Source organism: Pseudoalteromonas sp. MMG024 (genome assembly GCF_021654175.1).
Classification (GTDB): Bacteria; Pseudomonadota; Gammaproteobacteria; order Enterobacterales; family Alteromonadaceae; genus Pseudoalteromonas.
The window spans coordinates 1-115343 of sequence record NZ_JAKFZO010000005.1 but is presented as its reverse complement, the minus strand read 5'-3'; the positions used below and the strand labels follow the sequence as shown (position 1 = coordinate 115343).

Sequence of the window (115343 nt, the reverse complement as noted above, 5' to 3'; positions counted from 1 at the left end):
AAGTCATCGCTGGCATTTGATACATTATATGCCGAAGGTCAGCGCCGTTATGTTGAGTCACTTTCTGCGTATGCGCGTCAATTTTTATCCTTAATGGAAAAACCAGATGTAGACCATATTGAAGGTTTATCGCCAGCTATTTCGATAGAACAGAAATCAACATCTCATAACCCACGTTCTACCGTAGGCACTATCACCGAAATTTATGATTACTTAAGGTTGCTTTTCGCCCGTGTCGGTGAACCACGATGCCCAACTCATGATTTACCGCTTACCGCACAAACCATTAGTCAAATGGTCGATCAGGTACTTGAGCTGCCAGAAGGCACAAAAGTAATGTTGCTTGCCCCTGTAGTGAAAGAGCGTAAGGGTGAACATATTAAGTTACTTGAGAACTTAGCAGCACAAGGTTTTATTCGCGCGCGAATTGATGGCGAAGTATGCGATCTATCAGATCCGCCAACGCTAGAACTCCATAAAAAACACACTATTGAAGTGGTTGTAGACCGTATCAAGGTAAAAGATGGCCTACAACTTCGTTTAGCTGAATCGTTCGAACAAGCATTAGAGCTTTCAAATGGCGTGGCACAAATCGCCTACATGGATGAGCCAGAAAAAGACGAAATTGTTTTCTCAGCGAACTTTGCCTGTCCGAGTTGTGGTTATGCCATGACTGAACTTGAACCGCGTTTATTCTCGTTTAATAACCCTGCGGGTGCCTGCCAAAGCTGTGATGGTTTAGGGGTACGTCAATATTTTGATCCAAGCCGTGTGGTACAAAACCCAGAGCTTAGCCTTGCTGGCGGTGCTATTCGCGGTTGGGATAAACGCAGTTTTTATTATTTCCAAATGCTGCAAGCCGTTGCAAATCATTACGACTTTGACGTTGAAACACCATTTGAACAACTGCCAGCCGATGCGCAAAAAGTGGTACTGAACGGTTCGGGCCGTACTAAAATTGAATTTCAATATCGTAACGACCGCGGCGATGTCGTGGTGCGAAATCACGTATTTGAAGGTGTGCTTAACAACATGGCGCGCCGCTACAAAGAAACTGAATCTAATTCAGTACGTGAAGAGCTGGCCAAATACCAAACGAATCAAGACTGCCCTAGCTGTCATGGTTCACGTTTACGAGAAGAAGCACGTAATGTGTTTATTGGCACTACTAATTTACCTCACGTAACACGCATGAGTATCGGTGAAGCACAGCATTTTTTCAGCGAGCTAAGCTTTAGCGGACAAAAAGCAAAAATCGCCGAGAAAATCTTAAAAGAGATTAGTGATCGCTTATCGTTTTTGGTAAATGTTGGCCTTAATTACTTATCACTTGAGCGCAGCGCCGATACGTTATCGGGTGGTGAAGCGCAGCGTATTCGCCTTGCCAGTCAAATTGGTGCTGGCCTTGTTGGTGTTATGTACGTTTTAGATGAACCCTCAATTGGTTTGCACCAAAGAGATAATGACAGATTACTCGCCACATTAACGCACTTACGTGATTTAGGTAACACAGTAATTGTGGTTGAGCACGATGAAGATGCAATACGTGCTGCGGATCATATTATTGATATTGGCCCAGGCGCTGGGGTGCACGGTGGGCAAGTTATTGCCGAAGGTACCCGTGACGACATTGTAAACTGTAAGGACTCAATTACTGGACAGTATTTAGCGGGCACTAAAGCAATTGAAATACCTGCGACTCGCCACCAGCCGCAAGATAAATGGCTGGAGTTAAAAGGCGCAACAGGTAATAACTTAAAAAGTGTCGACCTCTCAATTCCATTTGGTTTAATGACCTGTATTACGGGCGTTTCTGGCTCTGGTAAATCGACCTTAATCAACGACACCCTATTCAAAGTGGCTCATACTGAACTCAATGGCGCTACAACTGCCGAAGCTGCACCCTATAAATCCATTACCGGTATGGATTTATTCGACAAAGTCATCGATATTGACCAAAGCCCTATCGGACGTACTCCACGTTCGAACCCTGCTACCTATACAGGTATTTTCACTGCTATTCGTGAGTTATTTTCAGGCACGCAAGAAGCCCGTTCACGTGGTTACAAGCCTGGACGTTTTAGCTTTAACGTAAAAGGCGGTCGCTGTGAGGCGTGTCAGGGTGACGGTGTAATTAAAGTAGAAATGCACTTTTTACCTGATGTATATGTACCTTGTGATGTGTGCCACGGCAAACGTTACAACCGTGAAACCTTAGAAGTACTATACAAAGGCAAAAATATTCATCAAGTCCTTGATATGACTGTGGAAGATGCGCGCGAATTTTTTGACAAAATTCCAGCTATTGCACGCAAATTACAAACCTTGATGGATGTTGGCTTAAGTTATATTCGTCTAGGCCAAGCGGCAACAACGCTTTCTGGCGGTGAGGCGCAACGTGTTAAATTGGCCCGCGAACTATCTAAACGCGATACAGGTAAAACGTTATACATTCTGGATGAACCGACAACAGGTTTGCACTTTGCTGATATTCAGCAATTACTAGTTGTGTTGCATCGCTTACGAGATCACGGCAATACCATTGTGGTTATCGAGCACAATCTCGATGTGATTAAAACTGCCGACTGGATTGTTGATTTAGGCCCTGAAGGTGGTTCTGGCGGTGGTGAGATTTTAGTTTCCGGTACGCCTGAAGAAGTTGCACAACATCCTGTATCTCATACTGGTCGTTACCTTAAAGGAATGTTATAAATAACTAAAAAGCATTCGTGACAACACAATGGAACTGATTGGTCAAAACCTGCCAAAGCTTAAACAAATACAGTTAAAGATCGCCAACTTATGGCAATCTTTAGCTACTGCAGAAAAACTTTATAGTGGCGCGCTTTTGCTTCTTGCATTACCGTTTGGCGGTCTGCAAGTTGCAGCGTTTTTCACATTAATAGGCTTAACCTTAGAGTTTTGGCCTCGTTTTGCAAGAGCATGGGACAGTTTAGCGGGCAAAGCCTTTATACTTCTGTTTTATGCTACAATCACTAATTTTGCGCTAGCTTTAAGTGCAGCTGTCGTTAATGAAGTAACCGGTGTTTCAGCAAACTATTTCAACTATACACACAATTTTGCCCTGCTATTAATTTTACCTGTTTGGGTGATTGGTATTAGTTTGGCTGCACTTTTGTTATTTCAAATAGTGATGCCTTTTTACTTGTTCTTGTTGCTTGTTTTAAAGCCTTTTGGCATTAAATTAGTGCGTCTATTTTCAAAAAGCGAACACCCTTTATTCACTAATAGCATCCGTTTTGTCGCAAGTTTCGCCGTTATCTTTCAGCTAATGGCATTATTAGATGGCGAACAGCAATTAAATAAAGCGCTCGCGGCTGTAGACTCGGAACAACCGGCTCTATTACCAACTGAACAAGAAAAACCTATCGAGCAACAACAAGACAACGCCAAAGATGACGCCTCTAAGATGGTTAATATTAACTTCACCGGGCACAGCAGTATTGTTAAAAGCTTAATTGCACAATTCGCATACAAGTTTGAAGCTGATATTTATTCTCGCTGTGGGCATCCGGAGGGAACACGTAGCATTGAGTTAAACGACTATGAGGTCTTACATATCAACAAAGCTGACGATACACTTTACGGCTACCAATTTACGGTTAAACAATGTGTTTCCCCCGCATTTCCAATGGAAACAAATTGATTTATTTTAAGTGTTGCGTTAAATCGTGTCGCTCTTGGTCGCAAAGTGGCACTGATTGTTTTTTATCGAAGTCATAGCGCACCATTGTGGCGTGACCTACTGCACAAAGTTCATTGTGCTGATACACTTCTTGGCAAATTACAAACGACGCATTGCCAATACGGCTAATGCTGGAGTTTATGGTAATTTCTTGACCATAAAATAGCTCACCTTTAAATTCCACTTCAATTTTGGCAACAATAAGCTTCCAATTATTGCAATCTAAGTCTGGTGTAAAGAAACGAAAAAAAGGGGTACGCGCCGCTTCAAACCAAACCGGTAGCGCTGTATTATTGATATGTCCTAACGCATCTGTTTCGCTAAAACGCGGCATAAGTGTTTCACTAAACATAGTAAATGAGCTTTATAAACTAAATATGTGCTCACTATAGTTATGTTTATTAATAATTAAAATAATAAGGTCAATAATGCAGGATTTTATTCGAGTATACGACAATGTACTTAGCAAGGAGTTTTGTGACAACTTTCTCACTAAGTTTGATAACAGCCCGTTTTTAACACAAGGCAAAACCAGTGGCGGCGTTGACCTTAGTAAAAAAAATAGCCAGGACTTGTATTTGAACCAACACATCGAATATCAAACTGAGCTACAGCATATTCTGCAAAACACCACCGAAAAAGTATTTGAGTATTTTGAAGAACATTTCTTTGCACTTATTGGCGTATTTGGTTTAAAAGTATATCACCCAAAAACCAAACAGCCGGTTGACTTAACGGTAGAAAACTTTGAAGAAGTGGGTCGCCCTCAGTTACCCATTTTAGTACAGCAAATTTTTCGCTTAGGTCAAATTCAAGCGCAAAAATACACTGCAGGCCAAGGTGGTTACCCCTACTGGCACAGTGAGGTTTATCCGCAAAAAGGCCATAACGATAGCTTGCACCGTATTTTACTGTTTATGTTTTATTTAAATGATGTGGAAGAAGGTGGTGAAACTGAATTCTATTATCAAAATAAAATGATTAAACCAAAGCAAGGCTCTATGGTAATTGCACCTGCGTATTTCACTCACACCCACAGAGGGTGTATTCCAGTTTCCAATGATAAGTACATTGTCACATCATGGGTGCTGTTCAATACCGCAGAACAAATTTATGGTGCCTAAATAAGCTAGGCACCATAAGGTTAGTTTGTTAAATGAACTCGCAAGCTAACCTTTGCTTCTAAACCACCTTCAGCACGATTGCGCAATGTTACTTTTCCTTGATGCATATCGACAATGCGCTTAATAATTGCAAGCCCTAAGCCACTGCCCTCACTACCGCGCGCCTGATCGCCTTGGGTAAACGGCTGAAACACTCGCTCTAACTCGTGCTCAGGAATACCTGGGCCTTTGTCTTGCACAAGGATCTCAACATACTCTTTATTCGCAGAGTACTGAGTCACAACGGTGACATCCTCTTCGCTATAGCGCAGCGCATTTTCAATCATATTGGTAATTACGCGCTTCATGGCAACATGGCTGATTGGAATATTTGGCAACGCTTCGTTAGCACTAAAGCTAATTTCTCGGCCCTGCTTTTGTTCCGATGCAACCACTTCCGAAACAAGCGTATTTATATCATCTGGCGCTAAATCACTTAACTTATGATTGCGTAAATACTCAATAAACTGATCAATAATCGCATTCATATCTTCGATATCGGTAATGATGCCTTCACGTAAGTAATCCTCATGTTCCGACATCATTTCTGTTGCAAGACGAATACGTGTTAATGGCGTGCGTAAATCATGGGAAACACCGGCCATTAACAGTCTACGATCTTCTTCTACCGCAGCAAGGCCACGTGACATTTGGTTAAAAGCACGCGTTACTTCAATCATTTCAATTGAACCTAGCTCGGGAAGTTGGCTCGAATAATCGCCCACTTCTACCTTGTTAGCTGCTTTTTGCATTGCTTTTAGGGGGCGGTTTAAGTGACTTGCAAATAACCAACCGCCTAACACGCTTAACACACCGATAAAGGCAAGATAGAAAGTCAGTACTTTTACATTCGCCTCTTGAAAACCGACTAACGGTATTTTAACCCAGTAGCCTGGAGCTTGTGGTGGCTCAACCCAATACACAAGGATATCGGTCTGGCTAATGCGTACACGCGCCTCACCCTGCAAATATTCAGACATCACACGAGACAAATAAGGATATTCGCTGGCCTGTTCTAAGCCGTGTCGCATCGCTTCACGTTCGCTCATCATCTCAACGCCAGTCGCCAAATAAAATTGCTCCGCAACTTCATCCGACATTTCCACGCCATCTTGATGGCCAATAAATACCGTGCGAACTTGTTTCGCCAGCATTAAATTAACTTGCTCGATAGAAGGTTTTACAACGTAAAGCGTAACCGAAATATAAGATACGATTTGATTGATAAGCAGCAGTGCACCAACCAAAAAAACGGTTTGACCAAATGCACTGCGCGGAAAAATACGCATAATGTTAGCTTAGCTGTGGTTATTCTTTGCCATCTGGCACAAATACGTAGCCTAAGCCCCATACGGTTTGAATGTAACGCGGATTAGCAGCGTCCTCTTCAATCATGCGGCGTAATCGAGATACTTGCACATCGATACTGCGCTCTAATGCACTGTAATCACGACCGCGTGCTAAGTTCATTAATTTATCACGACTTAGCGGTTCGCGAGGATGTGAAACTAAGGCTTTCAATACTGCAAACTCACCACTGGTAAGCGACACTGTTTCATCGCCTTTGCTCATTTCGCGTGTTGCTAAGTTTAATGAAAACTGGCCAAAGCGTATTTCGTTTTCTTCTGCCGAAGGCGCGCCTGGTACATCACTGGCACGACGACGTAAAATAGCTTTAATACGTGCAAGTAGTTCACGCGGGTTAAACGGCTTAGGAATATAGTCATCTGCACCAAGTTCTAAACCAATAATACGATCAACTTCATCGCCTTTTGCCGTAAGCATAACAATTGGAATGTCATTTTCTTTTTGACGTAAACGACGGCAAATCGATAAACCATCTTCGCCCGGTAGCATCAGGTCTAATACCATTAAATGAAAATTTTCTCGTTCAATTAAGCGGTCCATTTGCTCCGAGTTTGCCGCAGAACGCACAATAAAGCCCTGTTCTACTAAATAGCGCTCAAGTAAGCTGCGTAAACGCATGTCATCATCGACTACTAGTATTTTTGTTGTTTCTTGTCCCATGATTTCATTCTTCTGTTATTTTTTCTTTGGCAATATAGCCTACTATAAATACTTTTTTGACAATTAGGTAAAGGAAGAGTGTTACTAGGTATTACAAACTCTTACTATGATGCATCATAAGTAATGGCATTAATAAAAAATAATGCTTCGCCCTCTGCATTTTTAAATTCAAACTCATCATCAACTTGTTTACCTAACATAGCACGAGCAAAGGGTGAGTCGATGCTAATTTTACCATTTTTCACATCAAACTCGTCTGGCCCAACAACCTGATAGTTAAAGATATTACCTTCTTCATCTTCCACTTCAACACGGGCACCAAAAAACACTTTTCCTGCTTGTTCAGGCTTGGGATAAACAATATTCACTTGTTCTAGGCGTTTAGTTAAAAAGCGCACTCGACGATCAATTTCACGTAATCGCTTTTTACCATAAATGTATTCAGCGTTCTCCGAGCGGTCACCAAGTGCCGCAGCTTCCGATACGGCTTGCGTTACTCTTGGGCGCTCTTCTTTCCATAAGTAACGTAATTCCCTTTCTAGTTCATCATAGCCGCTACGTGTAATATAATTGGAACGCTTAGGAAATACCTGCTTAGGTGGTTTTCTCATAGTTAAATAACTAGGTGTGGTAATTTATTTATTGCTTATGATTGAAAAATTTAAGTTTAGATACAAGATCTATAGGCAATATATATAAAACAAATTTTCTGGTGTGGTCTCTCAAAATTACAAACCACCCACTTTTTACCGATTTAAAGGTTTTTAATGAACGCTATTGCTAATCAATTAGCTCACGAGCTAAACGCCTCAGTGCAACAAGTGACTGCTGCAACACAATTATTAGACGATGGAGCAACCGTTCCATTTATTGCTCGATATAGAAAGGAAGTTACCGGTGGTTTAGACGATGGCCAACTGCGTTTACTTGAACAACGCCTTGGTTATCTTCGTGAGTTAGAAGAACGTCGCTCATTTATTCTTAAGACCATTGAAGGACAAGATAAGCTAAGTGCTGAGTTAAAAGCCGACATCGATAAGGCAACCAGTAAAACCGAACTGGAAGATCTTTACTTACCTTATAAACCAAAACGCCGTACTAAAGGGCAAATTGCCATTGAGGCAGGTCTTGAGCCGCTGGCAAATCAATTATTAGATAACCCAGTACTTGACCCAGAAGTAACAGCAACTGACTTTATTAACCCTGAAAAAGGCATTGAAGACAGTAAAGCAGCACTTGATGGTGCTAAATTTATCTTAATGGAGCGTTTTGCGGAAGATGCAAAATTGCTTGCTAAGTTAAGAAACATGCAACAAAAACATGCGTTTATTGAAAGCAAAGTGATTGCCGGAAAAGAAAAAGACGGTGCCAAATATCAAGATTACTTTGAACACAGTGAAGCCTTAAGCCGCGTACCGTCACACCGAGCATTAGCAATGCTGCGAGCGCGTAATGAAGGCATTATCAGCCTAACAATTAATCCTGATCCAAGCTTAGAAGATGGCAACGCTGAGTGCGTTCGTATTATCGCCGATCATTATAAGTTAGACGTACTAGCGAGCCCATGGCTTAAGCAAGTGGCGCAATGGACCTGGAAAATTAAATTAGCACTTCACTCAGAAAACGAGTTTTTAGGTAAGATTAGGGAAGTTGCTGAGCAAGGTGCAATTGATGTCTTTGCTAAGAACCTAAATGATTTATTAATGGCTGCTCCAGCAGGCGCAAAAACCACGTTAGGTCTTGATCCTGGTTTACGTACAGGCTGTAAAGTTGCGGTGGTAGATAAAACTGGCAAGCTGCTCGATAACGTAACGATCTACCCACATGCACCACAAAATCATTGGGATAAGTCGCTGCGTACACTAAGCCAATTATGCCGCCAACATAAAGTTGAGCTTATCGCCATCGGTAATGGCACAGCATCACGTGAAAGTGACAAATTAATTGCCGAACTGTTAAAACAAGAAGCCGACCTAAAAATGAGCAAAGTTATGGTCAGCGAAGCTGGCGCATCGGTTTACTCAGCATCTGAAGTCGCAGCGGAAGAATTTCCAAATCTAGACGTATCTATTCGTGGTGCAGTTTCTATTGCACGTCGTTTACAAGACCCTCTTGCTGAGCTTGTGAAAATTGAGCCGAAAGCAATTGGTGTAGGTCAGTACCAGCACGATGTATCACAAAGCCAATTAGGCCAAAGCCTAACAGCTGTTGTTGAAGACTGTGTAAACGCCGTTGGTGTAGATGTAAATATGGCATCAGCACAACTATTAACACGTGTTGCTGGCTTAAACAAAACCCTTGCGCAAAATATTGTTAGCTACCGCGACCAAAACGGTACGTTCAATTCACGTAAAGAGCTTAAAAAAGTTGAACGCCTTGGTCCTAAAGCATTTGAGCAATCTGCAGGTTTCTTACGCATTAACCAAGGCAAAGATCCATTAGATAGCTCTGCTGTTCACCCTGAAGCGTATGAGATTGTTAAAAGCATCGCTGCAAAGGCGGACGTTTCAGTGGCAGAACTCATTGGTAATTCAGGTTTGCTAAAATCACTTTCACCACAAGACTTTGTTACGGATAAGTTTGGCCTACCAACCATCAGCGATATTTTAGCTGAGCTTGATAAACCGGGTCGCGATCCTCGTCCTGAATTCAAAACAGCAAGCTTTAAAGAAGGTGTGGAAACAATCGCAGATCTCAAGCCAGGTATGGTTTTAGAAGGTGTTGTATCAAACGTTGCAAACTTTGGCGCCTTCGTAGATGTGGGTGTGCACCAAGACGGCTTAGTGCATATTTCATCATTAACAAACAAGTTTGTTTCAGACCCACGTGAAGTGGTAAAAGCAGGCGATATTGTAAAAGTAAAAGTGCTTGAAGTAGATGTCGAACGCAAACGTATCAGCTTTACGATGCGCCTAGACGAAGAAGTGCGTGAGAAAGCACCAGCGGCTAAGCCGAAAACGAATAAACCAGCGCAAGCTACAGCAAAAAAAGCAAAGCCTAAGCAAAATAATAATGCTGCTATGGGTAACGCATTTGCTGAAGCATTTGCAAAGCTAAAGAAATAACGTGATTTAAACTACGGGCTGTTGAGCTTTCAAGTACATTTGAGAACTGTTAGCGATACTTAACTATTTAACCGAATTGTTATAAACACACTCATAAAAAACCGCACAGTGTGCGGTTTTTTTATTTATGCATAGCTTGCTAAGTTAGGCCGTTCAAACGGCGACGTTGCAGCCTGATAGAATTTAGCGATGCGCTCTGCTCGTTGATTAACTTCAGAATCACGACGCTCACTAAAATCGTAGTTAGTTTGCTTAGCCTCGCCATCGTCAGCCTCTTTATCTGAGCTTTTTTCGCTTTTATCAAAAAACGTACTCAGCTCTGCATTCAAATCAGCTCGCGCTTCGCTCATTTTCTGATTTGCTTCAGCAGCAATCGCGCGGTCCGCTCCTGACGGTTCTTGCGGGGCTAATGCGGCAGCGCGTACTTGCTGCATTTTGTCTATGGTTGCCTGCGGGTCATTAGGTACTTCGCTTATATCAATCGGCACTTCACCCGCAACTGCATAATTGTTGCCATCGCTCCCACGCTCATATTCGTAACTTGGGCTACCAGCATACTGACCACCCACTGCCGCATGCGCTTGCTCGTGTGCTTTAACTTCGCGATCTCTTTGCTTAAGCTGAGAAAGTGCTTGTGCCTCGACTTGTTCAAGCTGTTTTTGCTTCTCTTGCTCTTGTTGCTTACTCTGCTGCTCTTGCTGGTCCTGATCTTGCTTTTTTTCACTTACTTTAGTGATGTCTTCGGATTTATTATCGAGTGCGTCTTGGTTTTCAATTTGGCTGCTGCCGGGTTGACGTGTTTTATCTTGATCAGCTGCGAGACGAGAATTTGCAGCGGCAGCTTCTGCTTGCTTTACAGGCGTAACTAATTCGCGCAACTGATTATCACGTCGCGCTGTTTCAGTATGTACATTAGCTGTGTTTAAGCTAATGTTAGGATAGGTTGTTACGATGTTCATTTGTTTTGCTGAGCTAAACTCTTACATCAATTAACGTGCCCAACACCTCGTCAGCCGTTTGAATTGAACGGGTATTTGCCTGCGCATTAAATTGTTCAACTCTAAGGTTAACTAGCTCGTTAGTTACATTAACTGGCGGGCTTTGCGCTTCACGCGTTTCTGGTGCTGGCTCGGCGCGTTCAACTTCTCGTTCCGTTTGCGCACGTGCAATATTTGCTGAAGACTCAGTAATACCATCAGAAGCACTTTGCAGGCCTTGTAAGCCAGCATTAAATGCAGACCCCAAGTTGTTTGAAACGTCCATAAACACTCCTTTATTCATAAAGAATAGTGATAGCTTTATTATCGCTCAAAATTCCATCAAAATAAAGTTAAAGCGGCAATAATTTGCCGCCCTGGAAATGTTTTAACTTTCTATATGAGATAACAATAAGTTAGTAAATTCTTGCGGGTGAGAAATAAAAGGTGCATGAGATGCTTTAGCTAGAATATCTGCCTTAAATTGAGGATTAAATTGCTGCATTTTTGCGACAGCTTTAACTGGCACAAGGGAGTCAAGGCGGCCAAAAATACCAGAGATAGGTAAAGGAAGTTGCGCAAAAAGATCTCTCAAATCTTCATTTTTTAAAATAGCTAAACCTCCTGATAACGCGATCTCTTGCCCCGCTGGGTATTCAGCAAGCAAGGCTTTTATTTGCTTGATGTCTTGCTTTGCATGCTCACTTCCCATTGCTTGAATTGCCAAAAATCGTTCTACAGTTTTTTGATGGTTGGTGCTCAATTGCGCCATAAAGGTATCTAACACCTTGTCGTCAATACCACGCCACTGCTCACTACTTGCAAAAAATGGAGTTGAAGCAACCAACACTATTTTCTTTACTTTATGTGGGAAAAGCGCAGCAATTTTTAACGCAATAAGACCTGATAAAGACCAAGCAACTAACACTGACTGGTCTGCAATATCTTTTGCTAGTTGCCTTGCAACACAATCTAAATTATATACAGCATCGCTAAATTGATTACCGCCAAAACCAGGTAAATTCAAAGTATGTATCGTATGGTCACTTTGCACCTCAAGTGCATCTTTTTGTAACTGCCAAATACCTTTATTCATGCCCCAACCATGCAGTAGAACTACATCAGCCATACTTTGCCCTCACTTTAAATTTTTGCCGCTATACTAACAGTTAGCGATATGGAAATCCTATATGAATTACTGCTCCCGACTTTTCAATTGGGCATTGCCGAATCTATGCGTGTGCTGCCGTCAACCTATTCGTGCTCCGGCAAAAATTTGCCGCGTATGTTTGTCTGATATTGAACGATTAAGTTTTAAAAGCTCAGCAAACCTACTTCACCACCCAGATATCAACAAACTAATACCCAACCCTACATTTGACTCACTCTTTGCAGCTTGTTGGTATCAACATCCGGCTTCAACTTGGCTAAAAGGCATTAAATTTAATAAACAACTGACATACAAAGCGGCATTACATCAGTTAATTAAAGCGCAAATGAAAGACGCGCAAGCAGAACAAAATTGGCAAATGCCCGATGTGTTAATGCCAGTACCATTGCATTGGCAGCGGCGCGTTGTTCGTGGTTTCAATCAAAGTGAAGAAATTTGGCAACGCACCGGTATTGCAGTTGATACCAAATCCATTGTCCGCACCAAACGCACTAAGCCGCAGAGCGAACTAAATAAACGCGATCGCAAAACCAATATTAAAGGTGCGTTTAGCTGTGAGCTCAAACACCAATACCAACATGTTGCAATTGTTGATGACATCATAACTACGGGATACACGGTTAATGAAATTGCAAGGTTATTAAAAAGCGCTGGGGTGAAACAGGTTTCTGTGTGGGTGTTTGCGATTAGCGATCCATCTAAACCTAGTTAAGTTCATCCAGTAAACAAAAAAGGCGTCCAAGACACCTTTTAAATAAAAACTATTAGTAACGTACGTTATTTAGCATCAATCGCATGACCAAAGAAAATAGCATTACTTAATAAACGGCTTGTGCCATACCAATAACTACGAAACACTGGGTTATCTGACATTGCAATCACTTTGCCCTTACCATAATTGTGTGCCATTAAAACGCCTGCACCGGCGATTTGCTGATTGTTAAGCTCATGACTAAAGCCCGCTAGTAGCGGTGTTTTAGTATAGGTTGCAACATTTACAAACGGCTTTTCACTTGGCTTTAAAACAAAGGTGCTGTTTTTAAACACCGGCAGAGTTTCACGCTCAAATGAGAAGCTTAGAGGGTGGCTTAAATCGATATTCGCATTAAAAATAGCGCCTGCGATTCGTTTATCGCCATGGTAACTATCTTTATCAGCGTAACTCAAATTATCGGTTGGAAAAGCTTTTGCCATGTCGTTGCTTGAAAGATATTCCGCTTTCAAAATACCTTTGTCCGCTAAGAATTTTGCGCCCGATTTATGACCCCAAATTACACCACCGTGTTGCACCCAATACTTTAGCTTTTCAACCATTTTTGCATTTACAGTCGAAAAACTGCCATTGGTTAAAATAACATGGGTGTACGATGCTAAATCAATGCGTTCCAAACGATCTAAATCAACCAAAGTTGCGGCAATATCTAAATAACGGTCAAGGTAATACCAAACTTCACCTACCTCATATTGGCTGGTACCTTTACCGCCTAATAGTAATACTTTTGGTGTTTTTAACGGCACGATATTGCGCGAGCCAATATCAACACCTTGCGCTGTTAATCCCGATGATATTTGATGTACTTTTACCGATGAATTACTAGCTAACTGCTGAACTTTGTTAAACCAATCAGCATCTTGTTGCAGACCCTTGGCGATAATAATTGCGCCAGCAGCAAAGCGTTGTTCACCATTTGCAGTAGATGCAGTAAATGGTTTCATTGCCGCTCGAGCAATAACACCATTTTGCTGTAACTGTGATAGCAGCTTAGGTGCTAGGTAATCGTTCCATTCAAAGGCAAATGCATAGCTTGAAGCTAGGTTCTGGTTTTCAGTTTGATTAGCTGGCTGCCATGAGTCTTGGTATTTAATACCGCGGGTTGAGGTTACAGCAGAAAATTCAAGGTTAAATGAATGCGCTAAGTTCCAACCTGAAACATCATAAAAGGTATTATCGTTAAAGCTTGTTTGCTCTAAAAACGCGCCTTTAATTAAGCGATATTGAGACTGATTTAGCGGAATATAAACACTGCTATTAGCAGAGAAACCTTGCTTGTTAACGCTAATGTCTTTACTAAGCGGATATGCCTTAATCTGATGCTGCTGCAATAGCGACAAAAATAACTCATAACGTGACTTGTCGTTACCAGCTGCAACTACATAGCCTTTTACTTTATCTTTTTTCGCAAGCTTTGCGGTATCTTGATAAAACTTCTGCTGGTAAGACAATAAGCCTTGCTTGCCCGATACAACCGCATCAAAAGTAGATAAAGAAGTCGTTAATTGATTTTTTACAGCATCATAAAACTCGCGTACACCATTGATAGTTTCATGCTTGTGGCCTCGTGCACTGCCTTGCTCAAACAAAATACCAATGGTGCCATGGATATCTGGATAGGTAGAACCCTTGCCAATATAAAAGTCATCAAAGCTTTCTTCGGTAAAGTACAGCTCACCTTGTTGATCTAATGCGGCTGCGTGAAAGGTCGCTATTTCTTTTGTTAGTTCTACATTTTGCTCAGGAGTAAGTGGAAACTTACGCGATGGAATACCCGGTTGGAAAAAATAAGTGCTGTGAGGACCCATTTCATGAAAGTCAGTTAATACATGGGGCATCCATTGATGATACTTAGCAATACGCGCCTGCGACTCTGGGTGCTGGAGCAACAACCAATCTCGGTTTAAGTCAGTAAAATAATGATTTGTTCTACCGCTTGGCCAAGCTTCATTATGCTCTCTGTGGTTTTCATCTGCGACTAAGTTTTTGCCTTTGTGACTGTTCACCCATTGCGCAAATCGCGCTAAACCATCTGGGTTTAATGCAGGATCTAACAAAATAACTGTTTCGTCTAATAAGCGGTTAATTTTTTCACCTTGCGCCGCAGCAAGGTAATAGGCAACTAATAACGCCGCATTACTGCCACTGGCTTCGTTACCATGCACACTATAGCCCATCCACGTGATTACAGGTGCATCAGCATTTATCGTTGCACCTTCGATTGATTGCGCTAAGTGCTGTTTACGCACAGTTTCAATGTTATTTAAGCGTGCTGGGTTAGCGATCGTTAATAATAATAACGGACGTTGTTCATGGCTGTAACCAATCACCTCAATGTTGATGCGCTCACTTTTTTCAGCTAGCAACTTCATGTAGCTAACAAGCTGATCATGGCGAACATGCCAATCGCCTACCTGATAACCCAGAACAGACTCTGGCGTAGGAATAGAAGGATCGAAACGAATATTATCGCCAAAATAAAAGTTTAAGTTCTTTGCTGAACTGATACAGCTAAACAGTGCCAAACAGGCTGTTATTAAAAAAAAGGACAGCTTTTTCATAGTGATGCCATAATGATAGGTTAGTTATATTTATTGCATTTTTATGCATATTCACAGTAACAATGTTTACTACGCAAACCTACAGCTTTAAGTTGAAGCAGCAAAAAAATAAGATAAGTTAAAACCTTTTCAACTTGCCCTACTATTTTAGCAAAGCAAAAAAGTGATATACTAAAAACCGAGTAAATTAGTCAGGTATAGGTCGAATTATGATTACCATTTCTGAGGCAGCACAAAGCCACTTTGCCAAACTGCTAGCAGATCAAGCTGAAGGCACTAACATTCGCGTTTTTGTGGTTAACCCAGGCACAACACAAGCCGAGTGTGGCGTGTCATATTGTCCGGCAGATGCCGTTGAAGAAACGGACATTAAGTTACCATTTAATGGATTCGATGCCGTTGTTGACGAAGAAAGCGCACCGTTTTTAGAAGAAGCCGATATTGATTTTGTTACTGACAAAATGGGCTCACAACTAACGCTTAAGGCACCAAACGCAAAAGCGAAAAAGCTAAGTGATGACGCGTCACTGCAAGAGCGCGTGCAACATATGATTGAAACAGAAATTAATCCACAACTAGCGAATCACGGTGGTCAGGTTAACTTAGTTGAAATCACCAAAGACGGTATTGCCGTAGTCCAGTTTGGTGGTGGTTGTAATGGCTGTTCAATGATCGATGTAACACTTAAAGATGGCATTGAAACGCAAATGATTGCTAAGTTTGATGAAATCACCGGTGTACGTGATATTACTGAACACCAGTCTGGCGAGCATTCATATTACTAAATTCAAACATCTAGTCTACCGACTAGGTCAAGAACCTAAAACAAGCCTAAAACGCTTTTTCAGCGGTTTAGGCTTGTTTGTTATTGCTGCTAGCTTAATTGTTTATGGCTACTTTAACAGTCATTATTTCCAAATAGCAGGGCTTGTTCTACTACCTATCGCGCTGTATTTTGCCATTTATGGTTATCTAGGTATTTTTGCTAATCGCTTTTCACAAGTTATTGCAAAAGCTGACGAGAGCGCCAAAAATCGTGATATTTTTTAGCCAGCGTTAATCCTCTCAACGCCATAAAACACGTCATAGCCAGCCATAACCCGTGATTACCCAACGGGTAACTAACGGCAAATACTCCCGCAAAGCCAACAAGTGCTGAAAAAATCATGGTATTACGCATTTCTTTTGCTCTGGTTAAGCCAACAAATACGCCATCGTACAAAAAGCAAAAACTAGCAATTGGCGGCAAAATAATAGACCAAATTAAAAACTTCTCGGCGGTCGCCAACACATTAGGCAGATCGGTTAACACACTGATAATCCAGCTACCTAGCAGCAAAAACATGACGCTGTATAAACAAGCAAACATAAAAGCCCAAAAGCGACCGATAACAACCCAAAGATGAATCGCTTGCGCCTTTTTTCGTCCTTTCGCTTGACCCACTTTCGCTTCTACAGCATAGGCGATACCATCTAAGGCGAAACTGACTAACAATAAGAAGTTAAGTAATACGGCATTTGCAGCAAGCGTGGCATCCCCTAAAAAACCGCCATAGTAAGTCATAAAGGCAAAGCAAAGCTGCAAAAAAAGTGAGCGAATAAAGATATCTCGATTTAACTTAAGCGCACTAGTTAGGCCGTTGAGTGATGTTTTCAAAAGCGCAGAGAACGATAATCCATGCTTAGCAAAACGTTCTTTAAGCAACAACACAGCAGCTATTAAACCAATGTAATCAGCGAATACCGAAGCAAGTGCTGCGCCTTCAACCTGCCAGTCAAAACCCACTACAAATACAATATCGAGCACAATATTGGCGACATTGGTCACCAGTACGATCATTAATGTGCCTTTACTGTATTGCGTGCCTAACATCCACGCCAATAACACCATATTGAGTAATGCGGCAGGTGCGCTAAAAATACGAATATTAAAATACGTTTGCGCGTGTTTTATCGCGGCATCACTTCCCGATAAAAACAGCCCCATAAAATGACTGATCACAGGGCTTATTGCTAGTAATAATAACGCAACAGCGACTGCAAATAGTGCCGCGCGCTTTAGCTCTTGCAGCAAACCATTTTTACTGTCTTTTCCGTAAGCCTGTGCAACCAAGCCGGTTGTGCTCATACGTAAAAAACCTGCGAGCCAGAAAAGTAAATTAATAACCATGCTGCCAAGTGCCACGCCAGCTAAAAAGCTAGCGTCACTGAGGTGGCCGATTACACCTGTATCTACCAAACCGAGAAGTGGTACACTGATGTTTGATACAATCATCGGCCAAGCGAGTACTAGCAGCCCAACATGGAACGATTTATGACGAGTAAAAAAGTTTTTCATTTATTTATTGGATTATGGTTAATCTGTTATTTTACGTTTGCTAATGCCGCTGTGATTTTACAATATCACCATGTATCAGAAACTTTACCACGTGTGACAAGCCTATCTGAAAATGAATTCAGCGCCCACTTAAGTTATTTAAAAGATAATAATTATAGTGTTGTTCCACTTCAGCACATTATTGAAGCAGTTAAAGAGCAAAAGAGTATACCTGACAAAACAGTTGCACTCACATTTGACGATGGATTTATTAATAACTTCACGCAAGCAGCCCCCATTTTAAAGCGCTTTAACTATCCCTATACCATTTTTGTAAACCCACAACTGATAGATGAAGGTAAAAGCTATGTGATGACGTGGCCGCAGCTAAAAGCACTGACAAAAGAAGGTGCATATATTGCAAACCACAGCGCAAAGCACGATTACTTGCATATTCGCGAAGATAACGAGTCACTAGCGCAATGGCGAGAGAGAATACGCAACGATATTACGCATTCTGAACAACGTATTAAGCAGGAGATTGGCCACAACTTTAAGTATGTCGCGTATCCCTATGGTGAGTTTAATCGTGAATTACAAATGTTAGTAAAAGAGTTGGGCTATGTTGGTATTGGCCAGCATTCAGGCGCTGTTGGGTTAAGTACCGACTTAACGCGCGTGCCGCGCTTTCCGGCATCAGGGATTTATGCCAATTTAGACACATTAAAAACAAAAATCGCGAGTCTACCGTTTTCATTTAACCTAAAAGCACAATCGGTTACAACCAACACGACACCAGTACTCAGATTAACCTTTACCGAGAAAGACTTTAATAACTCGCAATTCAATTGTTTTATCAGTGGCAACACAGCCAAAATTACTTGGCAAAGTGAAAATGAAGTGACTGTGCAAACTGAAGGTGAGCTAAACAAAGGACGTTCGCGTTACAATTGTACTGCGCCAAGTAAATCTAAAGTGGGCCGTTTTTACTGGCTATCTCACCCTTTCGTGATTGCTAAATAGCACGGTTATTTTTTTGCCCAAGTTGCAACTTCATTTGCAACCGAATCTAAACTAAGAACTTTTTGCGCTGCGTCCAAATCGACTGCAGCGCGCGGCATCCCCCAGACCACGCTCGACGCCTCATCTTGCGCCAAAGTATACGCATCACACTCTTTTAACTTTAACAAACCAGCGGCACCATCAGCACCCATACCGGTAAGTAACGACGCGCACACTTTTTTACCCAAGTTTAATTTAGCAATTGATTTAAACAATACATCGACAGCTGGGCGATGACGATTAACAGGTGCAGACTGAATCACTTTACACATCAGTTTCGTTCCTTTGCTAACCACCGCTAAGTGGTAATCGCCAGGTGCGATGTAAACATGATTAGGCTTAATTTCCTCATCATCCTCCGCCTCTTTAACCGTTAACGCTACTGAACGATCCATACGCTCTGCAAACGAGGCTGAAAAAACAGGTGGAATATGCTGAGTAATAACAATCGGTGGGAAATTTTCAGGCAAACCCGTTAACACTTCTTTAATTGCTTCAGTACCACCGGTTGATGCACCAATTGCCACCAGCTTAGTATTATCAAAAGTGCCCGTAGCCACACTCGCCACAGGAGTAGTTACGGGTTTTATCGCTCGTACACGAGCTTTTGCTGCTGCTCTTATTTTTTCGTGTAAGGTTTGCGCGTAACCATGCAGTTTGTCACCAACTTGTTGTGTTGGTTTGGCAACAAAGTCAACGGCTCCTAATTCTAAGCATTCAAGCGTAATCGGTGCGCCTTGCTGAGTTAAGGTCGAAATCATCACAACGGGCATTGGCCTTAGTCGCATCAAATTTTTTAAAAAACTCACGCCGTCCATTTTTGGCATTTCTACATCGAGCGTTAGCACATCTGGATTAAGTTTTTTAATTAGATCCCTTGCTTGATACGGATCATTTGCCGTACCAATTACTTCAATATCCTGTGCTTGCTGCAAGACCTCAGTCAGTACCGCTCGAATCAATGGTGAGTCATCAACTACTAAAACCCTGATCATCTTAATTCCTAAAATAGCTCGATATCTGTATGCGTATCTTGCTCTTCAATTTCGTGAAGATATTTAAATTCACGTTGTTGAATTGTATCGTTGTGCATACTTCGGAGTTTTTTTACCTGTGCTTTGCCTGTAGTGGGATTAAACAGCACTTTTCGCGGCCAAGGCCCACCAACATCATGGGACTCAACTTGCAGCCCCTCATTTTTTAAAAATTGCGACACAAATATAATATTACCTTCGCCAATGTCGCCCATTCCGCGAATTATCTTGCCACCACCAAAAATTTTAATTTTAAAGTTATCGCGATTACCACCATTTTTAATAATTTCATTAATCAAAAACTCCATCGCCCAGTTACCATAGCGACAGCTTAAACTATCAATGCTCGCGTTATTATTTGCCGGAAGCATAAAGTGGTTCATGCCGCCGATACCCATTTTGTAGTCATAAACACATGCTGATATACACGAGCCCAGCACCGTAGAAATTAATTCATTTTGTTTAGTCACATACACTTCGCCAGGTAAAATTTTCGCAACAACGGCGTCACGGCCCCTATCCCAATAACGTTTTATGTTTTCAAAGCCATTAAGGCACTGCTTAAAATTCTCGTTCAAAGTGCCTTCCTGTACATGGTTTTACCAAGCGCTACAAATTCCGTTTGTGTCTTATTCATACTTTCTGAATGGCCTAAAAATAAATGACCTTGTGAACATAACTGAGCAGCATAGCGTTGAAACAACAGTTCTTTTGTTGGCTGATCAAAGTAGATCACAACATTACGACAAAAGATCACGTCAAATTCACCTTTCATAGGCCACTCTTGTAATAAGTTAAGCCGCTTAAAGTAAATTTTGTCTCTCAATTCAGGCCTCACTTTAAACAGGCCACTTTGCTTATTTCGCAGAAAAAAGCGTTTTTTTAGGCCATTATCTAAACCTGTAATTGAGTTTTCTGCGTATTCACCCGCGCTTGCTTTCGCCAGTACATTTGAATCTAAGTCCGTTGCTAATATCTTTACATCCCAGTTAGACGGAAACTTATCAGCCAAAGTCATCGCTATCGTATAAGGCTCTTCACCTGTCGAGCAGCCCGCTGACCATATTCTCACTCGCCTTGAGCTTTTATTGCGTTCAAGAATTTGAGGAATAAGCGTTTCACGCAAAAAATCGAAATGATACGGTTCACGAAAAAATGAAGTTAAATTGGTGGTGATTGCATTAATAAAATGACTAAACTCGTCACGCTTATGCTGATCAAGGTAAGTAATATACTGTGCAAAACTTGCCAAATTTAATGCACGAATACGGCGTGCCAAACGAGAATAAACCATTTCGCGTTTGTGGCTACCAAGCACAATACCACAGGCTTCGTAAACCATTTTCGCGATCAACTCAAACTCTTGATCTGTTAGCAGAAATTCCTTCGCCACAATGACTCCTAGAGTAAGCTAGGCAGAAATCTATGCCTAGCTTTAACGAACAGTTAAAACTCTTCCCACTCTTCGCTGCTATCGGCGAAATCATCGCCCGATGGAACCGAGGTTATTTGCAGGCGCTCACTACGCGAAGCAACTTTTGGGGCGCTTTTTGCTGCTGGTCGCTGTGTTATCATCGGAGACTCAATACTATGATTACCGCTAGTATTAAAGAAACTTAATAACTGACGCATGCCATTTGCTTGTTCCGCCATGGATTCACTCGCCGCAGAAGCTTGCTCTACAAGCGCGGCATTTTGCTGAGTCATTTCATCCATTTGCGTAATGGCTTTATTAACCTGCTCAATACCCGAGCTTTGCTCTTCAGATGCAACCGTTATGTCAGCAATCATTTCTGTTACTCGCTGCACTGAGGCAACAATCTCTTGCAGCGTACTACCTGATTCATTCACCAGTATCGTTCCGTCTTCAACTTTGCTCACACTGTCTCGGATTAGCTCTTTTATTTCTTTAGCTGCTGCGGCTGAACGTTGTGCTAAATTTCGCACTTCACCAGCTACAACCGCGAAGCCTCGCCCTTGCTCACCTGCTCTTGCAGCTTCTACTGCAGCATTCAGTGCAAGTAAGTTAGTTTGGAATGCAATCTCGTCAATAACACCTATGATGTCTGCAATTTTCTTGCTGGCTTGATTGATTTCAGCCATGCTTTCTACCGCACGCTCAACCACTTCTCCGCCTTGTTTAGCCTTCACTTGGGTGTCGTTGGCAAGTTCATTCGCGACTTTTGCATTATCTGCATTTTGGCGAACAGTGCTGGTCATCTCTTCCATGCTTGAAGCCGTTTCTTCTAATGAAGACGCTTGCTCTTCGGTACGCTGACTTAAATCAGTATTACCTTGCGAAATTTCTTCCGCGCCACTGGCAACAAGATTAGAAGACACACTGACTTTTTCGATCACTTCGGTTAGCTTTTCTGCGGTAGTATTTGCATCGCGTTTTAACTTATCAAATGAGCCTAAGTAATCGCTCTGAATACGCTTGGTTAAGTCACCATGCGCCATGGCATCAAGCATTTCTGCCGATTCAGTAATTACCTCATCGGATATTTCAACTAATCTATTAAGTCCTTGTGCAAGGTTTAAGAAGAAGCCTTGTTTACCCGATTGATCGATACGTGTATCTAGTTCACCTTGCGATGCCGCTGTTACAAGCTCGTCAATTTCTTTCTCAATTGCCACCTCAGCAGTTCTATCTAGCCATTCTACAACCGTGCCCAAACGCTCTTGATTATCGGAGAAGATAGGATTCGCAGTAAGCGCAAAGGTACGACCGCCGACCAAAATTTCAGTGCTATACGTTGATGTCAATCGCTCTATCATTTGTTGCTGATGCGCTGGGTTTTTGTGGAATACATCCATATTTGAACCCATTAATGACGACGCACTAAAGTTAGGTAAATCGCGCTTAATGTCGGATTCGGCATTGCGCATCATATTTAACACAGCACTATTCATATACACAATTTCATTACTCGCATTAGCAATCATAGTGTTGGTATTAACCGTATCAAGTGCTTGGCGAACTCGTGAATTTTCAGCAGCAATTGCCTCCGCTTCTCTTTGCGCTGCCAATTCATCGGTCAAATCTTGCCACTCGACAATGGTACCAATGCGTTCACCTTCGGTATTCAGCCAAGGTGTAGCAATTAGCGAAAAGGTTAGTTCAGCAACCGTGATTCTGGTGCGATACACATCTTTAAGCGCAGCTAGCATTTTTTGTTGATGGCTTGGGTCTTTGTGGAAAACATCAACACACTGCCCAATTAAGTTGTTGGCATCAAAGTTTGACAGCACTTTACGAATTGATGCTTCGCGACTTTTAAGCATTTTTAAATTTTCATCGTTAATGAAAACTATCTTTAAGTCATTGTCCGCAATCATTACATTTGCTTGACACACTTTAAGTGCATTTGCACGGTTGGCGGCCAAGCGCGCTTGAAATTCAGCTTCTTTTTGCTCAGTGATGTCACTCGCATATTTCACAACTTTAAAAGGCTTACCATTTGGATCAAAAATAGGATTGTAAGACGCCCTAATCCATACATTTTTTCCGCCGTTGCCAATTCGTTTATAGTCACCAGTACAAAACTCACCACGATTCAATTTTTGCCAAAAATCTTTATAGTCCTGACTCGAAGCGTAGTCTGGCTCTGCAAACATACTATGATGTTTGCCAACAATCTCATCTAATCGATAACCCATAACACTGCAAAAGTTATCGTTTGCTGTGATGATTGTGCCATCAAGGTTAAATTCAATAACCGCTTGAGATTTACTAATCGCAGCTAACTGTCCAGCAGCATCAGCTGATGCTATTTTCTGCTCGGTGATATCAGTGGCATATTTAACAACCTTACTAACAACACCATGTTCGTTGACAACAGGGTTGTATGACGCTTGAATCCAAATCTCTTTGCCTTCGGCATTAATACGATTGAATTCTCCAGAGATAAACTCACCACGCCCTAGCCGAGCCCAAAACTGACTATATTCAATATTATTAGCCTGTTCAGGTGGCACAAACATGCGATGATGCTGTCCTTGAATTTGCTCTAAGCGATATCCCAACGCATTTAAAAAGTTAGTGTTAGCTGTAATTACAGTACCATCAGGTTTAAACTCAATCACAGCTTGAGATCGACTTAAGGCTTCTAAAATTAAATCACTCTCAGATTTCCCAGATGCTGCGTCTGGTGTTTTGCTAGACCACCACATATCAATCTCCACCCTTTTTTATTTGATTGCATTTCATTATCGGCTTTACACTCGCTTAGCACTCACCAGTTGATGAGCTATTGTTTTTATTAGTCCGGCTCTTTAGAAAGATTCAACACCCGTTTTAAATCTAACAACACAACCATTTTTTCACCGACATTGACCAGACCATGAACAAACTCAGTATTTTCAGTATTAGTTACATCAGGCACATCGCGCGCGTCAGACTCTGAAATGCTATAAACATCTGATACTGCATCAACAACTAGTCCCATAATTTTATCGCCACTTTCCAGATCAACTTTGACCACGATTACAACTGTGACTGAACTATACGGCACCTGCGGCAAGCCAAATCGCGCCCGTAAATCAATAATCGGTACTATTGTGCCGCGCAGATTAATGGCACCTTTGACATAACTTGGCGAATTGGGAATTTGAGTTATTTCTTCCCAACCACGGATCTCTTGTACTGCGAGAATATCGACACCATATTCTTCATCTGCCATCATAAAAGTCAGAAACTGGCAGATATTCTCTTCTTGATTCTCTTCGCTCGACTCGAGAAGATCATTTGCTATCGCTTCCATCAAGCTTCCTCACTTTCTATCGGCTCAATTGCAAGCTCAGAAGTGCCTGCTTTTTTCAGGCCCGCTAATTTGATTAGCCCAGTAATATCAATAATTAGCGATACTCTTCCGTCACCTAAAATAGTTGCGCCAGAGACCCCTTCTACTTTCTGATAATTAGCTTCCAAGCTTTTAATGACGACTTGTTGTTGTGCCAGTAAATCGTCAACTAATAACCCGACTTTTTGGTTGTCACTTTCAACAATAACCAGCAGGCCTTTATCAAGATCTTCAATTGCACCGCTGTGATTAAAGATTTTATGTAATCGTAAAATAGGAATATATTCATCGCGTAAGCGTAAAACGTTTAAGCCGCCGCCCACGCAATTCACCATTTTCAGATCAATTTGTAATGACTCCACAATAGAAATCAGCGGAATGATGTAAGTATGTTGAGCAACGGTCACTAACTGGCCATCTAAAATAGCCAAAGTAAGCGGTAGGCGAATCGTAAAGGTTGAACCAATACCTTGTTCTGAAGTAACCTCAATTGAGCCATTCAGCGATTGGATATTGCGTCTTACTACGTCCATACCCACGCCGCGGCCAGAGATGTCACTCACTTCATCTGCGGTTGAAAAACCGGGCATAAAAATTAGCTCATTAATTTCATCATCCGATAAGTCGTCTGAATCGCTAATTAGGCCGTTTTGAATCGCTTTTTGTTTGATTTTTTGTGTATTTAAGCCAGCACCATCGTCCATAATCTCAATAACTATGTTACCGCCTTGGTGAAATGCATTAAGTGTAACGGTGCCAACTCTTGGCTTACCCGCTTCTTCCCGCTGCTCTGGCGTTTCTAGGCCATGATCCAGTGAGTTTCGCACCAAGTGCACCATAGGATCTGAGATTTTTTCCATTACTGTTTTATCAAGCTCAGTTTGCTCACCAAGGAGTTTTAGTTCGACTTCTTTTCCTAGTTTTTGCGATGTGTCTCGCACTAAACGGGGAAAGCGACTAAATACAAAACTGATTGGCAGCATGCGAATTCGCATCACACTTTCTTGTAAATCACGTGTGTTATGAGCAAGTTGTGCAAGCCCTTCTTGCAAGGCCATTAATTTGTTTTCGGTAATTTCTCCTTCACCAAGCTGTGTAAGCATTGCTTGAGTAATTACCAGCTCGCCAACCATGTTAATTAGTGAGTCTACTTTATCAATGCTGACTCGAATTGACGTACTTTCGGTGGAACCACTTTTCGCAGATGCTTTTGCTGCTGGCGCAGGTTTGTCACTTATACTTTCAGCTGTTGGCGTTGGAGCCTCTTCAGTAACTTGCTCACTTACATCTTCTGATTCAGATTCTACGGGGTCGTCACCAAACAATCCGCCACACAAGGTGATAGTGATTTCGGCATCATCTTCAACCCACTCAAATACTTCTTTTATCGCCTCTTCGCCTTTATCGGTTTCGAGATAAAAGCACCAATTTAAAAAACATTCGTCAGCCGCAAGGTTATGAATATCAGGTACATCATCTAAATTCACAGATACGTCGAGCTGACCTAGTTCTGCCAACTCTTCAATCAAATAAATGGGCTCATTACCCGTTTTAAATAAATGATGTTGCGGCTTAAAAATCACTTCGTAGGTATCAAGTGCACCGTGCTCCACCGGTGGATTATCGTTGCTACTTTTTGTAGCTGCTGGTGTACTAGCTGGCTGTGACTCACCCGCTAAAATTGCCTCAAACTTTTCTTTTAACTGAATTGCCGTCGTTAGGTCTGTTTCTTGATTATTTTGTAAATCACCTAACATTTCGCGCAAACAATCAACCGACTGCAAAAGCAGATTCACATGTTCGGCGGTTAATTCTCTGCTGCCTTCACGGATTTGGTCTAAAAGTGTTTCTAAAACGTGGGTAAAGTCGGAAACATGTGTGAAGCCAAAGGTTCCACTTCCGCCTTTAATAGAATGCGCGGCACGGAAAATAGTATTAATCGTCTCGTTATCTACATCACCAGGTGTGAGGTTGAGTAACTCCGATTCCATGACATCCAAACCTTCAAGGCTCTCTTCAAAGAAAACCTCAAAGAATTGGCTTAAGTCTATGCTCATGCCGCCTCCTGATTTATCGGATGACTTTCTTAATAACTGCTAATAACTGATCTGGATTAAATGGTTTTACGATCCATCCAGTGGCGCCAGCGGCTTTACCTTCGGTTTTTTTATCCAGTCCCGATTCGGTAGTAAGCATTAGCATAGGCGTAAACTTGTAGGCAGGTAGCGCTCTTAATTCTCGAATAAGTGTAATGCCGTCCATAATCGGCATATTCACATCGGAAATAACCGCATCAAAGCTGTTGCCTTTAGCGATTTCTAACGCTTCGCTTCCGTCTTTCGCTTCTGTTACATCGAAACCGGCTTTTTTAAGCGTAAAACCAACCATTTGTCTCATTGATGCAGAATCATCAACCGCCAAAATCTTTTTCATACAGACCCCAAATTATTGTTCTGATAAGGCAAGAAAATCTTGCACTCCCAATGTTTTTGCTGCAGCAAATAACGCATCACTTTTGCCATGCCACGTAATTTGATGCTGAGTTTCCGCTAGATTTTTTTGCAACGAACAGAGTAGTTGAATTGAAGCGGTATCAGCGCGAGTAACCGAGGAAATATCCAGATCAATACTCGATTGTTTCGATAATAAATCTAAAAGAGATTCTTTAAGCTCAGAAACTGAGTTTATGACAAGCTCAGCAGGTAACTGATACATAATTTTCTTTCCTTGTTCGCTTAAAATTAAGCGTAGACCCAGAATGAAAATTTGCCAAAATAATATCGATTTAATTAAAGCTAATTAATGCGTTAGCAGATCATAAATCGATACTAATTGCTGTAATACCCAATAATTGAGGTCAGATCTTGTGTCATTTCACTTTGATTAATTAATGGTATTTTGCCTTTGGCAAATTCAGGTTTAAAAATGGCTCTAACCGCGCCATTTGGGTCGACTAACGTGACTGATGCACTGTGGTCAACTGTGTAATTTTCCGACTCACCATCATCATGAATGGCGTACACTAAACCTAGGTTTCGAACAAATGGAAATAAATGCTTATGTTCTGCTGAAACAGCAGTGAAATCGGGGTTAAAGTAATCAATGTACAGCTTGCGTTTTTCTGCGTTATCACGCTTAGGATCAACCGATACAAACCATACATTTATGGCAAAATTAGGCGATAACTCTTTTGTTATCTGAGTTAATTTTGCCAATGTCATTGGGCAAATATCCGGGCAACTTGTGTAGCCTAAAAATAGTAGCGTCCAGTTACCCTTTAAGTTTTGATTAGTAACCTGTTGGCCATTTTGGTCTTGCAACACAAATGGCTTAACAATCTTAGCCTCTTGATAGAGTAATGCGTTTGTTTGCGGAGGTGATTTTGGGCCGCAACCCAAAACCATAAAGATTAAAGATGTAACAATTAATAGCTTAAATTGGCTCATTTAAATCAACCACTTATCAATAAATAGTGCGATAAATAGTATCATAAGTTGCCAAATGGAATAGATAAATAGCTTTATCGCAGACTTTTCTTTGGCAGAAAATTTTAACTCCCAAGCACGGTACATAAACACGCCATTGAGTAACACACTTACCGCTAAATAAAAGTTTCCTGACATACCAATTAAAAACGGTAAAACACAAACCAATGTCAATAAAACACTATATAACAACACCATTGTTTTGGTGAACTCAATACCATGCGTTACTGGCAACATGGGGACTTTTGCGTTTTCATAATCTTTCTTACGATCAATGGCTAATGCCCAAAAGTGCGGTGGTGTCCAAGTGAAAATTATCATCACTAATAACCATGGCTCTGCAGACATTGAACCAGTTTCAGACACCCACCCTAGCAGCGGCGGCATCGCGCCGGCAAAACCTCCAATCACAATGTTTTGTGGCGTGCGTCTTTTTAATACCAGCGTATAAATAAACGCATAACCGACTAAAGCAACCAAGGTAAGCCAAGCGGTCAGCCAATTTGCGTAAGCAACTAACATGCAAAACCCAATAACTAATAGCGTAATTGAAAAGACAAACGCCTGACGATTTGTCACGCTGCCGGTTGCGACTGGGCGCGAGTCGGTGCGCTTCATTTTTTTATCTATATCGCTATCAACAATATGGTTAATCACCGCGGCACTACTGGCTAATAATGCGATACCTACTATGGTTAACATCTGCTCTAGCAAGGTTCGCCCAACGTAGGGTGCCAAACCTTGTCCAACCACTGCGGTAAGCGCTAGCAACATCACAACTTTGTGTTTACAAAGCACCAAATATTCATGAACTTTAGCGCTTAATGAGCGCTGAAATTGTAAGACATAACTGGTCATAGTTTACTCCCTAGCACTTGCTTTTAATGAGATATGCAAGCCGAACACAACTTAAAAGTAGCAATAATGCTGTCATATTATGAATAAGCGCAATATTGAGCGGGATATGCATCAAAATTAAGCTAACTCCCAGCGCTATCTGACAAAACAACACCACCCAAATATGGTAAACAGCTCGTTTTATTATTGTTGAATAACAGTCTTTTAGAATTTTAAAACCAGCCCAAAGCACCACAAACGTGGTAACCATCGCCCAAATGCGATGGAAAAAGTGAATCGACATACGCGCTTCAGCCGACAATACCCCAAACTCATAACTGGCGTGATCATTCGGTAATTGGAAAATACTCGTAAATGAAAAACGCTCAAATGTATTAGCGCCGCACAAAGGAAAATCTGCACAATGTGAGGCCGCGTAATTTGCCGCTAACCATCCACCTAATGCAATTTGCGAAACAACAAAGCTCAAAGCGATTATTGCCAAGCTATAATGAGGTTTAGCGCCCGAATCACCACCAGGGATGCGCTCTGTGGTAAGCCTGATATAGAGTAAGAACAACAGGCTCATAATCGTAAAACCACCGAGCAAATGTCCCATCACGATGAGCGGCTGTAAATTCATAGTGACTGTTAACATGCCTAACGCAGCTTGAAATACGACTAGCCCCAGAATTAATAACGGTAGCTTCACTGGCGCTAATCGATGTTGCCGTTGCTTAAATGCCATTATCGCAATAAGCAAAATAATAATGCCCAGCGTGCCGGCAAAATAGCGATGGATCATTTCTTTCCACGCTTTTCCTTGATCGACTTCATGTGTTGGAAAATGTGTTTCGACTTTTTCTAGCTCATGCACTTCATTTGGTACAGTTAAAAAACCATAACACCCAGGCCAATCGGGGCAACCTAAGCCCGAGTCGCTAAGTCGTGTATACGCGCCCAATCCCACCACAACAAATGCAAAAACACAGCCAAACAGTACAATTTTATGATATTGATTCATTCGCGCCTCCTATGCTCTGCTGCGGCTATAATTGAGCAGTTTTTTAAGGTCTTTAATAAGCCCTCGTTTCATATTATTGTCTGACTGCAGCTGATAATTAACGGGATACTCAAGCACGATTAAACCGTGATGATCGACTAAATAAATTGCATCTGATTCAATAGCAAGTGTTTGATTTTCAAGTTGTGTAACAGCATTTTCATGTGCAGTTAAATTAGTCAACAGCAATGCCTGCTGGCTGCTCGAAAGGGAAAATGCCCCCACATATAAATTATGTTTACCAAGCACATCAAACACATTTTTAATTAGTTTTTTTCGGGTTTCGCAATGCTGCGTACAAACGTCTTCCGACAACGTAACGAGCGACCATTTAAGTTGAGATTCTGCCGGCCATTTTTCAATTTTTTGTTCATTTTCAACAAAATGCCCGAAATTAGTTTGTGCGGGTTCAAGCCAATTAAACTTTAACGCCAAAAAAGCAGTTAACGCTGGCGCTAAAAAACAAATAATAAAAAGTCCAAGAGTCTTATTCATGTGCACTTCCTTTTCGATACATAGCCGCACCAATCACAATCGCAGCGAGAGCAAGTAAAATCCACTGCAAGGCGTACGCTTTGTGTTTATCTGGCGACATATTAATAACTTGGTAATGAAATTCACCCAGCGCACTGTCCGGCTGCGCATAAAGAATATACGGCGCGAATGGCTGCTGGAGCGCACTTGCTGCAAACTCTGGCGTAATGTATTGCAACCGTTGTCCTTGGCGTAATTCAAGATCATTTGATACCAAGTTAAAGCTGGTAAAGTTACCAACCTTTAATAATGCGGTGAGTGTTAGTTGCTGCGGCAAGCTTACTTCTGGTAATTGCTCTCGGTTGAACGAGCCCGCAAACCAGCCAAGATTAACCAGCCACCAGCGTGAAGAATTTTTTGGTTTCACGGCAGCAATCAAGTCGTAACCAAAACGGCCATTAACCACTTGATTATCAAGCCACCAAAACTGTGAAGAGACTTCCCCTGATAGTGATACTTTAAGTCCCGTTGCAAGCCAATCGCTTGGTAAACTAGCGAGCTGATACCAAGGAATAACCCCTTGTTGGCTAAGCTGATCTAGTTTTTTAATAATCGTTATTTTTTGCTGTGATCTTTGATACTGCCACACAGCTAAACTCGCGCATATTAATGCTACAGTTGTTGTACACACTAGCAGAGTGATGCTTTTTGCACTATTCTGGATTAACCGCATATAGCAAACTCCCTAAACCTATGTTGATAAAATTAATTATCGTATTCTTATTGTTTTACATCGTTTTTAGTTTGTTTAAAGCACTGTTTTGTATGCTTAAAAGCGACGCTGCTGCAAACTCTATGTCCCATTACTTAGGGCGCCGAGTGTTATTTTCTGCAATTGTTCTGATGATTATTTTGCTGGCAATGCTGTTTGGCATCATCACACCAAACAGCAATCCTTATACTGTTAGTTAGTGGTTATTGACCTTTAAAGTACGTAAACAAAGACAAACAAACACAACCATACAACATCAACAAAATGCCAATACCAAGCTGCAGCTTGGAAAGCAAAGTGCTTTTCTTCACTAAAGTGCCCTTTTAAAATTCGTATAAATACGACAAATAAAATGAGCGTGCCTAACGTGACATGCATGCCATGAAAGCCAGTTAGCAAAAAGAACGTGTTGCCATATATACCTGAGTCCAGTGTTAAACCTAGATCTTGATATGCATGAACGTACTCCTCTCCTTGTAGCACTAAAAATATCGCCCCTAAAGCAATAGTAAAGCCAAGCATTGCCTTTAACTGCGTGCGTTTTCCATGCTCAATTGCGGTGTGTGCAAAATGCAAAGTAACCGATGAGGTTAAAAGAATAATCGTGTTGATAAGTGGTAAACCTTGCCAACCCATTACTTGTGTTTCTGTACCACCTGGCGTACTGACTAGAGGCCACACAGCTTCAAATGAAGGCCATAGTACTTCGTTTGTCATCGCGTTATTACTATCACCACCGAGCCAAGGTACAGCAAATGTACGGGCATAAAATAGCGCTCCAAAAAATGCCATAAAAAACATCACTTCAGAGAAAATAAACCACGCCATCCCCTGCTTAAACGAGCGGTCCATTTGCGATGAATAAAGCCCACCTTGAGATTCATCAATCACATTTTTAAACCAACCAAACAGCATATAAAGTAAAACCGCAATGCCTAAGATTAAAATGTGAAAACCAAAACCACCTTGCTGCTTAGCAGTTTGCATTACTGCTAAGCCAGATCCAATGGCAATTAAGAACAGAGCAACAGCACCCACAATCGGCCATTGGCTTTGCTCAGGTACATAATATTTTTCATATTGAGTTTTCATTAACTAACTCTCCATCGCGCTTGCTATTGCTTGCAACTTTACCTTCAACATCTGCTGTAATATCGTAAATGGTATACGACAAGGTCACTTCATGAATATCATTTGGCAAGGTTTCGTCGAGGTAAAAGAGCAATGGTAAATCCGCTGAGCCTTTACTTGTCAGCGGCTGTTGATTAAAACAAAAGCAAGACACTTTATGTAAATATTTAGCCGCCCGACCTGGTGCTACTGACGGTACGGCTTGCATTATCTTGTTGCTACTCGAAAGGTTTTGCGCAATAAACTCTATGCGCTCCATTTCACCCGGGCTAACGTCAACACTGTAGCGTTTAGCTTTGACTTTAAACGGGGCGCCAGCTTGCGCGTGTGTGATAAATGTAACGCGTACACTGCGCGATTCATCACTTTGCGCACTCACTTGGGCCTGCTCCATATTAGGTTTTCCATTCAACCCTGTGATATCACAGAAAACGTCATAAAGTGGTACCAGCGCAAAGGCAAACGCAAACATTAATAAACTGGTTAAGATTAGCTTTTTGAGTAGCTTAACGTTATTCATTACTTCACTTCCGGCGGTTCAGAGAACGTATGATAAGGTGCAGGTGATGCAACTTCCCACTCTAACCCCTCAGCTCCATCCCACACTTTGGCAGGTACTTTTTCGCCACCTTTTGCACACTTATAAACAACGGCAACAAAAAGTAATTGAGATAAACCAAAGGCAAAGCCACCAATACTGATCAATGCATTAAAATCAGCAAACTGCAGTGCATAGTCAGGAATACGCCTCGGCATACCCGCTAAGCCCACAAAATGCATTGGGAAGAACAGAATGTTTACGCTAATTAGCGATAACCAAAAATGGGTTTTAGCAAGGCCTATGTGATACATGTTGCCTGTCCACTTTGGTAACCAATAATAAGCGCCTGCCATTATCGAGAATACAGCCCCCGTTACCAACACATAGTGGAAATGAGCAACCACAAAGTAAGTATCGTGATACTGAAAATCGACCGGTGTTATTGCCAACATCAAACCTGAGAATCCACCTAAGGTGAATAACACAATAAAGGCAATGGAAAACAGCATCGGCACTTCAAAACTAATGGAGCCGCGCCACATTGTCGCCACCCAGTTGAAAACTTTAACCCCCGTGGGCACAGATATCAGCATGGTGCTATACATAAAGAACAACTCCCCCGCCAATGGCATGCCAGTGGTAAACATATGGTGCGCCCATACAATAAATGACAGAAACGCGATTGATGCTGTGGCATACACCATTGAGGCATAGCCAAACAGTTTCTTGCGTGAAAACGCTGGAATAATCGTCGAGATAACACCAAACGCCGGTAAAATCATGATGTAAACTTCAGGGTGCCCGAAGAACCAGAAAATATGCTGGAACATTACAGGGTCGCCGCCGCCTGCCGCGTTAAAGAAATCTGTGCCAAAGTATTTATCAGTTAGCACCATAGTCACCGCCCCAGCAAGTACCGGCATCACCGCAATTAATAAAAATGCAGTAATTAACCACGTCCACACAAATAGTGGTAATTTCATATACGTCATGCCCGGTGCACGCATATTCACTATGGTTACAATTACATTAATTGCTCCCATAATTGAGCTAATGCCCATAATATGCACCGCGAAGACAAATAGTGCCGTATTATCATTGCTATACGTGGTTGATAGTGGAGCATAGAACGTCCAACCAAAAGCTGGGCCGCCGCCTTCCATAAATAACGACATAAGCAGAATGAAGAACGCAAATGGTAGAATCCAAAAACTCCAGTTATTCATGCGCGGTAGTGCCATATCTGGCGCGCCAATCATCATAGGGATCATCCAGTTTGCCAAGCCAGTAAACGCAGGCATAACTGCACCGAAAACCATGATTAGGCCATGGACTGTGGTCATTTGGTTAAAAAAGTGTGGCTCTACAAATTGTAAGCCTGGTTGAAATAATTCGGCACGAATAACCAGTGCCATTGCGCCACCAGTTAAAAACATTAACAGAGCGAATAACAGATAAAGCGTACCGATATCTTTATGGTTAGTTGTAAATAACCAACGTTTTAAACCTGTTGGCGCATGATGGTGGTGATGAGATTCAGCTAGTGTTGTCATTATTGTGCTTCTCCCACAGATTCTTGAATATCACTTGGTTGCACTGAATCGCCAGTGTTGTTACCCCAAGCATTTCGCTCATAGGTCACTACTGCCGCTAATTCTTTTAGTGACAACATTTTGCTGTAGCCTTGCATTGCTGTTGCTGGCTTGCCATGAACCACAATATCGATATGTGCTTTAACATCGCCAAGTGCTATTGGGCTATCTTTTAGCGCTGGGAACACACCTGGCAATCCCATTCCAGTAGGTTGGTGACACGCAGCACAATTAGCCATATACACTTGTTCTCCTAGCGTCATTAGCTCATCTTGCGATAATGTAAGATCAAGTGACGCTTTTTCTGCGGCCGCTGCTTGCGCTTTTTCAAGCTGCGCATTTGCCAACCACTGTTCAAACTCAGCAGGCTCTTTAACTTCAACAACCACTGGCATAAAACCATGGTCTTTTCCGCATAACTCTGCGCACTGACCGCGATAAATACCGGTCTCATTGACCTTAGTCCACGCTTCGTTAATAAAGCCTGGGTTCGCATCTTTTTTAACCGCGAATTCAGGTACCCACCAAGAGTGAATTACGTCGTCCGAAGTCATTAAAAAGCGTACTTTTTTTCCTTTTGGGATAATAAGAGGTTTATCAACATCTAACAGGTAGGTTTCTGTTTTTTGATCTTGATTGGTGATTTGTTCACGTGGAGTCGAAAGAACAGAATAGAACGACACATCGTGGTCAAGATATTCATAATGCCATTTCCATTGTGACCCTGTGACTTTAATCGTTAGGTCAGCTTTAGTGGTGTCCTCCATGGCAATCAAGGTTTTGGTTGCAGGCACTGCCATACCAATCAAAATTACAAATGGAATTGCGGTCCATAGTATTTCAATTTTGGTACTTTCATGAAATTGAGCAGGCACTGCTCCTTTTGATTTACGGTGATGAATTATTGCCCAAAACATAATGGCAAATACTACTAATCCAATAACGCAACAGATATAAAAAATTGTCATATGGAGCTCGTAGACATCACGGCTGATGTCTGTCACCCCAACAGGTAAGTTATATTGACTCGTCCCAACTGCTAAAAAAGGAAAGCTCAATAGTAACCATAAGGATAGTTTCACTAGCCTCATGCTCGCTCCTTAGCTAATTATTATTATGTTGTTAGGAAATGGTCAGTGAAAGTTTTAGCGATTAAATCGCACGACGCACTACAGCATCACTCCATTTTCTTTATTATATTTGTTTTCTAAAAGCCGCACTTTGCTTAAAAAGAAAACAAGGTTACTACTAAGGTCTAGTAAACGATTAAATTTTACGCAAGTCAAATTTAAGATAAATTTTTTATAAATCTATAAGTTAGCGATTTTTGAAGATGTAAAAATAGAAGGGGTTATTGCAAGAAATAGGGGATTTTAAAGCAGAGTGAGGCTAGTAAAATTACTCACTAGCCACCGTCAATAAAAGTGTATTACATCCAGTCGGCATTTCTAATAACGCCAACCGCAAGGCCTTCGATATTAAAATGATCATGCTCTAAATCGACTTTAATTGTGTCAAATTCGTCATTTTCTGCATGTAATAGTACTTGTTTTCCTGCTTTTTCAAAACGCTTTACCGTTACATCTTCATCAACACGGGCTACAACTACTTGGCCATTGTTAGCCACTGGTGTGCGATGAACAGCCAGCAAATCACCGTCCATAATGCCAATATCCTTCATACTCTCACCACGTACACGCAGTAGGAAATCTGCACATGGGTTAAATAGGTTAGGATCAACTTGATAATGGCTTTCAATGTGCTCATTAGCCAAAATAGGTGAACCTGCGGCAACTTGACCAATTAACGGTAAACCTAATTGCTCGGGTTCATCTTCTTCCACTAAACGAATACCGCGGCTAGCGCCGGGCACCATTTCAATTACGCCTTTTTTGGCTAATGCTTTTAAATGCTCTTCTGCAGCGTTTGCACTTTTAAAACCGAGTGTCGATGCGATTTCTGCGCGCGTTGGCGGCATGCCAGTATCTTTAATAAATACTTTAACAAGTTCTAAGATTTGTGCCTGACGTTTTGTTAATGGTCTCATTCACTGGTTTTCCATACAGTACAGATAACTGTGAGTATATACAGTTATTCTTATTTCGCAACTTTTAATTATTTGATAATTAGCACTATGCTTAGTTACAGACGATAATTACTGCAAATCAAAAATCATCTCTGTAAATTGCTTTATTTTTCCTCTGGCACGACCAGTTATTTAATCTTTTAGAGTTAACTGGTATGCTAGCGCCCCTTTTGTTTTTAGGTTGGTGTTATGAAGTTGGTTGGCTCTATGATTCAGTGGTTTGCAAACGGTATGAACAAGCTTTTAGTGCGTTCGAAAATAGTACCTGAACACCCATTAGACAACCTCGCAATAGATAAAAACAAGCCGACCGTTTACATCACATTATTAAATTCTTTTTCTGATTCAGCCGCATTACGCAGCACCTGTAAAAAACTCGGTTTACCTGACCCTCAGGTCACACAGCAAATTGGTGATAAACAAGTTCCAAGGTACATTCCAATTCATCATCGCTCGCCACTATTTGGTAAAGCCAAAAAAGACAGCCCAGCGCTCGAAATTAGTGAAGAGATATTTGCAGCGTTAAAGCAATCAGACGTTACCGATTTACAAGTTATTCCGGTCACCATTTTATGGGGACGCAATCCAGGCAAAGAAAAGCCTGGCCTTGGCACTATTTTATCCAGTTCTCTTACACCAAGCTGGTTGCGTAAAGTATTTGTGGTATTACTGTCTGGCCGCGACAACTTAATTCGTTTTAGTCGTCCATTAGAACTATCGCAACTTACTAGTAAGCAACAAAGTGATGATTTACCGCATAAACTCATTCGCGTTGCCCGTGTTCACTTTAAACGTCAGAAGCTCGCTGCGCTTGGCCCTAAACTGCCATCTCGCGATCAGTTGTATCAAGGTCTTTTAGCATCAAGCACTGTCAAAGCCGCGATTGAAGATGAAGCAAAAAGTAAAAACATCTCAATTGTTGAAGCACGACAAAATGCCATAAAACTGGTTGATGAAATTGCTGCCAACTATAACGAATCAATGATAGGTGTTTCTGAGCGCATTCTTACGTGGCTGTGGACCAAGTTATACAATGGTATTGAAGTAAATAACCCGGAACGAATTCAAGAGCTGACCGACAAAGGCCACGAAATCATTTATATGCCGTGCCATCGCAGTCATATGGATTACTTATTACTTACTTATGTTATTTATCATCAAGGTTATGTGCCACCGCATATCGCAGCAGGTATAAACTTAAGTTTTTGGCCTGCAGGCCCAATATTTAGACGCTGTGGCGCCTTTTTCTTACGCCGCTCGTTCAAAGGCAACAAGCTTTATTCCGCAGTGTTCCGTGAATACTTAAGCCAGTTATTTATAAAAGGCTACGCTGTTAAGTTTTATACCGAAGGTGGCCGCAGCCGAACTGGCCGTTTACTTCCACCTAAAACCGGTATGTTAGCGATGACATTACAATCAATTTTGCGCGGTATTGATCGTCCAATTTCAATCGTGCCTGTATATATTGGGTACGAGCATGTAATGGAAGTAAACACTTACCTTGGTGAACTTGCTGGACAAAAAAAGAAAAATGAATCCGTACTGGGCGTATTCAAAACATTACGTAAGCTCAAAAATTATGGTAAAGGTAATGTAAACTTTGGCGAGCCAATCAACATTAACCAATATCTTACCCAGCACCAGTCAAATTGGCGCGACAGCATTGCTGCAGATGAAAAGCCTAATTGGCTAACGCCAATGGTTGGCAAACTTGCTGATTCAGTGATGGTCAACATCAATAATGCGGCTGCGATCAATGCCGTTACTTTAATGTCATCTATTTTGTTAAACACCGAAAAACAAGCGATGACGCGTAACGAGCTCATTGCTTGTATGACAAACTACCTGAGATTGCTTGAATTAGCGCCTTACAGCAAAGATGTCAGTGTGCCAAACAAAAGTGCTGAAGAGCTGCTTGAACACGCACTCACGTTAGATAAGTTTGAAGTGATTACGCAAGGGCGAGTTAAAGTAATCCGTATTCAAGACACACAAAAAGTATTATTGAACTATTACCGTAATAACGTACTGCATTTATTCGCAGTACCAAGTATAATTAGCTCAATCTTAATTAGCCAAAAACACATTTCTCGCGACCATCTAATCAAGCAAGTTAACGCGTTATATCCGCTCTTTAAACAGGAGTGGTTTATGCAACCGTATTGCGAAACATATCTAAATGACTCACTTGAAGCCTTGAGCGGTATTGGGTTATTAACCGTTGAAAACGATGCAATTTCAGTTAATCCTAGCAGCAAATCTCTAGCTCAGCTTAACTTGTTAGCACGCTTTATCCAGTGCACATTAATTCGCTATGCCAGCGTAATTAAATTAATTCTGGCAAGTGACAGCATTTCGCGCGACCAGCTTGAAACGCAAAGCCAAGACTTTGCGCAACAGCTTGCACAGCTATTTGGTATCGATACACCAGAATTCTTCGATAAAAAAGTGTTGTCTGGCTTTATTAGCACGCTTAAGCAAAACCACATGATTGATGATTGCGAACAAGGCCGCATCACAGGAAATGAGACAACGAAGCAGTTGAGTCAAATTATTCTAAAACAGCTTAATCCAAGTATTGCCTGTGCACTTGAAGACTAGCCGTTATCTGCAACAAAAAAAGGCGGTACACACCGCCTTATTTATCCATATTTTCTAATCACACCTTCTTGAATCGTCGAGGCAATTAACTCACCTTTTTGATTAAAGAACTGCCCTCGCACCAACCCTCTACCACCACTTGCAGAAGGGCTATCTACTGCATATAAAATCCATTCATCTAAACGGAATGGACGATGAAAGTACATCGCATGGTCAATGGTCGCTACTTGCATATCTGGTTGTAAAAATGACAAACCGTGCGGTTGTAACGCTGTAGGTAAAAATTCAAAATCAGAAGCGTATGCCAGCAAATATTTATGTACTCGCGGGTCATTTGGCATATCACCATTAGCTTTAAACCATACATAACGCTCAGCAAGGGTTACTTCTGGCTTAAACGGATTTTGAAAATTAACCGGTCGCATTTCAATTGGCTTGTCACAAATAATTTTATTGCGAATTTTTTCCGGGATCAGTTCTTTGTGTTCGCGATAAACATCCAATGAGGATGGCAGCTTTTCAGGGCCTGGTACATTAGGCATCGCCGCTTGGTGAGTAACCCCCTCTTCATCCACTTGAAAAGAAGCAGTCATATAAAATATCGGCTTACCAAATTGAATCGCTTTAACTCTGCGGGTGCTAAAACTGCGGCCATCGCGTATGTTCTCTACATCATAAACAATCGGGTGATCAACATCGCCTGGTCTTAAAAAGTATGAGTGCAGCGAGTGCACCTGCCTATCTTCTGCAACGGTTTCTTTTGCAGCAGATAGCGCTTGCCCCATAACTTGACCGCCAAAAACAGCTTTAAAACCAAGATCTTGGCTAGGGCCACGATACAGCCCCTGCTCTATTTTTTCTAACTTCAGCAATGCTAAAAGATCGTTTAGTACCTGACTCATAACACTATTTCGTAATTTCCTAGTATCGCTATAATAGCAAACACCTGTCACTTTAACATTAGCGAGAATAGGTAATGCATTATTGGTTATTTAAAACAGAGCCTGACGAATTTTCTATCGACGATTTAAAAGCAAAAAATGACGAGATTTGGGATGGTATTCGCAATTATCAAGCACGTAACTTTCTGCGCGACCAAGTGGCGCTAGGCGATCTCGTATTTATCTATCACTCTAGCTGTAAACAACCCGGCATTGTTGGCATTGCTAAGGTAATTAAAACAGCCTTTGCCGATCCTTCTCAATTCGATGCGCAATCAAAGTACTTTGACGCTAAAGCAACACCCGATAACCCAAGATGGATAAGTGTTACATTAGAATTCGTTGAAAAGTTACATATTATTCCACTCACCAAACTTAAAGCCGATCAGCAATTGGCAGATATGCATTTAGTGCAAAAAGGTAGCCGACTATCAATTCAACCGGTGCGAAAATCTGAGTGGCAATATATACTCGATAAATACACTAGCAATTCACTTAAATAGCCACGTAACAGAGCAGCCAAATAATTTGTTTAAAGATTGAATTAACTCACAGAGTGACGTTTGGTATGTTTCTCGCTGTTGCAAACATGAAATTGCACCACGATTTGCAAGTATATGAAGTAAGCAGATCGGACTAGACACTATTCTTTTTAATAGTTTAGTATAAGTTGTCTAATTTTTAATTGCGAAAGATTATGTCTGCTTTAACAAATAAGCCTACAGCGGAGAGAAGGCAAGGAGAAGGCGATTTAAATGCCTTTTGGAGCAACTTAAGTTTTGCCCAAAAAGTCGAATTAAATAAATTAAATCGCTATGGTTATCAACTTGCTTTTGCGCGAAAACTAGAAGAAAACTACCTAGCATTCGCAAGATGTGATACTAGCTATGCAACAATCGACTATCTTGGTGAGGTCGATATGGAACCACATTTTCGCATTCGCTAAAAAAGGCAACCTAGGTTGCCTTTTTATTCGTTGTTTAATGCACTATTACATCGATTGCCAATCGACTTCGTCACTGAGCACTCGCTCAACAGACATATAATGCAAAATGTCGCCCTGTTTTATTTCCATTTCTAGCGGCGGATTCAAGTCTAATCCCTCACCGATACGGTTATGCGCTACACCTAAAATGGTCGCATCAAACTGCTTTTTAAAGTGAAAAAATAACGCTTCAAACTTAACATTTTGCTTAATGTCACCGACTTCCAAACTAAACTGAGTATCACCATGTAACGTTGAAAGCAGCTCTTCTTGAATACGACTTGAACCTGGATCTTGCATCGAGCGAACCAAAATTTCTACCGACTTCGAGCTCGTAGATTCCACGTTTTTACAGTGCTCTCGCAACATCTCACTTTTACTTTCATCAAGAAAGTACGCGCTGATATGGCAAGATGAATGCACTAAGCGACTGATTTTCAGCGCTGTAGTAAACGTATGATCATCATCGTTGCCATCAACGATTACTTTATCAGCACCATCAATTGCCACACGTTTAAGTTCATCAACATCAGTGAAACTTGAAAGGCGAACAAAATCCACGTGTGGGTTATCTGAAAACGGATGCGTCATCTGCTCGTCAACGGCCAATAAAATTCGTCGCTCAAGGCGCTTATTATCAGCCAAAATATAATTAATCATCTTACGTGTGCGCGAAGGATGATAACCAAAAATTAGAATGTGTTCGCTTTGCCCTGAATAATCTTTATCGCCCGTCATAGATGCCTTGATTAACCCCGTAATACTTTGTCCAACTTTACCTAACACCACACCAAACAGTGCTAATCCAATAGGAATTTGCACCAAGGCGACAAATAGTTTTCCCCAATCGGAGCTGGGACTTAAATCGCCATACCCAACCGTCGAAGTGGTCACTATGTAGTAATAAATAAATTGATTTATCCCTAATAACTCTGTTTCTTTCGCTGCAAATAAACACACCCAAGTTAAGAGCATATGTGCTGCCACCAAAGAAACAACCGACGTCCAACTTACGTAGTGAATATGGCGTCGAATAGCTACTAGAATTTTCTTTATAACTAAGTTCATGATAAATATTGTTTATTTTACTAATGATACGCACTGTAGCGCCATCTAATAAGTGGAGCAAGCAGTACTTGAAATTATCTCAGTTTAGATTGCAGTAAAAAAACAGCAAATTGATAGGCAAAATAATGAAACCCGTTCTAGACTTAATTTGAACTGTTAAGTTCGACAAAGGCAAACTCAGCGAAAGCTGATGACGCAAAGCTATCGGTCTAAGGGAGCATTCCTATGATTGCGAAGCTGCCACGATAACAGATCGGGGGCTATGTAGGCTGCTTCGAAACCATCTCACGAATATAAGAATCATGGGACTTTGGAGCAGCCTTTATTTTAGCAATACACCCTTACGCTTTTTTCGCCGTTTCGATGTATGCGTCAATCTGTTCTTCGAGTAAATTCAGAGGAAGTGAACCGTTTTTCAAAATTTGAAAGTGGAACTCTCTAATATCAAACTCGGCCCCCAGCGCTTGCTCTGTCTTTTTACGTAAGCGCTTAATGGTTAACTCACCAATTTTGTATGATAATGCTTGGCCAGGCCACGAAATATAACGATCTGTTTCAGTTTTAATATTGTGTAGCGACAGCGCAGAGTTATCCTGCATAAAGGTCATTGCGCGCTCACGGCTCCAACCAAACATATGCATACCTGTGTCGACAACTAAACGTGCCGCACGCCACATTTCATAGGTTAAACGGCCAAAATCACTGTAGGCATCTTGGTAAAAACCCATTTCTTTGCCGAGGTATTCAGAGTATAAGCCCCATCCCTCGCCAAATGCTGAAATATAGTGACTGCGACGATAACCCGGCACATTTTCTAATTCTTTATTGAGTGATATTTGTAAATGGTGACCCGGCACCGCTTCGTGCAATGTTAATGCTTCTAACACATAAAGCGGACGCTTATCTAAGCCATATGTATTTACCCAATAATATCCTGGCGCAGTGTCTTTGTTCGCACCGACATAACGACCTGTTGTATATTTAGGCGCGATTGAGTCTGGCACTGGCGCTACCCCATAAGGTGTGCGTGGTAGCAGTTTAAAAAATTTAGGTAATTGCGCATCCGCTTTTTTGGCAATATACGATGCTTCTTTCAATAACTCTTCAGCAGATTTGGCATAAAATTGCGGATCAGTTCGTAAAAATTGCACAAACTCAGCAAAACTACCTTTAAAACCTGTTGAGTCAATGATTTGCTGCATTTCTTCTCGAATCCGCTTCACCTCAGCTAAACCAAGCTGGTGTACCTGCTCCGCAGTCATATCAGTTGTGGTGTAATGCTTAACACGATTTTGATAAAACTCACTGCCATTTGGCGTGGTTGAAATACCAATTTCGGCACGTGCATTCGGCGCATATTCGGCTTCAAAGAAAGATAAATAACTTTGGTACGATGGAATCACGCTGTTGCTTATAATCGATTGCGCTTGCGTTTTAAGTTTTACAAAATCAGCGTCAGAAATGTGCTCTGGCTTGTTTTTAAATGGCTTATAGAACTCCGACTGTTCTGGGCTTTTTACAATAAATGCATTAATTGAGTCCTCATAACCTAACAGCACTGGTTTTGGCTGAGTGAGCCCTATCGCAATCCCCTTTTTCATCCACGCTATATTCTGCTCAAAATAACGCGGTACATCTGCAAGGCGTTTTAAGTAAAGCTGATAATCTTCAACGGTTTTAAAGCTGCTGCGCGATACCATAAATGACAATGCAGAGTGAAAACCAAACTCAGAGGTTAACGGCATATAGTGTGCATTAAAGTCATACTCATCTACCGTATTTTGTACTTGAGAAACAATAATCGCGTGGTTAATTCGGTTTTGCTCATCCAACGCGTTCACATCAACGGCGTTTAATCGCGCTAAAAACGCAACATTCTCGGCGTGATTATTAGCTAGAAACTCAGGTGATAAATTTGGTAAAAAGTAACCGTTAACACCTTCTTTTTGCTGATACGGATCAGTGCTTTTACGATATGCCACAATGTCATTCGCAACACTTTCAAAAACACTCACGCTCTGCGCTTGCACACTCATTGAACTAGGCTTTGTGATATCTTGAGTAGATTGGCAACCTACCAATAAAGTACTAGATAATGTCAACGCAATTAAGGATAAATTGAACGGTTTCATAAACAATAACCAAAATAGAAAATTGACTCAGCATACGCAAATTCAATTTTTAATCTCAACCAATTTGCGACCAAGTAAGTAAATAATTGCAAAAAATCATAAATTACTTAATTCAAATACTCTTAAACCCAACAAAATCAATATAGTAAATACCGGTATAACACACCTTTGGGTTCATCTTGCCAAAATCACATAATGCCACCAGTTAAATTTAAGCTAAATAAAAGCGATTTTTTTTAATAATTAATAGACTTTTCCTATTCCCAAAAGATAAAAATTGTTTTCTAATTACTTTGGACTTCAAGGGATGAAGGTTGCTAGTAATTTAGGGTGAATATTTAAGCAGTAATTAACCACTGAGGTTGGGATTTTATGAAGTACCATGATTCCATGGCACAAGCACAGCAAAAAATGACGGAGGTTTGCTGGTTTTTAGAAAGGTATAACTTACCACCAATTCCGATCAATTATCATACGATCTATAGCTATATCTCAAAATCTCATGATGCGCTGTGCGAAGAAATTGAAGCACTGCTTGCTGCCGACGAAAAATTAGATAGTTACATCCTAGAAAATCTATTTAACCGCTATTTATCTGAGCACGATTCAAGCCAAAAGCAGCTTGTTAAAGGTGTGTCAGAAACAATTGATATTATGGATAATTCAGTTGACCAAAGTAGTGATAGCGTAAACAAGTATATCGCCACATTAGATAGCAGTTTAGTTGCCATAGACGATGCAGATATCAGTGAAGCAAAACAGCTTATTGCTGACTTAATTGATGCGAGCTATGAGCTAAAAGGTTCGCAACAACACGTGCATGAATCATTATTACAGGCAAGACAAGAGCTTAAAAATTGCCAGCAACAACTGCAACAAATTGAAAAGCATCGCCATGTTGACCCTCTAACCGGCCTATATAAAGAAACTTATATGGTAGACAAAGCTGCGGTTTGGGTAGAACAAGGTAAATCCCTGTGTGCTATAGCCATTGATATTGATGACTTTAATGACTTTAATGAGAAGTATGGTCAAGCGGTAGGTGATGTTGTAATTGGTAAAGTTGCCAAAAAAATTCGTTCGTACGTGCAAGACAGTGGTCTACCCGTGCGTACTAAAGGCAAAGAATTTATGATTTTACTGCCTGACGTTAACGTACAAACAGCAAAAGAAATCGCGGAGCGTATGCGCTCTGGCGTAGAAAAGCTAAAATTCATAAGCTCTCGCAGTGGTAAGCGCTTACCAACATTAACCGTCTCATTAGGTATTAGCGAGATGAAAGAAAAAGAGCAAGATCTTAAGCAGTTAACAGCAAGCGCCAGACACTCTGTCGCAAGAGCCAAACTTCAAGGTAAAAATAACGTATTTTATAATACTCATTAGGTTTTATAGTTGTAGGCTATTTAACTTAAAATCAGCGTTATGATTACTGGCGTTGTTACCCAATCGCGTGAGGTAGTGCGAGCTTAAAGCCTTGAAAGCCATCGCTACCTAACTGCTGCGCCCATTTGACCTGTTCTTCAGATTCAAGCTGCTCGCATACCACAACAACACCCAAACTGTGCGCCAATTTAATAATATTCTCAAGAAAGTACCAAGAATCTTGTTTCTGTTCTAACTCACGAATAAAACTACCATCAAGCTTAACAATATCAACCGGCCACTTTCTCAATGCGAGTAATGTATTGTCTCCGGTACCAAAGTGGTCAATCGCAACTTTAGAGCCCAATTTATGTAACTTAGAAATAACCTGCGGTGCAAGCTGGCTTTGCGACAGCATTTGTTCATCAAACTCCCAAATTATTGAGGTAAACAAATCAGCAAATTGATGCGCTTGTTCTGTCAACCAAGCATAAAAGGTATCGTCTAACACACTGTGAACAGATACATTAATACTCACAGGCAAATCTAGCCGCCCTTTTACATACCAGCTTTTAATCAAATTAAAAATACGCTTATCGAGTTCGCCACTTGCTGAAAATTGCTCGGATTTTGATTGCAGTAATAAAGTAGGGATCACTTCGCCTTGGTAGGTGATTTTCGTGAGCACTTCTGAAAACATTAAACTAACTTGATCTGACATCATCACGCTATGCTGCGATAGTCCCAGTGTTGATTCACTAATCGCCATAAAAACACGCTCACGTGTCGCTAGCATATCTGATACCTTTTTAACATGTTGAGATGGTTCATATAGATGATATTTTCTGCGTTCTTTCACGGCGATTAACACAGCTTCATCTGCCGCTTTCATAACCTCAGGCATTGCCTCACCGCTTTGCCATAACACAGCGCCTACTAACACTTCTTTCTTTTGCTGGTATTGGCCTTGCAAACGAGCCAAGTGCGACGCCATATCACTCAAAACTTTAACTAGCTCATCTCGCGTAACATGCTGTAACACACACGCAAATTCATTGTCGTTTAAGCGAAAAATTCGTGCGTTAACGCCTTGCTTTGAGTGTGTTTGCAATGTGTATATCACATCTTCTAAAAAGGACCGCGCTACCGAAAACCCCTCTTTACGACGTACCGTTTCCCACTCACTTAAACGCACTAATATAAGTGCTCCGCTTTGGTTTTTCTCATCACTAAGTAATTGATCAAATTGCGCGCTAAACAAGCGGCGATTACCAAGTTGAGTAAGTTCATCTCTGTATAATGCGTTTTTAGCATGCTCCAAGCGCTGAGTTAGCTCGTTCACCAACTCTTTTACTTGATTTGTCATGCGATTATGGCTCGACATTAACGCATTCATTTCAGACACACTTTGTATCTCAGGTGCCTCGGTAAACTCTTTATTTGCAAGTTTATTGGTGTGTTGATGCAAAGCATCGATCGGGGCTTTAAGCGCGCGAATTGCAATGTGTAAAATAAACCAAGCAAAACAGATAAAAAACGCAAATACCGCACACACATCTTTAAATGAGCCATAGATATAGTTATTCGCGGGCGAAGCCTGTAGCTGCAATTGCACCATGTATTCTTGCTCTGCAAGTGCGAAACTTTGTTGAAACAATGGGCTAGAAACAGACAGGTAATTCGTAAGCCAGTTCGGCATAGCCGATGGCTGTGTAGCACGCTTTTCAATTAAAGTGTTATCAAGGTGCTGCACTCTAATATAAGCATATTGATGTAAGCGGCTAAACTGCGAAACCTGCTCCGTCAATAACTGGTGATTAGCATTCGCTGACTGCGAAATACTTTGCACTAACGTTAACCCCAACAATTCAGTTTGTTCCGCGAGCTGATGTTTCATAAATGCTTTACTATTGCTCACGGTAAAACTGGTTATCACAATAAAAAGTGAGACCATAATGAAAGCAACAATCACATTAAAATAGGTTTTCAGGGTCATCGAATGTTTTGACTAATTTTTATTCCATAATTCCAGTTTAGTGTGAGATCAATAAAAGTGCTCAATTTAAGCGCTAAGGCACGCTGATGATTGTCATTTCTTATTCCATTCGAGTAAACTATGGGCGTTAATAATCATAGGATTGAAAATGAAGCCACACGACGAGCAAACTGACTTTGGTTACAAATCTGTTGCACGAGAAGAAAAGCAGGGCCTAGTCGCCGATGTATTCCATTCTGTTGCAGCTAAATATGATGTAATGAACGATTTAATGTCGTTTGGTATTCACCGTTTATGGAAACGCCACACAATTGCTTGCTCGGGCGCCCGCGCTGGCCAAACAATTCTTGACTTAGCCGGTGGCACAGGTGATTTAACGGCGCGTTTTAGCGATATCGTAGGCCCTGAAGGGCAAGTAGTATTAGGCGATATTAACGATTCAATGCTTAAAGTCGGTCGCGAAAAACTGCGTAACCTAGGTAAAGTAGGTAACATTGAATACGTACAAATGAATGCCGAAGCGTTACCATTCCCAGATAACACCTTTGACCTTATTACAATTGCGTTTGGTCTTCGCAACGTAACCGATAAAAGTAAAGCCCTGGCGTCAATGCAGCGCGTATTAAAGCCAGGTGGTCGTTTACTTGTGTTAGAGTTTTCAAAGCCAATTCACGAACCACTGAGTAAAGCCTACGATTTCTACTCGTTTAACCTGTTACCGAATATGGGCAAGTTAGTTGCGAATGACGCTGAATCATATCGCTATTTAGCGGAATCAATTCGCATGCACCCAGATCAAGAAACGCTTAAGCAAATGATGGAAGATGTGGGTTTTGAAATGACTAGCTACGAAAACCTAACTGGTGGCATTGTGGCACTTCATAAAGGGTTTAAATTCTAAGCTTATGGTGTCGAGCCTAATTTCTGCCGCAATAGAACAACTGCTTAATCAACTAACCAAGCTTGATGGGCAGTTTGTCTCTGAGTTACGTGCAGCAACGCGTAAACAGCTTACAATTGACGTTACCAATATTTCGTTATTTATTACGCTGTTGTTTGATGGTCAACGCTTTCATGTTTTACCAAAAGGCGATAGCCAAAGCGACTGTCTAATTCGCGCAGATTTAAGCACCTTGCTTGAACTCAAACAGCCAGAAAAAGTAACCCAACTAATTCGCAGCGGTAGACTCGACCTTGAAGGTGATTTAAACCTAGCCCAACAATATAGCAAAGCATTTAACGCGCTGAATATCGACTGGGCTGATAATTTGTCATCGTATTTAGGTGATGGCCCAGCATACACGCTAGTTAATGGCATTAAACACGCGGTTAGTAACGCAAAAAAGCAAAGCGCGGTATCACAGGCAACGTTTACCAGCTTACTGCAAGACGAATTAAAAGTGTCTATTCACCCATTGGAAGCGCAGTTATTTAAACAACAGTGTCGCTCATTACAGCAAAGCTTAGCGCAACTAGAACAGCGCGTAGATAAGCTTTGTAACGCAATTTAAGGGCTTAATTAGTGCATTTTTCACGTGCTTATAAAATTATTAAAACCTTTCTTAATTATGGTTTAGATGAACTAATTCCGGCACACCTGTTTCCTTGGTACGGCAAACTCGCGCGCAGTTGTTTTTTTTGGCTTGGCAATAAACATAAAGATAAAAGTGTCGGTCAGCGTTTGCGTTTAGCCCTTGAGTCATTGGGGCCTGTATGGGTTAAATTTGGCCAAATGCTATCTACTCGCCGTGATTTATTGCCCCCTGATATCGCGAAAGAACTTAGTTTATTACAAGACAATGTCGCACCATTCGACGGCCACAAAGCTAAGCAGCTAATTGAACAAGCACTAGAACTCGATGATATTCATCAACTATTTGAACAGTTTGAACAAACACCGCTGGCGTCAGCATCTATTGCACAAGTTCATACTGCACAACTAAAACACGCAGGTGAGCTACACGAAGTTGTGATTAAAGTTATTCGTCCTGACATCGAAGACGCAATTTACTCTGATCTCAAGTTAATGGCACAACTGGCCAAATTAGTCAGTCAATTTATGCCAGATGGCAAACGATTACGCCCTGTCGAAGTCATTAACGAGTATCGCAAAACCTTGTTAGATGAACTCGACTTACAGCGTGAAGGTGCTAATGCAATTCAGCTTAAACGTAATTTTGAAGATTCAGATAGTCTTTATATTCCGTACGTTTATAGCGATTTAAGCCGCAAAAACGTGCTTGTTATGGAGCGCATTTATGGCATTCCTGTGTCAGATCTTGAAGCACTAGAAGCACAAAATACCAATTTACAGCTGCTTGCCGAACGCGGTGTTGAAGTCTTCTTTACTCAAGTATTCCGCGACAGTTTTTTTCATGCTGATATGCACCCTGGTAATATTTTTGTATCGCGAGAGCATCCTGAAAACCCAATGTATATTGGTATAGACTGCGGTATTGTCGGTACGCTCAATAAAGAAGATAAACGCTATCTAGCGGAAAACTTTATTGCATTCTTTAACCGCGACTATCGCAAAGTTGCAGAGCTTCATGTTGATTCAGGTTGGGTGCCGGCCGATACAAATGTTGAAGAGTTTGAGTTTGCAATTCGCACCGTATGCGAACCTATATTCCAAAAACCACTAGCCGAAATATCATTTGGCCAAGTGCTAGTAAACCTGTTTAATACCGCTAGACGCTTTAATATGGAAGTGCAGCCGCAGCTTGTGTTACTGCAAAAAACCTTACTTTATATTGAAGGGCTGGGCCGTCAGCTTTATCCGCAACTTGATCTTTGGAAAACCGCTAAACCGTTCTTAGAAGAATGGGTAAAACAGCAAATTGGTCCAAAAGCGGTATTATCACAAATTAAAGAAAATCTGCCATTTTGGGGTGAAAAACTACCTGAAATGCCAGATTTACTCTACAAAGCACTTAAACAACACACTAATTCGAGTGCAAACGTCACAATACAACAATCTAATCGTGCTATAGTCTGGGCAATATTTGCCATGACATTCACATTAACTGGCACAGTATTTTTTGTTACTAACTTCATTATTCCTGCTGCTGCACTGTTTACGGCTGCAACAGTGAGCGCTTGGCGAGCTTTGCGACATTCAGGCAATCATTAGGTATAATTTAACCATCTACTGATTTGGAGAACATATTATGGGTATTGGTGGTATTAGCATTTGGCAGCTACTTATAATCTTGGCAATTATCGTATTACTGTTTGGTACTAAAAAACTGCGCGGTATTGGTAGTGATTTAGGTGGCGCTGTTAAAGGGTTTAAAAAAGCAGTATCAGATGAAGACAAACAATCTGACGCAATTCAAAAAAAAAGCGAAAGCGATAAAGTTACCGACAGCGCAAAAAAGCACGATAAGGTTTAAATAATGGGCTTTTGGGAGCTATTTGTTGTTTTAGTTGTAGGCCTAATTGTACTCGGCCCTGAACGCTTACCGACTGCGGTACGCTCAGTTGCGCGCTGGATAAAAACGGTCAAACAAATGGCAACAAATGTACAGGCTGAAATTAATGAAGAACTGCGCGTTCATGAATTGCACCAAAATTTAAAGAAAGCAGAACAACAAGGTATGGATAACCTGTCGCCAGAGCTAAAACGCTCGGTTACTGAACTTTCAGAAGCGGCACAATCGGTAACTCACAGTTACAAAAATACCGAACAAAATACAGAGCAAGCGCAGAACAGCAATAATGACCAACAACCAAAATAACGCTGAACCAGCGCCAACCTTTATTAGTCACCTAGTAGAGTTGCGCAACCGACTAATGCGAGCACTCGCATCCATTTTGTTAATATTTTTAGCATTGGTTTATTTTGCTAATGATATTTATGAATTCGTTGCAACACCGCTTATTTCGCACTTACCCGAAAATGCGAGCATGATCGCAACCGATGTTACAGCGCCGTTTTTCGCGCCATTCAAACTTACATTGTTCGCAGCGTTGTTTTTAGCCTTCCCGTTTATTTTGCATCAAATTTGGGGGTTTATTGCGCCCGGCTTGTATCAAAATGAGAAGCGCGCGCTAATTCCAATCCTGGCAGCCTCAGTAATTTTATTTTATGGCGGCATTGCTTTTTGTTATTACCTTGTAATGCCAATTGTACTGGGATTCTTCACTGGCATTGGCCCTGAAGTAATGACCATTACACCCGATATCAGCAGTTATTTAAGCTTTGTCTTAAAGCTATTCTTCGCGTTTGGTATTGCGTTTGAAATTCCTGTCGCAATTATGCTGCTGTGTTGGAGCGGTGCGACAACAAAAGAAAAACTAAAAGAAAAGCGACCTTATGTTGTCGTTGGCGCATTTGTTATTGCGATGTTCTTAACGCCACCAGATGTTTTATCGCAAACATTGTTGGCTATTCCCATGCTAGCCCTTTTTGAGTTAGGCTTACTGCTAGCAGGATTTTATCAAAAGAACACAGACCCTGAAGAGGCTAAAAACTAAAATGAAAAAGTTATCTATTGTTTTATTCTCACTACTTACTTTGCCGCTAAGTGCGCAAGAAATTAATACACAGGCATTAAAAGCATGTAGTTTTATCGAAAATGATTTTCAGCGCTTGCAGTGTTATGACCAAGTTGTTGCAGGAAAAGAGCTTACAGCAGCGAAAGCGAACAACAATAAAAAAGCTAAGCCTGACTCAAAACGTATATCAACTAACAACGGAAACCAGGCCAAACCGAAAAAAGACAACTTTGGCCTTGAACACAAAAAGCTTGATAAAGAAACTGATGAAATAACTTCGGTTGTAGTTAGCGTTAAGAAAAAGCCACATGGCGAACTTATGGTAACGTTAGAGAATGGCCATGTTTGGCATCAAACAGGTACAGAATACTTCTCTGTTAAAGAAGGTGAGACTGTTATCATTTCTCGCGGTCTTTTTAATTCATTTACGATGAAAGTTGAGGGTAGAAATAGAGGCATTAAAGTAAAACGTAAATAGTCGTATGCGTTACTTTGATATCGGTGTAAACCTTAGCAGCGAGCAATTTGCCAAAGACAGAGCAGATGTAATTTGCCGCGCCCAATCGGCAGGCATTGAGAATATGCTACTAATTGGTTCAAACATTGATGATAGCCGCCAAGCTATTGCGCTCGCCAACACCTTCAATCTAACAGCAAGTGCGGGCATTCACCCGCATGATGCGAAAACAGCACAAGGCAATTATTGCGAAACCATCGCGTCACTGGCAAGTGATAGCCCCGTAGTTGCTATTGGTGAGTGCGGCCTCGATTATAATCGGGACTTTTCACCACGCGACAAACAGCGCGAAGTATTTGCCGCGCAAGTGGCACTGGCAAATAAACTTAATAAACCGCTTTATATGCATCAGCGTGATGCGCACCAAGACTTTTTAGCAATAGTAAAAGAAGCTAAAGTGCCTGGCGTTGTGCATTGTTTTACTGACAGTGAGCAAGCTCTAGAGGCTTACTTAGAACTCGGTTTTTATATTGGCATCACGGGTTGGCTGTGCGATGAACGCCGTGGAGATACGTTGCGTCAATTATTGCCACGAATTCCACTCGACAAGCTATTGTTTGAAACCGATGCACCATACTTGTTACCACGCAATATTAAACCTAAGCCAAAATCTCGCCGCTGTGAACCAATGCATATTACACATGTTGTTGCGCAAGCCGCTGAGTTGTATGGTTTACCTGTAGAAGAAGTCGCTGATGCAGCATTTAACAATGCGCATAAACTCTTTACCTTGGAAGTAAGTGCATGCGACTGATCTTGTTTATTTGCCTGTTATTCTCATGTGCACTACAAGCAAATACCTTAAATACTAAATTAAACGGATACACTCAGTTAGTATTTGACTACAGCCTAGTACCAAGTGATTCTCCTGAGAAAATCCCAGTAAATACCTGGCAACATGTTGAATCAGGGCAAGTCAATCTTGGCTTGGGTAATTCACCTGTTTGGCTGAAATTTAAGATAAATAATAATACACAGATGCAGCAAGAGCTCTTTTTGTTTAACGCATTTGTGCATATCGATAAGCTGACGTTATATCAAAAAGGCCACAACTTAACGCAAACCCAGCTTACACTTGGTGATAGCATGCCGATTAAAACGCGCTATTTAAAAGATGCTGATCAGATATTTAAACTCAGCCTGTCACCAAATACACACTATGAATACTATATAAAAGCTGAAACAGCAGGTGTAATGAAGCTTAACTTATCGCTTTGGCAGCACGATAAGTACATTGAGAAAAAAGCCAAGTTCAACCTAATTATGGGGCTGATATTAGGAGTGATGTTTGCATCATCGCTAATTTTATCTGTGCTGTTTTTAATTACTAAAAAGCAAAGCTTTGCTCTTGCAGCAGTGTTTAATATTTGCGTTTGGTTTTTATTTGCGTGGCTACTCGGCTATGTTTATCGCTATATTTCTGACCAAAGCTTTTGGTTAATTCATACCATTATTCCGGCGTTAACCATCTTTGTACTCGTCCCATTAAACATTCTTACCGAACGAATTTTAGGGCTACATAGCCTTGCAAAGCCACACGTTGCCTGTTTGCGCATTACGCTTGGTATTAGCTTAGCTTTAGTAGTTATAGCACCCTTTTTAAGCTACACCATAGCCCTTACTGTGGCGGTTATTTTTGCGCTTATTCATGTGCTTATTTTGTTACTAGTAACCGGCATTCGCGCGCAGAAAAAAGACACCAAGGCACAACTACTTGTAGTGTGTATTTTACCGCTGCTAATCACCCTTTTGTATAAAGGCGCATTGCTCTTTTCTTACAGCATCTACTTTAGCCAGCTTATGGTGGTGTTTGGTGTAAGCTATCTAATTAGCTGTATTGCTCTTACATTAATTGCAATTAGCAAATATATTCAACAGCGTGATATTAAGGTAAGTCAGCAACAAAAACGCCTTGCAGAAGCGGAAGCTAACGAAGCCATTCAGAGTGAAACTATTCGCTTACAAGAGTTACACCAAGAAGAATTAGAAAGTAAAATACAGCAGCGTACTTTTGAGCTAGAAGTGACCCTTAGAGAACTACAAGAAAAAAACCTTGAGCTCGAAGAACTGAATACACTTGATGCATTAACTGGGCTGCGTAACCGCCGTCATTTTGATAAGAAAATCACCATGGAGTTTCGTCGCTCTCGCCGTGAACAAACACCTTTGGCTGTAGTAATGTTGGATATCGATCATTTCAAACCCATCAATGACGAGTATGGTCATTTAGCGGGTGATGAAGCGATTAAGTATGTTGCGGCGAGTATCACAGGGGCATTGCGTCGTCCATCTGATATCGCATGTCGCTATGGCGGTGAAGAATTTGCCCTGATTTTACCAAATACCGATAGCCAAGGTGCTAAGTTAGTATCTGAAACCATTCGTCAAAATATTGCAAAACATGCGATAAAAACCAGCTCTGGTGATGTAAAACTGACCATTAGCGCCGGCATATTTAGCAAGGTTGCCGATGCAAGCTTAGATCCAAATCAATATACCGACTGGGCAGATAAGGCACTCTATAGCGCCAAGCAGCAAGGTCGAAATCGTGTTTTTATTGCCGATTCAACCCAGTCACCCAAAGACCCCGAGGAGTTATAATGGCCCAATCAGGTTTAGATTTATTCCCATATTCACGCATGCGTCGTATGCGTAAAGACACTTTTTCACGCAAATTAATGCAAGAAAACGTACTTACAACGGCCGATTTAATTTATCCAGTATTTGTATTAGAGGGTAAAAGTCGTCGTGAAAAAATTGATTCTATGCCAGGAATTGAACGTCTTTCGATAGATTTACTTATTGAAGAGGCAAAAGAGCTTGCAGCACTTGGTGTACCTGCGATCGCAATCTTTCCAGTGACACCAGCAGATAAAAAATCACTTGAAGCAGAAGAAGCGTACAACCCTGAAGGTCTTGCACAGCGTACCGTTAAAGCACTCAAGCAAGCAGTACCAGAAATGGGCGTGATTACTGATGTTGCACTCGACCCATTTACGGTTCACGGTCAAGACGGCATTATAGATGAAGAGGGTTACGTACTAAACGACATCACAACAGACATTCTAGTTAAGCAAGCGCTGTCTCACGCCGAGGCAGGAGCAGATGTTGTTGCCCCATCAGATATGATGGACGGCCGCATTGGTGCGATTCGTGAAGCATTAGAAGATGCCGGTTTTATCAACACGCGCATTATGGCTTATTCGGCAAAATATGCTTCGAGCTACTATGGTCCATTTAGAGACGCAGTCGGTTCTGCCGGCAATTTAAAAGGTGCTGACAAAAAGACCTACCAAATGGATCCTGCCAATTCAGACGAGGCGATACGTGAAGTCGCATTAGATCTGCAAGAAGGTGCAGATATGGTGATGGTAAAACCTGGCATGCCTTACCTTGACGTGGTACGCCGCGTAAAAGATGAATTTGGCGTACCAACCTTTGCCTACCAAGTAAGCGGTGAATACTCGATGCACATGGCGGCTATCGAAAATGGTTGGTTAGCTGAAAAACCAATCGTTATGGAGTCATTACTTGCTTTTAAACGCGCTGGCGCCGATGGCATTTTAACCTACTTCGCTAAGAAAGCTGCGATTTGGTTAAATGAGAAAGACTGAAATAAAACATGAAAAAAGAGCGCCAGCGCTCTTTTTTCATTCTAATGCAGTAATAGAATTGCACCATAACACAATATAGCAAGTACCAATCCTACACCGGCTCGCTGAAGATAACTCACCCGCATTTCTCGCTTAATCCAATAAAAATACATAAACTGCAAAAAACAGGTTGCCGTTGCGCCAAAACAGGCAAATAGGCATAAATAAATCACTTGCAACATCGCTGTCTCAGCTCAAAATAAAAATTTATATCTAATAACTATAATGGCTAATCGTCACTAAACACAACGTTTTTAATTAAACCCCTTGTTTTTACTTGCTTAAACCAAAATCAAAGTCGGTATATAACTAAAAAGAATATAGCTAGATTTAAAGTTATTTTTTTCTTTCCATGCTCTTCTCTATGCTCCATGCTAAATATTTGCCTGTAACGCAATCAGCCTGATAACACAGCGCAAAATTATCGCTTTCTTAGGGGACAACACGTGGACTATTTTCCAATTTTTACCAAGCTTGAAAATAAGCCTGTATTAATTGTTGGTGGTGGTGATGTAGCACATCGCAAATGCCAAGCTATGCTGCAGGCTAACGCCAGCATTACCCTTGTTGCGCCTGAGTTTTGTGCGGAATTAATAGCGCTTAGTAACGCTAAAAAAGTAACCCTTATCCACGATTACTTTACTGAGCAACATGTTAACAACCAGAGCTTAGTTATTGCGGCGACAGATCTTGAAGCCGTTAATAAAGCCGTATTTGATGCCGCAGAAGAAAAGAATATTTTCGTAAATGTGGTTGATGATCAACCAAAGTGTAGCTTTATATTTCCATCGATTGTGGATCGCAGCCCAATCACCATCGCGATTTCGAGTGCAGGCAAAGCGCCGGTGCTTGCGCGTCGCTTACGTGAAAAACTTGAAACCATCATCCCACAGCATATTGGCCCATTAGCGCAGCTTGCGGGTAACTTCCGCGATAAAGTAAAAAGCCAATTAGATAGTTTTAGTAAACGCCGCATGTTTTGGGAAAAAGCATTTACTTCAGATGCAGTAGCGCAAGTAGCTAAAGGTGATATTACTGCTGCAGAACAAACCTTTGAAAACATCTTAGCTGGAGACAACCAATTGATCGGCGAAGTGTTTGTGGTCGGTGCGGGACCTGGTGATCCTGAGCTTTTAACGATTAAAGCACTGCAAGCAATGCAAACTGCGGATGTTATCGTATACGACTATTTAGTGTCTGACGAAATTATGGCACTAGTGCGTAAAGACGCAGAGTTGGTGTGTGTTGGCAAACGCTTAGGTAATCACAGCGTGCCGCAAGATGAAATCAACCAAATCTTGGTAGAGCTTGCTAAGCAAGGTAAAAAAGTATGCCGTTTAAAAGGCGGTGACCCGTTTATCTATGGTCGCGGCGGTGAAGAAGTACAAGCGCTGGCAAAGCACCAAATTGCGTTTCAAATTGTACCAGGCATTACTGCCGCAGCAGGCTGCTCGGCATATGCGGGTATTCCGCTAACGCACCGCGATCATGCTCAGGCAATTCAATTTGTCACAGGCCATTGTAAAAAAGAGGGCCAAGAACTTGATTGGCAATCTCTGGCAAAAGCAAATCAAACTCTCGCTGTTTACATGGGTGTAATTAAATCGCCGCATATTCAAGCAAAATTAATTGAATATGGGCGCGCACCTGAAACACCTGTAGCGATTATTGAGAATGGCACACGTAGAGAACAGCGTGTGGTAACAGGTGAACTCAATGACTTGGCAAATTTAATTGAACGCGAGCAAATTAAATCGCCAGCATTACTGATTATTGGTGAAGTAGCCAACCTTAGCAAAGAGCTTGCTTGGTTTGGTAATTCACAACAGCCACATTTGTCGAGCAGCCAGCTGCTCACCAATGCGGCATAAAGAATTTAGAATTAACTTTACGTTTTAGGACAAAATCATGGCATTAACCCATCTTCAGCAACTCGAAGCTGAAAGTATTCAAATTATCCGCGAGGTTGCGGCTGAGTTTGAAAACCCTGTGATGCTTTACTCAATTGGTAAAGATTCATCGGTGTTATTGCACTTAGCGCGCAAGGCTTTTTACCCAGGCAAAATTCCTTTTCCACTACTGCATGTAGATACCGATTGGAAGTTTCGCGAAATGATCGAGTTTCGTGACCGCTTAGCAAAAGAATACGATTTTGAACTAATTGTGCATAAAAACCCTGAAGGGATTGAGATGGGCGTTGGCCCGTTTACTCACGGTTCTTCTAAGCATACCGATATCATGAAAACCCAAGGCTTAAAGCAAGCGCTTGATAAGTATGGCTTTGATGCGGCATTTGGTGGTGCACGTCGTGATGAAGAAAAATCACGTGCAAAAGAGCGTGTATATTCGTTCCGTGATAAGAACCATCGCTGGGATCCTAAAAATCAACGTCCAGAGCTGTGGAGCAACTATAACGGCCAAGTCAATCCAGGTGAAAGCATTCGTGTATTCCCGCTATCAAACTGGACTGAACTTGATATTTGGCAGTACATCTACCAAGAAAACATCGAAATTGTGCCGCTTTACTTATCGGACAAGCGCCCTGTTGTTGAACGCGATGGCCTACTAATCATGGTCGATGACGAACGTATGCCACTACGTGAAGGCGAAGAGCCAGAGTTACGCTCTGTGCGTTTCCGTACTCTAGGCTGCTACCCACTAACAGGTGCGGTTGAGTCTGAAGCAAATACCTTAACTGGTATCATTGAAGAAATGTTGTTATCAACATCATCTGAGCGCGAAGGCCGTGCAATTGACCACGATTCGTCTGGTTCTATGGAAAAGAAAAAACGTGAGGGCTATTTCTAATGTCGACAGCAAATGAAGTAAGAGAATTAGGTATTGAGCAATACCTATCACGTCAACAAGACAAAAGCTTATTGCGTTTATTAACTTGTGGTAGCGTAGATGATGGTAAATCAACACTGATTGGTCGTTTGTTACACGACAGCCATCAAATTTATGAAGATCAGCTGGCTGCACTTCATAAAGATAACGAAAAAGTAGGTAATGCGGGTGAAGAACTAGACCTGGCACTACTTGTTGATGGCCTGCAAGCAGAGCGCGAGCAAGGTATCACCATTGACGTTGCTTATCGTTATTTCTCAACCAATAAGCGTAAGTTTATTATTGCTGATACACCAGGACACGAACAGTACACACGTAACATGGTGACCGGTGCATCGACTGCAGATTTAGCGATTATTCTGGTTGACGCGCGCTACGGTGTGCAAGTGCAAACCAAACGTCACAGCTTTATCTGTGATTCTCTGGGTATTAAACAGTTTGTTGTCGCAATCAACAAAATGGATATCGTAGATTTTGATGAAGCCGTTTACAACAAAATTCAGCAAGACTATTTAGACTTTGCAGAGCAGCTAAATGTAGAAGACATTCGTTTTATTCCAATGTCTGCCTTAAAAGGCGATAACGTTGTAACACGCTCTGAAAAAACGCCGTATTACACAGGTGCCCCGCTACTTGAGTTACTTGAAAACTCGCCTGCGGCTGCAGCTAATACCGAGTTTGAAGCACGTTTACCAGTACAACTAGTTACACGCCCTAACCTAAACTTCCGTGGTTTCCAAGGTACATTAGTTGCGGGTGAATTAACGGTAGGTGAAGCAGTAAAAGCACTGCCTTCAGGCAAAACGTCTACGGTAAAAGAAATCGTAACCTTTGATGGTAATTTAGAGCGCGCAGAAGCCGGACAAGCCGTTACATTAACACTTAACGATGAAATAGACATCAGTCGTGGTGATGTTATTGGGCCAGCAAATAGTACGGCCAAGATTTCAAACCGCCTGCAAGCAAAATTAGTATGGATGCACGAAGCTCCGTTAGTGCTAGGCAAAGAATACAATGTTAAGTTGGCAACTAAGAAAACAACTGCAAAAGTCGTTGCGATTGACCACACTATCGATGTTAACACGCTCGCACACGGTCAGGCAGACAGCCTACAGCTTAATGAAATCGCCATTGTTACAATTGAAATTGATGAGCAAGTGCTCGCTGACGCTTATGTTGCCAACCGTGAAACTGGCTCATTTATCTTGATTGATCGCTTATCAAACCTAACGGTTGCAGCTGGTATGATTGAACAAGTGCTTGATACTGCCGATACACAACAAGCACCATCTAATTTTAGTGCCTTTGAAGTTGAGTTTAATGCATTAGTGCGTAAACACTTCCCTCACTGGCAAGCAATTGATATTTCAAAGCTATAAGTATGTATCAGCAAGTCAACCTTAGCCTTATTATGTTCGTTTTAGTCGCCTGCCTATTTGGCACGCGACTAAAACCTGCGTGGGTTTTTGCTGGCGCAATTAGTGTAAGTTATTTAGCAGGCCTGATAAATTTAGAAGGCGTGCTAATTAACTTCACTAACCCATCGCTTATTACACTTGTGTTGTTGATTTTAATAAGTATTGGCATCGAAAAAACCGCGTTTATTCGTAAACTGTCAACTTCCTTAGCAAAAGGAAGCTTATCAAAGTCAGTCACTAAGTTAGGCTTATCGACCGCCTTTTTATCGTCTTTTACAAATAATACAGCCGTTGTCGCGAGCCTTATTTCTGCGGTAAAAGAAAACAAAACCCATGCTCCGTCAAAGCTATTATTGCCTTTGTCATATACGGCAATTCTGGGGGGCACACTCACTTTAATTGGCACGTCAACTAACCTTATTGTCAATGGCTTTGCCGTTGAAGCTGGTATGGAGCCTCTCGGCTTTTTTGACTTCACCTTGGTTGGTCTTGCGGTTTTAAGTGCTGGTTTAATTGCAATTTTGCTGCTATTAAAATTTCTGCCCAACTATCAAGAAGCGGACGATGAAGTCACGCCGTTTTATCTCGAAGGTAAAGTAAAGGCCAGCTCTAAATTAATTGGCAAAACGGTTGAAGAGAACGGTTTACGTGAATTAAAAGATATTTTCTTAGCCGAGATTATACGCGGTGAAAAGCGCATTGCCGCAGTAACGCCAAAGCAAGTAATTAAAGCTGGCGACATTTTACTGTTTTCAGGTGACTTAAAATCGGTGCCATTATTGAAGCAGTTCGATGGATTAGAAGTTATCCACGATAAACACGAAATGGCGGTTGAACACTTTGTTGAAGTAGTTATCAGTCATAGTAGTTCGTTGGTTGGTCAAACACTAAAAGATGCTAACTTCCGTAAGGAATTTAAAGCAGCAGTAGTGGCTATTCGTCGCGGCCATAGCCGCTTAGAAGGTAGCTTCGCCAATATTCAATTACAAGCTGGTGACAGCCTTATTTTAGCACCGAGCAGTGATTTCCAATCAAACAAAAAGCTCAAACGTGAATTTGTTTATATCTCCGGACTCGACTTACAAAGCCACCTCGATGAAAAACAGTCTCACTGTGTGTTTGCGGGTTTTATTGCGGTAATTGGTCTAAGTATTTTTGATATCGTGCCTCTGGTAAAAGGGCTAATTGTATTACTCATAGGCTTTATGTTGTGGGGCGTAGTCTCGGTCAGTGAAATAAAACGTCGTTTTCCAATCGAGTTAGTTGTTATCGTCGGCAGTGCCATTGGTCTTGCTAAATTAATGATCGATACCGGCGTGGCGACGCAAATATCAGAGTTTGTATTAAGTTTAGTTGGTCAATTTGGCCCGTATACAGCGCTTGTGGTTATATTCTTACTAACCCTACTGTGTACTGAACTTATCACCAATAATGCAGCAGCTGCGCTGTCGTTCCCTATCGCCTATTCATTAGCAATTGGCTTTGGCGTGAGCCCTCTGCCATTTATTATGGCTGTGGCGTTTGGCGCATCAGCTAGCTTTATTTCACCGTTTGGTTATCAAACAAATCTAATGGTGTACAGTGCAGGCAATTATCAAGTTAAAGATTACATTAAAGTTGGCATTCCAATGTCGCTGGTTTACTCCATTACGGCACTGATCTTTATACCTATTGTTTTTCCATTTTAATTAACGGATTGTAGAACCCATTATGAGTGACGAAAATATCGTTTGGCACAACTACCATGTTGAGAAATCAAACCGCATAGAGCAAAAAGGCCATAAGCCATGCGTTTTATGGTTCACAGGTCTTTCAGGTTCAGGGAAAAGCACCGTTGCTAACGCCCTTGAAACGGCACTTCATGAAATGGGAGTACACACATACTTGCTCGATGGCGACAATGTGCGTCATGGCCTTTGTGGTGATTTAGGATTTAGCGATGAAGACCGCCAAGAAAATATTCGCCGCGTGGGTGAAGTTGCTAAGTTAATGGTCGATGCAGGTCTTGTAGTACTGAGTGCGTTTATCTCACCATTTCAGGCTGAACGCAAAATGGTACGCGAGCTAGTAGATGACGGTGAGTTTATTGAAGTATTCCTAGATACCCCGTTAGCAGTGTGTGAAACGCGCGATCCGAAAGGTCTTTACAAAAAAGCGCGTGCAGGTGAGATTAAAAACTTCACCGGTATCGATTCAACCTATGAAGCACCAGAGTCACCTGAGATATCACTGGATACAGGCGCAAATACAGTTGCTGATTCAGTTAAGCAAATAATTGCTGAACTAAAACAGCGCAATATTATATAAGTTACTTTTTCTCGACTTGTTGTAGCAAGTCGAGAAATTTCTTCTCTACAAAGTCTTTTTCTTTTACTAGATGTGTTAGTCGTTCTTCCGCTTCTAACAATTTTTGCTGTAATTTTTTCGCTTCACCTGCATCAGTATTATCCGCACCTTGCGCCATTAACTGCTGAATAACTTGATCTTGTTCGGTCATTTGCTTTTTGTATTGCTGCAGCGCTCTTTTTAAATTGTTATTTTCGTCACTACTTGAAGTTGTTGAGGGGTTTGATGTTAGTTGCACGTATTCTCGTTCTAACTGTTCAAACTGCTCGCTGATTTTTTTGTTTTCTTTGGTTAAACGCTCAACTGTGTCGTACTGAGAGTAAAGTTTTTCGCGGGTAATTTTTAGCTTTTTCACACTGGAGTCTAAATCACCTTTCAGCTTATGAATTAATTTATGGGCTTTTTTTAAACGCGCATTCAAATCATCCATTGATGCTTTTTCTTCTTTACTGATGTGATCTGACGTCGATGCTTTAATATTAGCAAGTTGATTTTCTAGCCCTTGTTGCACACGAATTAACGCATCGAGTGTATCGCGGTTATCAGCGCTGTAATTGAGCGCCATCTCAATTGAATCTTGATATTCTGCGATCAATTTATCGTCGACATGCGAACCATTGCCACCCGCTTTATGTGCGAATTTTCTAAACTCTCGAAGAATCAACCATAAAATAACAAACCAACCCAAGAGAATAAGCAAACCTAGGTCCAGCGCGAGTATTTCTAAAACTTTGAATGAGGTTAAACCTGGGATATTCATAGCTTCTCCAGTAAGACAGTGAGTTAAGTATAGTCTTGATTATTTTTTGCGACTATACTGAATGAATTATCTACAATTGCAGATGTTAATTTTGAGAATACTTGTTGTAGACGATAGCAAAGCGACCCTTGAAATTGTAAGACGCTCGCTTGAAGGTTTTGGTTATCGTCATCTTTCAATAAAAAAAACAAATAATCCGATTGATGCACTTGCCATCATTGGGCAATGGCAACCTCATATTTTACTGACTGATTGGAATATGCCGGAGCTCAGCGGAATCGCATTAATAAAGGCGATTCGTAAGAAGCAGTTAAATACGCAAATCGGTATGATCACCACCATCGACGATACAAAGCAACTCCAACAAGCACAAAAAGCGGGAGCTGATTTTGTACTCAGCAAGCCATTTGATGACCAAGAGCTTTACGAAAAATTACTGCCTTTAGTGCAAGGCGCGGAGCAAAGCGAGATTATACTCGACGAGATAGAAGAACTTTCAGAAGGACTGGCACTGCCTAACCTTGATCAACTCGAAAAAAGCTTGGTAAAGCTCACATCTTCAGAATTAACAATAAACACTATCAAAGCACAGGTATTTGATGAATCTAAACTGCCCTGCATTATGGCGGTGTTTGAAGACTGTGAAACACAAAAAGTACGTTCAGTGGCCTTACTCGATATTTATGCCGCGTGTACCTTGGCAAAAAGCAACCCAAACGTAACAAATGGACATATTCAACGCGTTATTAAAACCAAACGCCCAAGTAAGTATGTGATGGAAACCAGTCAACAGATTCTGCAAAAGGTCGCTGTGGCATTTCTTGATCACCAAAGCCGAAAAAGTTTACGCTTAAAAAATACTAACTTTATCGACCAATCCTTTCCCAAATTAGAAAACCTCTACAAGACGCCCGCTAATAGGCGGCTTGATATCTCGATACAAATTCTCCCTTTGGCTCAGGGGCGAATAACTATCATAGGCTTCTAAACCGCTAGAAAAACAAAAAGGGCGCCGTTAGGCGCCCTTCTACATCTCAAATCAACTGCTTAGAACATCCAAGATGTTGGATTCTCGATTGGCTCGTTTTTGTCCAGCGCTTTAAGCCCTTTAACACAACGTACAATTAGCCAAACAAGGTAAAATAGAATGATTGCGAAACCGATTACAACAACAGAAAGAATTGTTCCAATCACAACATACAATAAACCAATCCAGAACGTACGGATTTGATACTGATAATGTGTTTGTAGCCATTCTGGTGCATCTTTTTTATTAACATATGCCATGATCACGCCGATCAAACCTGTAATACCTAAAATAATGCTCGCTAGGTAAAGTACATAGTTAATTTTAGCGCCATTTTTTGCCGACGCATCTTGCTTTTCGTTAGTTTCAACTACCTGGTCAGTCACCTTTTATCTCCTTATGATGAACTTATTTGTTGCCAGAATGCTTAATTTACAAGCATCTGAAATTATTGCAATAAGAGAATCACTGGGCGGAGCTGTTAAGATAAAAAACTGTCTGAAAAACAGTAAACTATAATTCTACTGCTTACTTGGATCGATATACAGACAACACATAATTTAGCTTTGTTGCACTGTACATGCGTGGCTTTATTGCAACAACTAAAGGCAGCAATATCACTCACCTTAGTCGTAACTTAATTCAAGCTTGCCTTAATAGTACTCATATCACGCAAATATATTTATTAAATCAACAGCGCGTATTGACCCAAATGGTCTTTTTTATGCTTGTTCTCGCTATACATGTGTAACAAATTATTTGTTATGACCCAGCACTAAAAAATTAACCTTTTTGCTCCTTTTTACATTTTTAACTAAATAACCTAAGACAGTCGGATTGATTTAAATGGCGAACGGAATTTAATTGCAAAATAAGCAACAATATTAATGTGAATACCTGTGTTTTATTATGCAACTTGTTAATCGATTACTTTTTAAACAGAGAATTCCTACATACTTGCTTACAGCGCATCATAGTTTTCAAACACACTTGTGAAAATTTTAAGTTACCTTTTCAGTGCACTTTACCCAACGCCACATTAAAGGACACGAAAATGAAAACACTATTAATTACAGCAGGAGTCGCACTACTCTCATTAACTAGCGCACCATCTTTTGCACATAGCAAGCAAGTAGTTACAACAGACTCGTCAGCAGACTCAAGCCTTTGCGCTGCAATTATTAAAGATAAACCAGTGGTTATTACTAAACGCTTAAAACAAGCAAGATTGCGTAAACATCAAGCTAAAGAGGTGCTGTTTTGTAATGGCCTTTCCCTTTCTGAATTTGCACAAAAGCACAATTCATACAAAGCGATTGCCCACTTAAGGCTTGAACCAAGCCAAGAGCAACTGGCAAACAACAACATTGTAAAATAAATGTTAAAAAGCTTCTTGCTTTTGTAAAGCAACATAACTAATCTTAGTTATGACATCCCAATCCAATAACTAAAAGGCGAGCAATTAATGTTTGCCTTTTGCTTTTTTAGCCACCGTTAAGATAGCATAGCTAAATACAGCTTACAGAAGTCTTGATATGCTTGATTTAAATACCCTTTACATTGTTAGTGGCGTTGTTTTATTACTCTCGTGGTTTATTTGCTTTCAAGTTTGGCGAGAAAATAAAAGCGTCGATGGGGCGTTTACCAATCTGCTTTTACCGAGCTTAATGTTACTGGCTCTGTTTAGTTATTCTCTCTATTTATACCGCGTTATCGATATCAAAGCGGGTATTGCAAGTTTAATCATTCTTAGCTGCTCGATATTAAGTATTCATTGCCTACAGCGTTTTTTTGCGATTAACAGTATCGCTATAAAGCTATTTAACCTGGTGACTGTGTGCTGCATCATCATGTTTTCTTGGTATACCTATGGTGAATCAAATGCACAAAGCCGGTTACTAATATTTAACCTTCAGCGGTTTCTTGAAGGCGTTATGATCCTTTGGATTATGTTCACAATGGATACGTCAAATCACCGCTTCTCTAAACATATTTATTTATGCCATGCGCTTATTTTTATTACTGTTTACCCAATTCGTACTTACTACCTTATGCCGCTAGGCACACCCGAATTATTTAAACATGAATGGTTTGCCATCGGTGCTATGGTTACTGGTATTGTCAGCCCATTACTTTACGCATTGGGTATGGCCTATTTGTGCAGTGAACGAAAAGCCCTTCATTTTTCAGCCCTGAAAGATAAAGCCCAACAAGATGCGGAGCTACGTGGTTTATTCTTAAGTACCATGAGCCATGAAATAAGAACCCCACTTAACGGCATTATGGGTAGCGCTCAATTAATTTTAAACCAATCACCTAGCGCCAAAGTGAAACCTTATTGTGAAGCAATCATCAACTCGTCAGAATCACTCAACTTACTAATTGGCAAAGTACTTGATTACGCACGTTTAGAACAAAATGCTGAAACAGGAACTGAGGAAGACATAGAATTAACACCTTGGCTCGAAAACTTATGTTTGTTATATCGCCCTCTCGCTCAACAAAAACGCATAGATTTCAAGCTCAACAATAACTTACCTAAAAAAGCTTGCTATTACTTTGACCAACAAAGCGTGCGCCAAGTACTGATTAATTTACTCGGAAATGCGATTAAGTTTACTGACACAGGCCAAGTTACACTGTCAGTTGAAGTTTTATCTAAAGCGCCACTAGAGCATATTGTAAGATTTACCGTAACAGATTCAGGCCCAGGCATTGCGGCATCAGAAATTGAACAATTAAAAGAGCCTTATGTACAAAGTGAGGCTGGAAAGATAAAAGGTGGCACTGGCTTAGGATTAGCAATAAGTGAGCGATTACTTAATAAAATGCAGAGCGAGCTCAATATTGAAAGTACACTCGATTTAGGTAGCCGTTTTAGTTTTGATATTCGCTTTAGTCTTGGTGAGCTAAGCCTTGTTGAACAAACCAAAGAAAAAGCCGATACTCTTACTGGGTTATCTGTATTACTAGTTGAAGATCTTCCGTTAAATCAAAAGCTAGCAATTGAGTTTATGGCTATGGATCAACACCAAGTCACACTGGCAAGTTCCGGTGAAGAAGCAATTAAAATACTACAACAACAGGCATTTGACTTAGTGTTACTCGATATGAATTTACCCGATTTCTCAGGTCAGGAAGTTGTAAAGAAACTAAACGACATTGACCATATCAATTCTCACACGCCAATTTTAGCGTTTACCGCTAGCTTAAGCCCGGACGAGGTAAAAGAGTATTTAACGCTCGGCATCAAAGATATTGTCGGCAAGCCAATTAAACTCGAAAAGCTGCGCCAAGCCATATTTAACTCGCAACAGCAGTCTTTTTCACAAGCTAGCCAGAATGTCGAAGACATATTATTTGATGCAAACGCAGCACAAAGCCTAAGTGCATCTTTTGCGCAAGAAGAGTTTAACGCCATTTACGATGAATTTATTATGTCGTTGCGCGACAAACTAGCACGCTGCGAAACAGGTTTTGAAAAACAAACGGATGAAACAATTCGCACCTTACATCGCTTAGCCAGTACAGCATTGCAACTAGGCTTTAACCGTTTCGGATTGGCGCTAAAACAAAGTGAGCGAGACTTACTAAATAACAAGTTAGTATTTGATAACGAGTATTTAAAGCAACTTTGGCAACAAAGTCTAACAAGTTATTTAAAGTACGCGCGCGAGCAACTCTAAATTTAATAACCAATAAATTCATAGAGTTAGTTAAATTTAAATATAAAATAGATATAAAAACGAGCAATAAAGAGTTGCGTGTTCGCCACTGCTTCGCCACGCTAGTCATTGACTAATAACCATATAAGAAAATGTTATGACTCAATCTTGGTTTGCTGTTTCTGCACTTATCAGCATCGCCTTTTCAGGCGCACTCAGTGCATCCACGCTATATAACGATGGCCCGTATCTGTTTTATAACAAGAATAAAATTGAGCGCATTGATATCGTTGCCAATCAAAAAAACGTGTCAGAGTACACTGGCCCGCTGACAATAACGCCAACCTTTAACGTAAATCAAATAGACAGCTTCCAGGGTGTCGAAAAGATTGCGGCAATTAGCGATATTCATGGGCAGTTTGATATTTTCAAAACCTTGTTAGTAAATAATAAGGTTATCGACCAATCTCTAAATTGGTCTTTCGGTAAAGGACATTTAGTGATTACCGGTGATATTTTCGACCGTGGCGATACTGTAACTGAAGCGCTGTGGTTAATTTATAAATTAGAACAACAGGCATTAGCGGCCGGCGGAAAGCTCCATTACTTGCTAGGTAATCACGAATACATGGTACTACGTGACGATCAACGTTATTTGCACCCTAAATATGTGCATGCAGTATCGCACTTTAATAACGACTTACGTCAGCAATACAGTAACAATAGCGTATTAGGTCGCTGGCTACGCAGCAAGTCGACCATCATTAGTATTAATGGTTTTATTTTCCTACACGGTGGCATTCACCAAGACTTCTTAGATCTTAAACTGAGCTTAGAACAAGCCAATAGCGAGTTTCGCAAAACCATTGGTTTAGGCAAAAAAGCATTAAAAGAAAACCCAACGTGGCTAACACTACATGGCAGTAACGGCCCTATTTGGTACCGCGGCTACTTTAGAGATGACGCGCTCAACGCTTCACAAGTCGATGCCGTTTTATCACAACTTAATGCCAAAAAGGTTATTGTAGGGCACACCTCAATGCCAACCATTGAAACACGCTTTAACAGCAAGGTCATCGCGATTGATAGCTCAATCAAGCGAGGAGAAAAAGGCGAAATATTGCTTTGGCAAAATACCGAATTCAAGCGTGGTTTAATGTCGGGTGAGCAAAAGCCATTGCAATAAGCTTGCGCGAATTTATAAATATGGCAAGATGTTAAGTCATCCTAGGCCTTAAGGCTTTTTTATTTGAGTTCAGGTATTTACAATACATACTCAAGTGTTAAGAGTGGCAAAATGAATTTAGCGAACACCAACAAAACAAAAAAATGGCTTACACTACCCTGCACTTTATTGCTAGCGCTAAATTCATCATTTTTAACAGCCAGTGAGGACAATGACTTATTTAGCCTCTCATTAGAACAACTGCTTAATGTCGAGGTCTCTTCTGCGTCTCTAACTAAAGAGACACTGAGTGAAGCGCCTGTTCCGGTCACCGTAATTACCGCAAATATGATTTCGCAATCGGGTGCACGCAACATTAAAGATTTGCTAGTTACGTATGTACCAAACATTACCCATGTTGAAGACCAAAATGAGCCTAACACTGCAGCGCGTGGGGTATTTACGTCTTCACAACAAAAAATATTGTTCTTAATTGATGGCCACAGGCTAAACAGCCGAAGCTACTCAATGGCTTCACCCGACTACGCCATTAGCCTCGACAAAATAAAACAAATAGAAGTGCTAAGAGGGCCGTCGAGTTCAATTTATGGCAATGTGGCGCTCACAGCCACCGTCAATATCATTTTAAAATCAGCTGCAGAGCTCGAAAACTCAAAACTAGCCGTAACAATCGGGGATCAAGGGCATAAACAAGCTAGTTTAACCTATGGTAAACAAGGTGATAGCTGGGATTTGCTGGCATGGACACAAGCGTTTTCCGCAGAAGGTGAAACACTCGCAATCTCCCCACAAGACAATTACTCGCCCAACCCGATTGCTGATGCACATGCAAACCTAGGTGCTTATCAAGACACCACTACATATGATATTGGCGCTAAATTTAACTACCAAGATTGGCGCTTTTTCGCCAACACCAGAAGCTCACATTATATTGAGCCCTTTTCTGCCGGTGGTATTAGCGGTGAAGGATATAATTACGATGAAATCAGAAAATATAAGGGAACAGGGCCAGGTCTTGGCTATACTGCATCGCACTTCAATGTAACCCACAGTGGTACTTTATTTAATTGGCAATGGCATCAAGAGCTTTATTTTGACCAAAATGAAATAGATTCAGTGGTTGTGATTACGCCAGCGGCGAATAACACAGCCAGAGTTTATTGGCAGGAGCGCTCTTCAGGGTTATTAACTCACCTCAGTAAACGTATTGGTAAATGGGATTATTTGCTCGGTTTACAGCTAGATCATATGAAAGTAACCGATTCTGATTTCAAAGCATCGCTAAATGGTGAAGATTACCTTCCGGCTGACCAGCAAACACCACTATTAAAAGAAAGCAGCGAATCTATTTATTCAGTATTTGCACAAGTTAAATACCGATTGTCAGAACGTTGGCTAGCAAACGCAGGTGCAAGGTACGATCAAAAAAATCGTACTGGTAGCGATAATATTGACGATTTTAGCCCACGTTTGGCGATTATTTACCAAGGGGAAAACGGCTATAATTTTAAAGCGTCTTATGCCACTTCGTTTGTCGACGCAACCTATTGGAACCGCTTTAGTACGTTAAGCTCATTTCGTGGTACGCAAACACTTAAACCCGAAAAGCTCGCCTCATTACAACTGACACCTAGCATAAAGCTACCTGAACATCAGTTTTATGGCGCCGTTAACGTATTTTACAATCAGCTCGATGACTTTATCTTTCGCGATAACTATGCTGGTGCAAATGAACCCAATTATTCTAATGCCGGCGAGTTAACAACTTGGGGCGTAGAGTTAGAATCTCGTATTACCAAGCGTAATATTACATGGCATGCAACTTTGGGTTATCAAGCGGTTATTGACTCTGAACGCTTTGCCACGAGCGGTGATGATATTAATAATGTACCTAGCATCACGGCAAACTTAGTTACCAGCTGGCCAATTTTTGAAGATGCTAATGCAAGTCTCACTGTGCGCTACATTGGTGAGCAAACATCACCCATTCATATTATTTCGAATGGCCAAGAAATTAGCGATCCTTATCCAAATCAAGGTGCTAATTTCAATGCGCCTAATTATAAAGTCGATGACGTTATATTACTCAACGCAGCCCTTGACTATCAGTTAAGTAACAGCCTAAACCTCGCATTAACTGCGCATAACTTACTGGATGCCGAGTATCAGCAAGGAGGCACAACATTACACCCATACCCGCAGGCAGGACGCAATGTTCGCGCAACATTGAGTTATGAGTTTTAACTCACCAAGATTTAGAAAACAGCCATTAACCGCCATCACCCGCTGATACACTGCCCGACGCCGCAATAGCTGCTGTTGTCGCCGCCGTGGTTGCTGCAGTGGCAGCTGCATTACCCGCAACAGTACCGCTAACAGACGCTGCATGATTACCGACATCGATAATACATGTGCCGTAACCCAAGCCTTTTAGCGAATTAGTCCATATCTGTTCACCTGTGGCTTTATCTAAACAGAATAAATGACCGGAAGAAGATGCATACACCTTGGTATTATCGCTGCTTACTACAGTAATTGTGCCTGATTTTAACTTTTTACGCCAAAGCTCACTGCCATCGTCTTTATTAATTGCAACGACATGTCCATTTATACCCAAAATAAGATAATTCATAAACCCTCCGTTTAGTGTTAATACCAGCTTGCGTGATTTCTTTAAAAAAGCAAAGACCATTCAACACTGCCATTCTCCACTCATCATTAAATCTGTTATTTCATGTTAAAAAACGTTAAATTGAAGCCAGTTAAACAGGAGATGCAATTATGGAACAGTTTGATATTACGATAATAATTGGCTTAGCTGTCGTATTTATTATTTTAGCCCTAGGGGTGAAAATGGTGCCGCAAGGCTACACCTATACGGTAGAGCGTTTTGGTAAATACACCCGTACTCTACCACCTGGCCTTCAGTTAATTATCCCATTGGTAGATACCATTGGCCGTAAACAAAATATGATGGAACAAGTACTTGATGTACCACCACAAGTAGTCATTTCATCAGACAACGCACAAGTTACTACCGATGCAGTATGTTTCTATCAAGTACTTGACCCAGTTAAAGCATCGTACGAAGTAAATGACTTAGAACGCGCTATGCGTAACCTAGTAATGACCAATATCCGTGCAGTTCTGGGTTCGATGGAGCTTGATGAAATGCTTTCGAACCGCGATCGGATTAATGGTTCACTGCTGATAAAGGTAGATGAAGCAACCGATCCTTGGGGTGTAAAAGTAACCCGCATCGAAATCAAAGATATTGCACCACCGATGGACTTAGTGGATGCCATGGCGCGCCAAATGAAAGCCGAACGTGAAAAGCGTGCCAATATTTTAGAAGCTGAAGGTGAGCGTGAAGCAGCAATTAAGGTTGCCGAAGGCCAAAAACAAGCTGAAATTTTAAAAGCGGAAGGTCAATTAGAAGCAGCTAAACGCGAAGCAGAAGCACGTGAACGTTTAGCGGCAGCAGAAGCCGAAGCGACTCGCTTAGTGTCTGATTCAATTCAAAATGGTGATTCACGCGCTATTAATTATTTCATTGCACAGAAGTACATGGAATCACTCGGTAAATTAGCCGAATCAGATAACAACAAGGTAATGATGATCCCGCTAGAAGCAAGCAATATGCTCGGGTCGATTGCTGGTGTTGCTGAAATTGCAAAAGAAGCCTTCGGCAAGAAATAAACTATATAAACATGTATACTTAACAACAGCACAGCTTGCCGCTGTGCTGTGTTTTAGGAGCAGTTATGATTTCGGAACTATTAAATAATTTAGAACCATGGCACTGGTTATCACTCGGCTTATTGCTGCTTGGTGCCGAAGCATTAGGTGCATCTGGTTTTTTACTCGGTACGGCCATTGCTGCTTTTTTGCTTGCGATTATTAACGCGTTATTTGCAGAACTAAGCTGGCAAACACAAATTATTTTGTTTGCACTGTCTGCGCTTGGTTTTTCTATCGCGTACTGGAGATACTTTAAAGAATTTAACAACCGTTCTGACCACGGCCCACTTAATCAACGCGCAGCCAGCCTGATAGGCCGCGAACTGGTAGTTGAGCACGACTTAAGCGGCGGACATGGCCGTATTCAAATAGGCGATACGTTTTGGAAAGTGACATTTGAAGGTCAGATAAATAAAGGCAGCCGTATCAAGGTTGTCGATGCTGATAGCATGTGCCTGCAAATTACTACAGTTAACTAAACTAACCTGCACTCGGGATAAATTACATTTCGTGAACAAAATACGATTGGCAAAATTTATTGCCGATGCTGGCGTGTGTTCAAGACGCCAAGCTTCTCGCTTAATTGACAATAACTGTGTGCTCGTCAATGGTCGCCCAGCAAATCATATTGACCATGTTGATGCCAGTGATGTTATTGAGGTCAACGGTCAGCAGGTTAAAGCGCTTACAACAAAGTCCTATTTCGCAATTTATAAGCCAATTGGCGTTGACTGCAAGCTTATTGAGAGCGATCCCACTAGCCTAGTGCATTTACTGCCAAAAGAAATCAGGCTGTTTCCTATCGGACGCTTAGATAAAGACTCTCACGGCTTATTACTGCTTACAAATGACGGAGAGCTGTGCCAACAACTCAATCATCCCGACTTTGATAAAGAAAAAGAGTATATCGTCACTACAAGCAAACCTATTACCGATGAGTTTTGTCAGCAAATGATGAGTGGCGTGCCTGTAAAAGGCGTTATTACCCGCTGCTGTGAGGTTGAGCAAATCAACGAAACACAATTTCGTATTATATTAACGCAAGGGCTAAACCGTCAGATCCGCCGCATGACAAAATATTGTGGTAATTATGTGGTTGATTTAAAGAGAATAAGAATAGCAACTTTATCACTTGCCGAGCTTAATCTAGCACCCGGCAAGTACTGTGAAATAGCGAAAGCCCAAATTATTTCCTGAATCGAACATACATATAAAGACTTGCTATCAAACCACCTGGTAGTAACGCTTTTTCCATACCATTCATCGCTAGATAAGCCATAGTGCCAATAAAAAATACCGTCGTTACAATTACGTCTAAGTATTCCCAAGAAAGCTCTAAAAATTTATTGGTATTCATAACAATTCCTTGCTGTTGTGCTAAACCAAATCAGGGGTTGATTCAAACATTAATAAAAAAGAATAAGCTTTATATAAGCTGGGTGTAGCTTAGATTTTTTGGCCGAAAAAACTTTGATCTAGAATAAAAAATAGACGAGCTAAGAAAAAATAAGCCGCAAAACTTGCGGCAAATCAACAATAGCATTGTGTGGAAAATATGTAGCAATGAGCGAGCTACAAAACCAAGTATAAAGCAGCTATAAAAAACTGCCTGCGGCATAATGTCGCACTTTTAATGAATTTTTTTCACATCCATAGTAATTCACCGACCTAGCCTAGTAATACCTGTTACTATGCCATTTTGTTGATTAAGGTACTTATTAATGCTTTGGGTCTTCTTTACTGTGTTAGCAGCATTTATGCAAACGTTTCGCAATGGCCTGCAAAGTAAGTTAAGTAAAGATGTCAGCACGCTCGGTGTAACCTTAGCGCGTTTTTTATTTGCCACTCCGATAGCGCTTACCTATCTTATTTTACTCTATCAATTTGAACCAATCGCTCATCCCGAGTTTAACCGTCAATTCATAAGTTATGTTGCCATTGCTGCAGGCATGCAAATCCTTGCGACAGCACTTATGGTGGTTTTATTTAAACAACAAAATTTCGCAATCGGTGCTGGGCTGGCAAAAAGTGAGGCGCTTGTTGCCGCTATTTTAGGTGCATTATTTTTTGGTAGTGCACTTACACCGCTCGGTTGGTTTGGCGTGTTGGTTGGCGCTTTGGCGGTATTTGTTTTAAGTGGATTAAAGTTCAATCAAGGCTTTCAATTAAAAACCGTGCTCATTGGTTTGAGCTGCGGCAGCGCATTTGCTTTAACCTCTCTTTCAGTACGTGAAGCCAGTATTGCCCTTGATTTACCATTCCCACATAGCGCTGCATGGGTATTACTCTGGGTATTAACACTGCAAAGTATCATGTTAATTGCGCACATTGGGATAAAAGAAAGGCATACATTTAGCAAATTAAAACAGCACTTGCCCACCACATTCGCCATTAGCGTAACGAGTTGTATTGGTTCAATCGGCTGGTTTAGTGCAATGAGTTTACAGTACGTCGCGTATGTTAAAACGCTGGGGCAAATAGAAGTACTGTTTACTATTTTACTTGCGATATTTTGGCTAAAACAAAAACCGAGCAAAAATGAGTTGCTCGGTTTAATACTCATTGCCCTCGCTGCCATTTTAGTAATGTGGCAATAGCACGTTAGAGGGAAACTAAATCAATAAACTAAATAACCAATTTTTCGCCAGCAGATAAGCCCGAGATAATAATCACCAGATTATTATCAAGCTGCTGACCTAAACGCACAAATCGCTCGCTTACTTGATTGTTTTCCAGTACCGATACTTTTGATAACTGACCAAATTGCTGAATATATTGCTTATCAATTGCGATAACATCGCGTGTGGCCTTATCAATACCCACCTTGGCATACATCCCCGGCATCAATCCCGAACCATCAAGGTTATTACCAGCTAAATCGAGTTTAACTTCAAAGCTGCGAGCTGCACTGTCAGCAAGCGGTACAATTTCACTGATCCGCGCCGTTCTTACTTGCTGCAATGCCGATAGTTCCACTTGCAACGCTTGACCTAAGGTTAGGGTTACCGCTTGGCTTTCAGGAATATAACTACTAATTTGAATGCTGCTCGGATTGTAAAGCGCGACAACGGCTTGCCCCGGATTCACTAAATCCCCGGGCTCAACTATACGATCAACCACTTTACCTGCTATCGGTGCAATGATCTTGCTGTAAGCTAGCGTTACATTAGCCTGATCACGCTGCTGCTCGTAACTTAGTTTGGTTGCTCGTAATTGATCAAATGTAGACTGCACAGAGTCCAGATCATTAACAGAGATCAACCCCTGCTCACGAAGCGCTTTATTACGTTTTAATTGTAACGACGCTTGCGTTAATTGTGCAGAAACGGCTTCGACCTGTGCTTCAATTTGACGCACTTGCGCTTTGAGATCTTGGTTATCTAGCTCAGCAATCACATCACCTGCTTGCACCATATCGCCAGCACGAACATTTACTGAGGTCACATTTGCCAAAATACGACTCGCTACTTGTGTGTTTTGCTTTGCGATAAGGTTGGCTGGCAACCAAAGCCTATCGGTATAAGCGTAGGGTTCAATAGTGATAGTTTGCACATTTTGTAATTGAGGTGATACGGTACTCGGCGCAATTTTGTCGCTGAAACCACCCGCCATCATGATGATCATTGCCACTAACGCGAGAATTGCAACAACCGGAATTAATAACGTTTTTTTTGTCATGATTTATTGCTCCTGAGCTTCTTGCGCGCTGTTTTTTGTGTCGTCGAAAACCAGATAGTAAACAGCAGGCACAATGATCAAACTGAATAAGGTAGAGGAAATAATGCCAAAGATAATCGCTAGCGCTAAACCACTAAATACGGGGTCAAGAATAATCACTAAATTACCAAGTAATGTGGTACCAGCCGTGAGCAACACTGGGCGCATGCGCACACTGCCTGCCATTAATAGCGCTTCTTTTATTGCAGCACCTTGTGCACGTGCAGCGCTTATAAATTCAACCAAAATAAGTGAATTTCGAACCACAATACCGGCCAACGCTATCATGCCAATCATCGCTGTTGCGGTAAACAAAACAGGTTCTGGGCTCGCTGCAATCTCTCGCTCACCAAACTGATTCATTAACCAAAAACCCGGCATAATACCAATAACAGTCAGGGGAATAGCTGACATAATAATACCCGACAACGCGTAAGAACCGGTTTGTAAGCGTAAAATAAAGAAGATCCCCGTGAGTGCAAAGGCAAACGCAATACCCATATCTCTAAATACGCGCGCTGTTATTCTCAACTCGCCTTCACCGCTCCACGTAAGCCAAGTTCCTTGTGGTATTGACCACACATCACCACCACCGTTATTAAGATAATGACGGTCTTGCCAAGCAACCTGAGTTGTTTGCTGGTCGCTAAGTTGCTCGCGTTGATCAGCATTAATATCTGCAACCACTTCCGCAGGCGTGCGGCCATTTAACTCGGCGGTGACATAAATCACTGACTGTAAGTCTTTACGGAAAATAGGCTGAGTAACGTTCAACGTTTGGTACTGGCCTAATTCACTTAAGGCAACTAATGGTTGCGGTGCAGCTTCTAAACCAAGCCCTAAATCGGTTTGCGCAATGCCCTCTCGGCCACGAATATACAGACCATCAAGCTCACTAGCTTGGCTGCGCGTTTGATAAGGTATGCGTAATTTTATTGCCAGAGGCTCAGCTTCATATTGATTGGCGATACTGCCCGCCTCTACGCCGAATCCTGCAATCATTAATGTGTGTTTAATATCTTCCGTTGCGATACCAGAAAGTGCGGCTTTTTCTTTATCTACCACAAAGCGATTAATCTGTTGCTTTGCCTGCATTGTGGTATCAACCTCCACTACATGTGGCTCACTTGCTAAACGCGCCGCGATATTGCGTGCCGCTAATTGTTGCTGTTCTAATGCGACAAATGGGTCACGATATACTTCGGCAACTAACGTTGATAACACCGGTGGGCCAGGTGGTACCTCAACAACTTTTACATTCACGCCATCTTTATTAAATGGCGCAAGTAATTCTCGTAAGCGCAAGACGACACCATGAGATGGATGCTCTCGTTCACTTTTATCTACCAGCAATACGCGTATTTCCGCGAGGTTCTCTCGTGTACGCATATAGTATTGGCGAACCATACCGTTGAAGTCGATTGCGCTGGGCTCACCGACATAAACGGCAACCGCTTTAACTTCCGCAACACGCTTTACTTGCTGCGCAATTTCGCCAGAGAGCGCTGCACTTTGCTCTAAACTGGCTGATTCAGGTAAGTCGATAAGTATTTGCACTTCATTTTTATTATCGAAAGGCAATAACTTGAGCGGCACAGTGCGAAAAACAGGTAGTAATGCACTGGCAATAAAAAGCCCCAGCGTTAACCATAATGCTGTTTTAGCTCGCGATTTCGACGCTAGAATTGGCGCTAAAATTTTATGGTAAAGGTCGCCACTAGTACTATTTTCTTGTTGTTTAGTAGAATCTTTAAGTAATTTACTTGCTAACCACGGGGTGACGAATAACGCGACCAAAGTAGACACAATCACACTAACGGGCACATTAAACGCCATCGGTGCCATATAAGGTCCCATCATCCCGGTAATAAAGGCCATTGGCACAAACGCCAACACTATCGTTACCGTAGACATTATTAGAGCGGGGCGAATTTCGCTCATAGCGGCCACTATCTGACTTGTTTTATCGTCGCCTTTTAGCATAAAACGTTTAATGTTATCGATGCCGGTAATTGGGTCATCTACCAGCAAACCCAGTGATAGAATCAACGCAAATAAGGTGACTCGGTTAATGGTGTAACCAAAGGCCATATCCAAAATAAGTGTTAAGCCATAACAAATCGGCACAGCTAAACCAACAACAATGGCAGATCGCCAACCTAAAAAAACACCGATAAATACCACTACAGTAAATACTGCGAATGCTAATGACGAAACAAGGTTATTAACCTTTTCATTTGCCGTTTCACCATAGTCTCTCAGCACTGCAACGTTGACATTTTTGGGTATCAGCTGCCCTTTTAACACATTAATACTTTCTAGTACTTTGTTGGCAAGGTTAACAGCATTGCTGCCTGCTTGTTTCGCAATACTAATCGTCACCATGGGGTGATCGGCTGAATTGGCATTTGCCTCGCTATACCACTGATAACTTGTTGCTTCGCTTGGTCCATCTTGAATCGTTGCAACATCCGATAAATACACGGGCTTACCGTTTATTACGTTTACCACCAAATGATTTAATTCATCGCTTTGCCTGAATACATCACCCACCTCAAGCACTACAGATTCGCTATTCGATACCTGCACACCAACCGCTGCTAATTGGTTTGATACGTTAATCGCGTTATAAACATCCATTACGGTTGTATTAAAGGCAGCAAGATTAGTGGTATTTAAGTAAACTTGCACGCTGCGCTGGCGACCACCAATAACCTCTACTTCAGAGGTATCGTCTATCGCTTGTAAGTGAGTTGAAACTTCTTGTGCAATGCGGCGTAATTCATAATCATCATAAAGTTGCGGCTGCTCACTCCATAAGCCGAGCATCATAATAGCCACATCATCAACTTCAATTGGTTTTACTTGCCAATTCGCCACTATACTCGGTATAGAATGTTGATTGGCATACAATTTATTGTAAGTGTTTAAAATTGCTTTTTCGCGGTCTTCGCCTACATAAAAACGTAACGTAACGGTTGTTCCACCGGTTTGTGTTACTGAGTAAACATGTTCAACACCTGGAACTTGCGCTAACAGTTTTTCAAGGGGAATGGTTACTTGTCGTTCCACTTGATTGGCATTGATATTTGGCACCGATACCAGAATGTCCAACATAGGTACCACTATCTGTGGTTCTTCTTCTCGCGCGGTGAATTTAAGCGCTAACAAGCCACTTAACAAAGCGAAAATAAAAATCACCAGTGGAATACGCCCTTGCAGTGAACTTGCAACTAAACGATCAATTGGGTGTGATGTGCTCATGACCCTATCCTTGCTATTCAGGCTGACAAAACATATCGTAAAGCGCGCTTAACATGGCGCTCACTCGCGGATCGACAATACGATAATAAATAGTTTGCGCTTCACGACGCGTCTCTACTAAGCCCGAGTTACGTAAACTCGCTAAATGCTGTGACAATGCAGATTGCGCCAATGGTACAGCTTGATTCAACTCGCTAACACTTAGCTCACCTTGATTTAATGTACACAAAATCATTAAGCGATTTTTGTTTGCCATCAATTTTAAAAACTGCTCTGCTTCTGCTGCATTTTCAAGCATTTTGTCCATATCTAACATCATAGGCGTCAATTCTTTATTCTCAAATTTGAGCAAAGTATAAGCTGTTATATTAGAAAAGTCTAATATTAGAATTTACTAATTTAGGTTTTTCTAATATATTTAAATGCAACTCCACTTTTAAGTAGGTTATTCGAATGAAAGTAAATGATGCACTAAGATTAATTGCCGGTGTGATGCTGATAGTGTCACTGTTACTAACGCACTTTGTGCACCCAAACTGGATCTTTTTCATGCTATTTATCGCTGTTAATTTATTACAATCAGCGTTTACTAAGTGGTGCCCAATGATGACGATACTTCGTAAATTTGGCTTGGAGGATTAACTGTGCTGAAGACTATTCCAGATCTTATTGAACTTGCATCTGAACATGTTGTAAAAATGGATGCTGCACAAGCAAAAAGTGAAATTGCCAAAAACAATGGCTTACTTATTGATGTGCGTGAACCCGCTGAACACGCAATTAAAAATGCCGTAGGTGCTGTTAATATTCCCCGTGGCGTGCTCGAAATGAAGTTGGTTGAAATTGAAAAAGACGCAGAACGACCAATTTACTTGCATTGTGCAACGGGCGGGCGTGCTACTTTAGCGGCAGAACAACTGCAACGTATTGGTTATAACAAGGTAACAGTGATCAGCTGCAAAGCTGAAAATGTATGTGATACGTTTTGCTAAAGCACAAAAAAGGCTTCCAATCGGAAGCCTTAATTTAGCTAATAAGCTGTAGTTTTTAATTACGCTTGGTTAGGTACAATTTGTACTTCAACACGACGGTTTTTGGCTTTACCAGAAGCGGTTTCATTGCTCGCAACTGGACGCATTTCACCGTAGCCAACAACAGATAAACGCGCTTGCATAATTGACTGGTTAACTAAGTATTGCTGCACACTGCGTGCTCGGCGCTCTGATAACGTTTGGTTATAACTTTCACTACCACTGCTATCAGTATGCCCTTCAATGCTCAAAAACGTTTTATCATAATGGCTCAGTACATTCGCAATTGAATTTAAGGTGTCGTGAAATTGTGGCGTAATGGTTGATTGATTGCTCGCAAAAGTGATATTTGATGGCATCACTAAGCGTAAGCTATCGCCTTCCCTGACTACTTCAACACCTGAGCCTGAAAGCTGCTCACGCATTTCTGCTTCTTGACGGTCCATGTAATCACCTATCGCAGCACCTGCAATGGCACCTACAGCAGCACCAATCACCGCGCGTTTATTTTTGTGGTTAGAGGTTGATTTACCGATTACTGCACCTGTTACAGCACCTATCATCGCACCTTTTTCCGCATTGGTTGTAGCACAACCTGACGCTGCAATAACCGCAGCCAAAATAGAAACACTCAGTAATTTACGTGACGAGAAGTAAGTCATTGTCTCTCTCTTTATCTTTGGAGTTTTATAAAAATGTAGTGTGGTATGTCTGAATAAACGCTGAATTGCGAAGTTATTTCACATCAACTGGTGGTAAGTCGTACAGTTCAACGATTTGTGACAACTCTCCACTTTTTGCTAAACCCAGCAAGGCAACTTGCACTTGCTCGATCAACTTCTGCTTTTCTGAACGCTTTGAAGCCACTGCGTAACCGAGAATCGGCTCATCATGGCGGTAGGTTAGTTTTTTAAGCCTGTGTGAAGGCTGATTTAAGACACTCAGTGAATGGTCAGCTGTTTGCTCAACAGCAATAACCACATCTAAACGACCTTTCAAAAGTAAATCCATCGCTACTTTTTCACTTTGCACCGCGATTTTCATTAACTTTTGGTCATTGTCAAAACGAGCAAAATGCGCCGCACCACGCACAATACCAATACGCTTTCCGTAAAGGTCATCAAATGTATTCACCACTGTTTTGCTTTCGGTTTGTGCATAAAATACAAATGGTGAGTTCAATACCATGTAGGCCGGTTCAAGAAATGCCATATCACGTTGACGTTCTACTGTTTTGATAAACGCCCCACCAATATCGGCTTGGCCTGATTTAATTAATTGCACACAGCGCGAAATAGGACATGGAATAAGCTGTAAAGATACATTAAGCTGTTTAGAAATACGCATCATAATGTCGATTAATAAACCTCGGGGGCGGGTTTCACCTTGGGTGTAACTGTATGGAGGTGCATGGTCAACAGCAACCACCAAACGATTGCTAGCAAAGCTTGGCGCTGCCATTAGAAGCGAAACAAAGATGATAAAGGGTGCTACGTATTTTATTTTCACAATTCTGCCTTAACTACAGAGTGGCAAAAAATCCTTGTTCTGCGGTTGCATACCTAGAGTCTATTGTAATTTAAGCAATTATATTGCGCTAGACACTGCCCAATAAAACCAAATAAAACAACAAAGTTTAATAGACCTTCGTGATTCTAGCCAAAAAGCCACCCCAAAAAAACCCTAGGCTACAATATTTAAACAAATGTAAATACTTATTAATTTACCCGTAGTACAACGATATAGCTGCGTTTGCCGCGGATTAAAACAAAGCTTAGCGCTCAGTTCAGCATATATTATTAATTATGGCATAGCCCTATAAGCAATCAATTATTGCCATTTATTTTAAAAAGCTATATTTTGCAAACAGTTTTTCCCTCACATTAGGTGACACTTGCATTGGCTGACAAAACATAAAGTAGTAATAGGTATAAACTTACTGCTGTTTTCACTTATTCTTCTTGTCAGTTTTATCTGGGAGTTTGGCCCATTGCGAGTTGAGGGTATTGATTCTGAACGCCTTACTCACTACACCATACACATTATTTTGCTACCACTGCTAATTATATATCTACCACTAAAACTTATTAGGCAAAGATCAAACAGTGGTAAAAAAGCTTATTTTGCGGGTTTAATTTTGTGCGTATTAGCAGGTCTTGCCAGCGCGACTTACACACATACGGTTTCTGTGCCTGGTAGCTTTTTATTTAAAATAGAAGGTGGCACAAAGCAAGTAACCGACCCCGACTATGATCATTCGGGCGAGAATAACTCTTATATGGCCTTCACTATTAGCACAAGTATTAAGGGTTACGACAAACCGCTTGGTCCGGCGTATTTTTACGTTGAAGCGTTTCTACACAGTATTTTTTACTGCTTTTACATGCTGTGTTATCTGCAAGCTTACGGCATTATTCATAAGCACAAATTAAAAGAAAAACTAAAGCAGCAACAACTCGATGTGCTGCAATATCAACTTAACCCACACTTTTTATTTAATTCATTAAATAGCATTCGCGGCATGCTGTACGAGGACGTTAGCGAAGCCAAAAAGCTGTTATTAGAGTTCCGTCAGCTGTTTAAACACCATTTCGATAATAAACAACACTGTATTGCACTTAAACAAGAGCTGTTGCTTTGCCGCCATTACTTAAAGCTTGAAAAAGTACGCTTTGAAGAGCGCCTCAATGTCGACTTAAAGGTGCCTAGCGAATGTGACATTATGCTTGTGCCAAGTATGAGTATTTTTACCTTAATCGAAAATGCGATTAAACATGGCATCGGGCAAATTCCTTCAGGCGGTACCATCGCTATTTCCGTTGCCAAGCAAGATAAAAAACTGTCAATCACCGTTAGCAATCCAATTAATAAAACTGCACGTCAAGCTGATGGCACTCGCACTGGGTTAGCTAATCTTGAAGCGCGCTTAGCATTACTTTATCGTGATAATTTCACAATCAATTCAGAACGCAGTGAAGACCAGTTCAGCGTTGAATTACAGATCCCGTTGAAAAAGGACAAGACAGGTGAATAAGTCGTACGATTATTACGTTGCACAAGGCATTATCACGGTATTAATCTTGTTTTTCCCGTTAGTTGCAGTGACCTTTTTTGCGCCAGAAAAACTATTTAAATATGCTCACGAGTGGTTGCTGTATACCCTTTTATTGGTATCTGTTTGGCACTTTGTTACCCGCAGTTTTATCAAACGCATGCTGCAGAAGCAGCGTTTTTATCGTGCGTTAGTGGTATTGAGTGCAGTGATTATTACTGTCGCTATTTTATATTTACCAAGTACTTTGCTTAGTTATATTTGGTATGTCGAGGCCAGTGACCGACAGCAGTTAGTAAAATTACTCACCAAATTTAACCTATTTTTAAGCCTTGTTTGGACTATTGGTTATGTCAGTGCACAAGCCATTCGAGAAAAAGCCAGTATCGAAAAAAGCATTAAAAGCCATTCACTAAAAATGCTATCGCAGCAAGTTCAACCAGCGTTTCTCTATCAATGTTTAGACAACATAGAAACGTTAATGGACAAAGATGCCGACAAGGCAAGCGAATCTATTACCGATTTAGCAGAACTACTGCGTTACAAACTGCAAGCCGGAAAACAAGATCTAGTTGAATTACAACAAGAGCTAAGTGCATTGTCATACATGCAACGGCTAGCGAATGCAGGCGATTTAACAGTAGAGATCGCGCCAGAATTAGCACAGCAATCTGTCACTGTGCCACCATTATTAGTCTACAACTTGCTGTATATGCTAAATTTGAAAGTGTCTCAACCGCTGCACGTAAACGTTACATTTGAACAACAAAATTGTGTTGTGAGCGTTACAGGTTTTAGTTATCAACCACGCCTTATTATTTCGCGAATAAAAAGCCACTACATTGAGTTTTTTGCCAGCCAACAAGCGAGCATTCAATATCACAATAAGGTATTAAGCCTGATTATTAGCCTGTAAGCTGACCTGTAACATGCTGATAAGGGCGTAAACCAAACATCGTTAAACTTGCTAACAAGTGATCCATAATATCGGCTTGTAAGTGCTCGTAAGGGATCCAGCGCTTATCTGCACTAAAGCAATAAAGCTCAACCGGTAAACCTTCTGCGCTCGGCGCAAGCTCGCGTACCATTAACGTTAAATTATGATTAAGCGCCTCATGCTGGCGCAAATACTCTTCTGCATAAGCGCGAAATAGCTTCACATTACTCTGTGCTTTTGCATTATTTAATTCTTCATTGCTGAGCACTTGGGTGATAAATTCATTACTTTTCAGGGTTTCTAAGAAGTCACTATCGATAAGGCGAATACTATTAAGATCAAGGTGAATCGCACGCTTAATGCGTCTGCCACCAGACTCTTGCATGCCGCGCCAGTTTTTAAATGACTGAGAAATAAGTGCATAAGTTGGCACAGTAGTAATGGTTTTATCCCAGTTACGTACTTTAACCGTATTTAATCCTAACTCTTCAATTTCACCGTCAGCTCCGTATTGGTCAAACTGGATCCAATCGCCATCTTTTACTAGTCGGTTTGCAGCAATTTGAATGCTCGCAACAAAGCCTAAAATAGTGTCTTTAAATACCAATAACAGCACTGCTGCTAGAGCACCAAAACCCGATAGAATATAAGCCGGAGATTCGTCAATTAGCACACTAATGATGAGAATAGACGTCACGATAAAGGTAATAAGCTTAGCTACTTGGATAATGCCCAAGATTGGCACTTCTTTAGCAAAACTCAGCTGATTATAGGCAGCCCCTGCAATGCTAATAACCGAGCTAAAAATAAAGCCACTGTAGATAATGGCAATAATCTGGCCGATTGAGCGGTAAAACACCTCGCCTTCATCACCAGGCAGGTAAAAATAACGAAAGCTTGATACAAACACCACACTACATATAAACCCAGCTAAGCGCCTATTAAGCTTGCTAAATAGCGGCTTAAGTTGGCCTAATCGATGTGGCGAAATATAAACGGTTAGTTTTTCAAAGCCCGGTAATACCAAGCAGCGCGCAACATAATAAATAATGACTAGCAACAATACGCCAGAGCAAATAGAAAGCACTTGTGGCAGCCAATCTAAATGTGGAAATGCCTCTTTAACCCAAGGGGATATTAGCTTTTCTACCTTGCTCATATAAATCCTTTTTAACTCGAATGTGCTGGTTTAATCGTTGGTAACTGCTCGTTTTCTTGCATTAAACTAATTTGCAGATCTTTATCTTGCCAAATTACATTAAGTTTTTGTTGAAACTCAACCCTAAACTCTCGGTCATGCTGATAATTACCAATTAGCTCTGCAGAGATGAGTTGTACTTTTATATCGACATGTATTTTAGTGAGCTTGCCAAACAGCATGTCTTTACAAATTGTCTCGGATGTTCCGTGATACACAATACTGGTATTTAACAAGCCATCCATTTTTTCACCAAGTACTTCAAGGGCAAAAGCAATGCCCCCAGCTTTAGGTTTGAGTAAATATTTAAATGGACTGCGCTGCTTTTTGTGCTTCGCTTCGGTGTAGCGCGAGCCTTCAACAAAATTAATAATGGTTGTAGGGTTTAATCTAAAATGACGACAAGCGCGTTTAGTACGCTCTACATCCATGCCTTTAAGTTTTGGGTTTTTAGCCACTTTAGCTTTGCTTACGCGCTTCATAAACGGCATGTCCATGGCCCATGCGCCAGCACCAACAAAAGGCACCCATTTTAATTCATCTTTTAGAAAGAACTTAGGTGCAGGTAAACGCCCTAAGCCACTCAATACCATAATATCAAGCCAGCTTTGGTGGTTTGCGATAAGCAAATACCACGCTTTCTCGTCGAGCTCACCTTCAATGTCAACTTGCCAGTTGTCACACGCCAACCACACGCCTAAATAGTTGCCCTTACACCAGGCCGCGTAAGCAATGTGTAAAATATCTCGAATAATTTGTAGTGGTAATACAATTTTAAGTAAACCAATAACAAAAATAACGCCGCCCCACAGCACGACGTTACCGACTAAAATGGTAAAAATGATAGGTGCTAACAGCACACCTGGCAGGAATCTCGATAACATTAGACGCCCTCAGTTTGCTGTTGTTTTAGCTCAACAAGCTGCTGATCTTTACCTTGCCAAAGCGCATTTAATTCGTTTTGAAATTGCACACGAAACTCTGAGTCACTCGAGTAATTACCTACCCAGCTTGCTGAAACAGGTTTTACCTCAATGTGCACACGAATTTCAGGCACTTTACCCGCTAAGTAATCAAAGAAGCTTGGTGTGCCGTTTGGATAGCAAATAGTGACATCAACAAGTTTATTAAGCTGTTCGCCCATTGCTTCCATTACAAACGCAACACCACCCGCTTTAGGTTTTAGCAAATTATCAAACTGGCTTTTTTGACGGGTATGCTTATCTTTTGTAAAGCGCGTACCCTCAACAAAATTCACAATGCTCACAGGAACATGCTTAAACTTAGCACAGGCTTTTTTGGTCGTTTCCATATCTTTGGTGCGCAGTGATGGGTTCTTTTTTAGCTGACTTTTACTAGCGCGCTTCATAAATGGAAAATCAAGCGCCCACCACGCTAAGCCCAAAAATGGCACGTAAATAAGCTCTTTTTTCAAAAAGAAGTTTAAAAATGGAATTTTCTTATGCAGAACACGCTGCATCACTAAAATATCAACCCAAGATTGGTGGTTGGCAACCACTAGGTACCAATCTTTATAGGTAAAATCGTGATCGCCCGTTACCACCATTTTAGTTGGCGTGAAAATGTATTGAATAATACTGTTAGTACCAACCCAACGACTCGCGCACCACTTAGCAACGGCACTCCACATTGCTTGCCATGGCTTGATCGGTAAAAGTTTTAACACCCCAGAAATGAAAATTGGCACAAACCAAAATAAGGTATTAACGGTATAAAACAGTAGTGAAATAACGGCTCTTATATAATACAACATCACGCAACTTATCGAATTTACTGGATGAACAAGCTAAAAAAGGCCATATTTTAGCCTTTTTTCACTCAGCAATAAATAGCCTAACCAACAGGTCAGTCTTCGAAGTAAGTGTAACCACTTAAGCCTGCGGCTAATTCATCGAAATACGCTTGCTGGGTATTGCTTGATAAATTACTCGCAGCAAGGCGACTTTGATAGTTCGCTTTTAATGCGCCTTCATTGTAATGCACGTATTTCAGTACATCTTCAACACTATCGCCTTTCAGCGCATTAGTGGTAGTAAAGCCGTCTTCGGTTAGCTCGATATGCACTGAATCTGTATCACCAAATAAGTTATGCAGGTCACCTAAAATCTCTTGGTACGCGCCAACCATAAACATTGCTAGGTGATACTGTTCACCCGGACGGTAAGGCGGAATCGGCAAACTTGCTTCAACACCTGCACCATCAACGTATTCACGAATCTGACCATCCGAGTCACAGGTAATATCTTGAATAATTGCACGCTGTGAGCATGACTCATCGAGGCGCTCAATTGGCATTACCGGGAACAGCTGCTCAATACCCCAAACATCTGGCAGTGATTGGAATAAAGAGAAGTTCACAAAGAGTTTATCTGCTAATTTTTCATTTAAATCATCAATCACTTCTCGATGTGAACGGGCGCTGGCATTAAGTTGGCCACGTACCGCACGCAAAATGTCAAAATATAAGGTTTCAATCTGCGACCAATCGGTCATCGATAATAAACCGTGCACATATTGTTCATGCGCCTCACTGAACAAGTGCATTGCATCGTGATAAATTTCAAGCGCTAAGCGCGGTGTTAAACGCTGCTTGGCTTGCCACATTTCTTGTAATACTTGCGGCGAATTATCTGAAAGTACAATATCGCTGTGTAACTTTGGCGCTTCTTCCACATCGATCACATCGGTAATCAATACTGCGTGGTGCGCCGTGAGTGCACGCCCTGATTCAGTAATAATATCTGGTTGCGGTAAGTTAAGTGCTTCGCAGGTATCGGCAAACGTATTCACTACGTTACGCGCATATTCGGCAACCGTGTAGTTCATTGAACATGAATTACGCGAGCCTGAACCTTCATAATCCACACCTAGGCCACCACCCACGTCAATGGTTTTTAGCGCCACGCCCATTTGGCATAACTCTGCATAATGACGCGCACATTCTTTTAAGGCGCGATGAATGTCACGGATATTGGCTATTTGAGAGCCAATATGAAAATGCACTAAATTTAATAAATGGCCTTTGCACGCTTTGTTTAAGCGCTCAATTGCGCTTAGTACCTGACTAGCCGTTAAGCCAAACTTCCCTTTTTCACCACCGGTATTTTGCCACTTGCCTTTACCTACTGAATTTAAGCGAATGCGAATACCAATTCCCGGCTCGATACCCAACTTTTCAATTTCTTGCAGCAGTACATCAAGTTCCGAAAGCTTCTCAACCACTATATTTACATCGTGCCCCATGGCTTGGCCAATACACGCTAAACGTAAAAACTCACTGTCTTTGTAGCCATTACATACAATGCGAATAGGCTTATCCGCTACACCCAAAATAGCCATTAATTCAGGTTTAGAACCTGCCTCTAACCCTACTTTATTGCTTTGGTGGGCGAGTAGCTTTTTAACTACAGATGATTGCTGATTCACTTTAATCGGGTAAACACAGGTGTAATTACCTTGGTAATTACGATTACTTTTAGCGTCAGCAAATGCATTAACTAAGGTATCAACACGCGATTGCAAAATATCGGTAAAACGCACAAGCACAGGTAAGGTTAACCCCTGCTCTTTAAATTGCTCTGTTAAGGTTGCCAGCGAAACACCCTGTTTGCTGTGATCTTTATCTGGAAATGCAACCACTTCACCTTGCTCATTAATATCAAAGTAGCCTTCACTCCAATGAGCAATATTGTATGTTTCACGTGCGTTAGTTATAGCCAATGTAAGGTCTTCATAAAGTCAGATAGTTAGCGATATTTTAATTTGCTTTTTACACACTAGCCATAAAAATTCATTTGTTCGGCTATAATTTTATTTTCTAATTGAGTAACACGCATTTCGCTGGCAAAATTGCCGCAATTTTTAAACACATAAATGGTAAGTGAAAACTACTATGTCTAATTTAGATGCTAATACTTGGTTCACTGAAATAAGTGATCGTGATGGCAGTGCTTTTTCACTGCGCATTAATAAAAAACTAGAGTCAAAACAATCACCTTTTCAACTAGTTGAAATGTATGAAACAACAGACTTTGGTAATTTAATGATTATTGATGGTTGTACTATGGTAAGTACACGCGAGAACTTTTTCTATCATGAAATGATGAGCCATACTGCGCTGTTTTCACACCCTGCACCAAAAAATGTTGTGATCATTGGCGGTGGTGATTGCGGCACATTACGTGAAGTACTAAAACACCCGGACATCAAAACCGTTCATCAAATTGATATTGATGAAGTAGTAACTGAAATGTCGTTAAAGTACTTCCCTGAATTATGTGAATCAAACCACGACCCACGCGCATCTGTAATATTTGATGATGGCATTAAATTTATGGCTGAAGCCGCGCCAGAATCAATTGATGTCATTATTGTTGATGGCACCGATCCAGTAGGCCCAGGTGAAGGGTTATTTAACCATGCATTTTATACTAGCTGTTTAAAAGCATTGCGCACTGGCGGCATTTTGATTCAACAAAGCGAATCACCATTAATGCACCAACAATTACTGCGTGAAACCCGTGCAGCAATGTTAGACGTTGGTTTTGCCGATTTACAAACACTGCCATTCCCACAACCAATTTACCCATCGGGTTTATGGTCAGCAACGATGGCGCGCAAAGGCGAAAACTTCACAGCGTTTAGAGCACAAGATGTTGAAAATGCAGCATTTGATACTGAATACTACAATGTAGGCATTCATCAAGGCGCACTAGCAACACCTAACTTCTTAAAGCGTGCATTAGCTAAGTAAGCACAATTAACAAATTTACAGCTTTATAAAAGCCCTCTTTGAGGGCTTTTTGCGTTATTGAATACGTTTGCAAACGCTGGTGTGATTTTTCGCAAGCTTTTACTCTTGATGCTCCCACATTGACAACAAGTGAAACAAGATGAAAAAAGCGCTTTTACTGCTTATGCTTGCGCCGTGCCTGCAGGCAAAAACTGTTGCTGTAAGCTCGCCGAATCAGCAAATTAAAGTAATTGTATCCGATGAGCAAGAACTGCCGAGCTACCAAGTAATTTTCAACGATCAAACACTGATTAGCCCATCAAGTCTTGGCTTTGATTTTCGTCAGCACCCAAGTATTGGCCATAACGCAAAAATCAGCGATTCAGCCATTTCCTCACATAATGAAACATGGCAACAACCTTGGGGAGAGCGCCAGTCAGTTCAAGATAATCACAACAAACTCGCGCTAACCTTTTCACAAGCTGACACTACATTTAGTATCACCTTTAAAGTATTTGATGATGGCATTGGTTTTCGATACGAGCTACCCACTAAACAAGGCTATATTGGTGCAGAAATTAGCAAAGAACTGACACAATTTAACCTTACCGAGTCACACTCGACTCAATCTTGGTGGATCCCTGCACGTGAATGGAATCGCTATGAATATGTTTACAACAAAACACCGCTTAATTTAGCGCGTCATGTTCATACACCAATAACCCTTAAGCGCGACGACACTATTCACCTTAGCATTCATGAAGCCGCGCTCGTTGATTTTGCTGCGATGACATTAAAGCAAGGCCGCGATGGACAGTTTAGCGCCGATTTAACTCCTTGGAGCGATGGCACATTAGTCAAAACAAACGATGGCTTTACCACACCATGGCGTACTATTCAGATCAGTGACTCAGCAATTGGACTTGCTAATTCAGACTTAATTCTAAACCTCAATGAGCCAAATAAATTAGGTAATGTTGATTGGGTGGAACCAAGCAAATACGTAGGTATTTGGTGGGGCATGCATATTGGCGAAAATACTTGGGGCAGCGGTGATAAACACGGAGCCACAACCAAGCTAACTAAAGAATATATCGATTTCGCTGCCGAAAATGGCTTTAAAGGCGTATTGGTTGAAGGTTGGAATATTGGCTGGGATGGAGACTGGTTCCACAATGGGGATGTGTTTAATTTTACCCAAGCATATCCTGACTTTAACTTTGCCGAGCTAGCAGCTTATGGCAAAGCCAAAGGCGTGGCGATTGTTGGTCACCATGAAACATCTGGCAATGTAAGCAACTATGCAAACCAAATGCAAGATGCCTTTGCACTTTACCAAACGCACGGTATTAGCCAAGTTAAAACCGGCTACGTTGCCGATGGTGGTAATATCAAAAGAGTAGACGAAAAAGGCCAAGTAAAGCGTGAATGGCATGACGGCCAATTTATGGTAAATGAATATTTAGCCAATGTAACACTTGCTGCCAAACATAAAATTAGCATCAATACTCACGAACCAATTAAAGACACTGGCTTACGTCGCACTTATCCAAATTGGATTTCTCGTGAAGGCGCACGCGGACAAGAATACAATGCGTGGGGTACACCGCCTAATCCGCCAAGTCATGTACCTACCCTAGCGTTTACCCGTATGCTATCTGGACCAATGGATTTTACACCAGGTATTTTTGATTTATCGTTTAATGGTTTGGGCAGCGACACTAACCGACCGCAAACCACGCTAGCAAAACAGTTAGCGCTTTATGTTGTACTTTACAGCCCAATTCAAATGGCAGCCGACTTACCGCGTAATTACCGCGCAAAACCAGAAGCGTTCCAGTTTATCAAAGATGTACCGACAGACTGGCAACAGAGCAAAGCAATTGCTGGCGAAGTAGGTGAGTACATTGTATTTGCGCGCCAAGATAAGCATTCTGATGATTGGTACTTAGGTGCAGTAACCGATGACAATGCACGTAATGAGAAAATTAACCTTAACTTTCTCGAACCAAATCGCAAATACATTGCCCAAGTGTATAGCGATGGCGAAAACGCTAATTGGGTCGACAAACCATACGAAATGGCGATCTACAACAAAACCGTTACGCAAAATGACGAACTTGTCCTGAAAATGGCGGCGGGCGGTGGCGTAGCAATTCGCTTTAAAGCGCTTTAATACTTGCTCATGCCATACGGCATACCTAAGCCCTAACAAATGTTAGGGCTTTTCTTTTGCCTAATTTTCACTAAGCTTAGGTGATCGCAAAGTAAGTTGTGTGTTTTTAATACTCACTTACTCAATAATAATAAGACGAAAGAGAACCCCAATGAAAAAACTATTTGTTATAGCCATGTGTTTGTTGCTGCAAACATTCGCTAACCAAGCCCAAGCATTAGACGAAAAACTGAAAATTTTCGAGCCTTATTTGGGCACGTGGGAGTCAACTTTTAGTAATGGTGCCGTTGATGTAAGTCACTGGGAAAGCACACTAAATGGCACAACATTGCGCACCTTACACTCAATTAATGACGGCGCATACGGTGGTGAGTCGTTAATTTTTTGGGATAACAAAAAGCAAAAGCTGGTGTTTTTCTACTTCACTACGGCTGGATTTTATACTCAAGGTGAACTGGAAATAACGGCAGAAAATGAATTCGTAGCGTATGAGGATGTCACGGGCAATAAAGATGGCATTACCAAAGTAAAATCTTCAAGCCGTTTAAGCGACGGAAAAATTGTGGTGAGTACCAGCTACTTCAAACAAGGTGAGTGGACTAAACCTGAATCTCGCAGTTATAGCCGCAGTACAAAAACAGTAAAATTCAAATAAATTAGACATAAAAAAGCCGACTTTGCAAAAAGCGAAGTCGGCCAAATAACCTAAGGGAAATAGTTCGTTCAGCAGCGAAGTATTTAAAATTAGTATACGGCCAGTAGGTTTCACTTTTATTACAAAGAGGGTAACCAGAATATAAAATTTTATGCTTTTTTAGAAAAATCCACTGCACAAAAAGCCCCCAACCCTGTAACTAGTTCAGAAACAAAAAATTAATTAACATTTTTAAATATTAAAAAAGCAATATAAATCAAAACATTAAATTCATCACACTGAAAACAGCTAAAAATAATGAGAACTATTCTCAAAAAGATATTGACAGTTTCTTAGATCTAATTGATAATCAATCTCAACAAGGAAGCAGTACACGCACTCACTCTTCTTTGTGTTTCTCGACCCTAGTAGCTTTTTAGGCTACGGCTACTAGCAGCAGCGCTTCGCGCCCCTGAAGCTAAGTTGCTAGTAGCCAATTTATACGAATTACTTGCTACATTGCTCATATCGGTGACGGTAGATATGAAACCAAAAGGCCTCAGAACGAGGCCTTTTTTATTTTTAATCTGTGTAATTTAGTTACCACAACATTAATGAGAATTATTATCAAAAATTATTTGACAGCCATTAAGATCTAACTGATAATCAATCTCAATAAAGAAGCATAACTCGCACTCACACTTCTTTGTGTTTCTCGACCTTAGTAGCTTTTTATACTTAATTAACAAGCTACGGCTGCTAGCAGTAGCGCTTCACGCCCCTGAAGTTAAGTTGCTAGTAGCCAATTTATACGAATTACTTGCTACATTGCTCATATCGGTGACGGTAGATATGAAACAAAAGGCCTCAGAACGAGGTCTTTTTTATTTGTATCCCAAATGCTCAATAATGAAGTCAGTCTCAATTAAATCGCCTGCCTCGTTCAATTTACTTATGGCAAATGCACGATATCCAGCACTGTTCATAACGCTTTCAAAATCGGCAACAAACTTTTCACCAACATCTGACTTTGCACACGCTAAGTAACCTTTTACTGCGTGCTGGGCTTCCGTTAACGCATAAATAAAATAGTCTTTACCAATATTGGCATCGGGCTGACGGCTTTTAAATACCGATGAATATTCAATTATACCATCGAGTTTGCCCTGTTTGAGCATCACTTCTAAACGTTCAGCTTTATAACTTCCCGCGCCAACATACAACAGCTCAGAATTTTGCGTAATTAACTCATCGAGCTTTTCGCCATAGTTGCGTCCTTTTACAACGCCAATATTAAGACCAAACGATAATGCCGTTGTTAACGATAGCGACGGATACGTACCAATATCACGGTTTAAAATAAGGCGATTAGGTGCATAAGCAATTAACGGTTGGCTTGCAAATACGGCAAGTTTTGCTCTTTTGGGTGTGTAGGTTTTGTTATAAACACAGGTGTTACTTTGTTTTTCAATTAATCGCCACTCTCGTTCGCGACTAGTTTGCTGAAATGTAACTTGGTAGTCATTTTTAAGCTCATCGGTAACGTAATAAACTAGCTGTGATACAAGATCTGCTTTGCGAATGCCCGCTTCTGGCAATAAATCTGTCGCAAAATAAATTTCTTGTTTTGCTGAGCAAAAAAAACTGATTAAAAAAAGAATGGATAAACAATTAGATAAGCAACGCACTACATATTCACTACAGTTAAACACTGTTTTAACTGTAGTGAATAATTACTCTAAATCCAAGCTTAGCGGCGATTTTTACGGGCGCGAGCACGACGTTGTTTTTTCTCTTCTTCACGTGCCTGCTTTTTAGCTTCGGCTTTGGCGCGTAATTCAGCTACCATAACCTCTTCTTCTTCACGCATCTCTGGTGTTTCCATCGAAATGCGACCAATCACAGCATCACGCAGTTCATTGATCAGAATTTCAGACATTTTGTGGGTATCAACTTGGTTGCCTGAACGAATACAGCCACGTTTACGCCCTGCTTGTTCAATAAACTCCCAGTCTTGCTCTGGTAATTCATCCATTTTATAACGTGATTTTAATAACGCTGGGTAGGCTGATAATAAATACTCAGCAGTGTAACTCGCCACTTCTTCATAGTTAATCGCGGTATCACGAATCGCACCGGTTGCCGCTAAACGGTAACCTGAATTTTCGTTTTCAACTTTTGGCCATAACATTCCTGGCGTGTCGTACAGCATAATGCCGTCTTCTAAACGGATCTTTTGCTGCGCCTTAGTTACCGCTGGTTCATTACCTGTTTTAGCAACAATGCGGCCAGCTAATGTATTGATAAGTGTTGATTTTCCCACATTTGGAATGCCCATAATCATGGCTTTAATTTGCTTATCAGCACCTACTTTATGAGGTACTAGCTTTTTACAGAGGTCGTTGATTAAATGCACTTCGCTCGATTTATTGTTATCAAGCGGTAAGGTTTTAACACCCGCTTCACGCTCAAGATACGTCATCCACGCTTTGGTCATTTCAGGGTCGGCAAGGTCAGCTTTATTTAAGATTTTAATCACGGGTTTATCACCACGTAGGTCGCCAACCATAGGGTTTTCACTACTGTAAGGAATACGCGCATCCAGCACTTCAATAATCACGTCCATTTGCGGCATGATTTCTTTTATCTCATTGCGCGCCTTATTCATATGACCAGGAAACCACTGAATCGCCATTTATTTTCTCCAAAGCATGAAAGTACACGTATTTTAACTATATTCAGTTACAATAGCAGTAACCTTTCTTACATTAATAGAAATTATGGCGTTAAAGTCACAAGTACATAAGCTATCGCTTAACCTAAGCGACATGGATAGACACCACTACGGTGATTACAGTCTAACAATTGCTCAGCATCCATCAGAAAACGACCACCGTTTAATGATCCGCATTTTAGCATTTGCATTAAATGCTTCAGATACGTTGAGCTTCACTAAAGGATTGTGCGCTGACGATGAACCTGAAATTTGGCAAAAGTCATTAAGCGACGAAATCGAAACTTGGATCGATCTTGGTTTACCTGACGAAAAACGCCTGAAAAAAGCCTGCAACCAGTCAAAACAAGCCATTTTATATACCTATGGCGACGGCGACCAAAAAGTGTGGCTTGAAAAGCACCAAGGTAAGTTTTTCCAGCACACCAACTTACGCGTGTTTAGCCTTCCATTTGAGCAGTCTCAACAACTTATTCCATTAGCTGCAAGACATATGCAGTTGTCTGTTACTGTGCAAGATGGTCAAGTTTGGGTCAGCAACGATACCGATTCAATTCTTATCGAGCCAATCACCATTTTATAAGTGAAAGTAGTATGGCGATAAAAAAAGTAGTTATTTTACACGGCCTGTATATGTCGGGCTTTGTTATGCTGCCGCTCAGTAAACGCATAACAAAACTTGGCTTTGATACCCTGAATTTAAGTTATCAAAGCTTATCGCCAAATACTGCAACTATTTTTCAGCAAATCGATAGCTTTATTGACGGTGAAAATACCGCGTTTGTTTGCCACTCTATGGGCGGGTTAATTGCACGCGCCTACCTTGAAGCCAATAGCCAACACGCAGCAAATGTTAAAAAAGTTATCACATTAGGCACTCCCCACAAAGGCGCCACACTTGCCAAACACATGAAAGATAAGGGCTTTGACTTATTTTTAAAAAATAGTGTTGAGTTTCTTTTATCTGAAAACCACGACTGGCCATTTAGCGCCAAACTTTACAGTATTGCAGGTGATCTGCCACTTGGTTTAATGCCGCTTATTAAGAAAAACAGTGAATCTGACGGCACTGTATTGCTTGATGAAACTAAACTCAAAGGCATGGCAGAGCACAAAGTCTTTCATTTAAGCCATACCAGTCTCATTTATTCCCGCAAAGTAATGGATTACATTGAGTCCATTTTGTCATCACAAAAACAGAATATAGCAATCGACTTTAAGTGATTTATTCAATTAAAAACTTATCTGATAATAAACCCATCGAAACAAATTAAATATATTAAATACATTGAATATGAGGTGGGTTATGAAAAACGTTTCAATTATTGGATTAGACAAAACGATTACAAACAACTTAGTTGCTGAACTAAATACCTTACTTAGCAGTTACCAAATTCAGTACATGAATGCCCGTGGTTTTCACTGGAATATTAAAGGCGAAAACTTCTTCGAGTTGCACGCAAAATTTGAAGAAATCTACAACGATTTACTGTTGAAAGTTGATGAAATCGCTGAGCGAATTTTAACGCTAGGCGGTGAACCGCTACACGGTTTTTCAGACTACCTTGCCAACAGCAAGATCACTGAAGCAAAAAACATTAGTGCTGGGCGCGAAGCGATTAACAACCTACTTACTGGCTTTAGTGAATTAATTGCAACACAGCGCTCAATACTAACTTTAGCCGGTGACGCCGAGGATGAAGGTACAGCCTCACTAATGAGTGATTATATTAAAGAGCAAGAGAAACTAGTTTGGATGTTAAACGCTTACTTAGACTAAGTTAAATTGTTTTCAAATTAGTACGAAAAAAGGCAGCTAATGCTGCCTTTGTCGCAAGTAAAGTAAAACTAATTGGGACAAGTTTAATGACCTGAATCTTCGTCATGAGATGCAGCATACTTATACGCTGCAAATGCAATGATAAATAGTAGCAAAGGTACAGGCGCTGCAATAATGCCAAACGAACTTGAGTTAGCAATGCTTGCACCAGCTAAGTGACCCACAACAGTAACAACTAATGCTAATACTGCGATAACCGTAACGATAATTTCTGATTTTTGCACATTTCTCATAACGAAATTCCTTCTTAAACTATCCAACTTATCGGTGATAAATCGGTTTCTGGAATTAAGTATGCGCCCGTTTTGAGATTGAGAATTGACTTAAATCAAGTTTATTTCCTAACCAATTATCAGCCGATGCGAAACTTGATTTAGCTCAAAAATTCAACCGAATCAGAAATAATTGGCAGTAAATATGCTTAAAAAAAGAGGCCGATGCCTCTTTTTAATATTAGCGTTCTGAAATCGCCCACCCTAACATTTGTTTAAAGCTTGGCTCTTTACCATACATCACCATGCCCATTTTAAATAAGCGTCCAGCCACACCACGCATATAAATGCACAATGCCAGTGTCAGTACCAGTGACAAAATAGGTTGCCAAATTGCCACATCAACCAACGCCATCTTAACGGGCATTACAGCAAATGCCGTAAGTGGGAAGTAACTTAAAAACGTCATAACCCAACCGCTTGGGCTATCCATTAATACAAACGCTAAAATCATTGGTACAAGCGGGATCATCATAAATGACGACTTTCCGCTGTGGTTTGGATCATCAATCGCAGCTGCAATTGCCGCCATAAACGCCGTTGAAAAATAAAGCCCTAGCAACGCAAACGCCAATACCCAAGGCAATAAAGCCCAATCAATAAACGACAGGTCGAGTGCTTGTCCTTGAATAATCACCTGTAAAAATGCAACGCCTAACAATACCGAAATAACGGTACTTAACATGGCTTTCAATGCCAGTAACACTTGACCTAGAATTTTACCGTCGACCCAAGTTTGTGCGCTCATTGTGGCGTAAAGTTGCTCTGTTACACGCTGCTGCTTTTCGCCGGTAATCGAGACAAACACCTGTGCAAACGACATAAAAATACCAACCGATAACAACACTAAAACACCTATTGCTGTAGCGCTTGAATGGCTTTCTTCACTTTTGATATTTTGGTCTAAATACACAGCTGAAACTAAAATTGGGTTGTTAATCAATGCTAATTGCTGCGCCGAAAGCGAAAGTTTATCGCTGATTTTTTCAACATAATGCTGTTTTAGCGCATTTTGCAGCGTCTGTTGCCACGCCATTTTTCCTTTGCTAATAAACTCAATGTTTACAGGGCTTACGGCTTCATCAATGAGTAACACAGCATCAAATTCTTGCGCCTCAAGGGCGGAAATAAGCTTTTCTTTATCGTCTTGTGTTTGCGTAAACGCATACCCATCTAAGGTCATTTCAAAAGGGCTATTAGCCGAAATGGCAATGCGATAATCACTGCTAGTGAAACTTGACGCACTTTGCCAAAAAAACACAACCACAGCGATTACCAGCATAATTAACTTGCTAATAAGCTCCTGCTTCCATTTGAAAAAGTGCATAAACTCCCATTTAGCAACTTGTGTTACTTGGTTATTCATCACTACTCTCCTCAGTTAACGCATGCTTTTGGTGCGATTCAATTGCTTTTAAATACATTTGATGTAAATCCATTGTGCGGCTCGATAAGTGCTCGACGTGACCTAACTTAGGCAAGATTGCTAACGCCTCATTTAGCTGTGCTTTGTCGTTTAACGTAACAACCAAGGTATTCGCTTTATTTAGGCGGTAGTTAATGTCGCCAAAATGCGTTTGCAGTGCTTCGGCATTTAATTCACCGCTAAAGCTCACTTCAAGTTCTAATGCACCACCAATTTGTTCCCTAATCGCGCTAAGTGAACCATATAAAACAGCTTCGCCTTTGTTCATTAACATCATTCTATCGGCCATTTTTTCTACCATCGCCATTTGGTGGGCACTTAAAATAACCGTCATTCCCTGTTGCTTTAATTCTGCTAAAAACAATACAACTTTTTCTTGGTTAATCGGATCGAGTCCAGAGAATGGCTCATCCAAAATAACAATTTCGGGACTGTGTAAAATTGCGGTGATCAGCTGTACTTTTTGCTGGTTGCCTTTTGAAAGTGATTTAAGCGGTTCATTTTCGCGGCCTAGTAAATCAAATCGCTTTAGCCAGTAATCAATATTTTGTTTTGCTTGTTGTTTACTTACACCATGCAGCGCAGCAAAGTAATGAAGGTTTTGCAGTAAGGTTTTTTCGCCATAGAGTCCGCGGTCTTCTGGTAAGTAGCCCAGTTTATTCGCCGGAATTTCACTAAAGTAGCTGCCATCTAATTGAATTGATACTTTTCCGCTATCAGGTTTTGTAAAACCTACTAACATACGTACGAGCGATGATTTACCTGCGCCGTTAGGCCCTAATAAGGCAAAAATTTCGCCTTTATTTACCGCAAAGCTTAACTGATTAACCGCTTTAGTTGAGGCGTACTGCTTACTTACCTCTTCCACACGGATCATTGCCTGTGTCATTGTTTTTCCCGCTTTTTCTTATTGTTTGCAATATTTTACGGGTAAACAAAGGGATAAACAGATCGCTCGTCATTTTATATTGCCACTTATCATTAAAATACAGATGATTAGTTGCTGGTAATTTGATGTTAAGCTTGGCATTATTGGCCCTCGATATTTCGTGGGTTGTGATATATGGATAATCTTAAAAACTTGCTAGCAGACTCAGAGCTATTGTTAAATGCAGTTGGTGAAGGCGTTTATGGTTTTGATTTAGAAGGAAAAGCAGTATTTATAAACCCTGCAGCAGAACGCATGACAGGTTGGCAAGCCGGCGAATTACTCGGCGAAAAAATTCACCAATATCATCATCATAGCCACGCCGATGGCAGCCCATACCCAGCGCATGAATGTAATATTTATGCCACCATGCAAGACGGACAAGAGCGCAGTATTAGCCATGAAGTATTTTGGCGCAAAGATGGTTCAAGCTTTCCAGTGGAATACACCTCAACTCCCGTTTATAAAAATGGCGAAATAGTTGGTGCTGTTGCAATCTTCCGCGATGTAACTAAGCAGCAAGAAAGCGATCGCGCACTGCGTGAAGCACTAGCCCAAGTGCAAGCCTTATCTGAACAATTACAAGCAGAAAATACTTATCTTCAAAGTGAAATCGACGAGAACTGGAGCGACTCTGGCTTAGTAGGACAAAGCCCGCGATTTAAGCAATTGCTTGAACAAGTAAGTTTAGTCAGTAAAACCGACAGCACTGTGCTGATCTTAGGTGAAAACGGCACAGGTAAAGAGCTTATAGCCCGTAATATTCATCGCTTAAGTAAACGCTGTCACAATACTTTGGTTAAAGTAAATTGCGCGGCCTTTACACCTAGCTTGTTAGAAAGCGAGCTATTCGGTCATGAAAAAGGCGCATTTACTGGCGCTACCGAAAGACGTAAAGGACGCTTTGAACTAGCGGATAAAGGCACCTTGTTTTTAGACGAAGTCGGCGAGCTAAGCCTTGAAGCACAGAGCAAATTGCTGCGTGTGCTGCAAGAACAAGAATTTGAACGTGTTGGCGGTAACCAAACAATTAAGGTTGATATTCGCGTTATCGCAGCAACTAACAAAGACTTATTAAAAATGGTTCAGCAAGGCGAGTTTCGTATGGATTTATATTATCGCCTTAACGTTTTCCCCCTTACTATGCCTGCTCTGAGAGAGCGCTTAGATGATTTGCCTTTGCTTTGTCATAATATTATTTCGGAGCTGGCTCGCAAATTGAGTAAACCAATCAAAGGCATCAGCAAGGCCAGTTTAAAGCGCCTTGCAACCTATCATTGGCCCGGCAATATTCGTGAACTACAAAACGTACTCGAACGCGAAGTCATCTTAAGTCAGAGTTCGCTGATTCAAATCAAGCAAGATTTTCAAGCCAATTTAGATGCCAGTAACTTTGCACAACTTACGCTAGCAGAAATGGAGCGCTCTTACATAGAGCAAGTGCTTGAGCAATGCTCAGGTAAAATAGGCGGGAGTAATGGCGCGGCCAAACTACTCGACCTACCTGAAAGCACCCTGCGCTCAAAAATGAAAAAACTTGGTATTACACGAGTATAAAATGACATTTTTAGCTGTTTTTATCATAAAAATAACAGCTAAAATCCACGATATATCGCGGACACGCGAAATAACGCGGCTTAGACAAAAACCAATAACAATAATTAACCTTATATTTCATAAGGTTACAGCAACCTCTTTTTGGCATAGTATTTGTTAAGCACTAGATAAGCGCAATGCTCTATCTACTGTCGAGAAATATTATGAAGTTTGATATCAAAGAAGAAGATTTGATCATTAAGCCCTACAAAACTGAGGGGCCAATTTACGTCAGATCACAAAAAGGTAAATACCAAAAGTTACGCCGCTATATTGGCTGGGCATTGATGTTGGCATTTATCTTAATCCCTTTTATTCCTTACCAAGGTCAGCAAGCCATATTACTCGATATCGGCGCGCAGCAGTTTCGCTTTTTTAATACCACCTTATTCCCGCAAGATTTCACCTTGCTAGCATGGATATTTATGGCGGGTGCATTTGCGCTATTTTTTGTTACCACCTGGCTCGGTCGAGTTTGGTGTGGTTACACCTGCCCGCAAACGGTATGGATGATGATGTTTATTTGGGTTGAAGAAAAAGTGGAAGGCAACCGCAATAAACGCATTAAGCTTGATAAATCACCCATGTCATTTGAAAAATTTCGCAAAAAAGGCCTCAAGCATTTAGCTTGGCTGAGTATTTCATTTTTAACTGCTACCACCTTTCTTAGCTACTTTGTGCCTGTTAAAGAGTTATATAGCAATTTAGTAACCTTAGATTGGTCTGGCTTGATTTGGTTTTGGGTAGGTCTATTTGCCGTATGTACTTACGGTAACGCAGGTTTCTTAAGAGAGAAAATGTGTATTTACATGTGCCCGTATTCTCGCTTTCAAGCAGTAATGTTCGACAAAGATACGTATGTGGTTGCCTACGATGAAAAACGTGGTGAATCACGCGGTCGCCGCAAACGTAAAGATGATCCGAAACAACTTGGTTTAGGTGATTGTGTTGACTGTAACCTGTGCGTTGAAGTGTGTCCTGCCGGTATTGATATTCGTAACGGCATGCAATACGAGTGCATTAACTGTGGCGCATGTATTGATGCTTGTGACGAAACCATGGATAAGTTTAATTACCAAAAAGGTTTAATTAGTTACACCAGTGAACACCAACTAGCTGGCCAAAAGACCAATAAATTCCGTTTAAAGCTAGTAGGTTATGGATTTTTTACCGGCTTAGTAATCGTCACTATGCTGATTTGGATGAATTTACGCGTACCTATTGAAACCAGTATTCTGCGTGACCGAAATGCGCTGTATCGGGTGAATTACGAAGGGTTAACTGAGAACACCTACACGCTAAGAATTACCAATAAAACGCAAAATACACTGAATTACACGCTAACACTGCTCGAAGATTCACGTTTTGTGCTAAGCGCACCACAAAACATTGTTATTCCAGCTGGTGAGATGAGCCAGTTCCCAGTCACGATTACGGCTGATGGCTATGATTTAAAACAAAAAGTAACGGATGTTCGCTTTAAAGTTCAAGCTATCGAGCAACCGGATATCCAAATCATTAAACAGTCTAAGTTTTATAAACCCTAAGCTGTAAAATCAACTTATAGCTAAGTTCCCTAGCACGCAAGGCTCAATCTAATTGAGCCTTTTTTCTTTACAACAGCTCAAACGCGATCAATAATCATTATCATTAAGTTGGTAGGTTAGGTATTTTAATATGAGCTGGCAATCCACAATGATTAAAGGCAATGAGTGTTTTGATTCACATAATTGGCTAGAGGCGGAAGGCTACTACAATCGCGCTATTGAGCTGGTTGATTTGCTATGGCAACAAGAAGTTAGCAACTTAGAAGCGATGCAAGCTTGGGTATGCGGTTATCAGAACCTCGCTGCCACCTACGAACAACAAGGCCAGCTAGAACGTGCACTGCAATGTTTATTGCACGCCCATTATCGCGTATTACAGCAAGCCAACAATAAAGCTATCTCAGAGCATGCACAAAGCCATGCCTTACAAATGTCCTCAGTCACGTTTAAAAGCATTTCGGTATTTAAAGGAAAGCATGCAAATTACACTCGCTGTATGGATGTGCTTGATCATGTGTGTGCCGCCCCCGCAGATATTAAAAACGCAAAATTAAAAGCTGCGTTAGTGCACTAGTTAGGGAGTTTGGTATGTCTAATTTATACATCAAAATCATAGCAATATGTTTATTGCTACCACACAGCCTTATGGCACATACAGGGCATGATCATAGCCCATTGTTTGACCTGTTGATTCACCTAGCATGGATAACACCAACGGTATTACTGTTCGTTTTTGTCAGTTACAAGGTAAAAATGCGTAACCTTGCTAAGGAGGGAAGATGAAAAAAGCAGCAAGCTTGAATAGGGCTCTAACTCAGCTCGATAAACTATTTAAATTTGAAATTGTTACGGCAAATTGCGACGCATCGCTTAAAACAGAGAACACAAAAAATGTTCGGATTAAGCATAAATAAAGTAACTGGCAACAGCATGTCGCCCGCGATAATGCCCAATAATTATGTGCTATTACATAGCTTTGGCAGTATGAAACATTTAAAAAAAGGGCAAATAGTTAAAGTCGCACACCCTATTTTTGGTGCCATAATTCAACGCATTGCCTATCAAGATAAAAATGGTCTTTATTGGTTAGCTGGTGACGACCCTAACAGTTTAGCCTGCTGCCAAATAGGACCGATTAGCGCCGAGCAAATCATCGGCGTAATGATTTGCAACCTGCGCTAAGCCCTTGCATGATTACGCGTCGAGCGCGTCAAAAATTCTCTTTCACAGCAAGATTCTAATGCCGAGTATTAACCAAGTTTTGCAAGTTAAATTCTAGCGGTTGCTGCGCCGACACAGAAAAACGCGAAAAATCGATTTGTTCGAATTCTTGTTCACGTAATAGTTTGCCAAACGGCTCTCGAGCTGGTGAGTCCGAGGACTCAAAAATTGCGAGTTGCTGACTCATGGCGCCCGCCTTTTTAGGGTAGAGGTGATTATCATGCAGCATCAATAATGCTTTTGCGCCTAATGTTACATGCCCACCAAAAGACACATCGGTCGCATATGCTTTATCATGAACATCCCAATTAATGCCGCCAATAATGACCTTATCTGATTGCTTTAGCTTATTTACCGCTGCAATTGCACCAAACGCCATTGCGTCATTTGCCGACCAAATAATGTCAGCGGGATACTTTGACAATACGCCATAGGTTTTTTTGTAAGCTTTCGACTCAGACCAACTAGCAACCGTTGAATCAATTAAACTCACATGAGGGTGCTTTTTTAAAGCGCGCTGCAAACCAAAGCGACGCTCCTCTGCCGCCGGTGTATTATAATCACCAAGCAGTGCATACATAGTAAGCTGCTGTTTTTTAAGTTCACCAGCGCGTTTAATTAATGCCTCTGCAAGCTGTTCACCTACCTTTTTATTGTTCGGCGATAAGCATCCTATCACTTTGCTTTTGATGTTATCTGGCAGAGATGCCTGCTGTGAGCGACTAAATTTGTTGAGCAACAAAAACACTTTAATATCGGTGTCAACAAGCTGCTCTAGCATTTGCGGTAACATTTGCTTTTCATTTACCAGAATTAAGTAATCGGGCTTTAGCGCTATCGCGTCGCTAACCAGTTTTTTCATCAGAATATGATTGCGTTCAGCATGCAATGATACGAGATCTATGTTGAGGTCGTTTGCAGCGGCAACCATAAAGTGATTCACGTTTGGCCAAAAGTCGCCAGAATCATTGTCTGTGGCATAACCCGGGTTAATAAAAACAACTTTCATATGGGAATTGGCACTAGCAAACACTGACCACATCAGCAGCATTAAAAACAACCAAACACGCACGACACTATTCACTTTCACACATCACCTTACTGCATCTAGATCGCTATAAGTATATAACTTAAACAAAAATATAGCTGCATGTTCTCAACTAATCAGAGCAGCTCTCTCGCTCGGTTGTGTGCTGGTGTAAATTTGCTACTAATCGATAGAGATTCATGTTCGAAAAGCCTTTGAATATATTTGAAAAAGTTCGATAACGGTAGGTAAATAGATATTGTTAGAGGAAATAAAAAAGGCTGAACCTACGTTCAGCCTTTTCGTTATTTAACCTGAAATCAGATTACGTAAAGCTTATTTTTCAAAATACAGCTTTTCGCGTTTTTTCTTACCTACTTCATTCATCGTTGCAGTATCAAATAAACGACCGTTAATCATAGTGTGCGTTACTTTATCAGTATCGCGAATATTTTCTAACGGGTTGCCATCGATCACCATTAAGTCGGCAAGCTTACCTACTTCAAGTGAACCAATGTGTTTATCTAAACCGAAGTGCGTTGCAGGGTCGATGGTTGCAGTGCGGATCACCTCAAGTGGTGCCATGCCGCCTTGCGCGAACATCCACATTTCCCAGTGTGCCGCTAACCCTTCACGTTGACCGTGTGCACCAATGTTCACTAGTACATCTAAGTCTTGTAATTCTTTCGAAACACGGGCGTTATTTACGTGATTATAATGATGATCAGGCGCTTTAACGCGGCGCATTGAGCGCGGTAGTAACTTGTTCTTAGGTACGTATTTCGACAGAATTGGGTGCGACCACACATCTGTTTTATCGTACCAGTAGTTTTCACCCCAAATACCACCATAGGCAACACCTAACGTTGGTGTATAACCTACTTTAGTTTGGCTCCACAGCTGCTTAATATCATCATAAATATTCGCCACTGGTAGTGAGTGTTCAACACCCGTGTGGCCATCCACCACCATGGTTAAGTTATGCTGCAGTAATGAGCCGCCTTCTGGCACTACCATCATGCCTAGTTCACGTGCAGCTTGCACAACTTGTTGACGCTGATTACGACGAGGCTGGTTGTACGATTTAACACTAATCGCACCCACTTTTTGTAAACGCTCAATATGGAATTTCGCATCGTCTAGACTATCAACATGGCTGGTGTAACCTGGCATGTTCGCACCATATAAAATCGTACCGGTTGAGAAAATGCGCGGCGCAACAATTTTACCGGCTTTTTGCATTTCACTCGCTGCGAATACTTCAGTTGTGTCATTTGATGGGTCGTGAATTGTCGTTACACCAAATGCTAAGCCTGCTAGGTTTTCCCAGTTTTGCTGAGGAATAATTTCATTTGAACCTTGCGAACCGTGCGCGTGTGCATCAACAAGACCCGGCATAATGGTTTTGCCGTTCATCTCGATAATTAATGCATCACTTGGTACGCTCACATCAGCCACAGTGCCAACCGCTTTAATGTGCTTACCATCCGTTACGATTACACCATTTTCAATTACCTCATCACCTTTCATGGTAATGATGCGTGCGCCAGTCAGTGCAATTACACCTTTTGGTGCATCCATTTTTTGTTTAAAGCCAATGTTTTGGCCGTTTTCAACTTTAAACGACTTTGACTCATCTTTGGCAATATCAAACACACCGTTTAAATCAGCATGGTAAAGCTCAGGACCTAGCGACCAGTAAAGTTTATCAGCTGACGTATTCCAGCTAATGTTTTCACCGGCGCGAACTGATAGTTGCTCCACTGGAAACTGGCTATCTTTTGGACCGATATTGATGGTTTTTCCGCGCTCCACAAATGGCGTTACAAATACTTTAAAACGCTCAGCAAACGCTAAGTACTTTCCATCCGGCGATACACGGAATTCAGTCGCGTGTTTTGCTTCGTATAGTTTGCGCTCTTTTTTGCTGGCTAGTTCAACCACTGAAAGCGATGGTTTTGGCCATGCTTGCATTACATAAATACGGTCGTTCTCAGCACCAAATTGCGGTTGAATACCATGTTTAGTAATAAATTCTTCGTCACCGCCACGGCTGCTGACAGCATAGATACCCGGTTTTACCGAGTAGCTCGGATCTAGAATCGCACCGCCTTTAATTTTGCGATACACCACAGTATCGCCATCTGGACTAAAGGTTGGTTCAACGTATTTACCTTTAGTTTCAACAATGTCTTTACCACGACCTGAACGTGCTGACACCACACGAATAGTGCCCTGCTCGTTATCATCCCAAGTTACGTACACTATTTTCTTACCATCGCGAGAATAAGATGGGAAGAACTCAAAGTGATCGCTTTGTTTAGTTAGGCGCCTTACTTTGCCCGACTCTAAATCACGCTTATAGATATGACCCATAGCTTCAAAAATCGCAGTTTCACCATCTGGCGAAACTTGCACATTGCGTAGCATTTTTACGTCAAACTCTTTGGTATCAAGATTTTGTGCAACACGTAATGCCGTTTGTAACTTCTTGCTAGTTTCCACTTCAAATGGAATGTCGCTTACTTTTTTGCTTTCAACATCCAGCTTGTGAAGTTTACCGCCCGCCCAGAAGATCAGTTCTTCATTGTCAGGGGTCCAAGCGATGGTCGTATAAACACCGTGAATTGCCCATGTTTCCTGCATATCACGCTCAAGCGCACCATATAGCTTTGTATGCTCACCCGTTGCAAAGTCATATACATAAAGACTTGATTGGAAATCGTCACGTTTTACGTAAGCAAGCTTTTTACCATCCGGTGATGGCGTTGGACGAATTGCGCCACCCATGCCTTCAATAATGGTTTCAATTTCACCAGTTTCACGGTCGTAGCGTTTAATTTTATAAATGCCCGCAACAGAATCTTTTGAGTAGTGAAAAGTTTTACCTGGTGTCGCATCTTGTGAGAAATAAACATAGCGACCATCAGGTGAAAATGCTGGTTCACCTAAATCTTTTTGATCGTTTGCACGCTTAGTTAGCTGTACACCTTTGCCGCCTGCTTTATGGTAAAGCCATACTTCACCAGCGCCAAGTGAACGCGTGCCCGTAAAGTGTTTACGCGCAGCGATAAAGTCGCCATTAGGACTCCATACAGGGCTATTTAATAAACGGAATGTTTCGTTGGTTACCGCAACTTGGTTTGAACCGTCAATGTTCATTAGCCAAATATTGTCGCCGCCACCTTGGTCTGACGTAAACGCGATTTTTTTGCCATCTGGGCTAAAACGCGGCTGCATTTGCCAAGGAATATCAGACGTCAGCTTAGTTGCTTTACCGCCTGAAATTGGCATTGTGTAAATATCACCAAGTAGATCAAACGCCAGTGTTTCTCCATCTGGGCTTACATCTACGTTCATCCAAGTACCTTGTTGCACTTTGATGTTGGCATCTAAAAATTCACCTTGTGGCGCTTCAACTTGCCACTCTTTTTTCTCTTCTTTTTTTGCTTCTTCTGCGCCGGCCTGTGAGCACAACGCTAAGCTCACTGCCATCGCAAGTGAGGTCTTTAATATTTGCTTCATCTCGGAGTCTTCTAGTTGTCACGTTTATTCTGTAACGAATTGAAACAAAATCGTGATTAATTAGCTAGTTTGCTTGAGTTAAAACCACCTAAAAAATCGATTAAAAATTTAGCAATTGGCTAAATAGAAATATTTTGCAACAAGTTACGACGCAAAATGCTTAAACAATCAACAGTTTTATGTTTAGCTTGTACCGATAAATTACCTTTAGGGACTAAACATGAAAACCTTACTTAACCTAGCGGTTAGTGCAGCAATTGCGACCGCATCTATCACGGTCGCACATGCAGCAACGCTACAAGACACAGTAAAAAGTGAAGTGCGCAGCGATAAAAATAAAGCACGTGATGAATTTCGTAACCCACAACAAACGCTAAACTTCTTTGGTTTAAGCAAAGATATGAATGTGGTAGAAATTTGGCCAGGCGGCGGTTGGTACACCGAAATTATCGCGCCTATGGTGGCTGAAAAAGGTAAATTTGTTGCAGCGCATTTTCCATCAGGTACAGATATTGGTTACTTCAATAAACATTTACCCAAGTATCAGGCAAAAATTAAAAACACACCGGCACTGAGTAAAACTGTAATCACCGAATTTCACCCTAAATTTAGTCCAGAAATGGCCCCTGCTGGCAGTGCCGACATGGTGCTAACTTTCCGTAACTTACATAATTTTTATATGACTAGCGACGAGATGATGCAATCAACACTTGATGCTGCATTTAAAGCGCTTAAACCTGGCGGTGTGTTAGGTGTGGTCGATCATAAATTACCTGAAAACCTAGACACAGAAGCCTTTCGCCAATCGGGTTACATTAAACAAAGTGTAGTTGAAGCGGCCGCTAAAAAAGCGGGCTTTAAATTGGTTGCCAGTTCAGGCGTGAATGCCAATCCGCTTGATCAAGCACAGTACGAAAAAGGCGTATGGACATTACCACCAACACTTGCACTAGGTGATAAAGACAAAGCCAAGTACCTTGCTATTGGTGAAAGTAACCGTTTCACGCTTAAGTTTGTAAAACCTAAGCTATAAACAGACAAGTAAAGCAGGCACAGTGTGCCTGCTTTTTTATATTAGAATTGATAACTTACCGTAATTTTGTAGTTACGCCCTAGTTCACCCGCATCTGTTGCATTACTGGCTGGTGCACGTAAATAGCGTTCGTTGGTAATATTATCTACCCCTACAACAACGCCTACCCCTGAAAGCACACCTTCGCCTTGATAGCTCGCATTTAAATTATAAAGTTGGTATGAATCAGTGCCCCAACCTCGGTCTAAATAGGCTTCTGGCAAGCGTTTTTGCTCAGCATATGCGAGCATCTGCACACCCACATTCAGGCTATCAAGCACTTGGTAATTTAGATTAAGTGTGAGTTTATCTGCAGGTGCTTCTGTATAGGCTTGTTTGTCATTTTCAATGGTACCTAAAAAGAAGTTAGGTACGCCGTACGCATCCATTTCAATTGTGGAATACCCTAAATACGCATCAAATTTACTAAGCGAGTAATGCAGTTCTAATTCAACACCGCTGCTTTCAAGTTTGCCGATATTCTTCGCGCTGTAATCACGGTGCGTGGCCACCGGCACACCATTGCTAGGGTTAGGGCCTGGTGAACCCAGCTGCTTATTGCCATTTTCGTCGACGTAATACATAAACGGTACGTTATCGATAAAGTTTTCGATATCGTTATTGAAATACATAGCCTTAACAGTGAACACATCGGCAAAAGCAACGTTAGACCAATCTAAGCCGAAGCCCACTTCAATATTTTCTGAAAGCTCTGGCTTTAAATCAGGCTGCGGTTCTTGATAGCAAATTTTGCCACCAATGTGGCAGCGCCATTCATCTTTTTTATACAGTTCTTGTACCGAAGGTGCGCGAAATGCCTCTGCATATTTTGCATAAAAATTAAGGAAATCAGTCGCTTTATAGGTTACGCCTAATTCACTGGATAACTCGCCGCTATCGCTATTATCGTAATCATCAAATGTGGTACTACTGCGATCAAAGACATCATAGCGCAAGCCCGCAGTGGTCAGTAATGTATCGTTTAAAAAGCTGGCTTGGTCAATTGCCGCAAATGAGAAATTAGTTGAATCACTTTTACCGTAAAACGTCGAGCTGACACCTTCTTCAAGTTCATTTTGTTCAAATTCTTCGTATTCAAAATTGAACTCAAGCGCTAATTTGTGATTAATCACGCCTTCAAATTCAGATAAGTTAGCAACCCTTAAACCTGTACGTGTATTGCTGCCATCACTTAATTTATCAAACGCTATTTTATTACCACGATTAACAATGTAGCCCATGGTTACTTCATCGTAACTTTTCTTTGAGAACACTGCCTGCACATCTAAATCGATAAGCGCTGAGGTTGGCTGATAGGTATAACTAGTCATTAATTCAATGTAGTCATTTTTATAGTCTTCAGACAAAGTAGGATAACGCAGCGCTAAATCCAAACGCTGCCCATAAGGCTGATTAAGCGATTCGGTTTCACTCCAATCTAGTTTGGTTTGTAAGCTATGATCTGGTGCGAAGTACCACGTGTTTTTAATTGTTGCGTTAGTTCTAGCTGAGTCATTACTGATTTTTTCCAACTTGGCTAACTCGCCAACTTCGTCACCTTTATCGTCGCTTGGTACAACATCAATATCTGAAAATTCAACATAAGAGGCATGCAAAACCGTGTCTGTTTGCGCAGTTAATGCAAATAAAGAACCGCTAAAACTATTCGAGTCAGACACAGATTGGTGCATTACCTGAGCGCGAGCGCCAAAACCTTCTTCACCATTTAAGTAATCGCTTGCATCTTTAGTGACCAAACGAATACTACCACCTACTGCGCCAGAACCTACGGTTAACGAATCTGCGCCACGCAGTACCTGAACTTGCTTTAATTGGGCTGGATCTATACCTAAGCTATTAATAGTTGCAATATTGCTGCCGCCATCTGATTCTGTTTTGCGTTTCACATTATCAATTGATACAAAAATACGTTCGCCATACAAACCACGAATCGCTGGTTGACCTGAAAGTGGCGTTACACTGCCAGCCATATCAACACCCGGTAACTCTTTCAAAATATTGCTTAGTTCAGCTTCTTGGTTACGCTTAATGTGTTCGTCGTTAACTTGCGAGATCGATGCCGCGGCATCATGCTTTGCCACAGTTAGCTTGTGACCAAATACTGAAATCGTTTCAATATCTTGTTCACCAGCTGATTTTTCATTGTTATTTTGGGATTGTGCATTAAACGCTGTGGTAGATAAGCCAAAAATAATGGCTGTTGAAACTAGCGTACGAGAGAAGTTCATTTACATTTTCCTTAACGATAATTATTCGCACTCGCGTTAAGATTAAAGTATCTGCTCTAGGCTTTCAATATCTAAGTTCACTAAAAAAACATTTAAAATCAGTATTTAACAAACAATTAATAAGTATTTAATTAAAAAAGAACTGGTGAAATTAAGACAATAATACGATTTTATACTGAGTTTTATTATTACGCTTACACTGTTTTAACTAATTGCAATGCAGGTTAAAATATCCGCCGTTTTTACAATTCAATATGATTTAGGTACTCATCTTAAAACGTGAGTTTAATCGGCACAGGGAGTGGGTTTATTTAACGCTAACCATGCTGGATTGTTATCGATGTGAAAAAAGGAAATTAATTTAATGGCATTAACCACTGTTATTCTCGCTGCGGGTAAAGGTACTCGTATGCGTTCAAAGTTGCCGAAAGTACTGCACCCTGTTGCCAACAAGCCTATGGTGCAACACGTTATTGATAATGCATTATCGCTTGGCGCTAACACCACTAACTTAGTCTACGGTCATGGCGGCGAGTTATTAAAAGAGCACCTAGCGCATAACGATGTGAACTGGGTATTACAAGCAGAGCAACTTGGTACTGGCCACGCGGTGGCACAGGCAAAAGAGCATATCGCGAATGACGATACCGTATTAATTCTTTACGGCGACGTACCACTTACTAAAAAATCAACATTAGAAGCACTACTTGATGTAACACCAAGTAAAGGCCTCGCTATTTTAACCGTCAACTTAGATGATCCATCGGGCTATGGCCGCATTGAGCGTAAAGATGGCAATATTGTGGGTATTGTTGAGCAAAAAGATGCCAACCCAGAGCAACTAAAAATCACCGAAATTAACTCAGGCATTATGGCAGTTAACGGCGGTTTGTTACGTGATTGGCTCGGCCGCTTATCAAATAACAATGCTCAAGGCGAATATTACCTAACAGATATTGTTGCTATGGCGCACGCTGATGGCGTTGAAATTACCTCTGCCCAACCAAGCGATTTAATGGAAGTTGAAGGTGCTAATAATCGCGTGCAGCTAGCTGCATTAGAGCGTGCTTATCAAGCGTGGCAAGCTGAAGATTTAATGCTAAATGGCGCAAGCTTGGCTGACCCTGCACGTATTGATGTGCGTGGTGAAGTCACCACAGGTCAAGACGTACAAATTGATGTTAACGTAGTATTTGAAGGCAAAGTAGTGCTTGGCGACGATGTGGTTATTGGCCCGAACTGCGTGCTAAAAGACTGCGAAATCGGCGATGGTGTGGTGATTAAAGCTAACTCTATTGTTGAAGAAGCAAGAGTTGCTGCTAAATGTACACTTGGCCCATTTGCACGCCTTCGTCCAGGTGCCATTATGGAAGAAGACTCGCACATTGGTAACTTTGTCGAAATGAAAAAGACTCGCTTAGGCAAAGGCTCTAAAGCGAATCATTTAACGTACCTTGGCGATACAGAAGTAGGCGAAAAGGTGAATATTGGCGCCGGCACCATTACCTGTAATTACGATGGTGTAAATAAGTCTAAAACCATTATTGGCGATAACGCGTTTATTGGCTCAAACAGCTCGCTAGTAGCGCCTGTTGAAATTGGTCAAACAGCCACAATTGGCGCAGGCTCAGTTGTTACCGCCAATGTTGCAGAGCAGCAGTTAGCTGTATCACGCGCAAAACAACGCAACATTGATGGTTGGCAGCGCCCTGTTAAGAAAAGCTAACAACAACGCTATTGAAAAAGCCGGTGTAATCACC

The 115343-nt window shown here is 41.2% G+C and carries 105 protein-coding genes and 1 riboswitch (1 of these 106 running past the window's edge); of the genes, 53 read left to right on the top strand and 52 right to left on the bottom strand.

The window, feature by feature from the left end:
• Positions 1–2712: the 3' portion of an excinuclease ABC subunit UvrA gene (uvrA, locus tag L1068_RS06350; protein WP_237129544.1), read on the top strand. It extends 108 nt beyond the left edge of the window; only the last 2712 of its 2820 coding nucleotides appear in the window; its start codon lies beyond the left edge, outside the window; it ends in the stop codon at positions 2710–2712.
• Between the two features lie 28 nt (positions 2713–2740).
• A complete protein-coding gene (locus L1068_RS06345) occupies positions 2741–3667 on the top strand; it encodes a hypothetical protein (RefSeq protein WP_237129543.1) in 927 nt (308 codons plus the stop codon).
• Position 3668: 1 nt separating this feature from the next.
• Here L1068_RS06345 and L1068_RS06340 read toward each other — a convergent pair whose 3' ends face one another.
• Entirely contained in the window at positions 3669–4058 is a 390-nt protein-coding gene (locus L1068_RS06340) for a thioesterase family protein (protein ID WP_237129542.1), read from the bottom strand.
• Between the two features lie 76 nt (positions 4059–4134).
• On the opposite strand from L1068_RS06340, the gene L1068_RS06335 reads away from it, so the two are divergent.
• Positions 4135–4830: a 2OG-Fe(II) oxygenase gene (locus L1068_RS06335; protein ID WP_237129541.1), complete on the top strand. Its 696-nt coding sequence runs from the start codon at positions 4135–4137 to the stop codon at positions 4828–4830.
• Between the two features lie 20 nt (positions 4831–4850).
• Here the strand turns inward: L1068_RS06335 and envZ are convergent, their stop codons facing one another.
• From envZ to greB, 3 genes are all read right to left on the bottom strand, one after another.
• Positions 4851–6158, bottom strand: a complete 1308-nt coding sequence (envZ, locus tag L1068_RS06330) for a two-component system sensor histidine kinase EnvZ (RefSeq protein WP_237129540.1) — start codon at positions 6156–6158, stop codon at positions 4851–4853.
• A 19-nt stretch (positions 6159–6177) separates the two neighbouring features.
• Complete coding sequence (gene ompR, locus L1068_RS06325) at positions 6178–6897, bottom strand: two-component system response regulator OmpR (protein ID WP_010561523.1); 720 nt, start codon at positions 6895–6897, stop codon at positions 6178–6180.
• Between the two features lie 104 nt (positions 6898–7001).
• Positions 7002–7508, bottom strand: coding sequence for a transcription elongation factor GreB (gene greB / locus L1068_RS06320; protein WP_237129539.1), 507 nt, complete (start codon positions 7506–7508; stop codon positions 7002–7004).
• A gap of 156 nt (positions 7509–7664) precedes the next feature.
• Between greB and L1068_RS06315 the strand changes: the two genes are divergently transcribed.
• The gene (locus L1068_RS06315) at positions 7665–9962 is read left to right on the top strand and encodes a Tex family protein (RefSeq protein ID WP_237129538.1); all 2298 of its coding nucleotides are present in this window, start codon (positions 7665–7667) and stop codon (positions 9960–9962) included.
• A gap of 125 nt (positions 9963–10087) precedes the next feature.
• Here L1068_RS06315 and L1068_RS06310 read toward each other — a convergent pair whose 3' ends face one another.
• The 3 genes from L1068_RS06310 to bioH all read right to left on the bottom strand — a co-directional run bounded on the left by L1068_RS06310 (position 10088) and on the right by bioH (position 12068).
• Entirely contained in the window at positions 10088–10921 is an 834-nt protein-coding gene (locus L1068_RS06310; protein ID WP_237129537.1) for a putative metalloprotease CJM1_0395 family protein, read from the bottom strand.
• A 13-nt stretch (positions 10922–10934) separates the two neighbouring features.
• A complete protein-coding gene (locus tag L1068_RS06305; RefSeq protein WP_010561519.1) occupies positions 10935–11225 on the bottom strand; it encodes a hypothetical protein in 291 nt (96 codons plus the stop codon).
• Positions 11226–11327: 102 nt separating this feature from the next.
• On the bottom strand, positions 11328–12068 hold the full coding sequence (gene bioH / locus L1068_RS06300; protein ID WP_237129536.1) for a pimeloyl-ACP methyl ester esterase BioH: 741 nt from the start codon (positions 12066–12068) through the stop codon (positions 11328–11330).
• A gap of 61 nt (positions 12069–12129) precedes the next feature.
• Between bioH and L1068_RS06295 the strand changes: the two genes are divergently transcribed.
• Positions 12130–12822, top strand: a complete 693-nt coding sequence (locus tag L1068_RS06295; protein ID WP_237129535.1) for a phosphoribosyltransferase family protein — start codon at positions 12130–12132, stop codon at positions 12820–12822.
• Positions 12823–12887: 65 nt separating this feature from the next.
• Here the strand turns inward: L1068_RS06295 and L1068_RS06290 are convergent, their stop codons facing one another.
• A complete protein-coding gene (locus L1068_RS06290) occupies positions 12888–15443 on the bottom strand; it encodes a M14 metallopeptidase family protein (protein ID WP_237129534.1) in 2556 nt (851 codons plus the stop codon).
• 209 nt (positions 15444–15652) lie between these two features.
• Here L1068_RS06290 and nfuA point away from each other — a divergent pair, with 209 nt between their 5' ends.
• Entirely contained in the window at positions 15653–16228 is a 576-nt protein-coding gene (gene nfuA / locus L1068_RS06285) for a Fe-S biogenesis protein NfuA (protein ID WP_237129533.1), read from the top strand.
• Positions 16221–16493, top strand: coding sequence for a hypothetical protein (locus tag L1068_RS06280; RefSeq protein ID WP_100914567.1), 273 nt, complete (start codon positions 16221–16223; stop codon positions 16491–16493). Before nfuA ends, L1068_RS06280 begins: the two co-directional genes overlap by 8 nt.
• On the opposite strand, the gene L1068_RS06275 is transcribed toward L1068_RS06280, so the two are convergent.
• On the bottom strand, positions 16447–17781 hold the full coding sequence (locus tag L1068_RS06275; RefSeq protein ID WP_237129532.1) for an MATE family efflux transporter: 1335 nt from the start codon (positions 17779–17781) through the stop codon (positions 16447–16449). The genes L1068_RS06280 and L1068_RS06275 overlap by 47 nt on opposite strands.
• On the opposite strand from L1068_RS06275, the gene L1068_RS06270 reads away from it, so the two are divergent.
• The gene (locus L1068_RS06270) at positions 17758–18783 is read left to right on the top strand and encodes a polysaccharide deacetylase family protein (protein ID WP_237129531.1); all 1026 of its coding nucleotides are present in this window, start codon (positions 17758–17760) and stop codon (positions 18781–18783) included. The genes L1068_RS06275 and L1068_RS06270 overlap by 24 nt on opposite strands.
• Positions 18784–18788: 5 nt before the next feature.
• On the opposite strand, the gene L1068_RS06265 is transcribed toward L1068_RS06270, so the two are convergent.
• The 13 genes from L1068_RS06265 to L1068_RS06205 all read right to left on the bottom strand — a co-directional run bounded on the left by L1068_RS06265 (position 18789) and on the right by L1068_RS06205 (position 31250).
• Positions 18789–19817, bottom strand: a complete 1029-nt coding sequence (locus L1068_RS06265; protein WP_239031175.1) for a chemotaxis response regulator protein-glutamate methylesterase — start codon at positions 19815–19817, stop codon at positions 18789–18791.
• 8 nt (positions 19818–19825) lie between these two features.
• Positions 19826–20434: a chemoreceptor glutamine deamidase CheD gene (cheD, locus tag L1068_RS06260; RefSeq protein WP_054978219.1), complete on the bottom strand. Its 609-nt coding sequence runs from the start codon at positions 20432–20434 to the stop codon at positions 19826–19828.
• Positions 20431–21249: a protein-glutamate O-methyltransferase CheR gene (locus L1068_RS06255; RefSeq protein WP_105173162.1), complete on the bottom strand. Its 819-nt coding sequence runs from the start codon at positions 21247–21249 to the stop codon at positions 20431–20433. The genes cheD and L1068_RS06255 overlap by 4 nt, the downstream gene beginning before the upstream one ends.
• 53 nt (positions 21250–21302) lie before the next feature.
• On the bottom strand, positions 21303–24029 hold the full coding sequence (locus L1068_RS06250; RefSeq protein WP_237129530.1) for a methyl-accepting chemotaxis protein: 2727 nt from the start codon (positions 24027–24029) through the stop codon (positions 21303–21305).
• Positions 24030–24118: 89 nt separating this feature from the next.
• Entirely contained in the window at positions 24119–24619 is a 501-nt protein-coding gene (locus L1068_RS06245; RefSeq protein ID WP_054978221.1) for a chemotaxis protein CheW, read from the bottom strand.
• Positions 24619–26715, bottom strand: coding sequence for a chemotaxis protein CheA (locus L1068_RS06240; RefSeq protein WP_237129529.1), 2097 nt, complete (start codon positions 26713–26715; stop codon positions 24619–24621). Before L1068_RS06240 ends, L1068_RS06245 begins: the two co-directional genes overlap by 1 nt.
• A 13-nt stretch (positions 26716–26728) precedes the next feature.
• The gene (locus L1068_RS06235) at positions 26729–27091 is read right to left on the bottom strand and encodes a response regulator (RefSeq protein ID WP_010561505.1); all 363 of its coding nucleotides are present in this window, start codon (positions 27089–27091) and stop codon (positions 26729–26731) included.
• A 12-nt stretch (positions 27092–27103) separates the two neighbouring features.
• Positions 27104–27373, bottom strand: a complete 270-nt coding sequence (locus L1068_RS06230; RefSeq protein WP_010561504.1) for an STAS domain-containing protein — start codon at positions 27371–27373, stop codon at positions 27104–27106.
• 113 nt (positions 27374–27486) lie between these two features.
• Entirely contained in the window at positions 27487–28104 is a 618-nt protein-coding gene (locus L1068_RS06225) for an SCO family protein (protein ID WP_237129528.1), read from the bottom strand.
• Entirely contained in the window at positions 28105–29001 is an 897-nt protein-coding gene (gene cyoE, locus L1068_RS06220; protein ID WP_237129527.1) for a heme o synthase, read from the bottom strand.
• 10 nt (positions 29002–29011) lie between these two features.
• A complete protein-coding gene (locus L1068_RS06215) occupies positions 29012–30004 on the bottom strand; it encodes a COX15/CtaA family protein (RefSeq protein WP_237129526.1) in 993 nt (330 codons plus the stop codon).
• A 9-nt stretch (positions 30005–30013) separates the two neighbouring features.
• Entirely contained in the window at positions 30014–30538 is a 525-nt protein-coding gene (locus L1068_RS06210) for a hypothetical protein (protein ID WP_237129525.1), read from the bottom strand.
• Positions 30531–31250: an SURF1 family protein gene (locus tag L1068_RS06205; RefSeq protein ID WP_237129524.1), complete on the bottom strand. Its 720-nt coding sequence runs from the start codon at positions 31248–31250 to the stop codon at positions 30531–30533. The genes L1068_RS06210 and L1068_RS06205 overlap by 8 nt, the downstream gene beginning before the upstream one ends.
• A 20-nt stretch (positions 31251–31270) precedes the next feature.
• On the opposite strand from L1068_RS06205, the gene L1068_RS06200 reads away from it, so the two are divergent.
• Entirely contained in the window at positions 31271–31489 is a 219-nt protein-coding gene (locus tag L1068_RS06200; RefSeq protein WP_237129523.1) for a DUF2909 domain-containing protein, read from the top strand.
• Positions 31490–31502: 13 nt separating this feature from the next.
• Here the strand turns inward: L1068_RS06200 and L1068_RS06195 are convergent, their stop codons facing one another.
• From L1068_RS06195 to lexA, 5 genes are all read right to left on the bottom strand, one after another.
• The gene (locus L1068_RS06195; RefSeq protein WP_237129522.1) at positions 31503–32381 is read right to left on the bottom strand and encodes a cytochrome c oxidase subunit 3; all 879 of its coding nucleotides are present in this window, start codon (positions 32379–32381) and stop codon (positions 31503–31505) included.
• Positions 32365–32940 (bottom strand): cytochrome c oxidase assembly protein, encoded by a 576-nt coding sequence (locus tag L1068_RS06190; RefSeq protein ID WP_010561496.1) that lies wholly within the window; start codon positions 32938–32940, stop codon positions 32365–32367. The genes L1068_RS06195 and L1068_RS06190 overlap by 17 nt, the downstream gene beginning before the upstream one ends.
• A complete protein-coding gene (gene ctaD, locus L1068_RS06185; RefSeq protein ID WP_054978229.1) occupies positions 32940–34514 on the bottom strand; it encodes a cytochrome c oxidase subunit I in 1575 nt (524 codons plus the stop codon). Before ctaD ends, L1068_RS06190 begins: the two co-directional genes overlap by 1 nt.
• Positions 34514–35644, bottom strand: coding sequence for a cytochrome c oxidase subunit II (coxB, locus tag L1068_RS06180; RefSeq protein ID WP_010561494.1), 1131 nt, complete (start codon positions 35642–35644; stop codon positions 34514–34516). The genes ctaD and coxB overlap by 1 nt, the downstream gene beginning before the upstream one ends.
• A gap of 338 nt (positions 35645–35982) precedes the next feature.
• Positions 35983–36600 (bottom strand): transcriptional repressor LexA, encoded by a 618-nt coding sequence (lexA, locus tag L1068_RS06175; protein ID WP_054978231.1) that lies wholly within the window; start codon positions 36598–36600, stop codon positions 35983–35985.
• Positions 36601–36846: 246 nt separating this feature from the next.
• Between lexA and plsB the strand changes: the two genes are divergently transcribed.
• Positions 36847–39240, top strand: coding sequence for a glycerol-3-phosphate 1-O-acyltransferase PlsB (gene plsB, locus L1068_RS06170; RefSeq protein WP_237129521.1), 2394 nt, complete (start codon positions 36847–36849; stop codon positions 39238–39240).
• Between the two features lie 41 nt (positions 39241–39281).
• Here the strand turns inward: plsB and tesB are convergent, their stop codons facing one another.
• Entirely contained in the window at positions 39282–40142 is an 861-nt protein-coding gene (tesB, locus tag L1068_RS06165) for an acyl-CoA thioesterase II (RefSeq protein WP_010561491.1), read from the bottom strand.
• 74 nt (positions 40143–40216) lie between these two features.
• Here tesB and L1068_RS06160 point away from each other — a divergent pair, with 74 nt between their 5' ends.
• Both L1068_RS06160 and L1068_RS06155 read left to right on the top strand, forming a co-directional pair.
• Positions 40217–40684 (top strand): EVE domain-containing protein, encoded by a 468-nt coding sequence (locus tag L1068_RS06160; protein WP_237129520.1) that lies wholly within the window; start codon positions 40217–40219, stop codon positions 40682–40684.
• A gap of 194 nt (positions 40685–40878) precedes the next feature.
• The gene (locus L1068_RS06155) at positions 40879–41127 is read left to right on the top strand and encodes a hypothetical protein (protein ID WP_010561489.1); all 249 of its coding nucleotides are present in this window, start codon (positions 40879–40881) and stop codon (positions 41125–41127) included.
• 45 nt (positions 41128–41172) lie between these two features.
• On the opposite strand, the gene L1068_RS06150 is transcribed toward L1068_RS06155, so the two are convergent.
• Both L1068_RS06150 and L1068_RS06145 read right to left on the bottom strand, forming a co-directional pair.
• Positions 41173–42234 (bottom strand): potassium channel family protein, encoded by a 1062-nt coding sequence (locus L1068_RS06150; RefSeq protein WP_237129519.1) that lies wholly within the window; start codon positions 42232–42234, stop codon positions 41173–41175.
• 160 nt (positions 42235–42394) lie between these two features.
• A riboswitch (cyclic di-GMP riboswitch) is annotated at positions 42395–42479 on the top strand.
• Between the two features lie 96 nt (positions 42480–42575).
• A complete protein-coding gene (locus L1068_RS06145) occupies positions 42576–44366 on the bottom strand; it encodes a DUF885 domain-containing protein (RefSeq protein ID WP_237129518.1) in 1791 nt (596 codons plus the stop codon).
• Between the two features lie 372 nt (positions 44367–44738).
• Here L1068_RS06145 and L1068_RS06140 point away from each other — a divergent pair, with 372 nt between their 5' ends.
• Entirely contained in the window at positions 44739–45749 is a 1011-nt protein-coding gene (locus L1068_RS06140; RefSeq protein WP_237129517.1) for a diguanylate cyclase, read from the top strand.
• A gap of 55 nt (positions 45750–45804) precedes the next feature.
• Here the strand turns inward: L1068_RS06140 and L1068_RS06135 are convergent, their stop codons facing one another.
• Positions 45805–47625 carry an EAL domain-containing protein gene (locus L1068_RS06135; RefSeq protein ID WP_237129516.1) on the bottom strand — a complete coding sequence of 607 codons (1821 nt, stop codon included), beginning with the start codon at positions 47623–47625 and terminating at the stop codon, positions 45805–45807.
• Between the two features lie 247 nt (positions 47626–47872).
• On the opposite strand from L1068_RS06135, the gene ubiE reads away from it, so the two are divergent.
• The 15 genes from ubiE to cysC all read left to right on the top strand — a co-directional run bounded on the left by ubiE (position 47873) and on the right by cysC (position 62966).
• The gene (gene ubiE / locus L1068_RS06130) at positions 47873–48625 is read left to right on the top strand and encodes a bifunctional demethylmenaquinone methyltransferase/2-methoxy-6-polyprenyl-1,4-benzoquinol methylase UbiE (protein WP_100914342.1); all 753 of its coding nucleotides are present in this window, start codon (positions 47873–47875) and stop codon (positions 48623–48625) included.
• A 4-nt stretch (positions 48626–48629) separates the two neighbouring features.
• Entirely contained in the window at positions 48630–49235 is a 606-nt protein-coding gene (locus tag L1068_RS06125; RefSeq protein ID WP_237129515.1) for an SCP2 sterol-binding domain-containing protein, read from the top strand.
• Between the two features lie 11 nt (positions 49236–49246).
• Entirely contained in the window at positions 49247–50857 is a 1611-nt protein-coding gene (gene ubiB / locus L1068_RS06120) for a ubiquinone biosynthesis regulatory protein kinase UbiB (RefSeq protein WP_237129514.1), read from the top strand.
• A 37-nt stretch (positions 50858–50894) separates the two neighbouring features.
• Positions 50895–51119 carry a Sec-independent protein translocase subunit TatA gene (tatA, locus tag L1068_RS06115; protein ID WP_237129513.1) on the top strand — a complete coding sequence of 75 codons (225 nt, stop codon included), beginning with the start codon at positions 50895–50897 and terminating at the stop codon, positions 51117–51119.
• A gap of 3 nt (positions 51120–51122) precedes the next feature.
• A complete protein-coding gene (gene tatB, locus L1068_RS06110) occupies positions 51123–51464 on the top strand; it encodes a Sec-independent protein translocase protein TatB (RefSeq protein WP_100914345.1) in 342 nt (113 codons plus the stop codon).
• On the top strand, positions 51445–52203 hold the full coding sequence (gene tatC, locus L1068_RS06105) for a twin-arginine translocase subunit TatC (RefSeq protein WP_100914346.1): 759 nt from the start codon (positions 51445–51447) through the stop codon (positions 52201–52203). The genes tatB and tatC overlap by 20 nt, the downstream gene beginning before the upstream one ends.
• 1 nt (position 52204) lies before the next feature.
• Positions 52205–52702, top strand: a complete 498-nt coding sequence (locus tag L1068_RS06100) for a hypothetical protein (protein WP_237129512.1) — start codon at positions 52205–52207, stop codon at positions 52700–52702.
• A gap of 4 nt (positions 52703–52706) precedes the next feature.
• Positions 52707–53495 (top strand): TatD family hydrolase, encoded by a 789-nt coding sequence (locus L1068_RS06095; RefSeq protein ID WP_237129511.1) that lies wholly within the window; start codon positions 52707–52709, stop codon positions 53493–53495.
• Positions 53486–55342, top strand: a complete 1857-nt coding sequence (locus tag L1068_RS06090) for a diguanylate cyclase (RefSeq protein ID WP_237129510.1) — start codon at positions 53486–53488, stop codon at positions 55340–55342. Before L1068_RS06095 ends, L1068_RS06090 begins: the two co-directional genes overlap by 10 nt.
• Entirely contained in the window at positions 55342–56355 is a 1014-nt protein-coding gene (hemB, locus tag L1068_RS06085) for a porphobilinogen synthase (protein WP_237129509.1), read from the top strand. The genes L1068_RS06090 and hemB overlap by 1 nt, the downstream gene beginning before the upstream one ends.
• Before the next feature lie 485 nt (positions 56356–56840).
• Entirely contained in the window at positions 56841–58265 is a 1425-nt protein-coding gene (gene cysG, locus L1068_RS06080; protein WP_237129508.1) for a siroheme synthase CysG, read from the top strand.
• A 37-nt stretch (positions 58266–58302) separates the two neighbouring features.
• On the top strand, positions 58303–59202 hold the full coding sequence (cysD, locus tag L1068_RS06075) for a sulfate adenylyltransferase subunit CysD (RefSeq protein ID WP_100914353.1): 900 nt from the start codon (positions 58303–58305) through the stop codon (positions 59200–59202).
• Positions 59202–60620, top strand: a complete 1419-nt coding sequence (gene cysN / locus L1068_RS06070) for a sulfate adenylyltransferase subunit CysN (protein ID WP_237129507.1) — start codon at positions 59202–59204, stop codon at positions 60618–60620. Before cysD ends, cysN begins: the two co-directional genes overlap by 1 nt.
• Positions 60621–60622: 2 nt before the next feature.
• Positions 60623–62347, top strand: a complete 1725-nt coding sequence (locus L1068_RS06065) for an SLC13 family permease (RefSeq protein WP_237129506.1) — start codon at positions 60623–60625, stop codon at positions 62345–62347.
• 22 nt (positions 62348–62369) lie between these two features.
• A complete protein-coding gene (gene cysC / locus L1068_RS06060) occupies positions 62370–62966 on the top strand; it encodes an adenylyl-sulfate kinase (protein ID WP_237129505.1) in 597 nt (198 codons plus the stop codon).
• Position 62967: 1 nt separating this feature from the next.
• On the opposite strand, the gene L1068_RS06055 is transcribed toward cysC, so the two are convergent.
• Complete coding sequence (locus L1068_RS06055) at positions 62968–63765, bottom strand: chromosome partitioning protein ParA (RefSeq protein ID WP_237129504.1); 798 nt, start codon at positions 63763–63765, stop codon at positions 62968–62970.
• Positions 63766–63847: 82 nt separating this feature from the next.
• Here L1068_RS06055 and L1068_RS06050 point away from each other — a divergent pair, with 82 nt between their 5' ends.
• On the top strand, positions 63848–64753 hold the full coding sequence (locus L1068_RS06050) for a response regulator (RefSeq protein ID WP_237129503.1): 906 nt from the start codon (positions 63848–63850) through the stop codon (positions 64751–64753).
• 59 nt (positions 64754–64812) lie between these two features.
• Here L1068_RS06050 and L1068_RS06045 read toward each other — a convergent pair whose 3' ends face one another.
• The gene (locus L1068_RS06045; RefSeq protein ID WP_010561467.1) at positions 64813–65178 is read right to left on the bottom strand and encodes a DUF4870 domain-containing protein; all 366 of its coding nucleotides are present in this window, start codon (positions 65176–65178) and stop codon (positions 64813–64815) included.
• 668 nt (positions 65179–65846) lie between these two features.
• On the opposite strand from L1068_RS06045, the gene L1068_RS06040 reads away from it, so the two are divergent.
• The 4 genes from L1068_RS06040 to L1068_RS06025 all read left to right on the top strand — a co-directional run bounded on the left by L1068_RS06040 (position 65847) and on the right by L1068_RS06025 (position 71887).
• Positions 65847–66170, top strand: a complete 324-nt coding sequence (locus L1068_RS06040; RefSeq protein WP_237129502.1) for a DUF3718 domain-containing protein — start codon at positions 65847–65849, stop codon at positions 66168–66170.
• A 157-nt stretch (positions 66171–66327) separates the two neighbouring features.
• Positions 66328–68478 (top strand): response regulator, encoded by a 2151-nt coding sequence (locus L1068_RS06035; RefSeq protein WP_237129501.1) that lies wholly within the window; start codon positions 66328–66330, stop codon positions 68476–68478.
• A 136-nt stretch (positions 68479–68614) separates the two neighbouring features.
• Positions 68615–69643 (top strand): metallophosphoesterase, encoded by a 1029-nt coding sequence (locus L1068_RS06030; RefSeq protein WP_237129500.1) that lies wholly within the window; start codon positions 68615–68617, stop codon positions 69641–69643.
• A gap of 111 nt (positions 69644–69754) precedes the next feature.
• Entirely contained in the window at positions 69755–71887 is a 2133-nt protein-coding gene (locus L1068_RS06025; protein WP_237129499.1) for a TonB-dependent receptor, read from the top strand.
• A gap of 25 nt (positions 71888–71912) precedes the next feature.
• On the opposite strand, the gene L1068_RS06020 is transcribed toward L1068_RS06025, so the two are convergent.
• On the bottom strand, positions 71913–72275 hold the full coding sequence (locus L1068_RS06020) for a PQQ-binding-like beta-propeller repeat protein (RefSeq protein ID WP_237129498.1): 363 nt from the start codon (positions 72273–72275) through the stop codon (positions 71913–71915).
• 149 nt (positions 72276–72424) lie between these two features.
• On the opposite strand from L1068_RS06020, the gene L1068_RS06015 reads away from it, so the two are divergent.
• From L1068_RS06015 to L1068_RS06005, 3 genes are all read left to right on the top strand, one after another.
• Positions 72425–73342: an SPFH domain-containing protein gene (locus tag L1068_RS06015; RefSeq protein ID WP_237129497.1), complete on the top strand. Its 918-nt coding sequence runs from the start codon at positions 72425–72427 to the stop codon at positions 73340–73342.
• 65 nt (positions 73343–73407) lie between these two features.
• On the top strand, positions 73408–73863 hold the full coding sequence (locus tag L1068_RS06010) for an NfeD family protein (protein WP_237129496.1): 456 nt from the start codon (positions 73408–73410) through the stop codon (positions 73861–73863).
• Positions 73864–73909: 46 nt separating this feature from the next.
• Entirely contained in the window at positions 73910–74581 is a 672-nt protein-coding gene (locus tag L1068_RS06005) for a pseudouridine synthase (RefSeq protein ID WP_237129495.1), read from the top strand.
• On the opposite strand, the gene L1068_RS06000 is transcribed toward L1068_RS06005, so the two are convergent.
• Positions 74571–74741, bottom strand: coding sequence for a hypothetical protein (locus L1068_RS06000; RefSeq protein ID WP_157813518.1), 171 nt, complete (start codon positions 74739–74741; stop codon positions 74571–74573). The genes L1068_RS06005 and L1068_RS06000 overlap by 11 nt on opposite strands.
• Before the next feature lie 364 nt (positions 74742–75105).
• Between L1068_RS06000 and L1068_RS05995 the strand changes: the two genes are divergently transcribed.
• Positions 75106–75981: a DMT family transporter gene (locus L1068_RS05995; RefSeq protein WP_237129494.1), complete on the top strand. Its 876-nt coding sequence runs from the start codon at positions 75106–75108 to the stop codon at positions 75979–75981.
• A 28-nt stretch (positions 75982–76009) separates the two neighbouring features.
• Here L1068_RS05995 and L1068_RS05990 read toward each other — a convergent pair whose 3' ends face one another.
• The 3 genes from L1068_RS05990 to L1068_RS05980 are packed head-to-tail and all read right to left on the bottom strand — an operon-like array spanning position 76010 to position 80684.
• Positions 76010–77062, bottom strand: a complete 1053-nt coding sequence (locus tag L1068_RS05990; protein WP_237129493.1) for an efflux RND transporter periplasmic adaptor subunit — start codon at positions 77060–77062, stop codon at positions 76010–76012.
• Between the two features lie 3 nt (positions 77063–77065).
• The gene (locus L1068_RS05985; protein WP_237129492.1) at positions 77066–80365 is read right to left on the bottom strand and encodes an efflux RND transporter permease subunit; all 3300 of its coding nucleotides are present in this window, start codon (positions 80363–80365) and stop codon (positions 77066–77068) included.
• Positions 80366–80378: 13 nt separating this feature from the next.
• Positions 80379–80684: a metalloregulator ArsR/SmtB family transcription factor gene (locus L1068_RS05980; protein WP_054978265.1), complete on the bottom strand. Its 306-nt coding sequence runs from the start codon at positions 80682–80684 to the stop codon at positions 80379–80381.
• Between the two features lie 134 nt (positions 80685–80818).
• Here L1068_RS05980 and L1068_RS05975 point away from each other — a divergent pair, with 134 nt between their 5' ends.
• A complete protein-coding gene (locus L1068_RS05975) occupies positions 80819–81007 on the top strand; it encodes a DUF2892 domain-containing protein (protein ID WP_237129491.1) in 189 nt (62 codons plus the stop codon).
• Between the two features lie 2 nt (positions 81008–81009).
• Complete coding sequence (locus L1068_RS05970) at positions 81010–81357, top strand: rhodanese-like domain-containing protein (protein WP_237129490.1); 348 nt, start codon at positions 81010–81012, stop codon at positions 81355–81357.
• A gap of 59 nt (positions 81358–81416) precedes the next feature.
• Here L1068_RS05970 and L1068_RS05965 read toward each other — a convergent pair whose 3' ends face one another.
• Positions 81417–82058 carry an OmpA family protein gene (locus tag L1068_RS05965; RefSeq protein ID WP_237129489.1) on the bottom strand — a complete coding sequence of 214 codons (642 nt, stop codon included), beginning with the start codon at positions 82056–82058 and terminating at the stop codon, positions 81417–81419.
• A 73-nt stretch (positions 82059–82131) separates the two neighbouring features.
• The gene (locus tag L1068_RS05960) at positions 82132–82905 is read right to left on the bottom strand and encodes a transporter substrate-binding domain-containing protein (protein WP_237129488.1); all 774 of its coding nucleotides are present in this window, start codon (positions 82903–82905) and stop codon (positions 82132–82134) included.
• A gap of 385 nt (positions 82906–83290) precedes the next feature.
• Here L1068_RS05960 and L1068_RS05955 point away from each other — a divergent pair, with 385 nt between their 5' ends.
• Together L1068_RS05955 and L1068_RS22125 are read left to right on the top strand one after the other, a co-directional pair.
• A complete protein-coding gene (locus L1068_RS05955) occupies positions 83291–84430 on the top strand; it encodes a histidine kinase (RefSeq protein ID WP_237129487.1) in 1140 nt (379 codons plus the stop codon).
• Complete coding sequence (locus tag L1068_RS22125) at positions 84423–85364, top strand: histidine kinase (RefSeq protein ID WP_237129486.1); 942 nt, start codon at positions 84423–84425, stop codon at positions 85362–85364. The genes L1068_RS05955 and L1068_RS22125 overlap by 8 nt, the downstream gene beginning before the upstream one ends.
• Here the strand turns inward: L1068_RS22125 and L1068_RS05945 are convergent.
• The 4 genes from L1068_RS05945 to speA form a co-directional block, all read right to left on the bottom strand.
• Positions 85354–86544 carry a mechanosensitive ion channel domain-containing protein gene (locus L1068_RS05945; protein ID WP_237129485.1) on the bottom strand — a complete coding sequence of 397 codons (1191 nt, stop codon included), beginning with the start codon at positions 86542–86544 and terminating at the stop codon, positions 85354–85356. The genes L1068_RS22125 and L1068_RS05945 overlap by 11 nt on opposite strands.
• An 11-nt stretch (positions 86545–86555) precedes the next feature.
• Positions 86556–87467, bottom strand: a complete 912-nt coding sequence (locus tag L1068_RS05940; RefSeq protein ID WP_237129484.1) for an acyltransferase — start codon at positions 87465–87467, stop codon at positions 86556–86558.
• Positions 87467–88354, bottom strand: a complete 888-nt coding sequence (locus tag L1068_RS05935; RefSeq protein ID WP_100914569.1) for an acyltransferase — start codon at positions 88352–88354, stop codon at positions 87467–87469. Before L1068_RS05935 ends, L1068_RS05940 begins: the two co-directional genes overlap by 1 nt.
• 95 nt (positions 88355–88449) lie before the next feature.
• Positions 88450–90324, bottom strand: a complete 1875-nt coding sequence (gene speA, locus L1068_RS05930) for a biosynthetic arginine decarboxylase (RefSeq protein WP_237129483.1) — start codon at positions 90322–90324, stop codon at positions 88450–88452.
• Between the two features lie 172 nt (positions 90325–90496).
• Here speA and speE point away from each other — a divergent pair, with 172 nt between their 5' ends.
• The 3 genes from speE to L1068_RS05915 all read left to right on the top strand — a co-directional run bounded on the left by speE (position 90497) and on the right by L1068_RS05915 (position 94167).
• Positions 90497–91357, top strand: a complete 861-nt coding sequence (gene speE / locus L1068_RS05925) for a polyamine aminopropyltransferase (protein ID WP_237129482.1) — start codon at positions 90497–90499, stop codon at positions 91355–91357.
• A 139-nt stretch (positions 91358–91496) separates the two neighbouring features.
• Entirely contained in the window at positions 91497–93512 is a 2016-nt protein-coding gene (locus L1068_RS05920) for a glycoside hydrolase family 97 protein (RefSeq protein WP_237129481.1), read from the top strand.
• Positions 93513–93663: 151 nt separating this feature from the next.
• A complete protein-coding gene (locus tag L1068_RS05915) occupies positions 93664–94167 on the top strand; it encodes a hypothetical protein (RefSeq protein WP_237129480.1) in 504 nt (167 codons plus the stop codon).
• A gap of 863 nt (positions 94168–95030) precedes the next feature.
• Here the strand turns inward: L1068_RS05915 and L1068_RS05910 are convergent.
• Positions 95031–95834, bottom strand: coding sequence for an ABC transporter substrate-binding protein (locus L1068_RS05910; RefSeq protein WP_237129479.1), 804 nt, complete (start codon positions 95832–95834; stop codon positions 95031–95033).
• 62 nt (positions 95835–95896) lie between these two features.
• Positions 95897–96841, bottom strand: a complete 945-nt coding sequence (ylqF, locus tag L1068_RS05905; protein ID WP_010561437.1) for a ribosome biogenesis GTPase YlqF — start codon at positions 96839–96841, stop codon at positions 95897–95899.
• A gap of 85 nt (positions 96842–96926) precedes the next feature.
• On the opposite strand from ylqF, the gene L1068_RS05900 reads away from it, so the two are divergent.
• The 3 genes from L1068_RS05900 to L1068_RS05890 all read left to right on the top strand — a co-directional run bounded on the left by L1068_RS05900 (position 96927) and on the right by L1068_RS05890 (position 98660).
• Complete coding sequence (locus tag L1068_RS05900) at positions 96927–97463, top strand: YaeQ family protein (protein WP_010561436.1); 537 nt, start codon at positions 96927–96929, stop codon at positions 97461–97463.
• A gap of 11 nt (positions 97464–97474) precedes the next feature.
• Positions 97475–98104 carry an alpha/beta hydrolase gene (locus L1068_RS05895; protein WP_237129478.1) on the top strand — a complete coding sequence of 210 codons (630 nt, stop codon included), beginning with the start codon at positions 97475–97477 and terminating at the stop codon, positions 98102–98104.
• 82 nt (positions 98105–98186) lie between these two features.
• Positions 98187–98660 carry a Dps family protein gene (locus L1068_RS05890; RefSeq protein ID WP_237129477.1) on the top strand — a complete coding sequence of 158 codons (474 nt, stop codon included), beginning with the start codon at positions 98187–98189 and terminating at the stop codon, positions 98658–98660.
• A gap of 83 nt (positions 98661–98743) precedes the next feature.
• Here L1068_RS05890 and L1068_RS05885 read toward each other — a convergent pair whose 3' ends face one another.
• The 3 genes from L1068_RS05885 to L1068_RS05875 form a co-directional block, all read right to left on the bottom strand.
• Positions 98744–98953, bottom strand: coding sequence for a hypothetical protein (locus L1068_RS05885; protein ID WP_010561433.1), 210 nt, complete (start codon positions 98951–98953; stop codon positions 98744–98746).
• A gap of 220 nt (positions 98954–99173) precedes the next feature.
• A complete protein-coding gene (locus tag L1068_RS05880) occupies positions 99174–100358 on the bottom strand; it encodes an ABC transporter permease (protein ID WP_237129476.1) in 1185 nt (394 codons plus the stop codon).
• Positions 100351–101307, bottom strand: a complete 957-nt coding sequence (locus L1068_RS05875; RefSeq protein WP_237129475.1) for an ATP-binding cassette domain-containing protein — start codon at positions 101305–101307, stop codon at positions 100351–100353. The genes L1068_RS05880 and L1068_RS05875 overlap by 8 nt, the downstream gene beginning before the upstream one ends.
• Before the next feature lie 174 nt (positions 101308–101481).
• Between L1068_RS05875 and L1068_RS05870 the strand changes: the two genes are divergently transcribed.
• The 4 genes from L1068_RS05870 (at position 101482) to sodX (ending at position 105671) form a co-directional block, all read left to right on the top strand.
• Positions 101482–102903: a sigma 54-interacting transcriptional regulator gene (locus L1068_RS05870; RefSeq protein WP_054980914.1), complete on the top strand. Its 1422-nt coding sequence runs from the start codon at positions 101482–101484 to the stop codon at positions 102901–102903.
• A gap of 203 nt (positions 102904–103106) precedes the next feature.
• A complete protein-coding gene (ccoG, locus tag L1068_RS05865; protein WP_237129474.1) occupies positions 103107–104489 on the top strand; it encodes a cytochrome c oxidase accessory protein CcoG in 1383 nt (460 codons plus the stop codon).
• A gap of 130 nt (positions 104490–104619) precedes the next feature.
• The gene (locus L1068_RS05860; protein ID WP_237129473.1) at positions 104620–105063 is read left to right on the top strand and encodes a hypothetical protein; all 444 of its coding nucleotides are present in this window, start codon (positions 104620–104622) and stop codon (positions 105061–105063) included.
• A 317-nt stretch (positions 105064–105380) separates the two neighbouring features.
• A complete protein-coding gene (gene sodX, locus L1068_RS05855) occupies positions 105381–105671 on the top strand; it encodes a nickel-type superoxide dismutase maturation protease (protein ID WP_010561425.1) in 291 nt (96 codons plus the stop codon).
• Positions 105672–105726: 55 nt separating this feature from the next.
• Here sodX and L1068_RS05850 read toward each other — a convergent pair whose 3' ends face one another.
• Complete coding sequence (locus tag L1068_RS05850; protein WP_237129472.1) at positions 105727–106800, bottom strand: substrate-binding domain-containing protein; 1074 nt, start codon at positions 106798–106800, stop codon at positions 105727–105729.
• Positions 106801–107073: 273 nt separating this feature from the next.
• Positions 107074–110262 carry an amidohydrolase family protein gene (locus tag L1068_RS05845; RefSeq protein WP_237129471.1) on the bottom strand — a complete coding sequence of 1063 codons (3189 nt, stop codon included), beginning with the start codon at positions 110260–110262 and terminating at the stop codon, positions 107074–107076.
• 220 nt (positions 110263–110482) lie between these two features.
• Between L1068_RS05845 and L1068_RS05840 the strand changes: the two genes are divergently transcribed.
• Positions 110483–111295 carry a methyltransferase gene (locus L1068_RS05840; RefSeq protein ID WP_237129470.1) on the top strand — a complete coding sequence of 271 codons (813 nt, stop codon included), beginning with the start codon at positions 110483–110485 and terminating at the stop codon, positions 111293–111295.
• 41 nt (positions 111296–111336) lie between these two features.
• On the opposite strand, the gene L1068_RS05835 is transcribed toward L1068_RS05840, so the two are convergent.
• Positions 111337–113583, bottom strand: a complete 2247-nt coding sequence (locus L1068_RS05835; protein WP_237129469.1) for a TonB-dependent receptor — start codon at positions 113581–113583, stop codon at positions 111337–111339.
• A 364-nt stretch (positions 113584–113947) separates the two neighbouring features.
• Here L1068_RS05835 and glmU point away from each other — a divergent pair, with 364 nt between their 5' ends.
• Entirely contained in the window at positions 113948–115309 is a 1362-nt protein-coding gene (glmU, locus tag L1068_RS05830) for a bifunctional UDP-N-acetylglucosamine diphosphorylase/glucosamine-1-phosphate N-acetyltransferase GlmU (RefSeq protein ID WP_237129468.1), read from the top strand.
• The last annotated feature ends 34 nt before the right edge of the window (positions 115310–115343 follow it).

Bases quoted from the DNA above. Each gene is read 5' to 3' on its own strand.
- ubiE (WP_100914342.1), top strand. From the start codon at position 47,873: ATGAAGCCACACGACGAGCAAACTGACTTTGGTTACAAATCTGTTGCA.
- bioH (WP_237129536.1), bottom strand. From the start codon at position 12,068: ATGGCTGATGTAGTTCTACTGCATGGTTGGGGCATGAATAAAGGTATT.
- L1068_RS06305 (WP_010561519.1), bottom strand. From the start codon at position 11,225: ATGGACGTTTCAAACAACTTGGGGTCTGCATTTAATGCTGGCTTACAA.
- L1068_RS06155 (WP_010561489.1), top strand. From the start codon at position 40,879: ATGTCTGCTTTAACAAATAAGCCTACAGCGGAGAGAAGGCAAGGAGAA.
- L1068_RS06290 (WP_237129534.1), bottom strand. From the start codon at position 15,443: ATGAAAAAGCTGTCCTTTTTTTTAATAACAGCCTGTTTGGCACTGTTT.
- L1068_RS06095 (WP_237129511.1), top strand. From the start codon at position 52,707: ATGCGTTACTTTGATATCGGTGTAAACCTTAGCAGCGAGCAATTTGCC.
- L1068_RS06125 (WP_237129515.1), top strand. From the start codon at position 48,630: ATGGTGTCGAGCCTAATTTCTGCCGCAATAGAACAACTGCTTAATCAA.
- cysN (WP_237129507.1), top strand. From the start codon at position 59,202: ATGTCGACAGCAAATGAAGTAAGAGAATTAGGTATTGAGCAATACCTA.
- L1068_RS06265 (WP_239031175.1), bottom strand. From the start codon at position 19,817: ATGATCAGGGTTTTAGTAGTTGATGACTCACCATTGATTCGAGCGGTA.
- L1068_RS06245 (WP_054978221.1), bottom strand. From the start codon at position 24,619: ATGGAAGCGATAGCAAATGATCTTCTCGAGTCGAGCGAAGAGAATCAA.
- cysD (WP_100914353.1), top strand. From the start codon at position 58,303: ATGGCATTAACCCATCTTCAGCAACTCGAAGCTGAAAGTATTCAAATT.
- L1068_RS06195 (WP_237129522.1), bottom strand. From the start codon at position 32,381: ATGAAAACTCAATATGAAAAATATTATGTACCTGAGCAAAGCCAATGG.
- L1068_RS05940 (WP_237129484.1), bottom strand. From the start codon at position 87,467: ATGTTATCGAGATTCCTGCCAGGTGTGCTGTTAGCACCTATCATTTTT.
- L1068_RS06150 (WP_237129519.1), bottom strand. From the start codon at position 42,234: ATGAACTTAGTTATAAAGAAAATTCTAGTAGCTATTCGACGCCATATT.
- L1068_RS05895 (WP_237129478.1), top strand. From the start codon at position 97,475: ATGGCGATAAAAAAAGTAGTTATTTTACACGGCCTGTATATGTCGGGC.
- lexA (WP_054978231.1), bottom strand. From the start codon at position 36,600: ATGAGACCATTAACAAAACGTCAGGCACAAATCTTAGAACTTGTTAAA.
- envZ (WP_237129540.1), bottom strand. From the start codon at position 6,158: ATGCGTATTTTTCCGCGCAGTGCATTTGGTCAAACCGTTTTTTTGGTT.
- L1068_RS05965 (WP_237129489.1), bottom strand. From the start codon at position 82,058: ATGACTTACTTCTCGTCACGTAAATTACTGAGTGTTTCTATTTTGGCT.
- L1068_RS06295 (WP_237129535.1), top strand. From the start codon at position 12,130: ATGAATTACTGCTCCCGACTTTTCAATTGGGCATTGCCGAATCTATGC.
- L1068_RS06055 (WP_237129504.1), bottom strand. From the start codon at position 63,765: ATGAATATCCCAGGTTTAACCTCATTCAAAGTTTTAGAAATACTCGCG.
- sodX (WP_010561425.1), top strand. From the start codon at position 105,381: ATGTTCGGATTAAGCATAAATAAAGTAACTGGCAACAGCATGTCGCCC.
- plsB (WP_237129521.1), top strand. From the start codon at position 36,847: ATGATTCAGTGGTTTGCAAACGGTATGAACAAGCTTTTAGTGCGTTCG.
- nfuA (WP_237129533.1), top strand. From the start codon at position 15,653: ATGATTACCATTTCTGAGGCAGCACAAAGCCACTTTGCCAAACTGCTA.
- L1068_RS05835 (WP_237129469.1), bottom strand. From the start codon at position 113,583: ATGAACTTCTCTCGTACGCTAGTTTCAACAGCCATTATTTTTGGCTTA.
- L1068_RS05920 (WP_237129481.1), top strand. From the start codon at position 91,497: ATGAAAAAAGCGCTTTTACTGCTTATGCTTGCGCCGTGCCTGCAGGCA.
- tatA (WP_237129513.1), top strand. From the start codon at position 50,895: ATGGGTATTGGTGGTATTAGCATTTGGCAGCTACTTATAATCTTGGCA.
- L1068_RS06270 (WP_237129531.1), top strand. From the start codon at position 17,758: ATGACGAGTAAAAAAGTTTTTCATTTATTTATTGGATTATGGTTAATC.
- L1068_RS06310 (WP_237129537.1), bottom strand. From the start codon at position 10,921: ATGAACATCGTAACAACCTATCCTAACATTAGCTTAAACACAGCTAAT.
- L1068_RS05915 (WP_237129480.1), top strand. From the start codon at position 93,664: ATGAAAAAACTATTTGTTATAGCCATGTGTTTGTTGCTGCAAACATTC.
- L1068_RS05945 (WP_237129485.1), bottom strand. From the start codon at position 86,544: ATGAGCAAGGTAGAAAAGCTAATATCCCCTTGGGTTAAAGAGGCATTT.
- L1068_RS06215 (WP_237129526.1), bottom strand. From the start codon at position 30,004: ATGAATCAATATCATAAAATTGTACTGTTTGGCTGTGTTTTTGCATTT.
- L1068_RS05890 (WP_237129477.1), top strand. From the start codon at position 98,187: ATGAAAAACGTTTCAATTATTGGATTAGACAAAACGATTACAAACAAC.
- L1068_RS06140 (WP_237129517.1), top strand. From the start codon at position 44,739: ATGAAGTACCATGATTCCATGGCACAAGCACAGCAAAAAATGACGGAG.
- ccoG (WP_237129474.1), top strand. From the start codon at position 103,107: ATGAAGTTTGATATCAAAGAAGAAGATTTGATCATTAAGCCCTACAAA.
- L1068_RS06100 (WP_237129512.1), top strand. From the start codon at position 52,205: ATGAAAAAGTTATCTATTGTTTTATTCTCACTACTTACTTTGCCGCTA.
- hemB (WP_237129509.1), top strand. From the start codon at position 55,342: ATGGCCCAATCAGGTTTAGATTTATTCCCATATTCACGCATGCGTCGT.
- L1068_RS06240 (WP_237129529.1), bottom strand. From the start codon at position 26,715: ATGAGCATAGACTTAAGCCAATTCTTTGAGGTTTTCTTTGAAGAGAGC.
- L1068_RS05980 (WP_054978265.1), bottom strand. From the start codon at position 80,684: ATGATGTTAGATATGGACAAAATGCTTGAAAATGCAGCAGAAGCAGAG.
- L1068_RS06065 (WP_237129506.1), top strand. From the start codon at position 60,623: ATGTATCAGCAAGTCAACCTTAGCCTTATTATGTTCGTTTTAGTCGCC.
- L1068_RS06250 (WP_237129530.1), bottom strand. From the start codon at position 24,029: ATGTGGTGGTCTAGCAAAACACCAGACGCAGCATCTGGGAAATCTGAG.
- tatC (WP_100914346.1), top strand. From the start codon at position 51,445: ATGACCAACAACCAAAATAACGCTGAACCAGCGCCAACCTTTATTAGT.
- L1068_RS06315 (WP_237129538.1), top strand. From the start codon at position 7,665: ATGAACGCTATTGCTAATCAATTAGCTCACGAGCTAAACGCCTCAGTG.
- L1068_RS05845 (WP_237129471.1), bottom strand. From the start codon at position 110,262: ATGAAGCAAATATTAAAGACCTCACTTGCGATGGCAGTGAGCTTAGCG.
- L1068_RS05990 (WP_237129493.1), bottom strand. From the start codon at position 77,062: ATGACAAAAAAAACGTTATTAATTCCGGTTGTTGCAATTCTCGCGTTA.
- L1068_RS06225 (WP_237129528.1), bottom strand. From the start codon at position 28,104: ATGAGCCAATTTAAGCTATTAATTGTTACATCTTTAATCTTTATGGTT.
- L1068_RS06230 (WP_010561504.1), bottom strand. From the start codon at position 27,373: ATGTATCAGTTACCTGCTGAGCTTGTCATAAACTCAGTTTCTGAGCTT.
- greB (WP_237129539.1), bottom strand. From the start codon at position 7,508: ATGAGAAAACCACCTAAGCAGGTATTTCCTAAGCGTTCCAATTATATT.
- L1068_RS06335 (WP_237129541.1), top strand. From the start codon at position 4,135: ATGCAGGATTTTATTCGAGTATACGACAATGTACTTAGCAAGGAGTTT.
- L1068_RS06135 (WP_237129516.1), bottom strand. From the start codon at position 47,625: ATGAAACATCAGCTCGCGGAACAAACTGAATTGTTGGGGTTAACGTTA.
- glmU (WP_237129468.1), top strand. From the start codon at position 113,948: ATGGCATTAACCACTGTTATTCTCGCTGCGGGTAAAGGTACTCGTATG.
- L1068_RS06050 (WP_237129503.1), top strand. From the start codon at position 63,848: ATGTTAATTTTGAGAATACTTGTTGTAGACGATAGCAAAGCGACCCTT.
- L1068_RS06040 (WP_237129502.1), top strand. From the start codon at position 65,847: ATGAAAACACTATTAATTACAGCAGGAGTCGCACTACTCTCATTAACT.
- coxB (WP_010561494.1), bottom strand. From the start codon at position 35,644: ATGAGGCTAGTGAAACTATCCTTATGGTTACTATTGAGCTTTCCTTTT.
- L1068_RS05840 (WP_237129470.1), top strand. From the start codon at position 110,483: ATGAAAACCTTACTTAACCTAGCGGTTAGTGCAGCAATTGCGACCGCA.
- L1068_RS06030 (WP_237129500.1), top strand. From the start codon at position 68,615: ATGACTCAATCTTGGTTTGCTGTTTCTGCACTTATCAGCATCGCCTTT.
- L1068_RS06190 (WP_010561496.1), bottom strand. From the start codon at position 32,940: ATGAATAACGTTAAGCTACTCAAAAAGCTAATCTTAACCAGTTTATTA.
- L1068_RS06000 (WP_157813518.1), bottom strand. From the start codon at position 74,741: ATGAATACCAATAAATTTTTAGAGCTTTCTTGGGAATACTTAGACGTA.
- L1068_RS06160 (WP_237129520.1), top strand. From the start codon at position 40,217: ATGCATTATTGGTTATTTAAAACAGAGCCTGACGAATTTTCTATCGAC.
- L1068_RS06235 (WP_010561505.1), bottom strand. From the start codon at position 27,091: ATGAAAAAGATTTTGGCGGTTGATGATTCTGCATCAATGAGACAAATG.
- L1068_RS05880 (WP_237129476.1), bottom strand. From the start codon at position 100,358: ATGAATAACCAAGTAACACAAGTTGCTAAATGGGAGTTTATGCACTTT.
- L1068_RS06205 (WP_237129524.1), bottom strand. From the start codon at position 31,250: ATGCGGTTAATCCAGAATAGTGCAAAAAGCATCACTCTGCTAGTGTGT.
- L1068_RS06015 (WP_237129497.1), top strand. From the start codon at position 72,425: ATGGAACAGTTTGATATTACGATAATAATTGGCTTAGCTGTCGTATTT.
- L1068_RS05885 (WP_010561433.1), bottom strand. From the start codon at position 98,953: ATGAGAAATGTGCAAAAATCAGAAATTATCGTTACGGTTATCGCAGTA.
- cysC (WP_237129505.1), top strand. From the start codon at position 62,370: ATGAGTGACGAAAATATCGTTTGGCACAACTACCATGTTGAGAAATCA.
- L1068_RS06035 (WP_237129501.1), top strand. From the start codon at position 66,328: ATGCTTGATTTAAATACCCTTTACATTGTTAGTGGCGTTGTTTTATTA.
- L1068_RS06025 (WP_237129499.1), top strand. From the start codon at position 69,755: ATGAATTTAGCGAACACCAACAAAACAAAAAAATGGCTTACACTACCC.
- L1068_RS06090 (WP_237129510.1), top strand. From the start codon at position 53,486: ATGCGACTGATCTTGTTTATTTGCCTGTTATTCTCATGTGCACTACAA.
- L1068_RS05985 (WP_237129492.1), bottom strand. From the start codon at position 80,365: ATGAGCACATCACACCCAATTGATCGTTTAGTTGCAAGTTCACTGCAA.
- L1068_RS06275 (WP_237129532.1), bottom strand. From the start codon at position 17,781: ATGAAAAACTTTTTTACTCGTCATAAATCGTTCCATGTTGGGCTGCTA.
- L1068_RS06010 (WP_237129496.1), top strand. From the start codon at position 73,408: ATGATTTCGGAACTATTAAATAATTTAGAACCATGGCACTGGTTATCA.
- ctaD (WP_054978229.1), bottom strand. From the start codon at position 34,514: ATGACAACACTAGCTGAATCTCATCACCACCATCATGCGCCAACAGGT.
- L1068_RS06345 (WP_237129543.1), top strand. From the start codon at position 2,741: ATGGAACTGATTGGTCAAAACCTGCCAAAGCTTAAACAAATACAGTTA.
- L1068_RS05860 (WP_237129473.1), top strand. From the start codon at position 104,620: ATGAGCTGGCAATCCACAATGATTAAAGGCAATGAGTGTTTTGATTCA.
- L1068_RS06210 (WP_237129525.1), bottom strand. From the start codon at position 30,538: ATGAATAAGACTCTTGGACTTTTTATTATTTGTTTTTTAGCGCCAGCG.
- ompR (WP_010561523.1), bottom strand. From the start codon at position 6,897: ATGGGACAAGAAACAACAAAAATACTAGTAGTCGATGATGACATGCGT.
- tatB (WP_100914345.1), top strand. From the start codon at position 51,123: ATGGGCTTTTGGGAGCTATTTGTTGTTTTAGTTGTAGGCCTAATTGTA.
- L1068_RS05875 (WP_237129475.1), bottom strand. From the start codon at position 101,307: ATGACACAGGCAATGATCCGTGTGGAAGAGGTAAGTAAGCAGTACGCC.
- L1068_RS05975 (WP_237129491.1), top strand. From the start codon at position 80,819: ATGAAAGTAAATGATGCACTAAGATTAATTGCCGGTGTGATGCTGATA.
- ylqF (WP_010561437.1), bottom strand. From the start codon at position 96,841: ATGGCGATTCAGTGGTTTCCTGGTCATATGAATAAGGCGCGCAATGAG.
- speE (WP_237129482.1), top strand. From the start codon at position 90,497: ATGTCTAATTTAGATGCTAATACTTGGTTCACTGAAATAAGTGATCGT.
- L1068_RS05870 (WP_054980914.1), top strand. From the start codon at position 101,482: ATGGATAATCTTAAAAACTTGCTAGCAGACTCAGAGCTATTGTTAAAT.
- cyoE (WP_237129527.1), bottom strand. From the start codon at position 29,001: ATGACCAGTTATGTCTTACAATTTCAGCGCTCATTAAGCGCTAAAGTT.
- L1068_RS06340 (WP_237129542.1), bottom strand. From the start codon at position 4,058: ATGTTTAGTGAAACACTTATGCCGCGTTTTAGCGAAACAGATGCGTTA.
- L1068_RS06200 (WP_237129523.1), top strand. From the start codon at position 31,271: ATGTTGATAAAATTAATTATCGTATTCTTATTGTTTTACATCGTTTTT.
- L1068_RS06145 (WP_237129518.1), bottom strand. From the start codon at position 44,366: ATGAAACCGTTCAATTTATCCTTAATTGCGTTGACATTATCTAGTACT.
- tesB (WP_010561491.1), bottom strand. From the start codon at position 40,142: ATGAGTCAGGTACTAAACGATCTTTTAGCATTGCTGAAGTTAGAAAAA.
- L1068_RS05995 (WP_237129494.1), top strand. From the start codon at position 75,106: ATGCTTTGGGTCTTCTTTACTGTGTTAGCAGCATTTATGCAAACGTTT.
- L1068_RS05900 (WP_010561436.1), top strand. From the start codon at position 96,927: ATGGCGTTAAAGTCACAAGTACATAAGCTATCGCTTAACCTAAGCGAC.
- L1068_RS06020 (WP_237129498.1), bottom strand. From the start codon at position 72,275: ATGAATTATCTTATTTTGGGTATAAATGGACATGTCGTTGCAATTAAT.